The sequence below is a fragment of the Mucilaginibacter sp. genome, from assembly GCF_028288225.1.
GTDB lineage: Bacteria > Bacteroidota > Bacteroidia > Sphingobacteriales > Sphingobacteriaceae > Mucilaginibacter.
This window is the reverse complement of sequence record NZ_JAQBOC010000018.1, coordinates 1-115343: the sequence shown is the minus strand read 5'-3', so window position 1 is coordinate 115343 and position 115343 is coordinate 1. Positions and strand designations below refer to the sequence as shown.

The following is a 115343-nucleotide window of genomic DNA, read 5'->3' as shown; positions in this document are numbered from 1 at the left end:
TTGGCGGAGTATCGCCATCCATTGAATATACACTTTCAATAGCTACATAGCAATTGCCTTTGGCCAGCTTTAGCTTATCTTCAAGACTATTAAGGTCGTTATGTTTAAATGTGTACCTGTTTGCAAAGCCTAAACGCGCACCGTCAATTATTGACGCATGCACCAACTCATCTAAAATTATGGTATCGCCGCGTTGGGGGAGTGAGGAAAATAAACCAAGGTTGGCATCATAACCGGAGTTAAAGGTCAGTCCGGCTTCGCAATTGTGAAGTGTAGCTATATAGTGCTCGGTTTCTTCTGTATAGTTTGAATTGCCTGATAATAATCTCGAGCCTGTAGATCCGTTTTGTACCCGTTTATTGCTGCGGATTTCAGTATCAATTTTATTTTTCAATATAGGTGAACGTGCAAAACCCAAGTAATCATTTGAGCAGAAATCAATTAGCGTATTGTCAGGTTTTAACGACCGGTATATTCCGACAGCCTGTCTTTCCTCTAGCTTTTTCCTGATGAATTCTTCTGATGTTCCCAAGACTAAAAATTTCTGCTAAAATAAAGAAAGCGCCCCGGTTTAATGGAGCGCTTTCTTAAAAATTTAATGACGCGGGCGATTAATTACCACCACCACCGCCTTGCATCCTTGCACGCTGTTCGTCAAGGAATTTTTGATAAGCAGTAGCCTGATCCTGGGTTAAAATAGCTTTGATCTGATCACTTGTGGCAGTCCTGATAGGGCCCATTGCCGATCTCATCGCGGTTCTGTCGCCATTAGCAGCCGTTCTTACGCTATCCATTTTAGTAGCCTGAACTTTTAAAATGGCGGTTACCTTAGTTGTTTGATCGTCACTAAGCTTCAGCGATGTTTGTAACGCCTTAGCCTGATCTTCCGGACTTCTTCTTTGACCACCTTGTGCATGGGCCATTGCTGTAATTCCGACAAGGAAGCAGCACATTAACAAAAATTTTCTCATGGTTTTTCAGTTTTTTAATCTATAGATAAAGATAACCCCAGGAAGGTTTAATTGTTAACATGTAACTTAATTGTTGCGTGGTAGGGAGTGGTTGATTGAGTTGATTAGGTTGGATTGAGTTGATTAAGTTAAATACTAAATGTTATAAAACTTTTAATGTTTTAATAACTCAATCAACCACTCACTTAATCCAACTTATCAACTCTCCCTTAATTATTTCCCTGCAGATTAGAGATCGACCGCTGCATTTGTGCCATCATGCCGGTTAGGCTTTCGAGGGTTGGCTCAGGTGTTGGGATGGGCATGTGCGTTGAGATATATGCTTTTGCCTTCCATAGTTCTAAAATATCTTCGCCGCCTATTTCGTAGGGTTCGTATACCGGATTGTCTGATACCAGCTTTAGTTTTTTATTGTCTTTAAATTTATTACCAATGCGCTTGTAAACTACGCCTTCGGTTTTTGAAATCACTACGTAGGTTTCGGCAGTTTTTACATCACCCCAGTTTTCAACATACTCTCCTATAATAATGGTGCCTGATTGCAGGGGCAACATCGAATCGCCTTTTATTTCAAAAGCGCGGTATGTGCCCTGCTTAAACATGGGTAAATAAAACTTTGGCAATTTGGCCACATATTCAGGGTCGGCATAGCCATTCAAATATCCGGCGCTTGCTTTTAGAGGTACCAGTTCAATGTTCTCATTATCTTCCTTATCAACAGAGATACTTAAAACACGCAGGTTAGCCGGATTGCCTTTTGGCTTTGGCGCCCATTTCTCATCAATAACTTCATTAATAAAATCATCAATAGAGATCTCGAAGAATAATGCTATTTTTTTTAGCAGATCATATTTCGGATCAGCTCTTTCCTCTTCATAAGCACCTACAAGTGACCGTTTTATGCCCAATTCATCAGCAAATTGCTGCTGGGTAAGGCCTTTCTTTTTACGGAGAAATTTAATATTTGAAGGAATATTTGACATAAAATTTGGAATTGCTAAAATTATTAGTATTTTTATGCTCATAAAATTAGTAATTATTTTTCAAACAGCAAATTTTATTTATCAATATGAAACGCTTTATCTATATCATTACCGACAGAAACCGCAATAACTTACATGTAGGCCTATGTTCAGACCTGTTGAAAACTCTTGATTTTTATCGCCAGATGCCTACTTTATTTTTTGATAATTCAAAACAACTTAACCGTTTGGTTTATTTTGAAGAGATAAATACAGAGGAACAGGCAATGGAACGCTTTAAAACGGTAAGTACTTTTACAAGGCCCCAAAAAGAAAAAATGATCAGACCTGTTAACCCTGATTGGGTAGATCTGACCATTGGATTAAGTTATGAAAGCGGAATACGGGTAAGGCCGCAGCTTCGCCCGTCAATTAGCTCAAACAGGAAAGCGCTTACTTTTTAATAAACTTTAAAGCTCCCGAATTCATGCAGTATCTTTTTCCGCCCCTGTCGGCAGGGCCGTCATCAAAAACGTGACCCAGATGCAGGCCGGTGCTTTTTTCAATAACTTCATCACGGGTTTCGCCGTAGCTGTTATCTTGTACAATTTCAATTTTTTTAGGGTCAACCGGTTTTACAAAACTTGGCCAGCCGGTACCGCTATCAAATTTGTCATCTGATGTGAATAAAACTTCGCCAGTAGCGGCACTTACGTAAACGCCTTTTTGGTGATTGTCGTGGTATGCATTTTGAAACGGCGGCTCGGTTCCGCTTTCAACCATTATATGGTACTCGTTAGGGGTTAGTATTTTTTTCCATTCTGCGGGAGTTTTACTCATTTTGCGTTTTGGATCATATTTTTTTACCTGGCCGCTGCTTAACTGGCAACCAAAGGCAATAAATACTGTTAGTATTGCCAGTGCTAAAATTGATTTTTTCATTTTCATTAGTTTTTATTTAGTCGCAGGATTCATTATATCCTTACAAACTAAATTACGAAAAATTATAGCAGCAGGTTTGTCAGCTGGAAGTCTGTTTATATATTTTTTGTTTTTGGTACCAAAACAGCGTTAACAATATGCAGCATCCCGTTGCTTTGCTGAATATCAAATTTGCTGATAATACTTTGTCCGCCATTGTCGTCTATTAAAACAATATTCCGGTTAGCATCAATTTTTGCTGTTAACGTAGTGCCTGCAATTGTACGGAAAGTAGCTTCGCCTTTATTTGAGTTGATCTTTCTTTGAATATCTTTTACGGTTAGCCTGCCAACAATAGCGTGGCTGGTTATCAGATAATTCAAATCAAGCTTATGGCTGGGTTTTAAGAGTGTATCAAGCTCGCCTGCCGGTAATTTTTCAAATGCCTGGTTAGTAGGAGCAAAGAAGGTGATAGGACCCTTGCTTTTAAAGGTTTCCGTTAGTCCGGCATCTTCTATAGCTGTTACCAATACACTATATTCGTTTGACAGACCTATGTTTTCAATAATATTATTTGATGATACCATTGCGGTACCATTTACATTTTTTACTTTTCCCCACTTCGCTTTTACCGAATCAATAACCGGGCGAGCCGCCGGTGCATTTTGTGCAAATAAACTTTGACCGCTAACAGTTATTAATAAAATGATTAACCATTTTTTCATGGCCGCAAAAATAGGTGTAAAAGATTTAAGAATCAAGAACCAAGAATCAAGGAAGAGTCAGGATTAAGTCTTAATTCAAAAGTCGGGAGTCTTAAGTCAAAAGAAAAAAGATAAACTTTGCAATTGAAATTTTTATCCCTCATTTATTGACTCCTGACTTTCGACTAAAGACTCCTGACTCTTCTTCAACCTACCATCCCGGGGTAAATCCTAAACCAAACACGGGTTTACTTACATCGGTTCGGTTAAACGGTACTGCCAGGTATGGCTCCAGTACAAAATAGCCAAATATATTTACCCTTAATGATATACCGGCGCTAAGTGCAGGCACACGCTGGTTTGGGTTGTAAATAGTTTGACCATTGGCATCTTTCCCTATAGCGTCAGGGGCTTGCTGAAATTTTATCTGGTCGCCAGAGTTCCAGGCTAAACCGGCATCAAAAAATGCATTAAGCTCAGTAAACAAGATCTTTGATTTAAACTGCGATAACTTTTCAGGACCTGTAAATGGTAAGCGCACTTCAAAATTTGCAACGGCAATACGGTTTCCGGATAGTTGATCAATAGTGAACCCGTTTGTCGGCGTTTTACCATTTTTGTTGTAAAAAGTTTGCGCTTCATATCCACGGATGAGGAACGGATAGCCAACGTATAATTGATAAAGGTTACCGGTATTACCGAATCGCCCGTAACCATATAAACGTGCGGCAAAAGTTACAGGTGCTACACGCAGGTATTCCCTTAAATCAATTGTGGGAGCAAAAAAGCGGTAGGTTCCAAAATCATATTCTGCTTGCAAACGGTAGCGGTAGCCGCTTAAGGGAGATGCCACCCCAAAGAATGAGTTATCACCAACCAACGCTGTATTTACATTGAAAATTGTAAATGGCGTTAGGTTATAGCCATTATTTGCCGGATCAGAATTATATTCAGAATTGGGTACATGGCGTTTGGTGTAATCCAATATATTGCCAAGGGTATCATATACAGTACTATACCTGTCAACCCGGTAATAGTAATGTGACAAACCTGTGCCAAATTCAACACGAGTTTTCTTTGTAATAGGGTATGATGTAAATAACGAAGCCTGGTCCTGGAAGATCCTGATCAGGTCGTATCTTTCCTCAACCGAAGGAATTGTTGTGGTGCTATTAGGCTTGTATGTTGAATTGACAATACTATAGTTAGCAGTTTGGAATGGAATGTGTGAGATGCTTCCTCCAATATTCCAACGGCCGGTTTGGTTAATATAGGTAAATTGTCCGCCAAAATCATAGATCTCGCCATTTACTGCTAAGCCTGCATAGATCTGGTTACGCCCCAATATATCGCTAAAAACACCCTGTACCCCGCTTGACAAGCCTGTACCATACTGGCTTACGGATGCACCTATACCACTGCTTGCCAGGTAATCCATTTTAAACTGCGGCTTATAAGGGATGGTTTTTATGGAATCAGTCGGTAATTTAGGGTATGCCAGGTAATTATTTAAGTTAGAGTTGATCAGATCCACACCTACAGAACGCGCGGGAGGGAGGATGCCTGCCCCGAAATCGCCGACTGTATCGCTAACAGCCTGTGGTTTAAAATCGCTAGCTTTAGCATTGTATAGCGAATACTTCTGTTTACTGTAATACGAATAAACAATATCGTTATTGGCAGAAATGCTCAAAGCCGGGGCATATTCGGTTATTCCGCTAATACCTGTAAACAGGCTGGTCATCTGCTCAACACTTGCGGTTGCAAGTGTGTAGCGGTACATATTACGGAAGCCATCTTGATTTGACAGGAAATAAATTTGCGATCCGTCAGATGAATATTGTGGGTTTAAATTATTTGCTCCGTTAAATATTTTTATATCGGTAACTTTTCCTGTTGCCAGGTCAAGCTCGGCCAGGTTAAATGTTATCTGGTATGATAATGACTGATCATAAGTTGTTCTGTCGCTCGAAAAAATGATCTTTTTTCCATCCCTCGAAAAGCTTGGCTGGTAATCGGTGTACTTATCGTTAGTTAGTTGTTTAACCTGCTTCGTATCAAAATTATACATATATAAATCACCCTGGCCTTCGGCTAAGCCCTGGAAAACTATATTTTTCCCATCAGGCGACCATGATAGGTTGCTGAATTGCTCGGCCTTGCCCATGGCAACATCATTGATGATGCTTCCTGAGGCTACATCGACCACCACCATGCGGTTTATCCCTTTGTTAAACACGCTAAAGGCAAACTTCTTACTATCCGGAGACCATGTGCCGGCCGATTCAATAAAGTTAAATTCGTCAATATGGGTATTGGAGATCTTGCTCGTGAGCTTTCGCATTATCCGCCCTGTTTTAGCATCAGCCAAAAACAAATCGACCGCAAATAAATTCTTTTCTGATAAAAAGGCGAGGTATTTACCATCCGGACTGACTGACGGTGCCAGGTTCATTTTACCTGAGTTTCGCTCATCAATTATCCTGGTACCTACCGGCACCTGTGCTGTGTCTTTTAAATAAGGCTTGTAAGTGGCTTCAATTGAGCTTTTCCAAAGGCTGGATAATGTTTTATCATCATAACCGAATGTACGCCTTATGCCATATGACAACCCGAAACGAGCCGTGTTTTTAAAGAATGGCACAATAACCGTATCGCCATAGGTTGACCCGATGAACGACCAGAAAGCTTCGCCATAACGATAAGGGAAGTATTTATTGCTTTCGGTAAGGTCTCTAACTGTCGGGATATCGTGGTTTAAATAGGCATCGCGCATCCACATAGCGGTGTATGAATCTTTTTTCCCTAATGAAAGATATTCAGCCATACCTTCAATCATCCACAATGGCAGGTTGCCGATGTTTTCGAAAGTGGTAGAATCGCCTCCCTGTAATGCATGGTATTGGAACGCATGTACCAGCTCGTGCCCGATGACGTGGCGGGTCATCTGGTTGGTTTCCATAATGGGCATTACCACACGGTTTTTTAAACCTTCGGTAATACCGCCGGTACCCACATCAATCTCGCCGTCAACAGCTGTTGTTTGCTGAAAATCAGGGTGGTCGGCGTATAAAATAATAGGATTAACCCTCCTGAACGTGTCCCTGAAAATTTGCTGATGAAGGGTATACCAAAGTTCGCTTTCCTGGGCAAAACGCCTGATCATACTATCATTTTTGAGGTAATAGTAGATCTCGAAATGCGGGGTTTTATAAACCTGGAACTTTAGGTTTTTGTATCGTACTTTATTTTGCCCGAAATATTGGGCTTTAGCCTGAAGGCTAAACAGGAGCGAACCCACTACACAAAGCAATATAATAAGGTGCCTTTTTATTTTAACCAGGGAAGGGAAGTGTTTATTCATATGGCGATAAATAGAATAAGGCTAAATTAGTTAAAAGTTGATTAAGTTGGATTAGGTTGATTAAGTTGACTGAGTTATGACGTTCTTTATTGTTCAATGTTTTATAAACTAATCAGCCACTTGTTTTAATCAACTCAGTCAACCATCACCTATCAAATTAACGATTCGATATTTTAGTTTCTGGAATTATCGGTGTTACAACAGGTACAGGCGCCGGTTGAGCTTTTAATGAATCAAGCGGCCTGAATAAGCTGTCTGTTTCAGCTGAATCAACTACCGGCAGCGGTGACGGGCAGTCGTATTTTTTGGTGATCTTTACCCATGGTTTAGGGAAAGGGCCTGGTGTATAACCGGATTTGGGATCGGCATAAACCTTTTCCATAAAGCGGGCAAATATCGGCAGGGCAGTGTGCGAGCCTTCGCCTGTTTCTGAGCTGGTAAAGTGCACACTTCGGTCATCGTCACCAACCCAAACACCTGTCACTAAATCTTTGGTAATACCCATATACCAGCCATCAACATACTTTGATGAGGTGCCTGTTTTACCGCCTATCTGGTTGCTGTTTTTTTTCCATAAGCCGGGATACTCCCACAGAGCTTGTGAAGTACCGCCCGGCTCGTCCATACCGCCACGGAACATGTATAACATCAGCCACGCAGTTTCCTCGCTTATAACCTGTTCTTCTTTAAGCGTAAACTCCTTTAATACAGTACCATCCTGTTCGGTTATTTTTGTTACCAGTAAAGGATCAACCTTCTTGCCTTTATTCAAAAATGTACTATAAGCCCTAACCATTTCATAAACAGAAACGTCGTTTGATCCTAGCGATACCGATGGAATAGCCCTTAACGGACTTTCTATACCTACCTTGTGTGCATATTCAACAACTTTATTCCAGCCAACCTTTTCTGTTACCTGCGCAGTAATGGAATTAACAGATTTACCCATGGCCCAACGCAATGACATTTCCTGGTACGAGAAATGAAAATCGGCATTATTAGGCTCCCAAACCTGCGCTCTGCCTTCATCTGTATATTTAATTGATACAGGTTTATCAGTAAATTTATCACATGGACTAAAGCCATTGTCCAAAGCAGTTAAGTAGGCAAATGGTTTAAATGTTGAGCCCGCCTGCCTGCGCGCCTGGTTTACGTGATCATAATTAAAATACCGGTAATCAATACCGCCAACCCATACCTTTATCTTCCCGGATGATGGTTCCATCGTCATCATTCCTGTGTTTAAAAGGCGGGTATAATATTTTATGGAGTCGGTACTTGAAAATGTGGTATCTTTTTCGCCATTCCAGGTAAATACCTTCATGCGTTTAGGCTTTTCAAAATATTGCTTTATAAGTTCCGTATTGTTGCTGTATTTTTTTTGAAGCATTGCATAAATAGGCAAATGCTGTTCTGCTTTCAATAAGAAGTCCTTTATTTCAACACCGTTTAAATCCTGCCACGGGTTTTTATTTCCCCACAAATTATTGAAACGTTTTTGCAGCATTTTCATCTTTTCGGCAACGGCTTCTTCGGCATATTGCTGCAGGCGAGGATCAATGGTGGTATATATTTTAAGGCCGTCCTCGTAAAGGTCATAATCATTATCCTTTAACCACTTTTTAAGCCAGCGGCCAACGGCCTGGCGTAGGTATGAGTCGCCCTGGCCTTCGTTTTCAACATAGCTTAGATCAAGCTTAATAGGTTTGGTGATGCTGGTGTCGTAATCGGCCTTTTTAATGTAATTGTATTTAAGCATTTGCCCCAACACCGTATTACGCCTTTCGAGCGAATGCCTAGGGTTATTTATAGGATTATAGGTTGATGTCGCCTTAAGCATCCCTACCAAAGTGGCAGATTCATCAGCGTTAACCTTATCGGGTGTTTTATTAAATAGCTTTAACGATGCCGTTTTAATGCCAAATGTATTATTCCCAAACGGAACTGTGTTTAAATATAGTGTCAGGATTTCCTGCTTGCTGTAAACATGCTCAATTTTAAAGGCCGTAAGCCACTCTTTGCATTTATAAACAACCGTTCGGATAAGCGGCACATGTTTTATCAAGCCCTGCGATTTCTTTTTACGGGTTTCAAACAGATTTTTTGCCAGCTGCTGGGTAATGGTGCTACCGCCGCGCCTTTCGCCTTTAGCAGTTGAAAGCATACTTGTAAAAAAGGAATAAAAATCAACCCCATTATGGTGGTAAAATCTCACATCTTCAGTAGCAATAAGGGCATTTATAATATTAGGAGAGATCTTGTTAAATTCAACCGGCGAGCGGTTTTCTTTATAATAACGGCCTATCAATGTTCCATCGGCATAATATACTTCGGATGCCAGTGACATGCTTGGATTTTTAATATCGTGCATATCAGGCGAATAGCCAAATAACCACAAAAAATTTAATTCGATGGAGCAGAAAAATATAATAACAAAATAGATGAAGATTAAAAAATATCTCAGGTATTGGTTTTTTATCCGTCTGAACATGGGGTAAAGATGTAAAATAATGGCCCTAAATCATAGGCAATTTAACAAATATTAACAACGTAATTTTTGGAGGTAAATTTTAAGTTAACTTGCATTTACCAATTTTATAAAATGAAAGACATAATTAAGAAATTTAAAATAACTGACGGAGAAAACTTTTCACTTAAAGACTTTGATCCGGCACATTCTGATGGTTTTAAAAAGGAAGATGCGGAACCAGTACTTCAAGACCTGATCAAACAGACCTTTGATCTGGCTGCAACACTATATGCTGATAACCGGTACTCTTTGCTAATTATATTCCAGGCTATGGACGCGGCAGGGAAAGATGGAGCAATTGCACATACCATGTCGGGCTTAAACCCGCAGGGGTGTGAGGTGTATAGCTTTAAACAACCAAGCGCAGAAGAACTGGATCATGATTTTTTATGGAGGCATTACAAGGCTTTGCCTGAGTGCGGACGCATCGGCGTTCATAACCGGTCGCATTATGAAAATGTGCTAATAACGAAGGTGCATCCTGAATTGCTACTAAAGGAGCACCTTCACGGAATTGATTCGGTTAAAGAAGTTGACGATGCGTTTTGGGAACGCCGTTATGAAAGTATCCGTTCATTTGAAAAACACCTGGTTAATAACGGGACTATAATTATCAAGTTTTTTCTAAATGTGTCAAAAGACGAGCAAAAGGAGCGCTTTTTAAAACGAATTGAAGACCCGAAAAAGAACTGGAAATTTTCGGCAGAAGACATCCGGGAACGCGAGTTTTGGGGTGATTATATGAAGGCTTATGAAAAGGCTATCAAGGAAACCTCTACAAAGCAATGCCCCTGGTATATTATTCCTGCCGATAAAAAATGGTTCACCAGGCTGGCTATTTCAACTATTATACTGGAAATTTTAAAAGACCTGGATTTGAAATACCCGGTTTTGCCAAAGGAGGAGAAGGAGAAATTGGACGAGGCGAGGAAGTTATTAGAGGAGAAGTGATTTCACTGATTATATTAGAGTGATTTCACCGATTTTGAACCACGATTAAAGGATTTAAAGATTCGCAGGATTGGATGGCTAAATTAGCAAATCATTCAATCAAAATAATCAGCGGTTTACTCAACCACAATCTCATCAGCAAACGGATGATTTTAGGACAAATAATTTAATATTGCATCTTCGTCTAACAAATTAACAATTTCTGTTGCTTCCCAATCGATTAATAAAAGCCCCCATTTTTTACCGACTTCATTTAGAAATAGGGTGAGCTTGTCGTTTTCCATGTTCCAAGGTTGGGTCAGCCATATTTTTGTTATTATATTTCCTTCAAATCTGAAATATATCGCAGCATAATCCTTGCCGAAACCGATAGTATTAGGGGCGGGTATTCTATAACTTTGTCCATAACCTGTTATAACTTTTGAAGCTTTTGAAAAACCAAAATGGAAAAGCAAATTTTCAAAATCGTCTGTTAGTATTTGTTTCGTATTTAATTCAACACGGATATCATCGCGTATAGAAACATCTGTATAACCTATACCGTTAAAATTTTTTTCAGATGATTCCTGTATTTTTTCGCATTGTGATTGAATATATTTCTGGTTCTCATTTACCAAAAGCTCTATTTGGCAAAAATCATCTTCATGAAAAAATAACATAGCCTTCGCTTTTCCTATGCTTTTTTTGAGAGTATTACTTTCAATGACTTTCTTTTTATCCCTCTTTAATTGCCACCAAACTCTGAACACAATGTAAAGAAGAATAAAAAATGATATAACTCCCCATATCGGTGCAACACCTATCGTGCTATCATATGGCATTCCGTAATGGCGCATTTTATATCGTAAATTAGGTTATAAAGTTGTTAATCCTAGTCTCTAATCTCCAACCTCTGATCACTCCACCACTATCTCATCCGCAAAAATATACGATGGGCTGCCTTTGCTTTCGTGCCAGTCGGGGAGCGGGCCATATTGTTTGGCTATTACTTTGATAAACCGAGTGCTGGTGTTTAACGGAGCAACAAAGTCCTGGGTTTGTACTTCCAAATCTTTAACATCCACTTTTGTGTTTACGGTAGCTGCCAGCTTGTAGTTTACACCATCATTTGAGGTATAATATTCAACCTGTTTCGGGAACACGATCCATGAGCGGCTATCCTGCAGGGCGCCGAACGTCACCTGTTTAACGGGTTTAACCTGCTGCAGGTCAATTATGGCTACAACATCATTATTCTGATAGCCCTGCCAGTTGCCCAGGCGCCAGTTGGCTTTGCCGCGGATGCCGTTTATAAGGGTATTATCGCCCTGGTCGGCATAGTTTGGCAGGTATTTGTTAACAAGGGTTAGTTTAATATCATCCCTTATTTTGTTAAATGTACCTGTAACAGCAAAGCTTGACTTGCTGCCTTCAAGAGCTATCGCTTTTATGGTAGCATTTGATGAAACCTCCAAAGGCCCGGTGTACAGGGTGGAATTAGCAGTAGGAACGGTGCCCTCAGTTGTGTAAAAGATCTTCGCGTTTTTATCGGCGCATTTTATTTCAACCCGCATAGGCTGTTTAAATGTTTTGGATGGCGCAATAATATACGGATCAGATATGATCAGGCTATCAGTGATTTTTGACGTTGGTTTTTCAAGACCCTGCACAAAAATACTGTTTGGCAGCTTGCCGGTAAGTACTTCAAAATCGCCGCCGTTGGCAATATCAGCATAATCAAGGTAAAGCTTATTGTGTGATTTTTTATTCAGGCTCATGCCCTGCAAATAAATATTGGCACGGCTTACGTTTGCCCCCGGGTTGGTAATGGTGAATTTTTTACCGTTCTCCAGGTTGATGACTGCCTTATCAAATTGCGGGATGCCAATTTGAAACTGTTGTTGTCCCGGTGCTATGTTATAGATCCCTAAAGAGCTCATCACATACCAGGCCGACATCTGCCCGCAATCTTCATTGCCGGATAAGCCGTCGGGCTTATCGCTGTATTCCTCGCGCAAAATCCGGCTTATGTATAGCTGGGTCTTTTCGGGTGCGTCCGTAAAGTTATACAGGTAAGCCATGTGGTGGCTTGGCTCATTACCATGTGCATACTGGCCAATTAAACCGCTCACATCATCCTGCTGGCGGCCGCTAAGTTTTGAATCTGTAGTAAACAATTCATCCAGCTTGGATTCAAAAGCTGCTTTGCCGCCCATACGGTTTGCAAGGCTTTCAACATCCTGCGGCGCTAAAAATGAGTATTGCCACGAGTTGCCTTCGGTATAGTTATTATTGATCTCAGTAGGCTCAAAAGGGGTATACCAGCCACCGTTTGCCCGGGCCTGCATAAAGCCATTCTGATCATTAAAGTTGTTTTTCCAGTACTGGGCACGTTTAATAAATTCGGTATAGTCCTGTGGCTTGTTCAGCATTTTTGCCATTTGAGCAATACACCAATCGTCAAAAGCATATTCCAGCGTTTTTGAAACCGATTCGTGCTCATCATCAGAAAGCACTACCCCATTTTTACGGTACGAATCCAGCCCGAACTGGTTACGGTTTACGGCAGCTTTCATGGCCGTGAATGCTTCTTCTGCATTAAAATCGCGGATGCCTTTTGCATAAGCATCAACAATTACCGGGATGGAGTGATTACCCACCATACAATAGGTTTCGTTTGATGCAAGCGGCCAGATAGGCAGCAGGCCACCCTGCTCGTACATTGCCAAAAAGGATTTTATAAAGTCGAGCGTGCGTTTGCGGTCTATCAGGTTAAGCAACGGGTCTTCGGCGCGGTAAGTATCCCACAAAGAAAATACAGTGTAGTAATTAAAGCCATCAGCTTTGTGAACCTTTTGATCCATACCACGGTATTGCCCGTCGACATCGCTGTAAACGTTTGGCGCAAGCATGGCATGGTATAACGCCGTATAAAATATGGTGTGCTTTTGTTTTACATAATCAATTACAGGCTGTTTTTTCTGTGCCTGCGGTAGTTTGCGGGCACTGGTACGGCTGTCATAACCTATATTGGGATCCTGTGTGTTTTGTGGAACCTGTTGTGCCGATGCGCTGGGGGCACCACCCTCAACCTCTATTTTTGCCAATTGATCTATCCAAAGCGCTTTTGCATCCCGCTGAACTTTTTTGAAATCGAAATCAGGTACTTCGGTATCCAGGTTTTTCAGAGCTCCTTCAGCACTTACTGACGAGATCCCTACTTTCGCGATTACTTCGCCGGGGTTATCAAACCGGAGATACATCTTTATGTTTCCCCCCTGGACCTTATTTTTTCCTTGCTGCAACTGATCGTCACTTGCTATTCCATAGGTTTTAAACGGCTTTGAAAATTTTGCGTAAAAATATAAAGACTGATCTGTAGCCCATGAGCTTGATCGCCGGTAACCCCGGATCTCGTGATCATTCACCACCTCTATCCATGAATCGAGCACCTTGTCGCGATGCTGCAGGTCGATGATGATATTGGCCTCTTTAGTTGAAGGGAAATTATATTTATGCACTCCCACACGGGTACTGGCCGTAAGCTCAACGTCTATATCATACTTATCCAAATGGGTTTTATAATAGCCAGGGGTAGCTACCTCGTTTTTCTTTTTGAATCCCGACAGGTATTCGGTGTTTTTAAACTTTGGTTCCCCGGTGGTTGGCATAAACAGCACATCGCAATAATCTGCAATACCTGTACCGCTTAAATGCGTGTGCGAAAAACCATAAACAGTGGTATCTGTATAATAATAGCCCGAACAGCCATCCCAGCCGGTTAAGCGGGTATCAGGACTTAGCTGTACCATACCAAAAGGGACAACGGCCCCCGGATAGGTATGCCCATGACCGCCTGTACCAATAAAAGGGTTCACATATTTTGTGTAATCTTTTTTCTTTTGGGCAGATAAAGAAAGCGCGAAAAGTGAAACAAAACAAAACGACAGGACGCTGCGGGATAAAAGCTTCATTGGAATAATGATGATTATTAGGGGGTAAAGATATATTGTCTGAATCAGAATTCACAGAATTAAGAATTTTCAGAATAACTATCCGAATTGAAATTTTGAATGGGCAGAATTTTACTGATTCGTAAAATGAAAAAAGAGGCTATCTCAGAAATAAAATGCTGAGGACCTAACAAAATTAAATTTTGGATAAACTCCGTGTTACGCTGTGCCTTTTTAGTGAACTGCGTGGTAAAATAAACCTGAGTTCACTAAGAAGGCGCGAAGATCATAAAGCCCCAATATTATTTAAATTCGCTGCTAATCTTTTGTGGCGGCCTCTTTCGATGGAATCCCGGTCATTACTTTAAACTCATCCATATCCTTTAAAAAAGGCAACGCACGCCGTGTTTTCTTTACCTCGTCAGCAATTATAGTGAATGTGTACATGTCTTCTTCATCGCGTTTGTAGTAAACCACATTACCATTAGGATCAATACAGGTTGAATCGCCGGAGTGGTAAACTTCGTTGCCATCGTGCCCAACTCTATTAACACCAATTACGTAGGCCTGGTTCTCAATTGCGCGTGCCAGGATAAGTGCGCGCCAATGTGCAATTCGGCGCTCTGGCCAGTTGGCTACTATCAGCAGCAGGTCGTATTCGGTATTAACGTTGCGCATCCAAACCGGAAAACGCAGGTCGTAACAAATCATCGGGCAAATATTCCAGCCGTTTAGTTCAACTATTAATTTTTTATTGCCGGGAGTATATGTTTGATGCTCTTTGCCTAATGCAAAAAGGTGCCGTTTATCATAATATTCGTAGGTTCCATCCGGGCGCATCCATATTAAACGGTTATAAAATTTATCATTTTCTTTAATAATCAGGCTACCTGTTATAACACATCCATACTGGTTAGCAATTTTATGCATCCATTTCATTGTTTTACCACCCATGGGTTCAGCCAGCTTCTCTGCTTCCATAGAAAAACCGGTATTAAACATTTCGGGTAAAATAATGAGGTTTGTTTTTTCGCGGATATTGGATAAACGCAGCGCAATGTTCTGCAGGTTCTTATCAATATTTTCCCAAAACAAATACCCCTGGAATACGGTGATTTTAAGATTATCCATAAGCAGTTAGTCGATAGTCCATGGTCAATAGTCCATGGCAGTTAGTAATTAAAAAATTATAGAACGTTAAGAATTTACCATCGACCATGGACTATCGACCATGGTCTAAAATCAAATCTTTAACAATCTATCAACGGCTTTATCCAGCGTTTCTTGCCTTTTCGCAAAACAAAACCGTAAAACATGATGGTCTGTACCTTGTGTATAAAACACTGAGGTCGGGATTGATGCCACCCCAATCTCTTTTGTTATGTACAACGCAAAGTCGCTGTCTTTTTGGTCTGTTATATTATTAAATGTTACCGATTGAAAGTACGATCCATAACATGGCAGTAGCTGAAACCGGGTTTGTTCCAGCCCTTTACGAAAATGATCGCGCTTTTGCTGGAAAAAATCTGGCAATGATAAATATGTATTTTCATCCTTCAAATATTCCGCTATGGCGTATTGTATCGGTGCATTAACGCTGAACACCAAAAACTGGTGAACTTTCCTGAATTCCTGCATTAAAAAAGCGGGAGCCATGCAATAACCTACTTTCCAGCCGGTTGCATGGAATGGCTTACCGAATGAGGCTACAATAAAGCTGCGACACCGCAATTCGGGATAGCGGGCCATGCTATGATGTGTTTCGCCATCATATATTAAATGCTCATAAACCTCATCGCTCAATATCAGGATATCCTGGTTTTTTACTATCGCGCTCAACTCATCAATATCTTCTTTTTGCAGTATAGTAGCAGTAGGGTTATGCGGCGTATTAAGGATTATCATCCTTGTTTTGTTATTGATCAGCCTTCTTACCATATCCCAGGGAATGCGGTAATCAGGTGGGGCAAGCTCTAATGATTTAACTATACCGCCCATCAGCTTAATGGCAGGGGCATAGCAATCAAATGCAGGTTCAAAAATTATAACCTCATCATTGGGGTTTATTACTGAAGTTATTGCTGTAAAAATAGCTTGTGTACCACCAGCGGTAATGGTGATTTCTGTATCCGGGTTGTAAATGGCACCATAAAGCTTTTCTGTTTTTTGAGCTATCTGCTCGCGCAGGGCCATTACACCGGGCATGGGGGCGTATTGGTTGTGCCCGTCAGTCATGGCGGTATTTACCAGTTGTATTAATTCGGGCGAGGTATTAAAATCAGGAAAACCCTGGGACAGGTTTATAGCTCCGACTTCATTTGCCAAAGCCGACATTAAGGTAAAAATGGTTGTCCCTGTCTGGGGCAATTTAGAGATGATAGGTGTCATGCAGGGGCTAAATTACGTTTTTGAGGTGAAAAAGCGAAAAGCTTACGGCTGAAAGCAAAAAGCTTTGGATATTCTGCGGTAGGATTTTCCGTTCAGAGTAAGCGAAAAGCTCAAGGCAGAAAGCAAAAAGCTTTGGACTTTTTGCTTTCTGCTTTTGGCTTTCAGCTTTAACCTTTCTGCTTTTAGCTTTATCCTCAAAATACTTACCTTAGTGCCATGAAGCATCTTAAATACTTTTCTTTAGTTTCTATAATAATTGTAATAACATCATGTGGTTTGGGTAAAAAAGATCTGCCGGTTATCGGTTTTGTTGATGCTTTCCAGGATGCCTCCATCGCCCCGGCAAAAACTGGATTTATTGATGCTTTGAAGAAAAATGGCTTTGAGGATGGCAAAAATATAAAGTTAGCGTACCGCAATGCGCAGGGAAGTATCCCCACCTTAACCCAGATAGTGAATTTTTTTGTATCAAAAAAAGTTGACCTGATGGCCACCTGCACTACCTTATCGTCAATAACTGCAGCACAAAAAACTAAAACCATTCCTATTTTTATGATGGTTTCGCCAACTGTAAAGCTGATGAACATGGAAGGTGCAGACGGTAAAGGGCAGGCTAATTTGTTTGGGGCAGTTGAAGACCTGAATTATATAGATACTTCGTTTTCAAACATTCCTAATTTCATAAAGCCAAAAGCAGGCAAGCTGGTTGTCGGGATGATCTACAATCAATCAGAGCCACAGTCTGTGGATGCCAAAAAGCGGATCCAGGCAGATGCTGATAAATTAAATATTACTTTGGTAGCATTGCCTTTGAATTCATCGGCAGAGGCACAATTGGTAACAAAATCATTGCTCGGCAAAAATATTGATGCCTTTTTTGCTAACCCGGATAACAGCGTATTTGCTTCGTTTGAAACTATATTAAAAAGCTGCGATCAGCAAAATGTACCCATATTTACCAGCGAGGCCGGGCTCGTGCAACGCGGCGCTGTAGCAGCATTTGGCGCTGATATTTATCAATGGGGATACCAGGCAGGTGAGCAGGCGGCACAATTTTTAAAAACACATAGCACAGCAGGCTTGCAGTCCGAAATGGTGAAAGTAAGGCGAAGGGTATATAATGTTGCGGCGGCTAAAAAATATCATATAACCGTTCCTCCAAATTTCGAAGCTGTTAAATAATGGATTTTTACCTTACCGCTTTATTACAGGGACTTTGCTTTTCAGCGCTGGCGCTGGGGATCTTTATCTCGATGAAGATCTTTAACATCCCCGATATTACAACAGATGGCAGCTATACTTTAGGCGCTGTGGTTACTGCGGTAATGATAACCCATCACCAGCCATGGTATGTTATATTGCCAATAGTTATAGTTGCAGGCGGTTTGGCCGGAGCATTAACAGGTATTATCCATACCAAATTAAAAATAAATGCCCTGCTTGCCGGAATATTGGTAATGACGGCTCTGTACTCGGTTAATTTAACCATAATGGGAACATCAAACTTACCGCTTAATAATTTCCCAACTTTATTTAACTTGTTAAGCATAAGCGCCGACCCGAACCACAATACTTTTTGGATAATATCAATCTTCGTTATAGTAATTATCTTATTGATAGGTTACCTGCTTAAAACAGATTTTGGCATTGCCATGAGGGCAACAGGCAACAGCGAATCAATGATCCGCGCATTGGGTGTAAATACCGACAGAATGAAGATAACCGGTCTGGCTTTAGCCAATGCCTTGACAGCAGTAAGCGGTTACTTAATAAGCCAATACCAGGGTTTTACTGATATCAGCATGGGGATAGGGATAGTGATAGTAGGCCTTGGCTCCGTAATTATTGCCGAAACGCTAATCAACTGGTTCCGGATCACTTCGGTTTGGTTAAGCCTGGTTTTAGTGCTGAGTGGCGCTGTGATATTTCAATTAGTATTGGCTATAACACTTGAGCTTGGCGTTGATGCCAATTTGCTTAAATTGGTAACAGCCGGTTTTGTATTGGTGATAGTAAGCTTGCCACGTTTAAACTTTAAGAACAAATGATTATGGATTTCGGATTTCGCATGTTCGATTTCTGATTTTTAAAATATGGAGTAGAATTTTAAATATCAACTACTAAATAACCCAATATAGAATCAAAAATAACTCCGAAATCGAAATTCCGAATTCCGAAATAATAAGAAATGATTAAGACCACTAACATTCATAAAGTTTTTAACTCCGGCAAGCCAAACCAGGTAAATGCAGTTAACGGCATCGACATAAAAATAGACACGGAAGAGTTTTTGGTGATCGTGGGGGCTAATGGTTCCGGAAAAACAACTTTGCTGGATTTGGTTGCAGGGAGTGTTTTTCCAACATCCGGGAGTGTCAGCATTGATGATGAGAATGTGACCAAATTGCCTGATTATAAGCGCAGCAAATGGATAGCCCGTGTTTTTCAAAACCCAATGAGCGGAACGGCATCAGATCTGAGCATTCTTGATAATTTCAGACTGGCAACTATTCGCACCAGGCCAAAAGGATTATCCATCGGTATAAACGAAACTTTTAAAAACCAGGTAAGGGAAAAGATAAGCACGCTGGGCTTAGGACTTGAAAATAAGATAGAACAGCCAATGGGCACCTTATCCGGCGGACAGCGGCAGGCTTTAACTTTGCTGATGAGTGTAATGGACAGCTGCAAAGTTTTACTGCTTGATGAGCCAACAGCAGCTCTCGATCCAAGATCTGCCGAAATAGTAATGCGTACTGCTGATGAACTGATAAAAGATTACAGGCTAACTTCAATATTGATTACCCACAACTTAAAAGATGCCTATAATTATGGCAGCCGCATCATATTAATGGGAGAGGGGCAAATACAAAAAGACCTGGATATAAAAGAGAAACAAGCTTTAAAGCAGACCGATCTGTTTGATTGGTTCTCGTAAATCGGGCTCAAGAATCGAGAGGTCAAGAGCCAGGAAAGGCAAAAGAGAAAAATGAAAAAGATCAGGAATATAGGATTTGCATTTCTTAGATCTTGATTCTTAATTCTTACTATCTTGCCTCTTGTTCCCCCTCCCCCTAAAAGGGGGATTTTCGCATATTCGTTTCACATCCTGCCAAATATTCAGGTCTCTCCAATATTTAAATAATATTATATTTCTATCTTGCATTAAAATAAATTTTCTATTCAATAATGAAATACACTAAGTTAACCTTATCACTCTTGTTGTGTGCCGGTATTTATACATCGCATGCGCAAAACACAGAAGAGCCTAAATCCAATTATGATCAGCATAAAATATTCAATCCTTTGTTTTATCCTGAAAAAGGAAACGAGTTTCGCACTGCCGGTGGCGCCCCTGGTGCTAAATACTGGCAAAACCGCGCCGATTATAAGTTGAACGTTACTTTGGATACCGCTAAACATAGCGTAACAGGCACCACACTTATCACTTATACCAATAATAGTCCTGATCCACTTGGTTTTTTGTGGCTGCAGGTTGACCAGAATATTTATAAAGCAGACTCACGCGGGGAAGCTACCAGTCCTGTTGAAGGTGGCAGGTTCAATAACAAAACATTTACCCAGGGCGATGAGATCAGAGGTGTTTATATTATAAAAAATGGCAAGGCCGAGAAGGTTGATTACCTGGTAACAGATACCCGCCTGCAAATAAAGCTGAAAGATACGCTAAGAGCAGGCGGAGCCAAAACCCAGATAAAGATAGATTATAAGTTTGATGTACCTGAATATGGAACGGACAGAATGGGCCGCAAACTCACCAAAAATGGCTGGATCTATGAAATAGCACAATGGTACCCGCGCATGGAGGTTTATGATGATGTTACCGGCTGGAACGTTATTCCTTATATGGGAGCATCTGAGTTTTACCTGGAATATGGTAACTTTGATTATACTATTACTGCACCTGCCAACCTGGTTGTGGTAGGATCCGGCGAGCTACTAAACCCCGCCGAGGTTTTCTCGCCGAAAATTATGAGTCGCATGAATGCAGCTAAAGCCAGCGATAAAACGGTAATGATAAAAGATTCTGTTGATCTTACTGGTAGCGATTCATATCCTAAAAAAGCAAGCCTTACCTGGCATTTCTTCTGCAAAAATGCACGTGATGTATCGTGGGCAGCTTCAAAGGCGTTTTTGTGGGATGCTGCACGTATAAACCTGCCGAGCGGAAAAAAAGCGCTTGCACAATCTGTTTATCCTATTGAAAGCAAAGGAATGAACGCATGGAGCCGCTCAACAGAATATGTTAAAGGATGTATTGAGTTATACTCGAACGAGTGGTTTGAATATACTTACCCTGTTGCAACCAACGTTGCCGGCATTGTAGGTGGTATGGAATATCCGGGGATTGTGTTTTGCGGAATGCAGAATACAGCAGGCAGTTTATGGGAGGTTACCAATCACGAATTTGGCCACAATTGGTTCCCGATGATAGTAGGTTCAAACGAGCGTAAATACGCCTGGATGGATGAGGGCTTTAATACCTTTATAAATAAAGTTGATACTAAAGTATTTAATAATGGCGAATACTTTGAACCTGCTGATGCGCAAAAGGCAGCTCCTGCGATGTTTTCACCTGGTGCTGACCCTATTATGAGCACCCCTGATGTTATTCAGCCGGACTATTTAGGCTATGCAGCTTATGAAAAACCGGCAATGGGCTTAACCATATTACGCGAGCAGATATTAGGAGAAAAACGTTTTGATTATGCTTTTAAAACCTACATTAAACGCTGGGCATTTAAGCATCCTACTCCATGGGATTTTTTCCACTCCATGGATAATGCTGCCGGCGAAGACCTGAGCTGGTTTTGGAATGAATGGTTTACAACCACTTTAAAATTGGATCAGTCGGTAAAGGCAATTGATTATATTGATAATGACCCATCAAAAGGTGCATTAATAACAATTGAGAATTTAGAAGGCATGGCTTTGCCGGTAACCTTAGCTGTTAAAGAAGAAAATGGCAATAGCAGCACCGTTAAATTACCTGCCGAGATTTGGCAGCGTGGCGGAACATGGACATTTGCATATAAATCGACCTCGAAAATTACTTTTGCCACGCTTGACCCTGACCATGCTTTACCGGATGTAAATACACAAAACAACGCATTGAGCGGCATTTCAATGGCAAAGGGAGTAACGGTTGCATCTGTTGTTAAAACTTATTTTGATGCAATAGGTGGCGAGCAAAAATTAAAAGATGTAAATGATCTGACAATAACAGCAGAAGGTACTGTACAGGGTTATACGTTTTTAAAGGTGAGTAAATATAAAGCACCGGATAAGCTTGCAATGGATGTTACGGTGCCTAAGTATAATAATTTTAGCCTGACACATATTGTTATAGATGGTGATAGCATAAACTTTAAGCAAAACGGCAGAATTGCTCCACTCAATGATAAAACCGAAAGAGGCACGGTTAAAGCCCGGTATAAGGTTTTCCCTGAACTTGATTTTAATAAAACAGGTTATACAGCAATGCTTGATACCAGCTACAAAGTTGTTAATGGACAATTGGCCTATATGATTTCAGTAACCTCTCCGGATAACGTTACTGTAAAATATTTTTACGACCAGAAAACAGGCTTAAAGGTTCAGCAATTTACGGATGTGCCAAATGCAACTGTAATGGAATTTAGCGACTACCAAAATATAAACACAGGGATCAAATTACCATTTACTGAAATGAATAGCGTTAATGGCCAGCCAATTCAGTTTAAAATAAAAAGTGCAGCAGCTAATACAGGGTTGACCAATAACGCTTTTACGCAATAGGTTTATTTAAGTCTGAAGTTCTTAAGTCAAAAGCCTTAAGTCAAAAAATGTGAAGCTAATCACTTTTGACTTAAGGCTTTTGCATTTTAGTTCATAAGCCATTATTTGAAATCGAGTGTTCGATATTATTAATTTAATGGTTTGGATGTTATTATTTAATTAATGTCTAAAGGAAGTACAGCGGGAAATGTTTGATTTTATGACAGTTATAATTGTAATATTTATATTGCCATCAAAATTGATCAACCAAAAATCAGAGTTTGCGATAATCAGCAAACAAATATTAACTTCACGCCAAAATTTTGGCTATGCCTAAACGTATACTTACATTAGTTTTTTGCTTATTCCTTTTTACCGAAGCCTTTGCTCAAAAAGGTGGTTTAATATATTACCTTAAAAACTCCGGTAAACTTGTTTCAACAAAAGATAGTGCCGATTACTCAATGGTGGTTTTACCGCCTGATACTGGTGTTGATAAAAATTTATATGTAGTTTACGAGTACTATCCTAATGGGAAGGTTAAGTTAATTACCAATTCAAAAACAAATGATATCAATTTACAATACGAAGGGAGATATATAGGGTATTTTCCTAATGGGCGGAAAAAAAGCACCGGCAGCTTTGAGAATGGAAATCCCATTGGACATGATATTGAATATTATCCTAATGGAAAAATTTATATTACTAAAAATTATTTGCCTGATGGTAAGGTCTTCTTTGGAGATTGCAGAGATTCAATAGGCAATGTGTTAACTGAAAATGGGAATGGCAAGTGGGTTCAATACAATAGTGATTTCACTAAAGTTATTGCTGAAGGCAATGTTGAGAATGGCAAAGAAGAAGGTGAGTGGCATGGAAGTGTTAACACTGATGTGAATTTTAAAACTTTGTATCATCAGGGCGATGTTGTAAGCTTGGATACATTTGATAAGCCAGGAGCTGATTCAGCATTTACTAAAGTTGAAGTTGTTCCGGAATTTCCGGGGGGTAGAGAAGCATTGTTGAGGTTTCTTGGTCGTACCATTCGCTATCCTGTAGATGCTAGAAAGGGAAACATTCAAGGTAAGGTAATTATAAGTTTTGTTATAGAAAAAGACGGTACTTTAACAAACCTTAAAGTTTCTAAAGGGGTAGATAAAATTATAGATGACGAAGCATTGAGAGTAATAAAATTATCTCCTCCATGGAGTCCTGGACTTACAAATGGCAAACCTGTTCGGGTAGTATATACGATACCTATATCTTTTGCTTTATCAAATTAAGATTCTTGAATTAATGAATATCCCAACTAGAGTTATTCCTGTTTTAAATAATGAGTAAAAAAGGCCGGTAAAAATACTAAGGGCTTTTCGTTACGCCGACGCAAAAGTTTTATAAATACAGGTTTATCCTTTTACCTATAATCGCCCTCATGGTTTTTACATGTTCGGGATTTACTCAAAATCCGTGAAAAGTACCTGCGCTAAATTGCGCAGGTATGATCTGCTGAAGATTTTGGAAATATGAGCACTATTACTTAATTCTTTTTACCTTAATGGCATTTAGCCCTTTTTGCCCCTGCTCCGTTTCAAACGTAACTTTATCGTTTTCCTGAACCGCCTCTTCTAATGCATTGATGTGAACAAAAATACTTTCCTGGCTTTGCAGGTCTTTAATAAACCCATATCCTTTTGATTCATTAAAAAATGAAACTACCCCTTGTCTGATCAGATCTTCGGGGGGCAGGTTTCCTTGCTTGGGCACCGAGATCTGGATATCTTCCGTTATGATCTTTCTTTTTTTGGAAGGATCTGGCGGCGTAGATGAAATATTACCGTTATCATCGATATAAGCCATCATATCTTCCAGGCTTTTGCCTTTAACAGAATTCTCCTTCCTTTCTTCTGCCTTTTCTTTTTTATCCTGTTGCTTTTTGAATTTCTTCTTTTCTCTTTCCTTTTTGCTAAAGGTTTCTACTGATCTGCCCATGGTTTAATATACGTATTTTTAATCAATTAAACAAAAATTTTGCCAACTATTTATTGATGGTGTTCTCCGAACCAGTCAGAAGATTTATTTAATGAACGAGTTTCTGTGGTTTTTAATTTTATATATCTGATAATCAGAGGGGATTAACTTTTAGCTATTTTGCTTTTTGCTACAATAAAAAAGGCTTCCATCAAATAACGAAAGCCTTTTATTGTATTAAAAGTGTTTATTAAATCACGCCGGTATCAACCAAAACCTGGTTCATATTACGTACTGCATCAGCGCTTTTGTTGAACTCAGCCTGTTCAGCATCGCTTAATTTAAAGTCAAGGATCTTTTCAAAACCGCCTTTGCCAATGATAACAGGGACAACTAAAGAGATATCTTTTTGTCCGTATTCGCCATCAAGGGCAACACCGCACGAGATCAGTTTTTTCTCATCACGTACAATGCTTTCAACCATTGCCGCAGTGCCAGCGCCCGGTGCGTACCATGCGGATGTACCAATAAGTTTGGTTAAAGTGGCGCCGCCAACCATTGTTGCTGCAACAACTTTATCCTGTTGCTCTTTGCTTAATAATTGAGTTACCGGGATGCTGTTCCATGTAGCATGGTTAATTAACGGGATCATGGTGGTATCGCCATGACCGCCGATAACAACAGCGTTCAGGTCAGCAGGTGAGCAGCCTAATTCCTGGCTCAGGTAATATTTAAACCTGGATGAATCTAAAGCGCCGCCCATACCTAAAATACGGTTCTTAGGTAACCCCGAAGTTTTAAGGGTAAGGTAGTTCATTGTATCCATTGGGTTCGAAACCACAATGATTATGGTGTTTGGAGAGTATTTAAGAATATTTTCGGTAACGCTTTTTACAATATTGGCGTTTGTGCCGATAAGCTCTTCGCGGGTCATTCCGGGTTTGCGGGGCAAGCCGGAAGTGATTACCACTACTTCTGAATCAGCAGTAGCCGCATAATCATTGGTAACCCCTTTAATTTTAGTATCAAAGCCTAAAAGGGCAGATGTTTGCATCATGTCGATAGCCTTGCCTTCGGCAAAGCCTTCGCGGATGTCTAATAATATAAGTTCTTCGGCCAATTCTTTCCTGGCGATATTATCCGCGCAGGTAGCGCCTACAGCTCCGGCACCAACAACAGTTATTTTCATGATATTTAGTTTGTTTTTATTTTGCTATGAAGCTATTATGAGCGTTGGTTTATTTGTTTGCTGCTCATAATGGTTTCATGATATTTAATTTGTTTTTTAACTTGCCATGAAGCTATTATGAGCATTTGTTTTTTGTATACTGCTCATAATGGATTCATACTATTTGATTTTCATAGATAGAAAATTAAACTGGCCGAAGATAGATATTTATATTTTTTCCTGTGTAAAAAATGTGCAATATGTGGTGGGGATTTCAGAAGCCGGAATTTTTCATCGCTGTTTTGTTTTTCAGTGTGTGTCCAAGAAGGCTTCGCCGTTTCGATTTCGGAATTTTTTAACTTTTGACTGGGCTGCCTTCACTTATCGAATAAACAAATCGGTTAATGCTTTGTATTTCAAATATAAATCTAAATGTGATGAAAATCAACACCCTTGCTTTATTTGGACTTGTAATAATTGCATTAGCTGCCTGTAATCACTCAAAGCCTAAGCCAATTTCAAAAGATATAACCAAAACTACTGTTGCAATAAACGGCAAAAAAGACAGCGTTATAAATAATCCGCAAAAGAACTATGGAAACGCAACAGTTTCTGAACCCTGTGTAAAATGCTTGCTGCAGGTCGTTCAAAATACCGGCAGCTTTAAAAAACTAGCTACCTCAATACCTCAGGAACGTATCATCTACAATGTAAACTGGATCACTTCATCAAAACCATTGGATTTGGGCAACGGAAGTAAAATAATCAATGGCATGGAGATAAATGTGAACCAAAAAACGGGAGGTGTTATAAAAACACTAACCATCTACGTATATAATAATGCGGAAGGAAAATTTTATTCATCAAATAAGTCGAAAAGCTTTCATCCTGATGAAAATGTTAGCGACGCTTCATTAAAAAAGATCAGGAATAGTTGTTTTTGGGGTGTAGCATCAAACAAATAAGCTTTTACTATTATTGTCATTCGTTACAATGATTGTTTTATTGCAAGCAGCCTTTGCTTTTTTAGATCGTTTTTTAATCCATTGTTAATAAGTGCAGCAATGTTTCTTGTTTTTTAGTCATTTTCACACTGTAAATGCGTGTTTTTGAAAAAATTTAGAATTTTTTCAACATTTTATAATGAAATTTGTAAAAATAATTTAAATTCGCACCAATATTTGTAGATAACGCTACAAAAAATAAGATTTCAACCCTATATTATAAATTCAGTAAACAATGGCAACTAAACTCGAGTACATTTGGCTTGATGGCTACAAACCAACACAAAGCCTGCGCAGTAAAACAAAAATTGAAAAAGATTTCAGCGGTAAATTAGAAGATTGCCCAAATTGGAGCTTTGACGGTTCTTCAACCGAGCAGGCACCAGGCGGATCATCTGATTGCGTTTTGAAACCTGTTTTTATTTGTAAAGATCCGGGAAGGCTTGATGCTTACCTTGTAATGTGCGAAGTACTTGATTCAACCGGCAAACCTCATGAGTCAAACGGTCGTGCTTTGATCCAGGATGATGATAATGATTTTTGGTTTGGTTTTGAGCAGGAATATTTTTTATGGGATCCTGAAACAAACAAACCGCTTGGTTTTCCGGCTGGTGGCTACCCTGGCCCGCAAGGTCCTTACTACTGTTCAGTTGGTGCAAACAATGCTTACGGACGTGATATTGTTGAAGAGCATTTAGATACTTGCCTTGAAGCAGGCTTAAATGTTGAAGGTATCAACGCTGAGGTTGCTGCTGGTCAATGGGAATTCCAGATCTTTGCAAAAGGCGCCAAAGAAGCTGGTGATCAAATTTGGGTTGCACGTTACTTGCTTGAAAGAATTGGTGAATCACATGGTGTTTCTATCAACTGGCATTGCAAACCATTGGGTGAATTAGACTGGAATGGTTCAGGCATGCACGCTAACTTCTCAAATACAACTTTAAGAACTGCTGGCAGCAAAGAAACTTACGATAAAATTTGCGAGGCTTTCCGCCCTGCTGTTGCTGAATGTATAGCCGTTTATGGCGCACATAATGAGCTGCGTTTAACCGGTAAACACGAAACTGCTTCTATCCATGATTACAGCTATGGTGTATCAGATCGTGGTGCTTCTATCCGTATCCCGCTGTACACTGTACAAAAAGGCTGGAATGGTTACCTGGAAGATCGTCGCCCTAACTCGGCTGCTGATCCATACAAAGTAGCTGCTGTTATTATCAAAACGGTAAAGTCTGCCAAACTTTAATTTCCTAACTAAACTAATATGTTCCTATCCCCTGGCTTTAAAACGCCGGGGGATTTTTTTTGCATTTTTCCATTTCAACGGATTAAAATCCGTTGCTACAAGATTGGCCGAGGCTACGCCTCTGATTTTTTCTGAACTATGAACTGTCAACAAACCAGACTTACGATAAATACTTGCCGGATTTAATCAATCTTAATCCATCAATAGGTAAATTATATAAATACACCCAGCACTCAACTGGTTCCTTATCCGTTTCAGCAGTTATAAGCTTTCTGGTAAATAAATTTGGCTGCTGTTGATCTGGCCCGAAACCTTCATAGTCATCTAATCGTTCCAACACCTCGTCCGGATTGTTAACCACTAATATTTTACCATAGACATAATTTATTGCATCTGATATGGCTCCCGGATATTCCCCAATATCATAAAGCAGGCCTTTAAACTTTCCATCAGCATAAAAACAACACATGGCATTTAAGTATGCGCCAAACTCATTCTGCTTATTTAACAGGGTGCCGTAAACGAATAAATATGGATTGGTTTTTGCCATTGTTAATAACAAATGTAATAGAGACGCAGCGCATTACCTATCTGCCCTACAAACATTTTTTTATTGTTTAACGCATTACGTTTATCTTGCTTAAATTGCTCCGTCAATTATTCTACGTTATGAATGAAGATCAGATCAAATCCTACCTTAAGGAAAATGATATAAAAAAGATAAAATTCGCTTTTGCCGATATTGACGGTATTTTGCGGGGTAAAGTTATCCACCCAAAAAAGTTTGTTGATGGCCTGGAGGATGGCTTTGGTTTTTGCGATGTTGTTTGGGGATGGGATAGCAGTGATGCCTGCTATGATAATGTGAAGCTTACCGGCTGGCACACCGGCTACCCTGATCAGATGTGCCGGATTGATCTGTCTACTTTCAGAACCGTGCCATGGGACGAAAATATCCCTTTCTTTTTGGGTGATTTTAGCAAGGCTGATGGAAACGATCTGCCCGCTTGCGGACGCAGCCTGTTAAAACGGATTGCTAAACAGTGCGAAGACCTGGGATATCACCCGGAATTTGCACAAGAGTTTGAGTGGTTTAACTTTAGGGAAACGGCGCAAACATTAAAGGATAAAAGCTTTACCAACATGGGCAGCCTTACACCGGGCATGTTTGGCTATTCTATATTACGCACTTCGTTAAACGATCAGTTTTATAATGACCTGTTTGATCTGCTCCTTCAGTTTAATATACCCCTGGAAGGCTTGCATACCGAAACTGGTCCGGGAGTATATGAGGCCGCTATCTTACACGATCATGTTGTGGAAGCTGCCGATAAAGCGGTTTTATTTAAAACTGCGGTAAAAGAGATAGCCAATAAACATGGCATTATGGCAAGCTTTATGGCCAAATGGAACGAAAATCTCCCGGGTTGCAGCGGCCACATTCACCAAAGCTTGTGGACTAAAGATCAATCAAAAAATCTTTTTTATAGTGCTGATGATGAATATAATATGAGCGACTTACATAAGCATTATCTTGCAGGGCAACTGCATTGTCTGCCGCGGATCTTGCCCATGTTTGCACCAACAATAAACAGTTACAAACGTTTGGTGGAGGGTGCCTGGGCACCTACTACAGTTACATGGGGTATTGATAACCGCACAACGGCACTGAGGGTTATTCACACATCAGAAAATTATACCCGCCTGGAAACACGCATCCCCGGATCAGATACAAACCCTTATCTTGCTATGGCTGCAGCTTTGGCATCCGGCTTATATGGTATAAAAAATAAATTGCCTTTAAATATTCCGGCAACAGTTGGTAATGGTTACCAGGATAAAAGGAATGGCAGCCTTTCTTCAAACCTTTACGATGCAACAATGATTATGAAGGAATCTGCTATTGCAAAAGAATTATTTGGCGAAGCGTTTGTTGACCATTTTACAAATACCCGTATATGGGAATGCCGCCAGTTTGGTAAAAGTGTAACTGATTGGGAGTTGAAGCGGTATTTTGAGATTATCTGAATCGGGATTAAGGGATTTTATGGATTAATCGGATAATGAGTAAAGTGTTCATAAACAGTTTATTTTTAATGTCATTGAATTAGCATAAGGTATTAATTATTTAGAAGCATATAATATGGAAATTGGCTTACTTTTGAACTTTGGAAGTAAATCGCTTGCATTTAAAAGGCTGTTGAATAAAAAATACAAACCCTAAAATCATCCGAAAAATCTGTTAATCCGCTTAATCCCGGTTCAGATAATATAATAATTAAATAAAAAATACATTGACGACTATACATATTGCCGAGCTTGAGCAACCTATTAAATCAAAAGCAAAGGCACTTACAAAACTTGATTATAACTTTATCCTGCAGAAAGCCTGGGAAGGCTATGATGCATCAAAATCTATAAAAGAAATTGAGGATATCAGCGCAATGGTTTCAACAAACCATGTGTTTCGGATCACGTTTCATGATGATGATATTATTATTGCCAAGCTATCATACTTTGGTAAATACGAGCATTTTAAGGAAGATCACCGCATTATCCATAGTTTATCAAACAACCTGCTTTACCCGTTTGAAAACCTGCTGGCAAAATCGTTATTAAAAAACAACAGGGTTTACATCTATCGGTATAAGCAGGGTAAAACCGATGCCTGGGTGGTGTTCTATAATCCAACCCGCATATTGGAGCGTTTGCCGAGGCGGTTGGAAGAACATCATATCATAAAACTTGGTCAGCAGGTAGGGCGTTTTCATAAAGCCTGTTCAAGGGCAAAAAATGTATTACCAAAATCATCAAAAACCCTCAGGACCGATATTTTTTTATTGCAGAAGGAGTTAGAAACCAATGAAAAACAGTTTGGCTCGGCTATGCAGGTTGATTTCCTGAAATACCATTGTGATCTGTTCCTCAAAAACAGGTCGAAATATAATATGAGCTCATTTGAGATCATTCCTGTTTTCATTGACTGGAACATTGGGAATTTTTCGGTAACCCCTGACCTTGAACTCTATTCCCGATGGGATTACGACTGGTTCCGGATGAGCTACCGGATCCTTGATTTTTACTTTTTTAGCCGGGTATGCTCAGACAGGGGCGACCGTACCGTATTCAGCTATGTGATCACAACCATGATGGAAGACAGGTTTATCCTGTTTTTAAAAGAGTATCATAAAATAAATCCCATAACCGCTGATGAGATCCGGTTTTTAAAAGAAGCTTATCGCTTTTTTATATTAAATTACGTGATTAAAGATGGCAAGTACTTTTTTAATGAGCAATACGCCACAAAATTGCAATCCGAAGCATTTGAGATCTATTTGCCATCAGTCGACAGAGATTTTGATGCAGAGAAGATAATTGAAGCGCTGGGGCTGTAGTAATTAGTTGATTAAGTTGATTGAGAGAGTGGTTGATTGAGTTAGCCAGAAAGTCAGCAAAGTCCGGAAGTCCGAAAGAAAAAGAATTTAATTAGTTTACTCAATGCAATCCTTGTAACTCAATCAACATAGTCAACCCAATCTAACTTAATCAACCAAAACTCACATGAAACGCATTGAAAACTTTAAATCCATAATTGATAAGTACGAGATAATATTTTTTGACGCATTTGGTGTAATTAAAACCTACCAGGGATTGGTGCCGGGTATTCAAAAAACATTTGAATACCTTGAAGCGCAGGGAAAAGAATATTACATTGTTACCAATGATGCCTCGCGAAGCCCGGTACAACTGGCCGAAAGCTATCACAGGAGTGGTCTAAAACATATTACTCATGATCGCATTATTTCGTCAGGGATGCTTACCAAAGAATACCTGGACCTTAAAGTTGATGATGGAATTGTTGCATTTTTAGGAACCCCTGAATCCTCCCATTATATTGACAGCTCCGGCTTGCACACCTTACCGGTTAATGAAATTAACATGGATAATATTGATAAAGTTAACGCTATGGTTTTTTTAGACGATGAGGGTTTTAACTGGTGCGATGACCTGAATAAAACAGTTAACATCCTGCGCAAAAGAACAATCCCCGTAATAGTTGCCAATACTGACAGGGCCTATCCGGTATCATTAAGCGACGTTGGTATTGCAATAGGCGGTATTGCGGCCATGATAGAAAGTATAATAGGTAAACAATTTATCAGGTTTGGTAAGCCGGATTCACAAATGTTTATGTTCGCTTATGACCTGATCCGCGAGTACCGCTCGATAAACAAAAAGCAGATAGTAATGGTAGGGGATACACTGCAAACCGATATTTTAGGCGGCAATAAATTTGGTTTGGATACGGTACTCGTACTCTCGGGCAATACGCTGCCAAAGGACGCTGAAAACAGGATAACATCAACGGGAATTGTGCCAACTTACATCTGCGATACGGCAGTAGTTGAACTTGGTGAGTTGGGGTTTTAAGCAGAAAATTCAAAATTTATCGCGTTTTAAAAAATAAAAACTACCTTTAAATCTCAAACCCTAAATTTCAAGACCAAATTATAGCACTTGGTTATATTTATGAAACAACTTTTAAATGTATTTTTAACAGTTTTACTTTTTAATTCTGTATTGGCTCAACCTGTTGCTAAAAAAGAGTTTACTAACCCGTTATTGCCTTCAGGCGCTGATCCATGGGTTATTTATCATGCCGGTTATTATTACTACACCAATTCAATGGGCGACAGGCTTATTTTATACAAAACCAAAAACATAGCCGATCTGAAATCAGCACAAAACAAAATAGTTTGGATGCCACCACCTAATACATCATACTCAAAGGAGCTTTGGGCACCAGAATTGCATTTTATCAATAATAAATGGTATATGTATTTTGCTGCTGACGATGGTAATAACAATAACCACAGGTTGTATGTGCTGGAAAATTCATCAGCCGATCCTTTACAGGGCGAATGGAGTTTTAAAGGTAAGCTGACAGACCCAACGGATAAATGGGCTATTGACGCTTCGGTATTTGAAAATAAAGGAAGGCTGTATTTAATATGGGCCGGCTGGGAAGGTGATGAAAATGGTCAGCAAAATATTTATATCGCGCAGCTAAAAAATCCATGGACAATTGGCAGCAAACGCGTAAAAATCTCAAGCCCGGTTTACGATTGGGAAAAGTACGGTGATTTGGGCGCTAACAGCAACCCACCGCACGTAAATGTAAACGAGGGGCCGGAGATTTTAAAGCATAAAGACAAATTGTTTTTAGTTTATTCAGCCAGCGGGTGTTGGACAGATTATTATGCCCTGGGAATGCTTAGCACGTCAACAAATAAAAACCTGCTGGATTCTGCTTCATGGACAAAATCCAATGTTCCTGTTTTTAAACAATCGCCGCAAAATGCGGTGTATGCGCCGGGTCATAATTCATTTTTTAAGTCGCCGGACGGGAGAGAGGATTGGATCTTGTATCATGCCAATTCACAACCCGGACAGGGCTGCGGTAAAGAACGGTCGCCAAGAATGCAGCGATTTACATGGAAAAAAGATGGGACACCAGATTTTGGAATTCCTGTTAAGGAAGGTGTTTATTTAAAGATACCATCCCAATAATGAATAATAAACAATTATACATATGAGATTTAAAAGTCTATTTGCACTCGGGATACTGTTAACATTTACATCATCCACACTTATCGCACAAAAAACAATTGCAACTGGTGTATGGTCTGCCGAAAAAGCAAACGCCTGGTATGCACAGCATAAGTGGATAAATGGTGCTAATTTTTCCCCAAGCACTGCCATTAACCAGTTAGAAATGTGGCAGGCAGATACTTTTGACCCTGAAACAATCGATCGCGAGTTAGGATATGCAGAAGGTATTGGATTTAATGCCATGCGGGTGTTTTTGCACAGCGTTGCCTGGAAGGAAGACCCCAAGGGGTTTAAATCAAGGATGAATAAATATCTAGCTATCGCTGACAAGCACCAGATCCAAACCATTTTTGTGTTTTTTGACGACTGCTGGAACCCAAACGCCAAACCAGGCAAACAACCTGAACCAAAGCCGGGCATCCATAATTCAGGCTGGATGCAGGATCCGGGAAAGCCGCTAAATAAACCTGCTGACTTTTTGGAACTAAAAGCCTATGTTGATGATATATTAAGATCCTTTAAACATGATAAGCGCATTTTGTTATGGGATTTATATAATGAACCCGGCAATGGCGATAAAAACAAAATATCATCAAGGCTTTTACCAAAAGTGTTTGCCTGGGCACACGCTGCAAACCCCGATCAGCCGGTAAGCTCGGGTATGTGGAACTGGAATCTGGAAACGCTTAATAAAATACAGATCCAAAATTCTGATGTAATAACTTACCATTGTTATGATTCGCCCGAATTGCATGAACGCGTGGTGAAATTATTAAAATTGAACAACCGCCCGGTTATCTGTACCGAATATATGGCCCGACTGCGCAACAGCACTTTTGAAAATACAATGCCAATGCTAAAAAAAGAAAACGTGGGCGCAATAAACTGGGGTTTTGTTAGTGGTAAAACAAATACCATATATGCCTGGGACACGCCAATGCCTGATGGCGCTGAACCAAAAGTATGGTTTCATGATATTTTTCGTAAAGATGGAAAGCCGTTTAAGCAGGAAGAAGTTGATTTGATTAAACAATTAAACAGTAAATAACCATTAAACCTAAATAAAACCAATTATTAAATTTGCCACTATATGAATCTTGTATTTAGAAACATCTCAGCAATTATTTTACCTGTCTGCATACTTTCTGTAGCGGCCTGTAACCAATCTTCAACCAATAAAAAAACAACATCTATGACCGACAGTACTTCACATGCGGCTTTGCCGGATACAGCGGCCTACGCAAAAACTATTAACGGGAAACAAACTCACTTGTATATTTTAAAAAATAAAAACGGTATGGAAGCCGCCATAACCAACTATGGTGGCAGGGTGGTAAGCATATTAGTGCCTGATAAAGATGGTAAGCAAACGGATGTTGTTTTGGGATTTGATAGTGTAGGCGGTTTTCAGAAATCAACAGAGCGTTATTATGGAGCAACCATTGGCAGGTACGGTAACCGTATTGCTAAAGGCAAGTTTAAGATTGATGGAAAAGAATACCAATCAACTATAAATAATGCCCCCAATATGCTTCACGGTGGTAAAAACGGTTTCCAGGAAATGGTTTGGGATGCAAAGCTGGTTGACCCGGCTACCCTGGAGCTAAGTTATGCGTCAAAAGATATGGAAGAAGGCTTTCCCGGCAATTTAAAGGTGAAAGTAACATACTCTCTTACTGATGATAATTCGCTTAAGTGTGATTATGAGGCTACAACAGATAAAACAACGGTTGTAAATTTAACAAACCACGCATTTTTTAATTTGAATGGCGAAGGCAGCGGCACCATATTGGATCATACATTACAGGTTGATGCTGATAAATACGTGCCTGTAGATTCTACATTGATCCCTTTAGGCAAAATTGAAACAGTTGCCAATACACCGTTTGATTTCGGCAAACCAAAAACCATTGGCAGCCGCATAAATGATGACAACCAGCAATTAAAGAACGGTAAAGGATATGACCATAACTTTGTGCTGAACAAACATGATATTACAACACCAATAGCTACAATTATTGGGGACAAAAGTGGTATAAAAATGGAAATATTTACCGAAGAGCCGGGTTTGCAATTTTATAGCGGTAACTTTATGAAAGGCCTTAATGCAATGAAAGGCGGAAAAAAAGATGAGTACCGTACTTCATTCGCACTGGAAACACAACATTTTCCTGATTCGCCAAATCAGCCATCATTTCCGTCAACTTTATTGAAACCAGGGCAGACTTATAAAACACAATCGAGCTATAAGTTTTCGGTTGTAAAATAAAGATCTTAGATTTTAAAAAGGGGACAAAACTCTCAGTGGTCTTTGTGCATCCTCTGTGAACTTTGCGGTAAAAAATAACCACAGAGAACGCTATGGATGCGCTGAGATCACGGAGATTTATATGGTACCCGATTAATTTTCCTTGCCAAAATCCTTCAACTGCTCAAAATCATCAAGGGTATCAATATCTATATTTCCCAGCGGGAATGGGACGGTTGTGATATGAGTTTCATGTTTTAAAATTAGATTTTTTGCACCGTCATTACCCTGCAGTAAAAGCAGTTCAGGAAAATAATGGCTATCGAAAAAGGCAGGTGGGCCGATTCCTCTGTTATATGCACATACAACGATACTCTTTTTAGTAGTTGATAATTTTAGCTGATTGAGTAACTCCGCATCAACAAAAGGCTGGTCGCAAAGCATCAATATTACTGAATTTATTTTAACATGGTTTTTCTGCAAGTGCACTACCCCCAGGCGTATTGAAGATGACATGCCTTCCTGCCAATTCTCATTATAAACTATATTAACCGGCAAGTTTTCAATAGTGGGCTTTATTATTCCGGCATTTCCGCCTAACATTACAATAACGGGATGGCAAACGGTAGCCAATGCCGATTTTATGGTTCGTTGGAGTAACGTTTGGCCTTCATAAACCAGGTTTTGCTTGGGTGTGCCCAATCTGACTGATATGCCTGCGGCTAGAATGATAATCCCGGTCATTTAATTGAAGGATTTAATTTTAGCAACCTGACTAACCGGCTCCGCATGACGATTGTGGACAACTGTTTTATCTCTTAGTGAACTTACTGATCTTTTATTTAATACAGCCTGTATTTCTGCAATTATAGATAAAGCTATCTCATCCGAATTTTCTGAACCGATATCAATCCCTGCCGGACCATAAATGCTTTTTAATTGCTCAGGTGTAATATTCATTCCTTCATCCTGCAGTTCATCCAGCATTCGTTGTAATCTCTTTTTGGGGCCAAGTGAAGCCACATAAGGCAGTTGCAGTGGCAATAGCTGGCGTAGCATGGCCATATCGTAGTTGTAGTTATGGGTCATTAATACAACTACCGTTCGTTCATCAAATGTAATTTGGGAAAGGGCCTGGTCTGGTTTGGCAATAATTATCATTTTTGCCTGCGGGAAGCGTTCCGGTACCGCATAATTTGCCCTGCCGTCAACCAGGGTTACATGCCACCCTAAAACCGATGCTAACTGAACCATTGGGATGGCATCATTACCGGCGCCAAAAATTATCAGCGAAACGGCTGGCTGCAAAAGCTCGATAAAACAAGTATATCCATTTCCGTAAACGTAGGTTTTGGTTACGGAATTGCCATTTTTTAATACATCCTTTGCATCGGTAAACAAAACATCTTTAATTTCATCATCAGGGATCGATCCCTGGGTATATTCATCAGCCGTCATTAATAAGCAGGTACCTGGTTGAGATGCCTGCCTGTTATTCAATAAAAATAAAGTTATCAGTACTACGGGCTCTCTTTTGCTTAAAAAACGCTTGAATAAATTAATTGGAGAATTTTCATTCTCCGGAAATATTGGCTCTATCAGAATATGAATAATACCATTACAACCCAGGCCGACGCCAAATTTGGCATCGTCATCATCGGTAGTATCATAAGTAACCAGCATAGGTTTGTTTTGGGCCATTGCCAGGCGGGCTTTGCGTAAAGCATCGCCTTCCAAACAGCCGCCGCTGATTGCCCCGGTTAATTGACCGTCTTCTGTAACCAGCATGCGTGCACCGGCACGCCGGTAAGATGAACCTTCAACCAGCACAACTGTAGCCAAAGCAGTTTGCTTACCTGCTTTAGCAGCGGTATCAAATGCGTTTATTATGTCATGTAATTCTTTCAAACGGAATGATGTTATTAACAAATATAGGTCAATACGTTAAATATTGGCATTAATTGCCCTTTATAAATTCATAAATTTGTAAATAATATGTTATACAAAAAGTACATTTAAAAAACATTGTGCCAGCTTGTATTATTTACCTTTACACAGGCAAGACCAAATTGGCATGATTGCCGTTTTATTTAAAATTTATAGGAAGTAAAATAATTGTTAACAGATAATCACGGACGGAAAATTAATTACCTGCGGCTTGCGGTAACAGACAGGTGTAACCTGCGTTGTTTTTATTGCATGCCCGAGGACGGGTTGAACTGGCTATCGCGATCAGCTCTCATGACCTATGAAGAAATGCTGCAAAGCTGCTCTTTATTGGTAAAAATGGGTATTGAAAAGATAAGAATAACCGGGGGCGAGCCTTTTGTGCGCAAAGACATCATGAAGTTTTTGACTTCGCTTTCTGAATTGCAGGGGTTAAAGGAGCTAACATTAACTACCAATGGCGTTTTAACTGCACCGCATGTTGCGGAATTAAAAAGAATAGGAGTAAGTTCAGTAAACCTTAGTTTGGATACGCTGGATGCCGGCAGATTTTTTAGCATCACTAAGCGGGATGAATTTTCAAATGTAATGGCAACGTTTGACGAGCTTTTAAAACAGGGTATTGATGTTAAGATAAACGCGGTAGTGATGGATGGTAAAAATACCCAGGACATTATTCCATTAATTGAACTGACGAAAAAACTACCCGTGAGTGTACGATTTATTGAAGAGATGCCATTTAATGGCGACGATCATGTGTATACAGGCCTAAAATGGGATTATATACGCATTCTTGAGGAGATAAAGGGCGCTTTTGCTGATATAAAAAAGCTGGATGACCCACTGTATTCAACATCGTACAATTACCAGGTTCCGGGGTATATGGGAAGTATAGGTATCATTGCCGCATACTCCCGCACATTTTGCGGAAGCTGTAACCGCATTCGTATTACTCCGGAAGGTGAGTTGAAAACTTGCCTTTATGATAATGGGGTGATGAATATTAAAGATCAGTTACGACAAGGCATTAGCGAAGATAATTTAAAACTGATGTTGTTAAACACTTTTAACAGCAGGGCGAAGAATGGTTGGGAGGCTGAACGCCAAAGGGCCAAAAGCCAGGGTGTGCATGAGTCAATGGCCACGATAGGGGGTTAATTAATTAAAAATATAAAAAACGGGATATGACTACTGTTGAAGAGGCCGAAAAAATAATTCTTGCAGAGGCAACAGATTACGGTGCAGAAATTATCCCGTTTGAGCTTGCCCTTGGAAGAACGTTGGCTGAAAACATTAAGGCTGACCGCGACCTTCCGCCATTTAACAGGGTAACAATGGATGGAATAGCAGTTAATTACAATGCTATTGAAGCCGGCATAAGCACATTTAAAATTAAAGCAACCCAGGCAGCCGGTGATGAACCTGTTGATATTGAAGAGCATAATGAATGTATTGAGATAATGACCGGCGCGATGCTCCCCTCATCAGCAGATACCATTGTCCGTTATGAAGACCTTGTGCTTCGGGCAGGTTTGGCTACACTGGTAACCCAGGAGATAAAAAGAGGCCAAAACATTCACTATAAGGGGAAAGACAAAAAACATAATGATCAGGTGGCCGGTATAGGTCAAATAATAACGCCAGCTTTAATAAGTATGATTGCGTCAGTTGGCGAAACTGAATTAAGAGTTAAGAAGTTGCCTCGTGTTGCTATCCTTTCATCGGGAGATGAATTGGTAGAAGTAGATCAAACCCCATCACCATATCAAATAAGACGATCAAATAATTATACGGTTAAAGCTGTTTTGAAGCAGCACCACATAGAGGCCGATATGCTGCACCTTCCTGATGACCCGGAGGTTATAAAGAAACAAATAAAAACCTGCCTCGAAAATTATGATGTGCTATTACTTAGTGGTGGTATCTCAATGGGCAAGTTTGATCATATTCCGCATACCCTGGAACAGTTAAAGGTTGAGCAGCTTTTTTATAAAGTTCAGCAGCGGCCCGGCAAACCATTTTGGTTTGGTAAACATAATAAGCGGCCGTTAGTATTTGCATTTCCAGGTAACCCGGTAGCTACCTTTATGTGCCTGCACAGGTATTTTTTACCGTGGTTAAATGCTTCGCTCGGAAAAGAACAAGGACCGCAATTATTTGCTGTTTTAAATAACCGGGTAAGCTTTCATCACCCATTAAAATATTTCTTACAGGTAAAGTTGCATTATAACGAGTATTGCCAGTTAGTAGCAACTCCCGTTGAAGGAAATGGGTCAGGCGATTTTGCTAACTTAACCGACGCAGATGCATTTATGGAATTACCTTTGGAGAGAAATGAGTTTAAAAAGGGAGAGGTGTTCAGGATATGGCAATTTTGAACTATGATTTTCAGGATTAAAAGATGAATAAGATACCTAACGGTTAATCAGGCAATCTTCTAATCTTAAAAATTAAGGTTCAGAAAAATCTGTGAAATCAAAAATCAATCAGTGAAATCAAAAAATGATCACACACTTAGATAATAAAGGTAATCCTGCAATGGTAGATGTAACAGAGAAATCCGTTACTCATCGTACAGCTGTTGCCCGTAGTATAGTTTCGTTGCCTGAAGAAGTATTGACGCACCTGACTGACGGCGACCTGCAAACAAAAAAAGGCTCAGTGTTTCAGATAGCGATAATTGCGGGTATTATGGCAGCAAAAAAAACAGGTGACCTCATTCCCCTGTGCCATCCGCTGGGTTTGGATAATTGTAATATTGCCATTAGTCTGAATGAAAAACAGGAAGTGGTTATTGAGTGCACTGCGAGTATAACTGCTAAAACCGGCGTTGAAATGGAGGCTTTGATTGGAGCATCTATAGCTGCCTTAACTGTTTATGATATGTGCAAAGCCATGAGCCACGATATTGTTATTACAGAAACAAAGCTGATTGAAAAAACCGGAGGTAAACGTGATTTCAAAAGAGCATAATAAACATACTAAGCTGGCCAGGCCTGCATTCGGTACATTTAACAGGAATGAATGGGCAATAGTTGGGGGGCCGTGTACAGCAATAAAGTTACTGGCCGATCAGGTAATTAATGCTTTATCTGCCCGTTATAAATGCGCTTATATTGATACTGCACATAACGATGATATTACCGTAATGCCCGGACGCCTGGCAAATGGCGCTGTCCTGGATTATACCGATCAAATTAATCACCGGCAGCTAAATTATAGTACTGATTTTAACAGCTTTAAATTGAGGGATACATTTGCAGCAGTTGATGTTGTATTGGCAAACGGTAATCATCATCAATGTAGGGCACAGGTGGTTATCATTAGCGAAAATAAAAGGGCGTCGTTACAAAAACGTACAGATCAGTTGACCAATGTACAAATGTTTTTACTGGCAGAGAATACAAATGAAGTTTTTGATTTTATAAAGGAAGCAATCCCGAATTGGACGCAAATTCCCCTTTACAAGGTTGATGATATTGAAAACATAACCGCATTTTTCAAGGCCCAAATGCAGCAGGCGAAACCGGAAATAAACGGATTAGTGCTGGCAGGTGGTAAAAGTCAGCGGATGGGTTTTGATAAAGGTGCAGTTAACTGGCATGGCAAGGAGCAACGATATTATATGGCAGATCTGTTAAGAACGTTTTGCAAAGATGTATTCATTTCATGCCGTGCCCAGCAGCAAAAAGAAATTGATAATGCATATTTAAGTTTAACTGATACCTTTAGTGATTTGGGCCCTTATGGCGCTATCTTATCTGCATTCAGGGAAAAACCGGATAGTGCCTGGTTGGTTATTGCCTGTGATCTGCCTTTAATGGATGAAAATACTTTGCAATATTTAGTTGATTATCGTGATGTATCATCTGTTGCTACTGCTTACCAAAGCCCTGCCGATGAATTTCCTGAACCGTTAATAACCATTTGGGAGCCTAAGAGTTACCCGGTATTATTGTCGTTTTTGGCACAGGGGTATTCTTGTCCGCGTAAGGTTTTAATAAATAGTGATGTAACTTTGCTGAATGCTTTAAATCCGGAAGCACTTACCAATGTAAATACCCCTGACGAACTTGAACGAATAAAAAGAGTATTGCATCAAAAAATAGCCGCAGAATGAAACCAGACTTTTTAAGATATAGCTGCCAGATTGCTTTGCCCGGTTTTAATGAACAAACTCAAAACCTGTTGCAAAATTCGAGGGTATTGGTTGTAGGGGCAGGGGGACTTGGCTGCCCGGCTGCACAATATTTGGCCGCCGAAGGGATTGGTACATTAGGAATTGCCGATTTTGATACAATATCTGATCTTAACTTACATCGCCAGATTTTATATACACCAGCCGATCATGGGCAAAAGAAAGTAGTTGTTGCCTGTGATAGACTGCAAAAACAAAACCCGGGAATAAAATTAGTGCCGCATGATGTAAGGATTACCTCGCAGAATGTTATGGAGCTTATTTCGGGTTATGATATTATTGTTGACGGGACAGACAATTTTGAAACCCGGTATTTATTAAATGATGCTGCTGTAATTAAAGGTATTCCATTGGTTTATGGGGCTATTTACCAATTTGAAGGTCAGGTAGCAGTTTGGAATGTAATAGATGATTACGGAAAGAGATCACCCAATTACCGCGACCTTTTCCCAAAGGTTGACGCCTCACAGATTCCAAATTGCACAGAAGGTGGTGTTATACCTACCATTGCCGGTATAATCGGATGTATCCAGGCAAACGAGGTTATTAAGTATATAACCCAAATTGGTGAATTGTTAGCCGGAAAAATTCTGGTATTTGACGCACAAACCCTGCAAAGCCGCATTATAAAGATTAGCGATGCAACCCATACTAATATAACAAAGCTGATTGAAACAGTAAGTTCTCCAACCATTTCGGCTGTTGATCTGAAAATAGAGATTGCTCAAAATTTAATCCAACTTGTAGACGTAAGAACAGAAGAGGAGCGGGAAGCATTTAATATAGGAGGTGAGCATATCCCTATAGCGGATTTAGTTGCCCATATTGAGTCGATCGCAAAAAATACAAAAACAGTTTTTTATTGTGCATCCGGAAAACGAAGCGCCGAAGCTGTAAAAATTGTAAAAAGTAAATTCCATAATGCTAATGTATTTTCTTTAGAAGGCGGATTGAGAGAATGGCCGGAGTTTGAAGATTAGAAGAAACTTCATCACCATAAAAGAACTAATCTCTAATCCCCAGTTTCTAATCTCTAGCCTACGGATGCGCTGCTACCCAAACTTCCCCATCCTCAAAGATCTCTTTTTTCCATATCGGTACAGTTTGCTTTAAAGTATCAATAATATACCTGCAGGCATCAAAAGCTGCGGCACGGTGAGCTGCTGATACTGCAATAACTACAGGTACTTCCCCAACTTCCAGCACACCGGTGCGGTGATGAATAAGCACCTTTTGAACCGGCCATTTCTCAAAAGCTTGTTTGGCAATCTTTTCCATTTCAGCTATAGCCATTGGCTCATATGCTTCAAACTCAAGTTTGATAACTCTTTTGCCTTTTGTTGCATTGCGAACTGTGCCAATGAATACATCTATCCCTCCTGATTCAGGCGACATGACCCAATCGATGGCGGATTGAATATTGAGGGGCGAGGAGAATATTTCGATTTGTGTAGTCAAAAGCTTAATAATTAGGTTCCCCGTTGTCTGTGTCCTCACGGACAACTAATTTATATTTCCGGATTTTCTGTGAGGACACATATAATGGAAAATTGAGCGATTTTTATCCTCCGCTTACCGGTGGTATAATCGCAATCTCATCTCTTTCATGCAAACTATCACCAGGTAAAGCATACTCATTATTTACAGCCACCATGTACGATGCCAACTGTTTCAATCGTGGGTATTGTTGTTCAAGTAGGTATTTTAAATTATAAACTGTAGCATCATTTGTTAATTCCAAATTAACCGACGTACCCCCGAATATTTCCTTTGCAATGCCAAACGCCAGAATTTTAATCTTCATGCCTCAAAATTAAGGTAAAATCCTTATAAATACATTTTGCATGGTTGAAATATTTGAACTTATATTTAACTAAAAACAATCTTAAACAACATTCGTTTTTATATAATAAAATGAAATAAACATGAGATATTTATCTCACGTTTCATATCTCAAATCTCATGTCTGCAATTAAAAGGATTCCGGTAATAAAGGTAAACGAAGCTGAAAGCATTGAAGCTACAGATGCTCTTGCTATTGAGGAACCATTAGAGATCCGATTGGAATCTATACTAAATGGTGAACCTAAAGTTCAAAATGTTTCGGTTACTATGCGCACGCCGGGCAATGATGCAGAGCTTGCCGCAGGCTTTCTGTTTACGGAGGGTATTATCAAAAACTTTGATGATATAGCCAATATAGACCATTGTTTTATTGCCTGTGCAGAGAACAAGGAGAACGTGATAAAGGTAAGGTTAAATGAAGGCGTAACCCCAAATTTGCAAAATACAGAACGCAATTTTTATACTACATCAAGCTGTGGCGTGTGCGGAAAAGGCTCTATCAATGCCATTCGTACTGTGGGTTCCTTTGTTCAGCAAAAAGAAAACAACACTTCAATTAACAGCGAATTGTTGCATAAATTGCCTGGAATTTTAAGAGATCAGCAGCAGGTTTTTGCCGAAACAGGCGGATTGCACGCTTCGGCTTTATTCAATCTTGGTGGCAAATTGCTTTTAGTTCGGGAGGATGTAGGGCGGCACAATGCATTGGATAAGCTAATAGGCGCCGCGCTCAAAAAAAGCTGGTTGCCCTTAAATAATCACCTATTGCTTTTAAGCGGCCGGGCAAGCTTTGAGCTTGTTCAAAAGGCGGTAATGGCGGGCATTAAAATTATTGCAGCGGTAGGCGCTCCATCCAGCCTGGCAGTTGAGCTGGCTAAAGAATTTGATATAACATTAGCCGGTTTTTTACGAAACCAGCGTTTTAATATTTATACGGCGGATCACCGCATTTTATTCCCAATACATGAAAATTCGAATTAAAAGTAATTCAGTCAGGTACCGGCTTACCCGTTCGGATGTAGCAGGTTTGGTTGAGAATGGATATCTTGAAGATAGCGTAAATTTCGGCGCTCAAAAGCTTGTTTACGCTTTGAAAATTATGGATGAGGGCCAACTATCTGCGGGATTTAATGATAACACTGTTACATTATTTATGCCCGGGAATATGATCAGTGAACTGGCTGAAACCGATAAAGTAGGTTTTGAAAATAATAATGGCGAACTGTACTTACTGGTTGAAAAAGATTTTACTTGCCTGGATAGTGTAGCCGAAGATCAGAGCGATAATTACCCAAATCCTTTAACGGAGAAATAATTATGAACAAGCAAAATGAAAACCCGGCAGAAGAAAACCCCGAAAAGCTTTTAGATTTAAAAGTAACTGAACCTAAGATATGGGCGGCAGGAATCCCTGCTGTAACTGCTGCATTAAGTGATGTGGTAGAGGAAGCGGGAATGGTACGCGGTATGGAAGCATTATTCCGCATGAATAAGAAGGGCGGTTTCGACTGCTCAAGTTGCGCCTGGCCCGACCCTGATGATGACCGCTCGCCAATTGCTGAATACTGTGAGAACGGGGCAAAAGCACTTGCTGAAGAGGCTACCACAAAAAAGCTTACCGGTGAATTCTTCGCTCAAAATGCCGTTGCTGATCTTGCTAAGCTAAATGATTATGAGATCGGGAAAAAAGGCCGGATAGCACAGCCGGTATACCTGCCAAAAGGCGGCACACATTATCAATCAATTAGCTGGGACGCGGCTTTTAAAAAAATTGCCGAACACTTAAATGCTTTAGCATCACCTAATGAAGCCGCTTTTTATACCTCAGGAAGAACCAGTAACGAGGCTTCATTTACCTACCAGCTGTTTGTAAGGGAATTTGGTACTAATAATATGCCCGATTGTTCAAACATGTGTCATGAGTCAACCAGCGCAGCACTGGCTGAAGTTATAGGGATCGGTAAAGGAACGGTAACCCTGAATGATTTTTACGATACGGATGTAATCATCATTATGGGGCAAAACCCCGGGACAAACCATCCGCGTATGCTTACTGCGTTGCAAAAGGCAAAAGAAAACGGCTCAAAAATAATAGCTATAAACCCGCTTTTTGAAGCAGGTTTAATGGGATTTAAAAATCCGCAAACTGTTAAGGGCCTAATGGGTATTACAACTCAATTAGCTGACTTGTACTTACAGGTTGAAATTAATGGTGATATGGCCTTGTTAAAAGCAATTGAAAAACTGCTTTACGCAGCCGAAGTTGAAAGTCCGGGAACGGTTTTTGACCATGAGCATATTAAGAATAAAACAGTTGGCTATATCGCTTTTTTGCATCATCTGGATCAATATAAAATTGAGGACCTTGCTATTGCTGCAGGCGTACCCTTGAGGCAGATAAGGGAAGCAGCTGATATGCTGAAAAACAAAAGCCGGATAATTATATGCTGGGCCATGGGAATTACACAACATACAAATGGTGTAGATACTATTAAAGAAATTGTTAACCTGGCAATGCTAAAAGGTAGCATTGGGAAGCCTGGAGCCGGTTTATGTCCGGTGCGCGGCCACAGCAACGTACAAGGCAACCGCACCATGATGATATATGATAAGCCTTATGAAAAACAATTGGATAAGCTCAAAAAAGTTTTCGGTTTTGAACCACCACGCGAACATGGTTATGATGTGGTTGAAACTATTAAAGCTATGAATGATGGTAAACTGAAAGTGTTTTTTGCGATGGGAGGAAATTTTCTTTCGGCTGCGCCTGATACAGTTTATACAGCTGAGGGAATAAGAAAAATGAAACTGACTGTTAATGTTTCAACTAAACTTAACCGCAGTCATTTGGTGCATGGAGAAGAATCAATAATATTACCTACCCTTGCACGAAGCGATAAAGATGTTGTGGGTGGTGAAGTTCAATTTATAAGCTGCGAAAATTCGATGGGGGTTATTCAAATGTCTAAAGGTGTATTAAACCCGATCTCAAATGATCTGATGAGTGAGAACCAGATAGTTTGTAAGCTAGCGAAAGCAACTCTTGGCAATCGTACGGTGATTGACTGGGATAAATATGCCAAAAGTTACGATGAGGTTCGGGACATAATAGAAAAAGTTATCCCTGGTTTTGATGATTATAACAAACAGGTACGCAAGCCGGGTGGATTTTATTTACCAAATGCAGCACGCGAAGGTAAGTTTGAAACAGATGATTTTGGAGATAAAGTGCCGTTTACAATTGCTGAACTGCCCGAACATAAACTGCAGGATGATGAATATATGATGACTTCCATCCGCAGTCACGACCAGTTTAATACCACCATTTATGGCCTGGATGACCGTTATAGAGGGATTCATAACGAACGACGGGTAATATTTATGAACAGAAAAGATATTCAAAAGGCCGGCTTTCAGGAAGGTGAGAAGGTTGATCTGTTTAATTACCACGGAGGAAGAGAAAGGGTGGCACGCCTGTTTATTGTGGTGCCCTACAATATTCCCGAACGAAATACTGCAACTTATTATCCCGAAACAAACGTTTTAATCCCTATTGATAGTGTGGCAAAAAAAAGTAACACACCTACTTCAAAGCTTATCTTCATTAAAATAAAAAAACACGTACCTCAAAATCAAAATTAACATCACCTTTACCTGTAAATAATTTATATAACATCAATCTATGAAAAATTTCTTTTTAGTACTTGCATTAGCTTTTATGGTTAATGGCATTTACTTTTCTGCTAAAGCCCAACCGCCAAACAATTTAAAAATTGTTTTTGTCCGCCACGGCGAAAAAGAAGTTACAGGCGATAATTTAAACTGCCAGGGATTGAACAGGTCATTGCAATTGCCAAAGGTACTGGTAAGTAAGTTTGGTGTGCCCAGGACGATTTATGTTCCGGCGCTTAATCCTAAAAAATCAACCTCCCATGCCCGTATGTTTCAAACAGCAAGTCCATTAGCTATAAAATATAGTTTAGCTATCGATACAAAATTCGGGGTAGATGATTTTATGCCATTGGCGCAAAGCCTTGAAACACAAACCGGAACGGTGGTTGTAGTATGGGAACATAAGGCTATGGATAATATTATTAAAGCTTTAGGCGTAAAAGCACAAGGCTTAAAATGGGCCGATGATGATTTTGACAGTATTTGGATTGTTACCTTCACAAACGGAAAAGCTGTGTTAACTATGGACAAAGAAGGGCTTAAACCGGTTGCAGGTTGCCCGTTTTAATAAATATTGAAAGTTTATAACAGTTTTTTTACAAATTAGTATTAACGCTATTTCTATAGCGCTCATAGCCAACTCCCAACTGTTCAATAAAACTGTCAACTAATTAAATACTGTATAGTATACATTTAAAGAAAATTTTCTTTAAACTTGGTCATGAAATTGTACAATACAATTAAAGGCATCCTGCTTCAGCATAACGAAACGGCATTTATTATTGATGAACCATGGGATTTATTGATAAACCGTGACGATCTTGAAAGTTATTTAGTATCCAAAACTAAAAAAGCAAAACAATTAACCGCTGCTGAAAAATTGGAGTGGTTAGCTACTGATGCCATTTTACCCCCAATAAGCAGGCAGGAAGTTTGGGCAGCAGGGGTTACCTATTTAAAAAGCAGGGATGCCCGTATGGAGGAATCTCAAAGCTCCGGAGCTGCGAGCTTGTATGATAAAGTTTATGATGCCGAGCGGCCCGAATTATTTTTTAAAGCAGCTGCCTCACGGGTTGCTGGTCATGGTCAGCAGGTTTATATCCGCAAAGATTCAGCCTGGAACGTGCCTGAGCCCGAGCTTACGTTGTTTATTAACTCGAAAGGGAAGATCCAGGGCTATTCAGTTGGCAATGATATGAGCAGCAGGAGCATAGAAGGGGAAAATGCCCTCTATTTGCCGCAGGCTAAAATATATGAAAAAAGCGCAGGCTTAGGGCCATGCTTGTATGTAAGTTCAGCACATATTGGGGGTGAAACTGCCATTAAACTGAATATAAAACGTGATGGCAACATTATTTATAATGATGAAACGACCGTATCGCGCATAAAAAGATCATTTGATGAACTGGTATCTTATCTATACAGCGAATGCGATTTTTCTTATGGCTGTTATCTAATGACAGGTACCTGCCTTGTGCCGCCCGGTGAATTTACTTTGAATGTTGGTGATGAAGTGGAGATCAGTATTGATAAAATTGGTACACTTGTAAATACCATAGCCTTAAACCCAAAACATAAACCATAAATTAATGAGCGTTTTAAAGTATTCATCTATCGTTCTGGCTGCCTTATGTTTAAGCGCATGCCAGGAAAATAAAGCAACCAAACAGGTTGTTGCCGATAGCCCGTATGCTAAAGGGACATTTGGTTATGATCTTGATTTTTTGAAGAAAAAAGATAGCGTTATTGTACTAAACAGCAAGGATGGCAACGGGCAGGTAATTGTTTCGCCAAAATACCAGGCAAAGGTATTTACATCAACTGCTGATGGTGCAAACGGTAAAAGCTTTGGATGGATAAACTATAAAACTTTTGACCAGCAATCATTTGACCCGCATATGAACGCTTATGGCGGTGAAGACAGGATTTGGTTAGGACCGGAAGGGGGCAAGTTTTCCTTGTTTTTTAAACCCGGAACAAAAATGGAGTTTGCCAATTGGCATACACCTGCCGCCATTGATAATGAGAGCTGGAAGCTTGTTTCAAATACAGATAAAAAGGCATCATTCACCAAATTGGCAAAGCTGCTCAACTATGCGGGGACAACGCTTAACCTGTTGATCTACAGGGATATTGAAATTCTTGAGCCGGCTGATGTTAAAAATGTGCTGGGAATTGATTTGGATAGTAAGGTAAAATCGGTTGCTTTCCATACAACAACTACCTTAACCAATAAAGGAGATAAAGCCTGGGATAAGCAAACTGGTGCACCATGCATCTGGAACCTGGATATGTTTGCTCCATCATCCCAAACAATAACGGTTGTTCCGTATAACGATGGCACAGGAAAGATTGCCACTACCGATTATTTTGGCGAGATCCCGAAAGATAGGATAAAATATAATAATGGTGTTTTATTGTTTAAGGCCGACGGAAAATCGCGCGGAAAACTCGGGATGCAGGCGGCGAGGGCAAAAACTATGGCTGGTAATTACGATGCAGCTAATAATGTGTTAACAATAACCCTATTTGATACTGACCCCAAAGCAATATACCTTAACCAGGAATGGCGGACAGACAAAGACCCATTTATTGGTGATGCAGTTAATGCCTATAATGATGGCCCCCTTGCTGATAAAACACAATTAGGTCCGTTTTACGAAATTGAGAGTGTTTCACCGGCAGCTTTTCTTAAACCTAATGAGAAGCTTTCGCACAACCACAGCGTATTTCATTTCACTGGCGATAAGGATGAATTGAATACAATTGCATTAAAAACATTAGGAATATCATTACAGGATATACAAGCTGCATTTAAATAATTATATTCAGCCGGTCAATTATTATAAACCAATTTAAACCAGTTTCATGTCAAAAGATAAAAAGCTTATTGCATTAGCCTTAGTTACGTCCTTGTTTTTTATATGGGGATTTGCGCTAAACCTTAATCCGATATTAATAGCACATTTAAAAAAAGCCTGTCAGTTAACTGATTTTCAATCTTCTTTAGTTGATTCTGCTTCGTATTTCGCCTATTTCCTTTTACCAATTCCTGCAGCCCGTTTTATGCACCGTTATGGTTATAAAGGCGGGATTTTATTAGGCTTGGTACTTTTTGCAACCGGTGCCTTTTTATTTTTCCCGGCTGCTGCAGTAAGAAGTTATGCGTTCTTTTTATCAGCATTGTTTATTGTTTTCAGTGGCGCTGCATTTTTAGAAACCGCGGCAAACCCATATATAACTGTGCTCGGTGACCCCGAAACAGCAACCTGGCGGATAAATTTCTCCCAATCATTTAATGGTTTGGCTGCTACACTCGGGCCTTTAGCCGGGGGTGTTTTTATTTTATCGGGTAAAACTTTAACACCTACCCAGGAAGCGGCCATGTCTCCCGATCAATTAAATAGCTATTTAAATAAAGAGGCATCATCAGTTCAAATCCCTTACCTTGTAATAGGCTTGGTTGTATTGGTTGTGGCATTTTTAATATTCAAAACCTCGTTACCCGAGATTGTTGATGAAAACGAGCCGGCGGTCGAGGAAGAAAGCGGATCGCTATTAAAGCAAATAGGGTCGTTATTAAAGATCAGTAATTTAAGAAACGGAATTATAGCACAGTTTTTTTACGTTGGTGCACAGGCAGGGATCCTTGGCTTTTTTATCAGGTACTCAGAGCGCGTAGCCGGCCTTGAGGAAAAACCGGCTTCGTTCTATCTTACTGCAGCTACGTTTTGCTTTATGCTGGGAAGGTTTAGCGGCACGTTCCTGATGAAATTTATAAACCCGGTAAAATTGCTTGCTTTTTATTGCGTGATGAACGTCTTATTGCTGATCCTTATTTTCTTCCTGCATGGCAAATTCACTGTGATCGCCTTAATGGGGGTTACATTTTTTATGTCAATAATGTTTCCTACCGTATTTTCACTAAGTATCAGGGGTCTGGGGCAAAAAACCAAGCTTGGGTCATCATTAATAATAATGGGAATAGTGGGTGGTGCAACAATTCCGCCGATAATGGGCCTGGTTTCAGATGCAAGTAATATTAAATTTGCTTACCTGGTGCCAATTGTATGCTTTTCATACATACTCTATTTCGCGACGACAAATTTGAGAGTTAAGAAATTGGAAATGGTTGGCAGCCATTAATAAATTGAATCCTCTCCTTTGGAGAAGACAGGGTGAGGCGAGTGTAATTTAAACTTTAATAATATGAATTTACAATTAACAAATAAAGTAATAGTAGTAACCGGTGGCGCTAAGGGCATAGGCGCAGGAATAGTAAAGGTACTAGCAGCAGAAGGGGCTATCCCGGTTATTGTGGGCAGGACTGAGGCAGATAACATGGTTGTTGTACATGAAGTTGAAGCAGCCGGAGGAAAAGTTCACCAGGTTGTTGCAGAGCTTACCGATCCGGCTGCGTGCGAAAAGGCAGTAAACGAGGTTCTGCAACATTTTGGCCGGATTGAAGGTCTTGTTAACAATGCAGGTGTAAATGATGGTGTAGGACTTGAAAATGGCAATTATGAACAATTTATGGCTTCGCTGCATAAAAATCTTGTTCATTATTACCTGATGGCACATTTTGCATTGCCTGCTTTAAAAAAATCAAAGGGAGCTATATTGAATATTACCTCAAAAACTGCAGATACAGGACAGGGAAACACATCCGCATATGCGGCGGCAAACGGCGGCCGGAATGCATTAACACGCGAATGGGCAGTTGAACTTTTGAAATACGGAATAAGGGTAAATGCAATAGTTGTTGCTGAATGCTGGACGCCGCTATATGAGACCTGGATAAAAACTTTATCAAATCCGCAGGAAAAGCTAAAGGAAATTGAATCAAAGATCCCATTAGGAAGCCGGATGACCACTACCGAAGAAATAGCAAATACCGCTATCTTTTTACTGTCAGAAAGATCAAGCCATACAACCGGGCAATTGATATATGTTGATGGGGGATATGTGCATCTTGACAGGGCTTTGGCGAATGCGTAGCAGAGGTTAGTTGATTGAGTTGATTGGGAGAGTGGTTGATTAAGTTATGATTATCGACCCTGCAAAACCTAATCAACCTAATCAACCTAATCTAACTTAATCAACTTAAACGAATGTTAAAAATAGATTCTCATCAGCACTTTTGGAAATTTGACCCGGTTAGGGATAGTTGGATTGATGATTCCATGGCTGCAATACGGCAGGACTTTTACCCGCAAGACCTAGAACCAATATTAAATAAATATAATATTAATGGCTGTATAGCTGTACAGGTAGGTCAAAGCGAAACGGAAACTGAATTTTTATTAAGCCTTGCAGAAAAACATGATTTTATAAAAGGAGTTGTTGGCTGGATTGATTTGATGGATCCGCATGTGAGGGAGCGTATAGCTTATTATAGCAACTTTAAAAAGCTCAAAGGTATTCGTCATGTTTTGCAGGGTGAACCAGACAGGGCCTATATGCTGAATCCGCAGTTTATGAAAGGTATTGCTGCCCTTAAAAATTATGATCTTACCTATGACATATTGATCTTCCCCGATCAGTTGGGTTACACTAACCAGTTTGTAAAAAATATTTCAGGAGTTCGCTATGTCATTGACCATATAGCCAAACCTGACATTAAAAACGGGAATATTGAGAAGTGGGCAAATAACATGAAGATCATTGCTCAGCATGAAAATGTTTGGTGCAAAATATCAGGCATGGTAACTGAAGCCGACTGGCAAAACTGGAAAATAGCTGATTTTGAGCCTTACCTTGATGTAGTATTTGAAGCTTTTGGCGCTAAAAGGGTGATGTTTGGTTCCGACTGGCCGGTTTGTAATGTTGCCGGGGGATATGATAAAATGATCTCGATAGTTCGGAATTACATATCTAAGCTATCTATAAATGAGCAATCCCGCTTTTGGGGACTCAACGCTATTGAATTTTATAAACTTAATTAAATTGATGAAGATGAAAAGATCAGCTTTACTTGTTTTAGCGGGAGTTTTAGTTTCCTTATCTGTACAGGCACAGGAAAAATTTAATGGACTTGGTGTAAACATGGGTAATCTTTACCGGATGTCTGATGCCAAAACCAGGTCTATCAGCCCTGAGAATTTTAATGGCGAAAAGGGTAAGGGTGGTATGGCCACCACAGGTACGGGGGCAGCGCCATCAAGAGAGTTGGGACAAACCTGGAAAGTAAGCCCGAGTGTTGTTATCAAAAAACACACAACATATACTGTTGCCGAGATAAACGAGTCAGGTGCTATACAGCATATCTGGATGACACCTACAGGTAACTGGCGCTATTCTATCATTCGCTTTTATTGGGACGATGAAACTACACCATCTGTAGAAGCGCCGGTTGGCGATTTCTTTTGTATGGGATGGGGTAAATATGCACCCGTTACGTCATTAGCAGTTGTTGTTAATCCGGGTAGTGGGTTAAACTGCTATTGGCCTATGCCTTTTCGCAAAAAATGCCGTATAACCATGGAAAATATTGATAATGAAGATATGGTGCTATATTACCAGGTAGACTATACACTTACTGACGTTCCTAAAGATGCCGGTTACTTTCACGCTCAATTTCGCAGGGTAAACCCATTGCCATTTAAAAAAGATTTTGTAATGGTTGACAGCATTAAAGGTAAGGGACAGTATGTAGGCACCTATTTAGCCTATGGCTCAAACAAAAACGGCTGGTGGGGTGAAGGAGAGATCAAGTTCTTTATGGATGGAGATACTAAATTCCCGACTATTAATGGTACGGGCACCGAAGACTATTTTTGCGGAGCTTATGATTTCGACAGCCGGCATAAAAACGCGGCTGGTGTTGAAGGCAGCGAATATACTGAATTCAGCGGCCCTTACACTGGTTTGCCGCAAGTGTTAAGAGGAGATGGGCACTATGAAATAGCCCAGCGATTTGGTCTTTACCGCTGGCACATTGCCGATCCTATCCGTTTTGAAAAAGACCTTAAAGTAACCCTGCAGGATTTGGGCTGGCACCATGATGGAAGGTACATGCCACTACAGGACGATTTGGCATCGGTAGCATTTTGGTACCAAAGTGAACCCCACGGAGCTTTCCCGGTATTCCCTTCAAAGGATCAGCTGGAGGTTAATTAAAATATTGAAGATTAGATTTGACAACTTTTTAAAAGTTGTCAAATCTCTAGATCCTCCTCTTCAGCGTCATCACAACCATGTCGTGCCGGTTGTCATGATAAACCTCCAGTAAAAGGTTCCGGTCATTCTGTGATTTAAACAGGTTATCAACTTCTTCAAGGCTCATTTTTGAGATAGGTTTAAAATTTATAGATACGATCTCATCATCCTTCGCAAGGCCTATCTTATCGCCTGCAGAGCCGGGTTCTACGCGGCTAATAATAATTCGCTTAAAACCATCGCCATCGGCATAATATTCCAGGCCGCTCATATCCTGCTCAAATGGTTCTTTAAAATTGTGACCGGGCTTCAAATAAAGGGCATTACCAGGGTAGTCAAAAACAACGACAAATTTTTTAAGCAAGCCAATGCCAATGTTTCCGTCTCTTTTTACGCTTAGATAGTTTTTTAAAGAGTCATCCTGTGGAAAGGAAGAAATTATATTTTTGATCTTATACTTTCCCAATCCAATTTCATTCACCCGGCTTATAAACCCATTTATCGGCCCGCTAAATCCAACACCAAGATTAGCGCGGATACATTTTTTTTGTAATTCATTTTTGTCAGATATGTTTTCAAGGGAGAGCGGATGGCCGGCGCCAAGATCAATTACCAGCTTGCTTTTCTTTGCACTTCCATCGGGCATAACAACAATTGCTTCCATATAAGGTTTATGATCCTCAATGGTTATTGGCACCTTGTCGCCTTTTGCAAACTTCTTTTTATCCTTTGACCTGTATACTGTTATGGTTGAATCACTAAAATTTACCTTTACAGCCAGGTTATTGAAAAATTCGTATCCCAGCAAACCATGTATCGGCATTCCTGCATAGTTTGATAAGCCAAAATGATCTTTTTTTAATATGGCTGCACTAACGCCATAGCTGGTAAGCCCCGGGATCCCAATATTTAATACAGGAGAGGCATATGCCTCGTACGATTCGTTTTCGCCAAACCCTCTCAGCTTTAAAATGCGTTTTACCGGTATGTTTAGCGAATCAATTAATTGAGGGTCGGTAATTATCATCAATCCAACACCCGTGTCCATAACAAAATTAAAGGGCCCTTTATTATCGATCTGCAATTGAATAATTACCATATTCCTCACCAACCGGAATGGTATGGATACTTTTTTATGGTGATTGTTTATATCAAATGTTTGAGCGTAGGCTGTTGTTAAAATAAAGCAATTTAAATACAACAGCCAAAAAATTAACCGGTGTATATTTTTACTAAGCATAACAAAAAGATTAAGTATAACAATAAACTCTTTAGGGGAAAGTGTTACCTTGTAAGAGGGCAATTGGCTTATCCTCATATTTAAAAGCATTGTTTATTTTACAGCCATTGTGCATGTTGTTTATAATCAACAGCGCATATTAATAGTGCAAATAATTTTGGTTTATAATTGGCAATGCTCTCCTTTTATTTATAAAGGATTTAATATATTTATTATATATAAATTTAAGAAGAAATAGCTGATAATGCTATTCAAATTTTATACAAGTTGGTACAAGTTTGTACAAGCCAAACCATTTGGCTATATATTATATTTTTGCTTCAATATTGAATTTTGGCTATGCATAATGACGAGTTTTTTATAGAAAAAACCAAAAAGTTATTTGAAATAAATACTGGTTGGGGCGATAGCAGCGAGTGGACTAACCAGGATTTTGTAATCCTGAGCGAAAAGATCCAGGAACATACTGGTATTGCGCTTAGTCATGTTACGCTAAAAAGGGTTTGGGGTAAGGTAAAATACGATAGCCTGCCGAATACGCATACGCTTGACACGCTTGTTCAGTTTTTGGGGTACGAAAACTGGCGCAGCTTTAAATCACAAAATGGCAACGGCACAACACCTGCAGAAAATATTATACCGATTCCTGTTGCAAGCGATATTAAAGAAGAACAGCCAGCTACCGGAAAAAGTACAAACCGGTTAAAGATCATTCTTTTTATTATTTGTGTTATAGCTTTAATTGCAGCCATAACTTACACTAATAAAAATACACCGCCCAAAGTTGCTGATAACGATTACAAATTCAGCAGTAAAAAGGTAGTTTCAGAGGGTTTGCCAAATTCGGTAGTATTTAATTACGATGCTACCAAATCACCTTACGATTCAGTTATTATTCAGCAATCATGGGATAGGCACCTGCAAACAAAGGTTTCTAAAAATGATCATCAGCACACTTCTATTTATTATTATCCTGATTATTATAAGGCAAAGCTTATTGTGGGCGGGAAGATCGTAAGCATGCACCGGCTTTTAATTAAATCAAATGGCTGGCTGACCGCAGTTACACAATCGCCTGTGCCGGTGTATTTTTCAAAAGAAGAAGTTATAGTTAACGGGAAAATTTCATTACCAATTGAAAAGGTCCAGGCAAAAAATGTCAAGCTGCAACCTGTTACCCCTGACGTGCTTTATGCAAACGTACGCGACTTTGGCGAGATCTACAGTGATAATTTTATTTTTGAAACGTCTGTAAAAAACGATTATAAGGAAGGGGCATCAATATGCCAGCTCAGTAAGATCTATATTTTGTGCGAGGGCACGGCCATTTACATCCCGCTTTGCAGTAAAGGTTGTATTTCCTCACTCGATTTACTTTTTACAAATTATTATGCTTCCGGCAAACAGGCAGATCTGTCAGCCTTCGGGGTCGATTTTAGCTCGTTTGTAAAAGTACGGATTGAAACGGCAAACAGGAAAGCGAAAATATTTTTGAATGGTAAGCTGGTTTATTCGGTAAATGAGGACATCATCAAAGCAAAAATAATAGGGATTGATTACACCTTTCAGGGTACAGGCTCGGTTGATTATGTTAAACTATCAAACGGTAAGGTAAATTACGAAGATGATTTTAATGATGCCTCTGGCGGTAAATTAAGATAAGGCGAAGAATCAAGAAATCAAGAGTCAAGAATCAAGATAGGAAGAAAGAAAATTCATTCATTTGATTCTTCTTGTATCTTGATTCCTGACGTCTTGAATCTCGTCCTGATTCCTGACTCTTGATGTCTTGACTCTTATCTACTTACAATATTTTCTTAGCTCGTCGACAGCATCTTTCGATCCCAACTCTACGGCTTTATTTAAGTCGGCACAGCCTGTTTTATCATTCTCCTGTAGCTTAGCTATTCCGCGGCTCAGCCAGGTATCATAATTGCGGGGGGTCAGCTCTATGGCTTTAGCAAAATCACTTAACCCGCTCTCGTAATCCCGCATAAACATTTTGGCTTTTGCGCGCTGGATGTAATTATTACCATCCTCCGGACTAAGTTTCATGGCTTGTTTAAAGTCGCCATTCATAGCGGCGGTATCACGTATATAAGCCTCTGCAAGACCACGGTAAGCATAGGTTTTAATATTATCAGGATTAATTAACAGTACGCTGATATAATCATAAACAGCACCCTCGTAATTTTTCTGAAGCATTTTTAAATTGCCTCTTATAAAATAAGCGTCATCATTGTTCTGATCCTTATCAATAGCTTTACTGATGTCGCTTGCGGCTCCTTCGTAATCTTTAAGCCCCATTTTAACATTAGCCCTGCCGCTGTATGCCAGCGATATCGAATTAGAATCTACAGCAATGGCTCTGTCAAAATCAATCATAGCACCCCTGTTATCCCCTAAGCCCCCCATAGCCGCGCCGCGAAGGACTAAAAGTTTTCCGTTTTTTGTATAAGGTGTAACTACTTTGCTGAATAATACTAATGCCTCGGAGTATTGCCTGTCATCAAGTAATATTTTTCCAAGCCTTATGTAGGCCTGTTGGTTTTTAGGGTCGAGTTCAACCTGTTTTTTAAAATCTTTTATGGCTCCCTCTTTATCGCCCATCCGGCTTTTGGCAATTCCGCGGTTTAAATAAGCATCTGCATTACCTGGGAACATTTCGATGGCTGTTGTAAAATCAGCTATTGCACCGCTGTAATCAACCAGCAGTATTTTCATTTCACCGCGGCCAAAATATCCATCGGTATTTTTGGGGTTGATCCGGACAGCCGAGTTATAATCATCCAGTGCGCCGGTCGTATCCTTTAAAAATCTTTTTGCTTTTGCACGGGTTATATAGGCATACCCATCCTGATTTTTGCCATAGTTAACAGCGTTGTTTGCATCATCTAAAGCACCATGGAAGTCTTTTTTATCTATTTTTAGGTCCGCGCGGTTTTGATACGCCTCTGATAAATTAGAATTTAGTTCAATGGCTTTATTATAGTCGGCCATAGCAGCGTCCTTGTCGTCCATCTTGCTTTCTGAGATCCCCCGGTATAAATAAAGTTCTGCATTTGAAGGATCCTGTACAATTGCTTTGTTAAAGTAGTCAATAGCAGCTTTGTTATCCGAGCTATTGCTGATGGCTTTTGCCAAATAGTAATACAGGTTATGCAAACCAGGATTCATTGTGCTTGCTTTTTTGTAGTCTTCAATAGCGCCTTTATAATCTCTTAAGTTTGTTTTTATATTGCCGCGATAAAAGATAGCTTCGGCGTTTGAAGGGTTCATCTGTAACGTTGTAGTATAATCGGTAATGGCTCCGTTATAATCAGCAATGGTACCTTTTGAATTGGCCCGGTAATAATATGCATCCGCATTGTTAGGATTTAACCTAATGGAAACATCATAGTCCTGGACAGCACCTTTGTTATCGTTTAAATTTGTTTTTGCAACGCCGCGATATTCGTATAATTCAGGGTCATTAGGTGTAATTTCTATAGCCCGGCTGAAATCTTCAATTGCCCCCGCATAATCGGCAGAGTTAACTTTGGCATTAGCCCTGTAGTGATAAATGTCGGCATTCCGAAGTCCTAATTCAATAGCCTTTGAATAATCATCTATTGCGTTTTTGTATGATTTGATGTTGCTGTTGGCATTGGCACGATAGTAAAAAGCATTGGCGTTGCCGGGATCTATCCCTACAACTTTGGTATAATCATTAACAGCTTCATCATATTCCTTGCTATTGCTGTAGGCATTTCCCCTATATAAATAGGCATTTACATTATCGCCATTTAACTCGATGGCTTTAGTAAATTCAGGAATCGCAGCCTTGTAATTTTTTTGATTAGACAGGTCGTTAGCCAGTTTCAAATGTTGATCTGATGTTTGAGCAAAGGCCAGGAGTGGTATAAATGAAATAATAACTAAAAGTCTTTTCATAATTATGTTACATCAAAATTGGCAATAAATAAGCCAAATATTATTTATGATTTAAACTGAATGATAAAACGTTTATCAAATAAGCTATTTTAATGCCTCAAGGCAGTGAAAATATATAAAAATTAAACTTACAAGCAAAAAAACGACATGGTGTGTAATTTTTACTACTAAAAACGTCCGGAGGTGTAATACGCAAATGTTATGAAAATGGTTGTAATTTTAAAAGTAGGGGATTAGTTGCTCATTTTGGGGTTTATAATCCCAGATTTGATAAAATGATTTAGGTGATTTGATTTCAATTGCCTAATTTAACTTTTGAAACTAAACATATATGCCTGACTATTTTGTAGACCCCAACATTGCCAAAGCCAAAACATTAAATGCCGATTTTTATACCAGCACGATAGTATTTGAGAAATGCCGGGAAAAAATATTTGCTCAATCATGGCAATTTATCGGAAATACCGACCTGGTAAAAGAAAATGGCGACGTGTACCCTTTTACCCTTTTAGAAAATTACCTTGATGAACCTTTACTATTAACAAGAGATAAAAGCGGGGCTGTCCACTTAATGTCAAATGTTTGTACACATAGGGGTAACCTGGTTGCTGATAAAGCCTGCAAACTCAGTAACCTCCGCTGCCGCTACCATGGGCGCATGTTTAATCTTGATGGCAGATTTGTTTCGATGCCAGAGTTTAAAGAGGTTGAGAATTTCCCCTGCGATGATGACAATCTGCCCAAACTGGAAACATTTAAATGGAGTAAATGGCTGTTCGCTTCTCTGGGGAATAAATACTCTAAGGAATTGTTTTTTAGGGATATGATAGAGCGCGTAAGCTGGATGCCGCTCGATGAGTTTAAATTTGACCCGCAATTATCGCGGGTATTTAATGTGAAAGCAAACTGGGCCCTGTACTGCGAGAATTACCTGGAAGGATTTCATATCCCCTTTGTGCATGCCGGCTTAAATGCTGTTATTGATTTTGGCGAATATGCTACTGAATTGTTTTTTCCATATTCCAGTTTGCAATTAGGCCTGGCCAAAAGTGCAGCCGATTGTTTTGAATTACCGGTATCATCACCTGATCATGGTAAAAATGTGGCCGCCTACTACTTTTGGGTATTTCCTAATATGATGTTTAATTTTTATCCCTGGGGTCTTTCTGTCAACGTTGTTGAGCCTGTTTCGGTTGGTGAATGCAGGGTGAAATTTTTCTCTTACGTTTGGGACGCATCCAGGTTAAACAAAGGGGCAGGGGCAGGGCTTGATAAAGTTGAACAGGAGGACGAAGAGATTGTAGAAAATGTTCAGCGCGGTGTGCGTTCAAGGTTTTATAAGCATGGACGTTACTCAGTCACACGTGAGCAGGGCACACATCATTTTCATCGCATACTTGCTGAATTTATGAATAAATAGCTGGTATGTGCAGTTATTGTTAGCTTATGATAATGATATTGTAAAAGTCGATTAATATTTAAATTAACCCCAACAAAACTGAAATTGACGTGTTTAGTTTAACATTGTAAAGCAAATGTAATATTGATAAAGAAATTAGATGTTTAAACATCTATTACTTACATTTGATCTAAATAAAACAATCAAAAAAAATAAGATCATGGCAACAGCAACAAAATGGGTTATAGACCCAATGCACTCAGAAGTTCAGTTTAAAGTAAAACATTTAGTTATATCAACAGTTAGCGGTTTTTTCAAAAGCTTTGAGGGAACATTAGAAACTACGGGTGATGACTTTGAAGATGCTAATATTTCGTTTGCTTTAAATATCGACAGCATTGATACTAATCAAACACAAAGAGATGAGCACTTAAAATCGGCTGAATTTTTTGATGCCGCCCAATATCCGCAGATCACTTTTAAATCAACTTCGTTCAAAAAAACAGGTGATGATGAGTATGACCTGTTTGGCGACCTTACTGTTAAAGGCGTTACTAAACCGGTTAAGTTAGCTGCTGAATATGGTGGTTCAACAGATGATTTTTATGGAAACACAAAGGCAGGTTTTGAAGTTACAGGCAAAATTAACCGTAAAGAGTTTGGTTTAACCTGGGATGGTGTTACTGAAGCAGGTTCAATTGTAGTAGGTGAGGATATAAAATTGCTCATCAACATCCAGTTTGCTAAGCAAAAGTAAGTTGATTGAGTTAGAATAAGTTTATTAGGTTGATAAGTCGACCTGGATATAAAAGCCATTTGTTAAAGCGAATGGCTTTTTGCTTTGTAAGCTTTTACAGAATATATTTGTAAATCATTATGTTAATTAAAATCTACCCCGAAAACCCTAATCCAAAAGCAATTGAGCAAGTTGTGGATGTGCTGCGTAAAGGCGGTCTTATCATTTATCCTACCGATACTGTTTATGGGTTGGGTTGTGATATTACTAACCATAAAGCAGTTGAAGCCATCTGTAAAATCAGGAATATTAAGCCAGATAAGGCTAATTTTTCTTTTATTTGCTACGATCTGAGCCATATATCTGATTATATCAAACCGATTGACAATACCACCTTCAGGGTATTAAAAAAGGCATTGCCGGGTCCGTTTACTTTTATATTTAACGCCAATCATAATGTGCCCAAACTGCTAAGTTCCAATAAAAAAACAGTAGGCATCAGGGTGCCCGATAATGATATCGCCAGGGAGATAGTAAAGCAGTTGGGCAATCCCATCCTGTCAACCTCTATAAAAGATGATGACGAGATCATCGAATACTCAACAGATCCAGAATTGATCCACGAAAAGTATGAAGACCTTGTAGACCTGGTTATAGACGGCGGTTATGGCGAAAATATCCCGTCAACCGTAGTGGATTGTACCGGCGGCGACTTTGAAGTTATCCGTGAGGGTAAAGGTGAGTTGGAGATGTATTTATAATCATTAAGGCCTGATTTCCTTAACAAAACCTGCTATTTTACCCAAATACTCTTCCGCCCCCAATAACTTAACAAAAGCACTGCCCACAATAGCTCCTGCCGCATATTCACAGGCTTTGTTAAATGATCTGTTATCTGAGATCCCAAAACCTATTATAGCCGGATTCTTTAGCTGCATCGCCTTAATTCGTTTATAGTAGTCTTCGATATTTACAGACACCTGTAAATTCCCGCCGGTTATGGATGACGAAGAAAGTAAATAAATAAAGCTATTGCTCAATTCGTCAATCTTGCGGATGCGCTCTTCGGATGTTTGCGGTGTTACCAGGAAAATGTTGCTCAGGTTATTGGTTTTAAAATAATCAGCATATAAGGTTTCATACTCATACATTGGCAAATCAGGTACAATAACGCCATCAACACCAACTTCTGCTGCCTTTTTGCAAAAACGCTCAACACCATACTGGATCATTGGATTGGCATAGCCCATTAACAGGATAGGGATAGTTACCCGTTTCCGCAGATCAGCCAATTGCTCAAACAATAAATTAAGCGTCATGCCGTTTTCCAAAGCTTTTTCTGAGCTGTGTTGAATGGTAGGGCCATCAGCTACGGGATCAGAGTAGGGGAAACCCACCTCCAGGAAATCAACCCCGGCCTTTTCTAAAGCTTCGGCAATATCAAGAGTAGTGTTCAGTTCAGGGTAACCTGCTGTATAGTAGATGGATAACAGATTATCCTTTTTTGTATTGAAAAGTTGATTAAGGCGGTTCATGTTTTTATAGTTGTCTGAATCAGAATTTACAGGATTTTAGAATTAACAAAATTGTCTGGTGTTAAACATCGATTGCATCTTGGAAATTCTTAAATTCAGTGAATTCTGATTCAGAAATTGAAATATTTAATATACGTATCCAAATCTTTATCCCCACGGCCCGAAATACAGATCACTATATTGTCAGTTGGGTTAAACTCCATTTTTTCAAGCTGGGCAAGTGCATGTGCCGTTTCAATAGCTGGGATAATGCCTTCCAGCTGGCAGCAAAGTAAGCCTGCCTGTAAGGCTTCGTCATCGGTAACACTTACATACTGTGCCCGGTTAATTTTAAATAAATGGGCGTGTTGCGGGCCTATTCCCGGATAATCAAGTCCGGCTGAAATGGAATAGGGCTCAACCACCTGCCCGTCATCGGTTTGCATCAATATGGTACGGCTGCCATGTAAAACCCCTTCGCGACCAAGGAAAGTAGTTGCCGCAGAATGACCGCTATCTACTCCTTTGCCGGCTGCTTCAACGGCTACCAGCTTTACTGATTCGTCATCCAAAAAGTGATAGAACATGCCCATTGCATTACTGCCGCCGCCAACACATGCCATTACATATTCCGGTAATTCCTTACCTGTATGCTCAAGCAACTGTTTTTTGGTTTCTAAAGAGATGATTGACTGAAAGCGTGCAACCATGTCAGGATATGGATAGGGTCCAACCACAGAACCTATGATGTAATGTGTATCAACCGGGTTGCCTATCCAATCGCGCAGGGCCTCATTGGTGGCATCTTTTAATGTTTTACTGCCTGATATAGCCGGAACAACCTTGGCCCCCAGCATCTTCATGCGCGAAACATTGGGTGCCTGCCGTGCCATATCTATCTCGCCCATATAAACTACACATTCAATCCCCATAAGGGCACAAACGGTAGCAGTTGCAACGCCGTGCTGACCGGCACCGGTTTCGGCGATTATGCGCTTTTTACCCAGGCGCTTTGCCAAAAGAATTTGTCCGATAGCATTATTTATTTTATGCGAGCCGGTATGGTTCAGATCCTCCCGTTTGAAAAATATATTGGCGCCATATTTTTCAGAGTATCTTTTAGCATAATACAAAGGCGACGGGCGCCCTACATAATCTTTTAAAAGCTGGTCGAATTCCGCCTTAAATGAATCATCATTAATGATAGTTAAATATTGCTGGCGTAATTCTTCCACATTAGGATACAGCATTTCGGGGATATAAGCTCCACCAAAATCACCGTAATACCCTTGTTCATTAACTCCGTATTTCATTACTCTATGCTTTGTTTAATAATAGTAAATGCTTTTTCTAATTTTTCAATGCTCTTTAGTCCCGGCGAAATCTCAAACTTACTATTAAGATCAACACCGTAAAATTGAGGATGATTGATGTATTTTACTTCTTCTATATTATCAGGACTTATTCCTCCGCTTAAAAAGAAAGGGATCTCTAAATCATATTTATCAAGGATGTCCCAGTCAAATGTTTGTCCGGAGCCGCCATGACTTTCCGTTTTAGTATCAAATAAAAACAAGTCTACTTTCTTTTTGTACGCTTTTAGCTGCTCAAAATCAAAATCATTATTTATTCCAAATGCTTTGATCACTATTGCTTTGTCTCTGAATGAATTGCAGAAGTCCGGGTTCTCATTTCCATGCAGCTGTATAAAATCAAAATCATATTTATCAATCAGTTTATTAATGGTTTCGGCGTTTTCATTTACAAAAACAGCGGTTTTATTAATAGTATCCGGAATATTCGCGAGAACCTCAACCTGCAATTCGTCAATAAACCTTGGTGATCCGTTATAAAATATAAAACCTACATAATCAGGTTCTAAAGCTGCAACAGCTTTTATATTTTCAGGATCTCTTAAACCGCAAACTTTTATCTTCATCTCAGTTAGCAACTAATGTTTCAAAGCTTTTCAAAGCTTTTTTGGTGATCAGTGATTCTTCTGCTTCATAAAAACAATCAGCAAAGCTTTTTTGAGGATTTATTGTGCTGATAGCCAACGCCGCATTGCATAAAACCACATTGCTTTGTGCTGCAGTAGCGCGGTTATTAAGTACTTCAACAAAAATATCTGCCGATTCACTGATCGTACTTCCTCCTAAAATATCTTTAGGGTCAAGTTTTTCAAAGCCCATACTTTCAATACTGTTTATCTTTTCGCCAGCGCCCGAAAATGTTTTAAAATCGCAGGTTAATGACACTTCATCATAACCCTCCAGTGCATTTACTATAGTGTATTTAATATCCGATTTTTGATACAGATAGGCATAAACCCGGGCAAGCTCTAAATTAAAAACACCTACCAATTGATTTTTTGGTTTTGCCGGATTAACTAATGGACCTAACATGTTAAAAAATGTTTTTACCCCGAGCTCCCTGCGGATTGGTGCAACGGTTTTCATGGCAGGGTGAAAAAGGGGTGCGTGTAAAAAGCAAATATTCGCCTCGTCTATATTTGTTTTTAGCTTATTAGTATCATTGGTAAATGTACAACCTAAAAATTCCATCACATTTGATGACCCGCAACCAGATGAAACGCCATAATTACCATGCTTGGCAACTTTATAACCGGCTCCCGCAACAACAAAGGAGGCAAGTGTTGAAATATTAAAAGTATCCTTACCATCACCACCAGTACCACACAGATCAATTACCTGGTCAGTTTCAAGGTCAATAGGCAGGCAAAGCTCAAGCATAGCATCGCGAAAACCTTCCAGCTCATTAACGGTAATGCTGCGCATGCAATAGGCCGTCATAAAGGCTGCCATTTGCGAATTGTTGTATTTACCCTGTGCAATAGCAGTCAAAATTTCTTTTGACTGCTCACGGGTAAATGTTTTGTGTTCAAAAAGGTGATTTAATATCTGCTTCATAAGCCCCTAACCCCTAAAGGGGGATTTTAATGGTTATTTATTGTTTACTATTTCACCCTCCAAATAACTCCCCCTTTAGGGGGCCGGGGGGCAAAAAAAAGGGTTGCCATTATGGCAACCCTTCTGAATATTTTGAAAAAACATAAATGGAATTGCCTTACGATTACTCGTTAAGCCACCACCAATTATTGTTTATTGCTTTTATTATCATTTGTGCCACAAATATGGAAATAGTTTTTACTAAAAGCAAGCAGAATGATATTTTTACAAAGCATAAAGCTAATGTATCTGATTATGGCTATCCAAAAACGAAAAATAAACCCTGAAGATGATCTAGGCTTTGGTCCACAGCCGGTTATGAAAAACCAGCCTTTAATGAATAAAGACGGGTCGCCCAACGTAAAACGTGTAGGGCTGTCATTTTTTAATACAGCTAATAGTTACCATACACTAATTACAATGAGCTGGACAAAATTCTGGTTGGTTGTTTTAAGCAGCTATTTAATTGTCAATATAATATTTGCATTTATCTATACTTCAATAGGCCCCCATAGCCTGGATGGAACATCAGGAAATACCAGGTTCGATCATTTTATGGATGCCTTCTTTTTTTCGGCACAAACCATGTCAACTGTAGGCTACGGGCATATTAGTCCAAGGGGGATGACAACAAACAGTGTGGCTGCATTAGAGTCAATGATGGGGCTACTGGCATTTGCATTGGCAACCGGCTTGTTGTACGGGCGATTTTCGAGGCCATCGGCACAAATTATATATAGTAAAAACATATTGGTAGCGCCTTACATGGATACAGGCCGGGGTGTGATGTTCCGTTTGGCCAACCTGCGAAGAAATATGCTGATCGACCTTGAAATTGAGATCATATTTTCATACAATGAAACCGTGGATGGAAAAACAGTACGCCGGTTTTATCCCCTTGAACTTGAACGCCGCAAGGTGAGCGTGTTAACATTAAACTGGACAATTGTGCACCCGCTTGATGAAAATAGCCCACTTATTGACATGACGAAGGATGAGCTTATTAAATCAGAAGCAGGATTTGCTATTCTTTTAAGGGCGTTTGATGATACCTTTTCACAAACAGTTCATTCACGAACACAATACCAGGCTCATGAAATTATTTGGGGTGCTAAATTTAAACCTGTTTTCGACCGTGATGAAACCGGCCGGATAGTTTTAGATATCAGCAAGATAAGTGAGCATGTGCCATTTGATTTGGAAAAGGTTGGGGTGGAATAAACCATTAGGTTTAGCAGATGCTTCTATCTAAGCAACGAATTTCTTTCTTTCGCCAAAGTATTATAAACCAGCTTATCCAGTAGCTTAGGAAAAAATTTGCCTATCAATACTGTTAATTTTCCTTGCCCGGTCATTATCAGCGTTCTTGACCGGCTTTCAACACCATTAGCAATAATTTTAGCAACTTCATCGCTGGTCATCATACTTTCTTCGTTTAATGTGCTTTCCCGCTGTTCATTACCTTCTTTATCCAAAGCCGTATTGCGGATGTTTGATGCCGTAAAACCCGGACATGCAGTTAATATGTGGATACCTGTTTTTAAGTTCTCAACCCGTAAAGCATCTAAAAATCCATTCATGGCAAATTTTGAGGCCGAATAACCTGAGCGTCCGGGTAAGCCTTTGTAGCCCGCTATTGATGATACGCCAACAATACTGCCTTTGGTTTTTAAGATCTCTGGTAACGCATATTTGGTACAATAAACTGTACCCCAAAAGTTTACATCCATTACCGATTTTAGAACTTTAACATCAGTATCCTTAAATAATGCCCGCATTGAGATCCCTGCGTTGTTTACCAGTATATCTATTTTATCAAAAGTAACAAGGGCCTGCTTAATCAAAAGCTCACAATCTCCTTCAATGGTTACATCGCATTGCACAGCTACAGCTTTTATTTTGTATTGCTGCTCGAGCTGTTGTGTAATTGTGCATAAATTAACAAAATGCCTTGCACCCAAAACAAGGTTTGCACCGCGTTTGGCAAATTCTATGGCAAGAGATTTGCCTATTCCTGAAGAAGCGCCGGTAATTATTACTATTTTATTGGTTAAGTTCATGAATTGATGAAGTATTATTTGCCTGTGTCTAAGTGCTTTATGATGCTTTTAATAGCTTTATCGTCAATAGAGTCAAGCTCACCTTTATCGTAAATGGTTAACAAATAAACCTCCTTGTTTTTAGATAAAAGATACGTTATAACTCGGGCTCCGCCACTTTTACCTGCTCCTTTACTCTTTATTGCAACTCTAATTTTATAAGTATTATTGCCTAATGATGTCCCAGATGTAGGATCATTTGCTAAATAAATGTTGAGGTCAACGAGCTCACTTTTAAGGGAAGGGTATTTTTTAATAAGTCTTTTAGCTTCTTTTTTAAATTTATCTGTGGGGATAATGCTAAAGCTCATTAAGAAAATCAGTTAGGGTTTGCTTTTTTTCTTTGGAATTTTTCAATAAAGCTACCTGGTTAAAAGCTTCTGTTAAGTCCGATTTGATTTTTAATGTCTGTTCGTACTTTTTAAGTTTAGCCAAAACCTTTTCCCAATCAGTTAATGATAATTGGACGGCTTTTGGGTTGCCATTTACATCACTCAAATATTGAAGCGCTAATTTCATGCCTCAAATTTAAGAATTTTATTTTTTTTGATTGTATAACTTAATCATCAATGTTAATTAATAAAATTTAGTAATTATGATGATAGAAGTGGTTAAACTTTTTATTTAACCTCATAATTTGAAGGGAATAACTGCGGTATGCCCTTCAAATTAATGTCAGGCATTTTTATTAAATATTTGACGGCGAATATAAACATAGCGCCATAAAAATACTTAATGTAGTTCCAGCTAAATTTGGCCAAATGATGGTTTTCGAAATTGATGATATATGTTTTTGGATAATAGTAATTTTTAAAGCCAGCCAACCTTAACCTGTATGAAAGGTCAATATCAGCTCCGTACATAAAGAAGCGCTCATCAAACATCCCGGTTTCATTTAATGCCGAGCTGCGCAACATCATGCAAGCGCCATTCAATATATCAACCTCGGCCACCTGGAACTCTTCAACCCAGTCTTTACGGTTGCGATCATATAAACGGGTTTTAGAAAGATGCCTGGCAAAGCCGATAAGTTTTAAAAATGCGCCCCATGTTTTTGTTAAACCGTGGATAGACTCCGGTAAAAAACGACCCTGCGGACTAAGCATTCTTATACCTGTGCCACCTGCATCAGCATGCCCGTCCATAAAATCAATCATCTTTTCAATTGAATCTTTGATGGTTATTGTATCCGGACTGACCAGTAAAACATACTCACCTGTACTCTGTTTTATAGCCTGATTGTTTGCCTTTGCTATTCCCAGGTTGGCGTCATTTGCAATAACATTTATATCTGGAAAATTATTCTCAAGCATTTGTAATGAATGATCAGTAGATGCATTGTCGACTATAAGTAATTCATAATCAATGCTTTTACAAGCATCAATTAAAGAATATATTGCTTGCTTTAGCAATATACAAGTGTTACGGTTAACAACGATTATTGATAGCTTCATATTTACTTTGACAATGAATTAACATACGGAATGCGTGTTACAATGGATCTGCCCAAGGTAATTTCATCTACGTACTCTAATTCACCACCAAAAGCTATGCCACGAGCTATGGTTGAGATGGTTATATCAAAAGATTTTAAACGTTTATCTAAATAAAAAATAGTGGTATCGCCCTCCATTGTAGCGCTAAGGGCAAAAATGATCTCTTTTACGTCATTTTCTTTTAAGCGTTCAAGTAATGAATCTACTTCAAGGTCTGCCGGTCCGACGCCATCCATTGGCGATATTAAGCCACCCAATACATGGTATACACCATTATACTGGTTGGTATTTTCAATAGCCATAACATCACGGGTATCTTCGACTACACATATGAGGTTATGATCCCGTTTTGGGGAAGAGCAGATCTGGCAGACGGGATGATCGGAAATATTTAAACAAACCCTGCAAAACTGGATCTCGTTACGCAGCTTGCTTATAGTCGCACTAAACTTTTCTACGTCACTCTTATCCTGGTTAAGCAAGTGCAAAACCAACCGTAAAGCAGTTTTTTGGCCTATCCCCGGCAGTTTCGCAAATTCAGCTACAGCATCTTCCAGCAACCTTGATGAAAAGTTCATATCGCGAAGATAGGGAATAGTCCGAAAGTCCGGAAGTCTGCAAGTTCGAAAAATGACGCGCAATTTGGCGAAAATAAATTATTGGATAAATTTCATTTTGTTTGATAACTTGTCGCCCGGATTTAATGTTATGAGTTTGCAGGCTAATTGATCAACCTGATTTCTCTAAAATTTATGCACAATGCGAAGTAATTTTGGTTATGATAATGGGTTAAAAAACTCCTTAAAATAATAATGTTAAATTGTACTTTCGATAATTAGTTCATCTTTCGGACTTCCGGACTTTCCGGACTTTCGGACTAACAAAGCAACATGTCTCCCGGAGTACTACTCACATTTATCATCGGCTACTTTTTAGTATTGCTCATTATATCATGGTTAACCTCACGTAAGTCATCAGATAACGATACTTTTTTTGTGGCTAATCGTAATTCTAAATGGTACCTAGTAGCTTTTGGAATGATTGGTACCGCATTAAGCGGAGTGACATTTATATCGGTACCCGGCAAAGTTGGCGCTGTAACCGGCGATGAGTTTGAATATTTTCAGTTTGTTTTGGGTAATGCCGCTGGTTTTGTAGTTATAGCAACAGTTTTGCTCCCGCTGTATTATCGACTGAAACTCACTTCAATATACAGTTATATTGAAGGAGCCCTTGGTGCCTGGAGCTATAAAACTGCAGCTGGGATCTTTTTGATCAGCCGGATCATAGGTTCATCATTCAGGCTGTACCTGGTGGTTATAGTTTTACAGAAATTTATTTTTGATAGTTACCATGTGCCATTTTTTATAACGGGTTTAATATGTTTGTTGCTGATATGGTCGTACACATTTAAAGGCGGCCTTAAAACCATTATTATTACAGATAGCCTGCAAACGCTATTTTTAGTGTCGTCGGTATTTTTGTCGATGTATTTTATTTGCCAGAGCCTTCACTACAATATTTTTGAAGCTGTCGACGCAATAAAGAAAAGCAGTTACTCCAAGGTCTTTTTCTTTGATAATTTTTTAACCAGCAAATTCCATTTTAGCAAGGCTTTTTTAGGTGGGTTATTTATTACAGTGGCTATGACGGGTCTTGATCAGGACCTGATGCAAAAAAACCTGAGCCTTAAAAATATCCGTGAAGCAAAAAAGAACATGTTTAGCTTTACTGCAGTTTTTGTGGTTATAAATATTTTCTTTTTGTGTGTGGGTGCCCTGCTTTATATGTACGCAGCAAAATATGGCATCACAGTTGAAAAAACGGATTACCTGTACCCAACAATCGCCTTAAAATACCTGGGTCTGATCCCTGCAATGGTATTTATGCTTGGCTTAACGGCAGCTACCTTTGCAACTACTGATTCAGCTTTAACGGCACTTACTACATCTTTTTGTGTAGACTTTTTGGGCTTTAATAAAAAATTGAATGTCAACAGCAAAGAAATGGTAAACGTACGCCATTATGTGCATATCGCATTTTCGGGCTGTATGCTGTTAACAATTATTATATTTAATGCTATAACTAATACGGCAGTTGTTAATGCCATATTTAAAGTGGCATCATATACCTATGGGCCATTGCTTGGCCTTTATTCGTTTGGATTATTTTTAGGTAACCGGCAGGTTAAGGATAAGTTAGTGCCTTTTATTTGTTTAATCTCTCCCGCAATATGTTATTATCTAAGTATTAATTCAGCCAAATTGTTGGGCGGTTATGTTTTTGATAACGAACTAATAATAGTTAATGGATTAATTACATTTGTTGGTCTGTGGCTTACATCTTCAAAAAAATCCGAACGACTGGAAGTCCGAAATTTTGATAATATTGAGGGGGCAAACTTAACAGGTGATTTATTGTAATATTATTGCAGATTAATTAACTTTTACCGGACTTTACCGACTTTCGGCTTCCGGACTAAAAAAGATGTATGACAGGTGAAGAGAAAATAAGACAAGCTTTTGAGAACAAAAATTGGCAGGAAATTAAAGTAACCGATTCCTGGCAGATCTTTAAAATTATGGCTGAATTTGTTGACGGCTTTGAAAAGCTGGCAAAAATAGGTCCATGTGTATCCATATTTGGTTCGGCACGTACACATAACGATAATAAGTATTATAAGATAGCAGAAAACGCTGCACGGATCTTAACCGAAAGGGGATATGGCGTGATTTCCGGCGGCGGGCCAGGTATTATGGAAGCCGCTAACAAAGGTGCTTACGAAGCTGGCGGGAAATCTGTAGGGTTAAATATCGAATTGCCTTTTGAGCAATTTCATAATAAGTATATAGACAGGGACAAGATTCTGGAGTTTGATTACTTTTTTATCCGTAAGGTAATGTTTATGAAATACTCGCAGGGTTTTATTGTTTTACCTGGTGGGTTTGGAACTATGGATGAATCATTCGAGGCCATTACGCTGATACAAACGGGTAAAATTGCCCGGTTCCCCATTATATTTGTTGGTGTTGATTATTGGAAAGGACTGTTTAACTGGGTTGAGGAAAAAATGCTTGACCAGGAACACAATATCCATCCCGACGATCTGATGCTTTACAGGCTGGTTGATACTGCCGAGGAAGCAGCTGAACATATTTTCCGGTTTTACGAGAAGTATGTGCTGAAACCGAACTTTTAATTACAGGGAAACTGTAACTATATTGGTTTTAGCAAAGAGGACAAGTCCTGAGTCAGTTAATTTAACTTTTTGGCCATTTAAAATACAATATGATGACCTGGAATTTACTTTAAACAAAACTTTCCACTTGGGCTTGCTTTGAGTGATTGTATAAGTACACTTCTTTCCTTTAGTTTTTACATCAATTGCTAAATTATTACTCCCCACTTGTACATTCTTGATATTGATGTTTTTCCATGTTGAAGGTAAGTTTGGTTTGATATTTACAGTATGATTGACGGCATCAGGTGATATTCCAAATACATAGCTCACCAGTGGTATGTCGATGCCGTAATTTGTCCATGCCTGTGTGAAGCAACCATAATCCGGCATCATTTCAGAAATGGAGCCGGGTAGCACCCGGTTAAACGTTGCCGCTATTTTTTTTACATACCACATCGCCGAGTCTATCCGGCCATACTGGCATTCGGCAACAGCTTGTACCCCGGTGGCTATGGTCATCATGTATTTCTTCTCCACTGCTGATAAGTAGGGCCCGTATTCACCACAATTCTCTTGTCGGATCTTGTCAAGTGCCATAATTGCTGTTTTATGTGGAGCGATTCCCGTTTCCATAGGAGTGTTTATTACCCAGTTTTTATTTGTTAACCAGCCGCGGCTTGTGTCGGGCATCAAGCCAATTTTTTTCTGCAATTCTTTATAGAAATTTTCTCTTTCATTTTGTTGTTTATCACGGGTATTAGATTCTCTGATTTTCAGTTGTTTTAAAGCGCCATCCAATGTAGATAGTGCCTGTTGTTTAGTTCCATAAAAATCACAGTATGACAGGCTCTCCTCATCCCAAAAGTCCTTATTTATTTTAACCTTTAAGTTATTTGCCAGTGAGTTATATTTTTCTTCTGTTTTTTTATCACCCATTATCATTGCCATTTCAGCTGCATTTTTTAAGGCTTGCTGGGTATAAACAGCAACGTCAATAAGTTCCGCATTTAAGCCGGTTACTTCCATAATGCCGTAACCCTCCGGAAACATATTATGATTAGTATCCATGGTGTTCAGGAGCCAGTTGATCCCGTCTTTTATTGAGGGGTAGATCTTCCTGATAAAAGCAGTGTCTCCTGTCCATTTTAAATAAGTTCCGGAACACATAATAAAATGGGCGGTTTCCTGCGTGTTGCCTTTGTTATATACTTTGCCGCTTGTGGATATTTCATGAACTATACGGCCATTTCCATTCACAGCCTTTGATTTATTGTATAATAACCCGAGCGTTGATTTTGCCAGTTTAAAATCCCCGGTGGCTAAAACACCCTGCAAAGCGTAGGTGTTATCGCAGCCAAACCACCACGGATATTCCATATACCCGGCCGTGAGCCCCGTGCCGGTTCCCTGCACACTTCTTATCAGCCAGTTAGTGTTTATCTTTACCCAGTTATAAACATCTTGAAGCTGTGCATCGGGAATGGTAATTTGAGCACGGGAAATAACTTTTTTATAATTATTTATTTTCTCCTTTAATAATTCGTTATAGTGCTTTAACATATTGCGGGAATATAGTATTGCCGCATTTTGATCATTTTCTGATCCGGCGATGCAAAATGTAATGCTCTTAGTGCTATTATTTTCTAAGGTAAAATCATAATCTGCAGTATATGAAACGCCACGGCCAATAGTTTTATATGGCAGGTTTGTTCCTGAATTTAATTGCTGATCGTTTGCTGTTACAGATGATACCATTGCCAGGTACCATGGTTTAACACTGTCTTTGGCTAAAAAATAATCATCCTTTGGTTTTGATAATATTTTGTCTGCAAAATCAACATCGACCGTGTCTGTGAACCAGACTGGCCTGATATCCGTTTTTAAATTAAATGAAAGCTTTAACTCCCTCTTTGCCTTGCCGGTATACTTCACAGTATATTTTACCAGGGTTCCTGTTTTACCATCCGGGCAAAATTGAAAGCGTTCAATGCTTATACCATCAAAAGGTAATTTGTAAATGAATTTATTACCATAAGGATAGGTTATAAATTTATCAGCGTTTAACCACATGGCTTTGCCTGTACTTTTATCGGTTACACTTACCCAAAAACCGTCGGCAAGTTTAAAAGGCGGACACCATAAGCCAGCCATTTCGCCCTTTACATGATCACCCATATCGGGAAATTTTCCATCCTGGGTTCCTATGAGGTAGGCGCGGTCTCCGGCTGTTACATAAGGATTTGTATTATTTATTTTACTATTGCTAATTCCTTGCATAATATGGGTCGCGTAAGGATCAACGGATTGAGACTTTGCCTTACACATTACAATCAATAACAAAACAAATAGAGGAAAAGCTTTCATGCCAGGATGAATGAAAATGGTTTATAATGGGGCAAATTACATTTTTTAAGGCTAAAATTTATAATTTGAAGAAGTCATATAATAATTTTTAACCACCAGGACATTCCCGCTATATTCATATCGTATATTAATAAGCTTTATGTCGTTGGCTTTTTTCTATATTTTATATTGTTCCAAACTAATACATTTTCGATTAGCATGGTGGTTGGCTGTGGGGACACAGCCAACGGGAAAGGGAAATAAGCCCCGGTTTACCGGGGCTTTCATAGTTACTTTTGATACAGCCTCTTCTTTTTTAAAACAGCGTTTTTATTATTTCATACCGGCTTTTGCGGCCTCTGGCTTTTGAGCGGCATAAGCTTCGGGATTACCGGCCATATCAACCATGTTGGTTACTTCGTCAACCAGTTTTTCAGGTGTACCTATGTAACCCACATACTTAAAGCGGATATTCCCGTTTTTATCAATAATAAACTTAGTTGGTATTCCTGATACATCGAATGTACTTACTACTTTGTCCTGCTTGCCACTTGCGTTTTTTTCATCCAGCAGTACGTGGAAAGTGTATTTATTATCAGCAATGAACTTTTTAACTTCATCGGTATAATTTGCTGCAGTTTCCCATACATCAACAAATAAAAACTTAACATTAGGATCATCCTTGTATTTGGTTACTGCCATTTGCATGCCCGGAAATGAAGCTTTACAAGGGCCGCACCAGGTTGCCCAAAAATCAACTATTACCACTTTGCCTTTAAGGTCTGCCAGTGATACGGTTTTACCATCAAGGTCTTTCAATGCAAAAGCAGGGGATGGCTGATTGATCATAGTTTTAGCCAGCTCTGTCAGTATTTTGTTTTTTGCTGCCGATTCAAGCGAAGCCAGGTATTGCTCATACCCGCTGTCATTGCCTTTTATTTTAGCATAGTTCTTTTTGAGCTCGGCTTTTATTGTTTCAGTTCCTTTGCCGTCTTTTATAGCATTTTCAGCATTTTGTTTTACTTTGGCGGATTGTCCTAAAGCGCTTAGTATCTGTATGTAATGCTCATATACTTCAGCTTCAATGTTTTTGCCGCTATGGTCAAATACGGGTTGTTCATACTTAAGGGCCTCATCCAATTTGTTTTCTTTAAGTAAGATCAGGGCATAGGTATCAGCGTACATATCGTAGGTATACTCGTAATTCTTTTTCATTTGCGAAGGAGAAGTGTATGCAGCTCCAACAGGATTGCTGATCTTTTCTGAAATAATATCCAGCGATTGTTTCGATAATTTCTCAGCGTCAGCCAAATGCTCGCCTTTTTGCGCCCATGGATAAGCTACATTATTTAATGATCCTGCTAAATTTGTTTTATTTTTAACTAAAGCTTCATATTTATTATAATTGGCCATATCGCCTTTTTCAAGATATGCGCTGGCCAATTGTAATCTGAGGTTATCTTGTATTGTATTTTTGTCAGTAGGGCTTTCCGGATACTTTTTAATATAAACGTTGTATATAGAATCCTTTTTTGCAAGATCTTTTTCTTTAGAAAATGCTCTGCCTAAACTGTTTTTAACGGTTAATCCATCAGGGAATTTTGTTTTGATTATTGCATTTAATGAATCAGCTCTTGCTGTTTTTTTCGACATGCTTAAGAGGTTGGCTGCAAGCATCAGGTCTTTTTCATCAGCGCTTTTTTCAAGAACAGTAATTTTGGCATCAACCGCAGCTTTATTTGCAGGCGTCCTGGCTAAAAATGAGTAATAATTTGCTTCGTACTCCTTTTCACTTTGCGGGTACATTGCAAATTCCTTTTTGTATAGGTCGATTCCTGCGGCATTATCCGTTTTTATTTTTGCAAAATAGGTGCCCATTCCGCTCGAAAGCAAATATGCCTGCATGGCATAAGCGCCTTCAACGGGCTGCTTATCTTTATAAACAAGGTACACATACCCCTTATCATTATTGTTATCAACCTGTTCGCCACCGCTTATTTTTACAAAAAAAGCTTTAGCCGTTGCCGGAACCGTAACTTCACCGGTCAGTAATTTTTCATTTGCTTTCAGGTCGATGTCAGCGACGGGATAGTCTTTATTATCCAGGTAATAAACGGCAGCGGTAAGATCTTTTTTTCCATCCAATGCGGTTCCTGCGGGATCATAAGTTAAAGTTATCTTTTCGCCTGCAGAAGGGTAGGCATCAGACAGTTTAAGATGTGTTTCGGTTTGTGCAAATGCACACTGCATGGCCAGGATGCCCGGTAATGCAAATAGGATTTTCATGTTTTTCATACGAGTGTTTTTTTTAAGGTTAAGGAAGCAATATTGAAAATGATGCCCTGTATCACAAATCATGAAGGCCTCGTAATAACTATATTATTAGTTAAAGTTAGTGATTGTTTATTTATAAGCAAGTTTTATTTAAAAAAATTATATAATAATTTTTATTTTGCGGGCTATGCACAAACCTAAAAAACAGGCAGCGCTTGGATTTATTTTTGCCACTTTACTAATTGATGTTATCGGGCTGGGAATTATTATACCAGTTATACCAAAGCTTATTGAACATTTAATTCATGGAGATGTAAGCGATGCTTCATGGTATGGCGGATGGCTTACTGCCGCTTATGCGGGCATGCAATTTATATTTGCGCCGGTTATAGGTAACCTTAGTGATAAATTTGGCCGCAGGCCGGTATTACTATGTTCTCTTTTGGGTTTTAGTGTTGATTATTTATTTTCTGCCTTTGCGCCTACTATAGCCTGGTTGTTTGTGGGTCGCATTGTTGCGGGTATAACAGGTGCCAGCTTTACAACAGCATCTGCCTATATTGCTGATATAAGCGACCCTGAAAAACGCGCAGCCAATTTCGGATTAGTTGGTGTTGCATTCGGCCTTGGGTTTATTATAGGCCCGGCTCTGGGCGGTATTCTCGGAAAATATGATGTTCATTATCCGTTTATCGCTGCCGCCGCCCTGGCATTACTTAATGCAATTTATGGCTATTTTATCTTACCCGAATCATTAGCGCCGGAGAACAGGCGGTCGTTTGATATTAAAAGAGCAAATCCTTTCGGCTCGGTAATCCAGCTAAAAAAATATAAATCTGTAATAGGTTTAGCATTATGCATGTTCCTGATCTATTTTGCAGCACAGGCCGTGCAAAGCGTATGGACTTATTACACAATCAAAAAATTTAACTGGAATGAGGATATGGTGGGTTACTCGCTTGGCTTTGTGGGCTTGATGGTGGCTTCTGTGCAGGGAGGTTTGATCAGGATAATATTGCCTAAACTGGGAACCGAACGAAGCATTTGGATTGGCCTGCTTTTGTACGCTTCAGGTCTTGCTTTTTTTGCTTTTGCTGTTAAGGGTTGGATGATGTTTGCTATCCTGATTCCTTATTGCTTAGGGGGAATAGCGGGCCCTGCAATACAAGGATATATGAGTAATAGCGTACCTGCAAACGAACAGGGCGAACTGCAGGGCGGCCTTACAAGCTTAATAAGCATTAGTTCTATATTCGGCCCGCTGTTGATGACTGAATCATTTTATTATTTTACAAAGCCTAATCCGTTTTTTCAATTCCCGGGTGCGCCATTTGCAATAGGTGCTATATTGATGCTTTTAAGGGCGATATTAGCTGTACGGAGTTTTAGGGGGGAAAAGAGATCAGAGGCCAGAGATCAGAGTTTAAATTTAGTCCGGAAGTCCGGAAGTCCGAAAGAAAAAGTTACCTAATATCCCAAATTGACATTTCAACTTTCACATTAGCTAATCTCTGATCTCTAGTGTTAAGTCAACAGTCTTAAGTCGCAAGTCTTAAGTCAAATTTTGTCTTTTTCTGACTTAGAACTCAAGACTTTCGACTCAAGACTAAGCGTCAATTCATGATTGACACGACACTAGCTTCTAATTTCTAATCTCTAATACTATATTTATTTTATGCTAACTAAAACTTTTATACTCATCGGGCCTTTTCACTATGAAATAATATATGGCAAAACCTAAACAATCTGCGGCGTTGGGATTTATCTTTATAACCATCTTTATTGATGTTTTGGGTTTAGGCATCATAATTCCCGTAATGCCCAAGTTATTGCAAACCTTAGGTCATATTGATATAAGTATAGCATCACAATATAGTGGCTGGTTAACTTTTGTCTATGCATCAATGCAATTAGTTTTTGCATCGATATTGGGTAACCTTAGCGACAGGTATGGCCGAAGACCTGTTTTATTGATTTCTCTCTTCGGTTTTAGTATCGATTATCTGTTTATGGCTTTTGCGCCAACTATTGCATGGCTATTTGTAGGCCGGTTTATTGCCGGGATATCAGGTGCAAGTAACGCTACAGCTACGGCTTATATAGCAGACGTTAGTACAGGCGATAAAAGAGCCTCAAATTTTGGACTGGTAGGGGCTGCATCTGGATTTGGGTTTATAATAGGTATTGCTTTAGGCGCATACCTTGGCGCTATTGATATAAAAATCCCTTTCATAGCGGCGGCGGGGCTGGCATTTTTTAACGGGCTTTATGGTTTGTTTGTTTTACCGGAATCATTACCGCTTAAAAACAGGAGAAAGTTTGAATGGAAACGCGCCAATCCGGTTGGGGCCCTGGTAAGAGTTTTTACTAAACAGCCGGCTTTAACCGGTTTGTTAGGTGCTATAACATTGGTTTACATCGGCCAAAAAGCTGTAGAATACCTGCTGTCATTCTACTTATTCGAAAAATTCAATTGGACATTAAGCAGTGTTGGTACACTCGGTATTGTTATAGGCCTACTTCTGGTAGGAATACAAGGAGGGCTTATCAGGTATACGATACCAAAATTCGGACAGGAAAAAAATATTGTAGCCGGGTTGGTATTTTATGCAATTGGATTAACGCTAATAGCTTTTGCAAGCCAGGGCTGGATGATGTACGTATTTATGATCCCTTATTGTTTGGGCGGGATTTCCGGCCCGGCACTGCAAGGGCTTACAACAGGTAAGGTTTCTCAAAAAGAACAAGGTGAGCTGCAAGGCGCAATAACAATTATTAATAGTTTAAGCGTGATTATAGGGCCGCTCATTTTTGGTTATGTATTTTCATATTTCACTCACAAAGACTCGATTGTTTATTTTCCGGGAGGTGCATATCTCCTTGCCTCAGCGTTAATGCTGATAAGTGCTTTTATAGCTGTAAGAAGCTTTAAAAAGACTGAACAAGCTGGTGTTAAGTCAAAAGTCTTTAGTCGGAAGTCATAAGTGAATTTTATTGTTTTTCCGGCTTAGAACTCAAGACTTTCGACTCAAGACTAAGCGTTAACTCATGATTGACACGACACTAGTTCAACCCGCTAACACCGCCTGAAATCACAAATTTCATCATATCTGCTGCGCTTCTATCTATAAGTTTTACCTTTTCGGCAGATATGATAACAACCTGCCCGGCAAATGAATAGGAGTAGGGGAAGTAAACGGCAACTTCTCCCGGCAGATTTAACGCGGAAAGGTCTTTTTGTACCATAAACCCTATTTTCTTTAACCCAAATTCATTTATTTCAACCAATACAGGTTCATTGAATTTCTTTTCCTCGCCAACAAAGGCTTCTGTAAGGTCTTTTATAGAGGAGTATAAAAATTTAAACAGCGGCAAACGGTTAAGCCAGCGGTTAAACCAGCGTTTTATAGGGTCGGTTACTACATTGGTTACCAATATGCCCGCTATTAAAATTATAACCAGCACATTTAAAATGCCCAAACCCGGAATATATACAGGTTTTCCGGTTTTTGGGTCGGTCCATAACATATCGCTTAAATTCAGGGCACTATCAATACTTTTAACTGCCCAGAAAATTAAAAGAAAAGCTGCGCCAAGCGGAACTACAATCAATAAACCTTTAATAAAATACCGTAAAAGTGCCCTTGCAATCTGCTTCATCTTAACTCCTGTTTCTATTCGTAAAAGTACACCCTTTTTACCCGTTGCGAAACATTGGTTAAAATTTCATAAGGTATGGTGCCAATTTGTGTCGCCAATTCATTAATGCGCTGCTGCTCATTAAATATTATAACCTCATCACCCTCCCTTACATCAATCCCTGTAACATCAAGCATGCACATATCCATTGTTATATTGCCGACAGTGGGCACCAATGTACCTTTAACAAGCATTTTACCAACTCCGTTGCCAAAAGCACGCAGATAGCCATCGGCATAACCAATGCGTACGGTTGCTATCTTTCCATCCTTCGCCAGTTTGCCGCTGCGGCTATAGCTAACGGTTTCTCCGGCTTTTACTTTTTTTACTTGTGCAATACTGGTCTTTAAGCTTGCAATCGGTTGTAAGCCGGTATCAGGTGTCGCCATCCCCATGTCAATGCCATACAATCCTATCCCAAGTCTTACCATATCATAATGAGCCCCGGGCCAGCGCATAATGCCTGATGTGTTACTCAAGTGTTTGATCACCTTATAGCCCAAAGTTTTCTCTATCTGCTTGTAAGCCTTTTCAAAACTATGGATCTGCTTTTTTGTAAATTCGTCATGTTCTTTTGCCTCACTGGCAACCAGGTGCGAAAATACTGATTGTACACGCACATACCTGTTTTCTTCCAGCAAATCGCACAGTGTTTCCACATCGGCATTTTCAAAGCCCAGCCGGTGCATCCCGGTATCAATTTTTAAGTGGATAGGGTAATCCAGTACGTTTTTCTCCTGTGCATACTTTATGTATTCGTCAAATAAGCCAAAGCTGTATATAACAGGCTCCAGCTTAAACTCGGTTAACTTATCAAATGCCGATGCCTCGGGGTTAAGAATCATTATTGGCAGGTTAATACCGGTATTACGCAAAGCTACACCTTCGTCAATATAGGCTACAGCAAGGTAATCAACCTTATTATACTGCAATATGTTGGCTATTTCAAAAGTTCCGCTGCCATATGAAAATGCTTTTACCATTGCCATTACTTTTACTCCCGGCTTTAATTTGGAGCGATAAAAATTAAGGTTGTTTAGTAAGGCATTCAGATTGATCTCTAATATAGTTTCATGAGCTTTTTGCACCAACGCACGGCTTATGCGCTCAAACTCAAAACTACGGGACCCTTTTATCAGGATGGTTTCTTCCCTGAAATTTAGCACCCGCAAATGTTGAAGCATGGCTGATGTATCCGGGTAAAAGTGTTTTTCAGCCGTATCAAAATAATCCTGGTGAATTGACAGCGCTTCGCCAACGCCTATAAATTTATCCACCTGTTTAATCTTTATCATATCGGCAACCTGCCTGTATAATACATCGGCCTGTAATCCTGACTGGTAAATATCCGACAGGATCAATGTTTTTTTATGATGCTGGTTTTGCTGTGTTAAAAAATTTAATGCAATCTCCAGCGACTGAATATCCGAGTTGTATGAATCATCAATAACCGAACAATCATTTATTCCCGTTTTTAGCTCAAGCCGCATGCTAACGGCATTTAAATGTTCTATCCTTTTATCAGCCTCAACGGCAGTGTACCCCATGGCCAGCATAGTGGCCCAGCAAACTATAGCGTTTTCAACAGAAGCTTCGTCCAAAAATGGGATCAGGCATTCAATCTCTTTACCTTTATATTTTGCCCTTAAATAGTAATTTTTTGAGATCACAGTTTCACTGAAAACATACAGATCGGCTTGCTTGAATTTGGTGCTCCAGGTAAAACAGTTTTTAACAGGGATTTTATCTTTAAAGTCAATTAGCTGATCGTAATTGTGGATCAGCAGCCGGCAATTTTTAAATAATCTTAATTTCTCCAGTACCTTTTGGTCGCGGCTTTCAAAGCCCTCGTCATGTGCTGGCCCAATATGTGTTAATATGCCAACAGAGGGCTTTATAATAGCTTCCAGCTTATCTATTTCACCAACAGTAGAGATCCCCGCCTCAAAAATACCCAGATCGTTTTTTTCGTTTATCTGCCATACAGAAAGTGGTACGCCAATTTGCGAGTTGTAACTTTTAGGGTTCCGTACGATGTTTTTATCGGGCGATAATAGCTGGTACAGCCATTCTTTCACAATAGTTTTGCCGTTGCTGCCTGTAATGCCTATTACTTCAAGCTTAAAACGGGTACGGTGATAAGCAGTCAATGTTTGTAAAGCGGCAAGTACATCATCTACCATTAAAAAGTTGGCTGAAGGGGCTTTTATTTCATTACCCTGCTTTACTACAAAATTCCGAACACCGCTAGCGTAAGCTTCGGCAATAAACTCGTGCCCGTTTCGTCTGCCGCTCAAAGCAAAAAACAAGCCACCCGCAGGGTTGCTGATCCGGCGGCTATCAGTTAATAAGGTGTTGATATTGTATTCTTTAACAATAACTCCGCCTGCATTAATTATTTGTTGGATCTCCGAAATGGTGTATTGATTGCTGAGCATGGTACGAATTTGCTTATATTTCTGTAGATAGAAGAATTTTTAACGATTTTTGGTTTTAATGGACAGCCCAAAAACAAATAAAATAACTGATGTAAAAGTAGCCCTGGCAAAGGCCGAACATTATTGCGCCTACCAGGAACGCTCGCAGCAGGAGGTACGCAATAAGCTTTATGAGTGGGGGCTGTGGGAAGCGGCGGTTGAAAATATTATTATCTTATTGATAGAAGGGCGCTTCTTAAACGAGGAACGTTTTGCAAAAGCTTATGTGCAGGGCAAGTTTAAACAAAAAGGGTGGGGGAAGATCAAGATAAAACAGGGGCTTAAATTAAAAAAGGTGCCTGATGTTTTGATAAAAAAAGCATTGCTGACCATAGCAGGAGACGATTATTTGAAAACACTGGAAAGGCTTTTGGAGAAAAAAGACAAAACAATAACAGAAAAAGATCCCCGGAAACGCCAATATAAACTGCAGCAGTACGCTTTTAGTCGCGGATATGAGAGTGATCTTGTTTTAGATGTTTTAAGGGAAAGGGTTGATTAGGTTGATTAGGTGAGTGGTTGATTGGGTTGGATTGGGTTGGTTGGGTTGGAATGTTGAATAGGTAAATTTTTTTTTTAAGCGTAAGCCTTTAGCTAACAATAACTTAATAAAGGCAATTCAAACCAATCAACGCAAAATCAAAAAAAATAAAATTTTCATTTGCAGAATAGGCATTTCTCTCTATATTTGCACTCCGCAAGCGAGAAACGATAGTCAGCAAGTGAAAATCAGCAAAGCGGAGAATAAAAAATGCGAAAGTAGCTCAGTTGGTAGAGCACGACCTTGCCAAGGTCGGGGTCGCGAGTTCGAATCTCGTCTTTCGCTCAAATCCCTTCCACAAGAAGGGATTTATTGTTAAAAGGTTTAATCACCTGCTCAGGTGACGAAAACTGGTAGACAAGGAACCATGCTCAGATGGTGGAACTGGTAGACACGCAGGACTTAAAATCCTGTTCCCGTAAACGGAGTGCGGGTTCGATTCCCGCTCTGAGTACATTTAGAATCGAACAAGAAGCCTGGTATGAAAATATCGGGCTTTGTTGTCTTAAATAATCAATAAAATTAGATATAGAAAAAAAATATTTTTCAATTAAGCAAAAGGCTTGAAAGTTTTACAAATATTCGTTTATCTTACAAAAATGTCAAGTTTAGAGACTGAATCTTTTGAGATTTTTCCATTTGAGAATGAATTACCCTCTGCTTTTGCCGATCGTTTAGGGATAATTTATGCCTCAACTGTAACTGACGAACATAAAAAAAAAGCGGGTCAATTTTTTACGCCACTTCCTATTGCAAAATTTATAGGAGAGTTTGCGGTTAGTACTGGCGAAATAGTTAAAATATTAGATCCTGGTTGTGGAATAGGGATTCTTTCTGCTGCCATGGCAGAAGATTTTATTTTCATTAACCCGCAAATAAAGACAATTGAACTTGTTGCCTTTGAAACAGATGTTAAGTTACTTCCACTTGCTGAAATGTGTTTTAATTATCTTCGATTATGGTTGTATTCAAAAGGAGTAGAATTGAATTACTTTCTTTGTAAAAATGATTTCATACTTCATAATTCACATATTCTATCAGGCAGGGAAGATATTCACGAAAAATATGATCTTATCATTTCTAATCCTCCATATTTTAAATTGCCAAAGGATGATCCTCGTTCGATAGCAGCTCAAACTGTTATTTATGGACAGACGAATATTTATTCTATTTTTCTTCTTATAGCGGCAAAACTATTAAAACCGGGTGGAAAACTGATTTTTATAACTCCAAGAAGTTTCTGTTCCGGAAATTATTTTAGAATGTTTCGTGAACAATTTTTCTCCCAGGTGGATATTAAAAATATTCATCTATTTGAATCTAGATCTTCCACATTTAAACGAGATAAAGTATTACAAGAAACCCTTATAATTGCTGCATCTGCTAAACTGAATTCTTCTCCTAATCAATTACATTTGCCATTTGATCAAATTTCAAAAGATTCAATAATTATTTCGTCTTCCTCCGGAATGTCTGACTTAGACAAACGTACGTGGATGTTTTATTCAGCAGAAACCCTTATAGATATAAATAGCTATCAAAAAACACTCCATTTACCATCTAATAATGAAGATGATAAAGTAATTGACGTATTTAGAAAATGGGATAATACATTACATAAATTTGGTTGGGAAGTTTCTACGGGGAAAATTGTAGATTTTAGAAGCCAAGAATTCATATTGAAAGATCCTGTGGGCAACTCTGTTCCACTTTTTTGGCTTCATAATATCAAATACATGGAGTATAATTGGCCTACGGAAAACGGAGTAAAGGGTAAACCGAAAAGACAGTATTTTCTATCCAATAAAGATTCAAATAAGCTTTTGGTTCCCAATTTAAATTACGTTTTGTTAAGAAGATTCAGCGCAAAAGATGATTCAAGGAAATTGATTGCTGCGCCATATTTAAGTACCACTCTAAACGAATTTGATAAAATAGGAATTGAAAATCATTTAAACTATATATATAAAAAACAAGGATCGTTAACGATAGAAGAAACGATTGGATTATCAGCTCTTTTAAATAGCACACTCTTCGATAGATATTTCCGTACATTTAATGGTAATATAAATGTAAGTGCCACAGAATTAAGAGATATTAAATTGCCGAATATTAAAAAAATTATTGAGATTGGCAGAGAAGTTTTAAATGAAAACGAAATAACCCAAACATCTATTGATGGAGTTATTTCAAGGCAGCTAAAGATCAAGTTATAATGAGTAAAGAAAATATTGAATCTAAAATTTCAGAAGCACAACAAATTTTATCTGATTTAGGATTGGAAAAACATTTGCAAAATCGCATTTGTGCGTTAACATTACTTGCATTAAGTAATTTAAAACCCGAAAGCCAATGGAAAAATGCCCATAAAAGAAGCATGATTATTTCCAAAGATATAATGGAATTTGCTAATGAATATTACAAAGCTGATTATAAGCCTAATTCGAGAGAATCATTTAGAAAACTTGCTTTAAAACCTTTTGTAGAAAATACCATCGCTGTTTTAAATCCTGACGATCCTGAATTAAGCACGACAAGTTCAAAAACACATTATGCTTTATCTGATATAGCATTGAAGGCTATTTTGAAATTTAACAGCAAAGATTGGAACGATGCAGTTCAAGAATTTAAGCAGAATCAAACACCTGATAATAAAATAGATACTACACAATTACGCTCTATTGAAATTAGTAACTATAAGTCCATATTAAATGATAAAATTGAACTCGGAAGATTTAATGTATTTATTGGTGAAAATGGTTGTGGGAAATCGAATATTTTAGAAGCAATAGCGGTTATTGGAGCCGCTAAAGCTAATGATTTAAATTTTGATGGACTTTATAGTAGGGGTATCAGAATTGCTAGGCCTGATTTAATGCTGAGTTCTTTTTTGGGAGCTACACAAAGTGATAGAATTAATATCCAGGTTGGGTTTAATACTAATCAAGGACTAACAACAAGTCATTCTTCAATTTATCCTGAAAAGAAAAATGAAATTTATACTAAGTGGATCGATGGTGTATTACCGGAGGTTGAAAGCGACTTTTTAGTTCGCTTTAGAAATATTATTTATGATTATGAAAAAAGTGGAATCAACGTTGATTTTGAAACTGCATTCAAAGAGGTTTTTGAGAAATCCGAATATAAAATTTCCAATAAGTCTGATAGATATATAGAGATTCTTTCAGAATACGGGATTTTCGATTTGAATACTAAGTCTCTGAGAGGAATCACCCCGTCAGATAGTAGGAAAACTCCATTGGGGCTGAATGGAGAAGGGTTAGATTTATTGATTTCAAGTTTTAACTCTTTCGAAAGGGATTATTTAAAAAAGAGTGAAATGTTTTTTAAGTGGTTGGACGGAATAATAAGTGATAAAGATGACAAAAATAAGCTTTTAGGGCTTAAACCAGGTAGGAGTACCTCAACGCTATATTTTTCAGATAAATACATGCTGAAAAAGAATAATGTTCTCTCTGCTGAAAATAGCAATGAGGGGATATTACATGTGTTGTTTTATTTATCACTTTTTATCAGTAATAAAACCCCAAAACTGTTCGGAATTGATAATATTGAAACCGCATTAAATCCGAGGTTATGTCAACGATTGATAATGGAATTGGCTATTTTATCAAAAGAAAGGGGAAAACAAGCCATTATAACTACCCACAACCCAGCTGTTTTAGATGGCCTAAATTTATTTGATGATGAACAAAGATTATTTGTCGTTTATAGAAATAGTGAAGGGCATACAAAAACCAGGCGCGTGAAGTTTAAAGAAGATTTAAAAGATAAGCCATTAAAAATTTCAGAAATGTGGATGAGAGGGTCTTTAGGAGGTGTCCCGGATAACTTTTAAATTATGAGAATTGGCATAATAGCAGAAGGACATTCTGATAGAGCTGTTATAGTAAATATTATTTCTGGAATAACAGGCATGGATGAAAGTGATTTCCAACCTTTACTACCTCAATATAAATATGACGCAACGGATTTAGCTGCTGGAAGAGGAGAGATTCATGGAGGATGGAATTCAGTCAAAGATGAATGTAAGAATCGCATTTTTATCGATGATTTTTTCCTGCAAGAACAAAGCGATTTTATAGCAATTCATTTTGATACTGCGGAAAGTGCAGATTATGGTATTGTACAACCAGAAAAAGGGCCAAATTATTGCAAGGAAATAAGATCATCCATTATTAATAAAATTAATGAATGGATTGGTGAAGATTTAAGTTCGACATTCTTGTATGCAATTTCCGTAGAAGAAATGGATGCATGGATATTGACTCTACTAGAGGACCGTGATTCTTCAAAAACGGCCAATGCAAAAAAGAGAATTGAATTTAAAAAAGGTTACAGGCAAGGAAAGATGAAGCCAGATTATCAGCTTTATTTTGAGTTTAGTAAAGAGTTTAACACAAATGATGAAAAACGTTTGACCAAATATTTGAGCAGAAATAAAAGTTTGCATGATTTTTACTACGATGTAAAAATCAAAGTTGCTGGTTAAATTTTAAGCGTCATATTTGACCCCTAATTTCAAGCTTATATCCTTTGCCGCGTATAACAACAATGTTGATATTCGGATCAAGTTCCAATTTTTTTCTAAGTTTTGATATGAACATATCCAGACTGCGCCCCACAATAACACCTTCATCTTCCCAGATCTCTTTTTGCAGCCGGCTTCGCTCTATAGTCTCGTTAGGAGATAACGCGAAAATGCGCAGTACACGGGTTTCGGTTCCGGTCAGGTCTATTGGTTTTTCATTTATAATGAGCTTCCTGTTCTTCGTATCGAACAACACCGCGCCCAAAGTTAACATGTCAGTATACTGACCGTCAGGCAAGGCTCTCCGTGGCTTAACAGATCTCAAAAAAATAAATCCAACAAATGCTAAAAATGGCAGGCTGCCCAAAAGGTATCCGTTCTTTGCTGTAATTATACCCGTCGCTTTGAATTTAATGTTGATCATGTAACATGCCCGGGGCTGCTTCCTTCCTATACAGGCTACAATATCATCTTTCTTATTTTTTGATATAGCATATCCATAAGCTACACCGGAGTTGCCACAGTTTAGCACGTTAACAACATAGTCATTTGCAAGGGGGGCTTTGGCCAACAAACGGCTGGTAGTATTCACCAGGGAGGCAGGTTGAAAAGTGAGTTCATTCTCAAAACTGATTTGGTATTCATTTTCTGCGATCTTTTTTACCGGGAGCACTCTTGATGTACTATCGCCAGACTGTAAGAGTAGTTCATGTCCGATCCTGCGGAGCAAAACTTCTCTTCTGGCGAGATCAAAGTCGTCACTGCCGGTCATACTGAAAGCCACGCAGATTACAGCGCTAAACAAGAGTAAGATCAATCCGAACAGGTACTTGCGTTTCCCGAAGAGGAGGTTTCGGCTGAGATGCATAGTGTCAAGTTTTTATTTACAAAGTTTACATTTTTATTTACAATCCTGATGCCTCAGGCTGAAATATATCAAAGTAATTTTGCTGCATCAATTCTGATAGGATCATAAAATAGATTATGAAACATATGTTTTACTTAAAATTTAAAAAAATGAAAAGATTATTTGTATTTGTTCCGGCTATCTTCCTGGTATTATTTCTACTAAATTCTTTTGTGCTAAAAGAAAAGGAAGCAAAAAAGAAACCAATAAAAGAAGGCAAATCATCGGCGATTGTCAACATCATTTTTAAATCTGCTGATGGCGGACAAACATGGCAGGACATTAGCGAAGGGTTGCCCGAAAATTTGCAGAGAGAAGGTGTGCGGAGTGATGGTTTCTTTGCAAATGACCGTGGGCTCTATTTACGTGCTGGCAATGGGGTTTATCACAGTGAACCAAATTCCACAACTCGTTTTTGGACAAAAGAAATTTTCCCTGGTGAACAGCGTAACATAGCCCCTGGCAAGAATGGGATATTTGCATATAATTTCAGGGGTCAATTTTTACAAAAAATAAACGGAACGAATAATTGGTCACCCATGTACACGAATTTTCAAGAGCAAGCCGTACGCCTTAACAGAACGATAGATTGGATGTACACGAATTATAAAGAGAAACAAGTATCCAGCGTTTTTGAAACTATAGGAGGCACAGTTTTCGTAGGCTCCAACAACGCCCTTTATAAATCCACTAACAGTGGAAAAACCTGGAAATATGTGCATGTTGGAGGCTGGGTAATGAAAATGGTAGAGTCAAACGGTGTACTGCTGGCTGCCAGCTCAAAGGGAATATTAAGATCGACCGATGATGGTGAAAACTGGGATCGTGTGATTAGTGAAGGGGGTGTTGGCATCGCTGTGGAACGTATAGATGGAGGATTTGCTGCTATAGTAAACAACACAATAACTCAAACAAACAGCATACACATTTCACTGGATAGTGGAAAAACCTGGAATGCCATAGGCGAAGAACTTCAACCTTCCTGGAGTAGTTTATTAATGAAAAAAATAGGCTTACTTAAATCTTCATCGGATATTTTATCAATTAAACAAATGGGTAAATATTTAATATGTGGCGGCTCAGATGGTATATTCCGGTCATCTGACATGGGCAAAACATGGAAAAAACTGTTACTTCCTGCTATAGAAAATTATGGCTTCAATTTATCTGTTTCAGGCAACGTGATTTATGCCATACCAAATAAAGGATGTTGAAAAATTCCAAACCCGCAAAGCTTTTGGTTTTTTGAAGTTCATAAAAAGAAAAAGATAAAATGATAAAATATCTTCCCGTCTATTCTTTGTTACTAATATTTGTTTTTTGCACTTCCTGTAAAGGACAAAGCAAAACTGACCTCCCAAAAGACAGTATTAAGTCCGAAACCAGAAGCGTAATCACTTCCGCCGGACCTAACAATATCACCCGTAATATCATACAAGATAGAAAGGGCAACATTTGGATTGCTTCGTGGGAGGGCATTTTTCGATACGACGGAAAATCGTTTACTAATATCACAAGTAAAGTAAGTTCGGCACGTTTCTTTTCTGTTTTAGAAGACAGGAAAGGCAACTTTTGGTTCGGCTCCGTTGGCTCAGGTGTTTATTATTACGATGGGAAATCCTTTCGAAATTTTACAACCAAGGACGGACTTCTTAATAATGATGTTGGTAGTATTTATGAAGATAAAAAAGGCAACATCTGGTTCGGTGTTTTTGGAGGAGCAAGCCGTTACGATGGGAAATCCTTTCGAAATTATATCATAAATGGAGATGCGATGAATGAAGACAGCACAGGGAAAACTTTTCCGGCGTTGAATGATTCTGCCGAGGCGTTGGTAGTCCTGTTGTCAAAAAAGTTCAGGATAGATTCATAACGCGTTTTTCTTCACTATTATTTCTACAACTTTATTTAACATTGCTTCCTCCCTACCTGCATAAATATTACTATCTCTAACTTTCTTCTTGATTGGACGACCTGTTGTTCTTCTTGCTTTTCTTTTTTTTGTTTCCATTCTCTTGAATTAAATGCACTTTTTTTAATTTAATAAAGATGAAAAACTGATTTATGAGCGTTCACCTAAATGACAAGAAAAAATGGCTTACAAATTTTAATAAATCTATATTGTCAATTGAGGTATTCAAATAGATTTTATGAACTAAACTATGTAATAATCTTTAATATTAATTTAATCCTTGATAGTTTCTAAGCTTAATCTTCATTATCACTCTTCAACGCATTTTTCAACAGAAATGCAAAATCTGATTCTCGTCTTGACTTGCCCGAAAACTTTGATGTGATTTTTTGACTTTTATTTATTTGAGGAATTTTTTCTATAGCGGGTTTGAATTTCGAAACTTTTTGTGGCGCTAATTCTAAGATATATCGTCCTTCTTCGAGTTTGATAATTATTGCAGAAACTTTTTTTCCAAGGAGTTTTTGGTCTTTCAATCGACTATCTTTTATTATGCCTATATATTTGTCGTGAATAAAAGCTTCTGCTTCATCGTTTTTAATGTAAGAAATTTTGGCACGAACCTCCAAGCCTGGCGCAGGTAACTGACATATACTATAATAATTTTCAAACGGATCTTCCTTTTCCGTAAAATATACAACCTGCGCAAATGGATCTATAAATGCAAGTTTTACAGTTAGTGCTTGATCTTTTTTAATGTTTTTAGTAATTCTTTCGGCCTCTAAGAGTTTTCCTTGGACATGAAGACCTCTAATTCGAATAACAATCATTTGGTCTTTTATATCCTTTACTTTGTATTTGTAAACGGTCGCCTTGTTCTTTTCAAATTCAATTAGTAAGCGTCTTATAACTTCGTGATTAAAGATCACGCTTATTCTCTCAGCAAGCATATTGTCATTATAGGACGAGACTATTCTTTTCTTAATAGCTTCGTTACGGTAAATAAATAGCTTCTCTAGAGCTTCCTTAAATGCTGCTTCTTTTCCGTTAGCTATACTCAAGTATATTCCAACGCAATGACAGGTAATGTTTTTAGAGTCAAGACAAGCGATAATAATATTATCTAATTGATTGGGCGAATGATCAGCAAGCTTCTTAATAAAGCCATGATTTGCTTTACGATTATTCACCAATATACCTATAACCTTTGTTACAAATTTAGAATCATCAAAAAGTTTAAATTGGGATACGAGGTTCCATGCTGTATTTGTACTTTCAATAGAATGGGCATTGTCATTTTTACAAAGCTTAATACAATAGTTTTCCAAATTTGATTTACCAACTTTTTCGGCGCTAGTAAGATCTATTAGACGAAAGAAACGATATAAAAAAGATGGTTTAATTGAGGTAAAAAAATCCTTTTTAAACAAATCAAATAATTGGTCTTTGATTTTAACGATTTCCTCAGGATTACGCCTGCCAAGATTTCGAATAATCGATGGGATAAAAGACTTATTAAGATTAACCACGATTGATATGGAATCAAATAGATAGTTAAAGTCAATAGTTTTGACGAGTACGGATGATATCTGTCCCAACAACCTAAAAACAATTTCCCCGTGTTTGCCAATACTTGATGCCAACGACTCGTTGAATAATTTTGCTTCTCCAAGGCGAAGTAAAGTGATCAACCCGTTTGATGCTGTTTTTATATTATCTACTTTCTGAGAGTTAATGAAAGCATTTTTAGTAATGACAGCAAGTATGGCATCATCGTTTTTAATTGAACTTTCAAAGCATTTTAATGCCAAAATCGGGTTGCGTTCGGAAAGGCTTCCGATGAATTCGTCGTAACGTTCAACTAATCCTGAGTATAAAATAAGAGGTTGTTCCCAATTTGTCGAAGCTTCAAATGCTTGCAATTCGGATTCTGGTAGATTTTTTTGTAATATTCCTTCAGCAGCGAAATATTCTTGGTATAATTCGTGAGTAAAGCTGATCTGATTATTGTTTTTGGTAAGCAAGCCAATATCAATTAGATCTATTAATATTTTTGAGCGATCCGCCGATGGGTCAATTTGTTCTACAGCTTTCGATATAATGGTTATTGCATAGTGCGTGTCGAAACTAATGCGTTCGTCAATCCTGGTTTGTAAGCCAAGTGCAAGGAGATAATTAAAATACTTATAGCAGTCAAATAGTTGATTTTTATGCTGCTCTCGTTTTAACAAAGCATCAATAAAGTTTTTAAGCAATAGACCTTTATTAGACGGAATGGTAAAAGGTGCCTGCTGAATAAGCGAGCACAGTATTACCAAAATCAATGGATTTCGGCATAATTCTTTTAATTTTGGTTGTTTTTCGAGTTCTGTAACCAGGGTTGTAGCCTTTTCGGGATGGTTTTTCTGAATGAACTCTATGATTTCTATGTCGTTTAACGCTTGAAGTTCGAATACAGGTATATTGAAATCGTTTTTATATGCTGATGGTCTAGTTGTGAATATGAAACAACTATGCTTGTAATCTTTAAGGAGACTTTTAATCTGATTTTTGAGCTCAACTTGATCAGCCGAAATAAGAACCTCATTAATGCCATCGAATAAAAAAGCTAGGAATCCTGATTCTCTGTAAGAACTTATAACATCTTGACTTAATTCCGCATATGTTGCAACTTGTGAAAGTAAGTCTCTTTTAGGTACAAAGTTTTTTATTGGAAAATATAAAGGCAAATTTTTATCCTGCCGTGCTAAGTGATAGCCGAGAAATTGCAATGTAGTAGTTTTTCCTAATCCTGGATCGCCAATTATTACAAACTGTTTAAGATCACCCAGAATATCTAGAATTTTGCCCTGTTTGGGCACAAATGATTGCGCTTGGTTGTTTACATCCCAATCCGTTTCAATAATATGAGGGGATAGCTCAACCAGATCATTAGTGTCTTTTTCAATAAAGATCGTTTGCACATACCGATTTTGCCATTTTGAAAAATAAGTTGCAAGCTTGGAATTATGCTTACTTTCGATCGAAAGGTTTTCTGATAGTAATGATAAATTGTCTTGAACAACGAATAGATATGCTAACAATACATATTCGGCATAAGTAATAAGATCTCTTTTAGGAATATTGGGAGCCTGATGTACTTTATTTCTTAGTTCCTTTCTTAGGAATTCTACTAAATCATGATTAAATCCAGTAAAAGCAAATAAAGGATGTGGCAAGTGCCTAGCTCCAGTGCCCTTAGGCATACCTTTTTGTGGTACAAGTATACCGTCACAAAGATTATTAAGTGTTGTTTCCTTTATCCCTATATGACTACTATCTCCGCTCCAATAAATAGTATTCTTATAACGGAGGTAACCAACCTTCTTTAAAAAGGCTTCGAATTTTTGAGACAAACCTTCTATAGCCACTGGATAACCCGAAAGGTTGTCTGATAAAATCACATTACAATATTGATTGAAATCATCTGGTAGTCTTTCCAAAGAAGAATCGCTATCCGTACTATTGATAAATAAAATCAATAGTTTAATACAAAGTGACAGATTAGGTATTAGTGAGTCTAATTGATGTGCGGCATGCGTTGCTGGTGATTTTACATCTTTAACAGATTTGAAATAGTCAAACAGCTCGGGTTCTTTAGTACTCATTAGTAATTATGATCTGTTTATTGGTTAGTTAGACCAATAATACAAATATTTGTCTCAACAATCAATTACAAATAAGGAGGCGTTTTTTCAAACCTGTAATTAATAGAATTGAGGAAAGGAGTTTCGTAATTAATCTTGATGAATTTACAATTACAAGGTGTGAACCCCCCATGTCAATTTCTTTGAACACCTTTAAAGAAAACTTACCCCGGCAAAAAATAAAAGCAAATAAATTTGCGCAACTCAAAAGTTGCATATATATTTGCAACCTGTAGGTTGCTTAATTTGCCATTACAAAATGAAACAAGACATATTCCAGGCCATAGCTGACCCAACACGCAGGGCGATATTAACTTTAATTGCTATTCAAGCATTAACACCAAATGCTATGGCCGAAAAATTTGATATGAGCCGACAGGCAGTATCGAAACATATTAAAGTATTACACGAATGTGAATTGATTAAACCTGAGCAGTCTGGCAGAGAAATTTATTATCACTTTAATGCAAAAAAAATGCAGGAATTTGACAATTGGTTAGCCCAGTTCAGGAAAAACTGGGAAACGCAATTTAATCAACTTGACGGATTATTATCATCAATTAAAGAACAGAAATAATGAACAACGATTTGCTATTTGATTTTAACGTTGACAAAGCAGCGAAAACGGTATTTATAACAAGAGAGTTTAACGCCGGACTTTCTTTGGTATGGGATGCTTTTACAAAACCAGAACTACTGGACCAATGGGGAGCACCTGCACCGATGCGCGCCAAAACCAAGTATATGGATTTTAAAGTGGGTGGGCGCCGGTTTTATGCGATGATAAGCCCCGATGGGCAGGAGCGTTGGGCAGTCCAGGAATATACTTCCATTACCCCGAAAACCAATTTTAAGATGTACAACGCGTTTGCAGACAAAGACGAAAACCGGGAATTACCGGGGTCTGACTGGGATTACAATTTCAGCGAACAAAATGACATAACCAAAGTGAACATTATCATTTTTAATGAATCGTTTGAGCGATTGGAGAAATTATTGGAAGGCTTCAAAATAGGCTTCACCATGACCTTAAAAAATCTGGAATATCTGTTGGTCACTTTATCACGAAAACAATAAGAAGAAATTTTATAATCACATTGACAACGGCAACGCTGAAAACTGAAGAGCGTAAACAGAAAAAATTAACAATTTAACAATAAAAATTATGAGAACAATTAATCCCTGGATCAACTTCAACGGAAATGCTGAAGAAGCATTCACTTTTTACAAATCAGTTTTTGGCGGAGAGTTCACAAAGATCGTTCGTTTCAAGGAACTATCAAGCGCGGAATTTCCGATAGCGGAACATGATGAAAACAAAATAATGCACATTGCTTTGCCTATTGGCAAACACAATGTGTTAATTGCCAATGATGTTCCCGAATTTATGGGACGGGTAAGCGAAAACGAAAACAGGTCTAAAATATCAGTTAGTGCAGAAAGCAGTGAAGAAGCAGACAAAATATTTAATGGATTGTCAGCAGGCGGAGATATTGAAGGGCCCATTGGCGAGGGTCCCTGGGGTACATACGCTGGAATGTTTAGAGATAAATATGGGATTGAATGGATTGTGGAATTTGACCCAAATTATAACGGAAAAATTTAACCGAAGAAAATCCCGCTGTTCGGGACTGTGTCCCCAGCGTTTGGAGTGTTTAGTGTAGTCACAAACTACAAGCATAGTCATCTATAATCGGAAACTTCGGACAGAGGGTTAAAGACTACAGCAGAACGCAAGAAAGGTGTTCAATAAATCGAGCGTGTTAAATTTATTGAACCCCTTTTAAAAAGAAGATTGCAAGATTATTCACTTTCCCACTCGAATTTTTATCAGCATATTTCACCTGCCGGTTCAAGCGTCCCGCTTGAATCCAGGCAAATGTAAGCGTCCCGCTTACATGAGGCATTTTGCAATGTAGGAAAAATAGCTGCATATTTATTACCATGCAAGGCAACGCCTCAACCGACGAGCTCACTTTGACCCTAATCGTGGTAGATTGAATATACGTATTTACCCGGAACGTCCGCTGAAGGTTGTTTGGTGACGTCAGCGGGACGCTGCCGGGGTTGGGGTTCAAGCAGGACGCTTGAACCGGCGGGGATCGACACAAAGCCTGGTCCGCAAAATGGATCGGGCTTTGTTGTTTATGCTTAGTAAGGATTCTTACGGAGACAAAGTATTTGTTGGATCAAGTGTTTTTTTTAGCATATATTTGAATTTAAATGGCTCCAAAGAACAAGCACTAGTAAAACCCTTCCTGCTATTATTTTCTGCTTGTCAGGAATATCAACAACATTATGACAATTTCGAGGACTTTAACAAAGTGAATCAAAGAAATAAAGGATGGTTCCCACCTATAGTTTCTAAAGATGCTTATGAACTTTTTAATAGTTCTTGTCTTGATTCATTATGTGCATTTGGATCATTTTCTTAAATGAACAATAGTTTCTATGATACAACATTTACAAAACCTCAAACAAGAAAAATAAATTTTTCATTGTTTGAAAAAAAAGTAAATGTTCACATAAAACAAAAACCAATTTGGTTTCTAAACTTTAATAACATCTCGAAGAATGAATTTGATGTAATACAAATAGATAGGTTCTATATAGCCAGAAACAAGAGGCATAAAAAAATTTATTTTATTCTATCCAACTAATGTCCGTAATAAGGTAGAAATATAGAGATAGACGTCCCCGCTTATCCAAGCGGCACCCTGGGATTAAGCAGCGTCCCGCTTAAATTAAAAGCCTGTAGCTCTTATTTTATGACCAGGCAGTGCTAATCAGAACTTCGTTAAAAGTTATCTAGTGATTTAAGCGGGACGCTTGAATTTGGGGCGTTCAAGCGGCACGCTTGAACGGGCGGGGGGACAAAAAATGGTATCGTCAATCTTTTATTGTTTTTTAGTAACTAAATTTTAGACTATTACGTATAATCTAAGACTAATTATTAAAAGCAGACGCATTTTAAATGGTTAGTTTTTTTATTGACAATTCGATTAGTGCACATGAATACAAATTCTATTATAAAAGCATGGTTTACCGACCAGGAAACCACTTCCTTAATAAACGAGATAATTACAAAAATTCAATTATGCAACATTGATATTGGCGTCACAGACGATCAAATGTTATTAATGTTTTTATTGAATAAAACAGTTACGACATAATAATCTCTTAGTAAGCAATTAACCTCTTATATAACCCCTAGGGGTATTTGTGTTTAAAGCATAGCTATAGGCGTGAATGTGTTCATAATCATAGGAAGTCAATTTCAATGTCAACTATGCCGTTGCCGGTAATATCTTTCAAACCGTCTTTCTTGATAATCTCTCTTACATCATAAGGTGTTTGATTAATCCCTATTTTCAAATTTTTACTTTTATTCTGATAAGGTGACAAATTTTCGAACAAAAAGCCTGATATGGAGATGCCGGGCTTTGTTGTTTATGGTGTCTTGATAACATTAGCCAGGCTAAACCATAAAATTCTATCATTCCCGTTTCTGCGCAAAAAGCCAGTTCCATAAACCCGGCGTATCACTAACCTTGTCCCAAATGTTGTGCGCTTCATCAGGATATTCCGTATATCGCGGGTGTCCGCCGGCCTTTTTTATCGCCGAAATTATATCTCGCGAGCCACTGACCGGCACATTCTTATCATTTGCACCATGGAAAGCCCATATAGGCATATTAACAATTTTTGATGCAAGTTCAGGGTCGCCTCCTCCGCAAACTGGCATAGCAGCGGCAAACATATCGGGACGGCTACAAATAAATTGCCAGGTTCCATACCCACCTCGTGATACACCTGTTACGTAACGTCTTTTTACATCTATTCCCGGCTCGGTCAGCGCACTAATGGTTTCATAAACCAACAAATCCAGCGAAGCGCACCCGGGAATACCTCCCCAGCCTTCGCCTTCGGGGCAATAGGGTACAAAAATAAATGCAGGGTATGTACTTCTGCGGCCATCAGTTGACAGTAACTCGGCCGCTCCGGCCTCGTAACCACCATAAGGCAGGCACACAACTAACGGGTACTTCTTTTGCTTATCATAATTTTGTGGCTTTATTAAAAGATAATGCAGGCTGTCTCCTTCGCTGTCAACAAAAGTTCTGGCTCCCCCTGCTAACCAAACCAATCGCTGCGCCTGTACAGCAGTGTCTTTTCGCCAATCATATTGCGAATCACTTTCATTGACCAATAATTTTCCAGTTGTTATTGTAAATACTACAGCGGCTATCGCAAGTACACCTAATATGCTTACTAAAAATCTCTGCCTGGGTACATTCGCATTTTCGGTCTTTAATGTTCTGAACTCACCCACGAAATTCATGATAAACATAACATCAACCAGGTACCAGGCAATCGGACTCCATTGGGCGATTTTTCCAAATATGTTAATAATCCATGCATTTTTAGGATACATGCCTCCAATAAGTGCCGACACTAAAACGAGGCCGATCACCAACCCGCAAAATCCTACCAGTTTTAACCAGAATCTTTTTCGTGTATTTGAAAATATAAGGACTACAGCGTATACAATAATAGCGCATAAGTTAAGAAGAACTGCAGGCATATAATAGCTTCTTAATTCTCCTGACGTTAAGGCGATATAAAGGACAGTGGTATAGCCGAGATTTGTTATTACGACAATGACTCCTGTAAAAAAGGCCAACCGGTAGTTTCGATCGTAATAATACTTCAACAATAATATTGATCCTATAAAGGCAGTGATGTTCCCCACTAAAAACCACTGGACGTAGGAATCGAGCTTGTAAATTTCCGGCCCCATTTTGAACCCGATTATGAAGTTCCATATACCGGAGGCTGTGGTTAGACCCAAAAAAACAATTAAAATAATGTAAAGGATTTTATTCATCGTTAAGCTGTTTTACTTGGTTTATGGTCTTTTTGGGCTCAATTGGTGTGCTGGTTGAGGTGTTTGTTACGAAGCTGTTTAAAGCTGACGGTTAAATATACAGGCAATTTACAAATTTTAAACGACTGTATAAACCCCGCCTGTCCAAGCGTGCCGCCTGGATATATAGAAATTTAAGCGTCCCGCATAAAATAAAAGTCTGTTGCTTTTATTTTATGGACACGCAGGGCCAATCCGAACTTCGTTACATGTTATTTAGTGATTTAAGCAGGATGCTTAAATTTGGGGCGTTCAAGCGGCACGCTTGAACGGGCGGCGAAGACTGTGTCTCCAGCGCACGGACTACATAGTTCCATTTCGCCATGATATAGTTTTATAATTGCCCGCATCTGTCGGATTGTTGCAGTTGAGATACTGTAGTCACAGACTACAGGCATAATAGTCCGTAGACGCGTTCTACGGACAGCGGCGACTACAGTCGAACCCCTGATACTCTTTTTCCGATATAACGGCAATATCTTGTCTCGATTCCACCCTTAATTTGTCGTTTTTACACAGCGTAAAACCCTGAAATGACTTCGATATTTGTATTGTCAATAAACTCAAAACAATTTAAATTACATTTTATGAAAAGAGTATTTAAAGGACCTCATGTCCTCAAACCGGTATTAATAATTGCTATGCTTTGTTTTACAGTATTTCAGTCTAACGGGCAACAGCTTAAACCTGCCGACAGTGGCTATGTACCTGTTAATGGTATTAAAGTTTATTACGAAGTATATGGTGAGGGTACGCCTCTGGTTTTGCTGCATGGTGCTTTCATGACCATTGAGGGGAACTGGGGGCAATTAATACCTGAATTGTCAAAAACACGAAAAGTAATTGCCATTGAAATGCAGGGACATGGGCACACACCATATTCAGACAGAAAATTAGACCTGGCTACCCTGGCAAGTGATGTAGATGGGGTAATGAATTATTTAAAAGTTGACAGTGCTGATGTTGTGGGATATAGCATGGGTGGTTCCGTGGCTTACCAGTTGACCATAAAAAGCCCTAAACGGGTAAAAAAATTAGTGATCATTTCTTCTACTTATAAAAGTACGGGTTGGGCGCCCCAAATAGCTAATGCGTTTAAAAACATGAAGCCTGAAATGTTTGCGAATAGCCCGATGAAAACGGCATATGATGCAGTAGCGCCTGACAAAACAAAATGGACAAAGTTCATAGACCAGATGCTTGGTTTTCTCGCTACGTCATTCGACATGGGCGACAGCAATATTGCGAAAATTACATCGCCGGTATTGATCATTTCAGGCGACAATGATGGCCTGGATAAAGTTGAGTTGGCGAAAACCTATCAATTACTGGGAGGTGGCGGATCTGCTGATATGCAACCGATGCCAAAATCGCATTTGGCCGTTGTTCCTTCGCAGAGTCATGTTGGCGTGATGATGCAGTCGGGTACCATATTAGGTTACCTGGATGGCTTTTTGAAGTAAACATAATCGTAAAAAAGTGCTTCGATAAATATTTTCGAACTACGAGTGTTAATGTCAAATCATCTACAAACTAATTATAAAAAAATGAGAAAGATCAGAATTTTTGAACATATCTCGCTGGATGGCGTGATAGAACATGACGGAGACTACACCTATGGCGCATGGACGACACCCTATCGAAGCCCTGCCGGGGCGGCAATCCTATTGGAGGCATACGGGCCGAACTTTGACCTGCTGCTTGCCCGCCACACCTACGATATATTTAGTGGCTTTTGGCCTACTGCCGGAGATTTCCCAATGGCAAATGCTATAAACGCTGCAACGAAATACATCGTAACCCACAGGCCCGACAGCCTGGAATGGGGCCCGGTGCAACATTTGGGCGGGGACGTTATAGCGGCAGTTCGCGATCTCAAGTCGACAGACGGCCCCAACCTGATCGTGGTTGGAAGTTCGACGCTAACATCCGTGCTGCTTGACCAGGGACTGGCTGACGAGGTTGTGCTCATCACCTACCCGGTTTTGCTTGGCCGGGGTAAACGCTTATTGTCGGACAGTATTGACGCCCGGGAACTTGCTTTTGTTGACTCGAAGACCACGCCCACAGGTTTATTCATCAACACTTATCGACACGTTGGACCGCTGAAATCCTAATATTTCACCGATGCAGGCGGCTGAGCGGGCGACAATCTATTATTATTGGTTTGTTCAGCCTGGCCAGTATGGCTTTCAAATCCACCAAAAAGTTCACCGTTTCGCGCGTTCCCTCAACAAGGCCCTTTTCAGGCGAGTCTGGGAGCTGTCCAGGTGTGCAAAAGCGACTCGTGCCCCACAATCTGTCCCGACAAAAAACGCAAAATCCTGTAAATCAAACGATTTACAGGATTTTGTTACTATCTAAAAACTATTTTGGCAGCTTTAAACGATGTTTTTATAACAGCTCCCATGCTATCCATGCAGAAAATTCGGCAATTTTTAAACCTAAAGCAATTTGATCAGCATTAAATGGTTTGCCATTAATGTCGCCTATGCCGCTTCCTTCGCCTACGGGCGGGCGATGGTTTACATCAATTGAATGCCTCCAATATTCTGCGTGATGTGCCCATTCATCCTGATTTACTAACTCAGGCGAACCAGCCCAGAGGTTCCAGGTCAAAACATTGCCTGCCTGTAACAGATTACCGGATCCTAAATTAAAAATTTCCATAACCTGGTTGTTAAAATCATCAGCTTTCGGGTCAGAAGTTGAATCGATATCTCCTATCCTCACTGCTAAATTTGCAACAGCCCATGCATAGTCATTCCAATGTTTGGCCCGGTCAGGAAAAGGATAATCAGGGCGTTCACCCATCCGCACTTGTATGTCATTTTTGCCACCCTCATCAGTTGCATTTATCCTGATTCCTTTAAGTTTACTGAGCGGCAGCTTGTTATTCAATTTGTCGTCCAACTTCAGCAGCAGTTGCCAAAACTTCCCGTCAACACTGTCCGGGCTAAACCAAATGGTAGGTTTAATGGTTATATCTGCTGCAAATAACTGTTCTTCAGGTGCAGTCTCGTTAATCCAACCCCTGTTTCCGGTAACGGTAACTTCAATATTCATCGTAGCACCCAGTGTCGGAAAATAGACGCCTTGTTGAGGGCATATGATAGACCAGACTCTTCCGGTATTATCATACCCGAGCCTGGATATATCCGGCGCGAACATTTGGTACATTCTTGTAGCGGGATCTCCTTTAGTTAGCTCCCAGCTAAATTCCGGCCACTTAGCCCTCAACATACGCGTAATGTTTGGAATGTGATCCAAATTTCCTTCAAAAGGCAGTGATGAAAGAAGTTGTGCGTTTGGATAAGGCTGATTGGGCGGATTTTCGGAAAAACCACCAATCCATCCTGCTGGAATAAACGATGGTTGTTGAGCGATGTCGATTCTGTGATTTTGGCTCATAATTTTAAATTTTTTGTGATAAATTATTGTTTAGGACTGCCGGCGGGTTAAGCCGTATAATCTTATTGCCAAGGCGACATTAAGATCAAGATCAATATTAGTTAAAATAATACAAAAACTGCATCAGAATATTGTCCTTTTTTGAATTCCTTTATAACCACTTGCTTGATAATTGGTTTGAACGCCCCCAACTGTCCGTAGACGCAGTCCCGGACAGCGGGCATGATTTCCAAAAGTCCGCTCAAAGAAACTGTACTACCAACTGCTCCCATTCCTTTTCCAGCGAAAGCTTCGGGCGGGTTTGGCGTGCTTTGCTGTACCAATAATCCGCATTTCGGATATCACCTTCTTTACGGTGCAGGTAGGCATGTACCCACGCAGATGCCTGATCATCCAGGTGATCAACTTGTGCATGTGCCTGGTGCCAATCGCCCTTGCCATCGTACCAAAGGCTTTTTAACTGCACAGAAAGTTCACTAGCGGGCTGTTCTAAATTTAATGATGCTTTAAATTCGGCTAAAGTTTTCATGGTGGATTGGTTTTTTCGAAAATAAGCATTAAAAGGCATTTGTGCAGGACGTTTGTAAAGCATCACTATTATCCTGTTAGTTGCTTTCCGCCATACAGTAGTCATAGACTACGGGTATAATTTGTCCGTAGACACAGTACCTACGGACAGCGGGATTGTGATGCAGAATTGAAAACATTTCCTTACCTTGGTTACCGCACGTTCCCATCCGTGGCAATTTATACAACAGGCACAATCAAGTGATCTGAGTTGGTGTGGAACTGGTAATAACTGAATCTTAAACCAATCAAACCATGAAAAAAATAACATTGTTCCTTTTAACAATTTCCTTAGCCTGCATGGCGCAGGAAAGGCCGCAGGCTACTGCCGTTGTAATGACGCCGGAACTCACACGGGTAGTGATCGATACGTTGTCCAAAGCATTGATCACTAACTATGTTTTCACAGATAAAGCACTGGTTATGAGTAAATACCTTAAGGGGCAATTGGCAAAGGGCGCCTACCGGGCTATCAAAGACCCGCAGCAGTTTGCCGCGCGGATCTCGGCCGACCTGCAAACTGCCTGTCCTGACCTGCACATGGGTTTCCATTTCGATCCCCGGCTAGCGCAAATGGGTGCGCCTCCGCCAATGCGTGCTCCCAACCCGCACCAGGATTCGCTTAGAAATGCCGATATGGCGGAGCGTAATTTTGCGTTCACAGCTTCAGAAATTTTACCAGGCAATGTGGGCTACGTAAAATTTAACGGGTTTATGGATGTTAGCCCCGCCGCCAAAGAAACCGTTACAGCGGCTTTTCGCTTTGTACGGCATACCAAAGCATTGATCATCGATCTTCGGGAAAACCATGGCGGCAGCCCGGAGATGGTTAAACAGGTGGCGAGTTATTTTTTTGCGGACAAGACCCGGGTAAATGATATCATTGTCCCCAACAAGCGTGACACCGCAAAGGGCTGGACGGACCCAACAGCCACCGACGGGCTTATCCTGCGGATGCCGGTGTATGTATTAACCAGCAGCAACACGGTTTCGGCGGCTGAAGATCTCGCCTACGCGATGCAGGCGACAAAAAGGGGAACTATAGCAGGTGAAAAAACAGCAGGCGGCTCCCATCCGGTAGGGCCGGTTTTTTTGGGACATGGCTTTGTAGCGGGCATTCCGTTTGCCCATACGTATAATATCCATACCGGGACAGAATGGGAAGGCACCGGGGTTATTCCTGACATTGCACTTAAGGGGGATGCATCGCTGGACGATGTCACTTTAGCTTTATTCCCGAATTCCTGGGCTGCAAATCAGCATAAAGCCGTTGACCGGCCGGTAGACGCCCAGGCTGTGCAAGCCTACCTTGGAACTTATGAGGGCGGGCTAAAGTTTTATGTAAAGGAGGGTGCCCTGTATTGTGAAAACCCGGAACGCGGGAACCAGGTTTTTAAATTGCGTTATATTTCGCCCGGTTTTTTCCAGTTGGACGAAAATGTACAGATTAAATTCGGCCAGCAACAAGGGTCCGCTTCCGGTATGCAGTTTTACTGGAGCAACGGTAACATCTCGTTTAAACCAAAGATCCAATAAAAAGATTTAAAACTTCGTGGCACATGCTCCGTTTTAGCAGGGTTTCCCGTGGGGGAGACCCTGCGTATTCCCGCAACCCACGCCGGTTCAAGGGGGCTGCTTGAACCGGCCTGGAAGTTTGTTATTTGGATAAGTTTAAGTAGCTTCGGATAAACCTTGCTGCAATGAATATATTTTTGGCTTGTTTAGTTTTAATAGTTGCCGGACTATGCTATTTCCTGCCAGCTATTATTGGCCGTAAAAAGAAAAATGCGACCGCAATAGCCTTTTGCAATCCATTCTTCGGATGGACTATAGCCGGATGGGTGGTTTGTTTAATTTGGGCTTTGTCAGGCGATTGATTATTCCGGCAAGGGGGAGCAGAGGAGGTAGTGGTAATAAATAAAGTAGCACGCTTGTTAGTAAAGCTTGCTACCTGTCAGCGGTACACGAGAACTCCACCTCTTTTGGCCGTGGCTGCATTCTCGCGCCAGAGGAGGGGGTTCAACTACACCGGTTGAACAAGGTATTGCAGCAGGTTTGTGGTGTAGTTGGGTTCTGCAAACTGAACTCCTACATTTTTTTTGCGTTTGTATGGTCTTGTTTGTCTAAATTGAACTCTGGAAAAAGATGTTCTCCAAGTTTTACTATAGACCAGAAAACCATATCGGCCAGTTCGATGGTATAAGATTTTATATCAAAATAGCCATGTGCAATATTGTTGCGCAGGTCAAGCCCGCTTTTCGTATACAAGTAATTTAATACCTGATACTCCTGATCAGCTAATACCTTAAGTTCTTTCGACCGTTCAAGCAATTCCGGCAAATAGATCTCCCGTAACTCGCTTGACGCAGTGTCAATCGTGGTCGTTGAGATTTCCTTGAGTTTAAATAAACTTCTCAAAAGAAACTCCAACCTGATGACCATGGCATCGATACACACAATAAAGTCGGCCTCACCTGAATTCGTTAAAGATTTAGTGACTTGTTCCAAATAATGAATTAATGCTGGGCGTATGTAGTCATAAAAACATATCGGGGTTGATTTTCCGTCTGTTTCCGCCTGATGAATGATTCCTATCCAATTATTTCTGAAATGCTCGTCCATCTTTTCGACGGTTAACTGCCGGCTCTTAATGAGTTCATGCATAATGGTAACTATAATTTGCTTGGCAGTTAATTGAAATTGAGCGTGATACGTCGTATCGGCGTCGTTTTTCGGCTTAGCCTGGTCTTTTAAAAGTTTTGAATTTTGGTTCTTATCGAATTGATAAACCGTAAACAATGACGTTAACGATCTACTGCTATGTACCGCCGCTGATGTCCCGAACCTGGGAAGAAAGCTATTGTCACTTCCTAAAACAACAAGTCGCGCTTCATTCGGTACAGCGCTGATCCATTTGATAATTCGCTCGTTCATCGCGAATAGCTGTACCCCTAACGTATCACTCAAGGGAATTCTGACCCGGGCAAACGGTTTTCTTTTTTTCTTAAACAAAGCAAGCTCATTGGCCGTCGCCTTAAATTTTTCATCAGCCTTTGCGAACCGGTAATATTTCATTGCTTCGGCAAGGTGTGGGATGACGACCAGTCCGGTCTTATCGTCTTTTCTGCCATTGGCATCAGCCCTTATTTTATCGCCCAACTGTTCATAAAGTAGCAGTGCATCGCCTGTTTTATAGTAGTTGGCCACCTTGATGGCACAAAGATGGATCTCTTTCGCCTGGAAATATCCCTTCAGCACAGGATTGCCCTTGACTTCTTCCACAAAAGGTAATAAGTTGACTGCCTTTAAGATCTTTTTTGCTTTTGAAAGTAAATGGTCTATGATCATTTCTTTCATCCATAACTCAGTTCTCGTTTGGATAAACTTCTCTAAAATGTTGGTAGCGCCAGAAACGCCTGATTTATATTTTAAATTCAGGCTTAATATCAATGCCTGTTGAAACGATTGTTTAAAAGGGCTGAAAAACTTTTCATCATTAGAAAGCTTTGAAAGACAAGATCTTGCAACCTGCAGGTAGGATTCTATTGCTATTTTAACATGTTGGAATGACTTGTGAAACTCCCACAGAATATGTCCGTATCGGCTGATCGAGTAAAGGTTGGGGCTTTGAGTAATTCTCTTTTTTAAGTAAACAGCGGCGGCATCTGACGATAGTCGCTCTATTCCGGCAGCTGTTAAGCTATTAAAATGCCCTTCGTCATCGGGAAATGACATAAAGCAAAAAAACTCTACCGCCATCGGCGTTCGATCAAATAATGGTTCGTCCTTATAAAGGATAACTACCTCATTGGCTAGATCAATGGCATCAGTAGCAGCGTAAGGCATCTCTTCCTGATCTACAAGGGCGTAAAACGTTCGCTCTGATAATGAAATGTCGGTATCCAATAGGCTTAAATATTTGTGATAAAAATAATCAATAAATACCGATGTACTGTTTACTGGTGACAATGAATTATATTGCATACCATTTAAAATCCTAAATTAATATGAATTTACCGCCTGAATCAACTACCACTCAACAAATACTCGCCTCTTACTTGCAACAGATCGAACACAAAAGATCCGGTGGTGCTGTCAATTTTAGGGGTACAGAGTTTCAGATCGCCTATGCAGTATTAATCCTTTTAGATAAGCTTAATGCCGACAGTGGCGACAAATACGTTCATCTGGAAGGGCTGGAAGATCTTGATGTTGTTTCAGAGCGTAAACCCGATGCAAGAGAGGCAGAATATATACAGTTAAAATCGTCACAGAATCCGCTGAATGCAGGGACATTTTGGACACTTGGTGTCCTGCAAAATTTCCTTGAAGTATATGCTTTGGAACCGACGGCCAATTTCAGGTTAGTTTATAATATGAAGATCTCTGACGGAAACCTTCATGCACTGATCTCCGGGAAAATAACTGGTGGCGCATTTGCTTTTTGGGCAGAAAAATTAAACAGCTTGGGAGAACGATACAGGCATATCGATTTTGCAAGGTTCCTAAGTCGCATCTCTTACGAAAAACATAATCTCAACGATATTCTTTCAAAGATACGGTTATCACTATTGAAAAACTGGAATGTAAATGTCGGTGCCGAAGACCAGTACTTTAAAGCGCTATTTTACTTTGCCTTTACCCGCTCTAAGGGGCGTTCAAAAATTTTCAGAACGGATATCCAGCAGTTACTGATAACGGTTACGGATTCATTTTCCAAAGCCCCGGTAAATCTTGCCTGGCGACACAATTGGCTCGCCCCGGTAATTTACCAGACAACAGGAAAGTCTAATGATGATTATTTTGAAGGGAAGGCCGCCAAACCGGTACACATAGCCGACCAGTTGCCTGTACGACGAAAAGGCTGGGAACAACAGATCAATACCAAACTGAATGAAACCGATGCAGTTGTGATCCGATCATCGAGCGGGCAAGGTAAGTCAACATTAGCATGGCAGGTGGGGTTTGATCTTTCAAAACAGTATAAAATTTACCAGTTATACCAATGCGTGAACTGGGAACAAGTAAACGCTATCAAGGAATTTTTGACGGCGAGGATTGTCATCGGAGAGCAACCGTTAATCGTTATTGACGGATTAGATAGCACAATTTCTTATTGGTCAGTTCTTGCAGAGAAAATAGCAGACCTCCCCGTAAAATTATTGATCACTTCAAGATATGAAGATTGGTACCGGTACGGAGCGGACATATCAAGGATCGGTCTTCAAATAATAGACATCCAATTGTCCCAATCCGAGGCCAAAGAGATATATCAACAGCTTAAACAAAAAAACAAACTATATACAGGTTCACTAAACTGGCAACCTGTATGGGAGCAGGTACAAGACCACGGGTTGCTGATTGAATACACCTACCTGTTGACCCGTGGCCAGATGATCGAAGACCGTATCAAGCAGCAGTTGAAAGAGCTTACCCGGCAGGGCAGCGCTGCGGCTAAATTGGAGATACTGCGAATCGTAGCCGTCGCTGATTGCCTTAACCTTAAGGTAGAAACCAAAACACTGATATCATATATTAATAAAACGATACGGTTTGAACAGGATCGCGGTGCGATTTTCCAGGAATTGGAAAGCGAGTATTTCATTCGTTTTGACCAACAATATGTAGAGGGTTTACATCCCGTCAGATCGGAGCACATAAAAAATGCCCTACATGATTTCGTATCTATTGCAGATACTTTGATGGTGGTCTACACATTACTTGGGGAGGATAAATACGACTTTTTTGCTAATGCACCAGGTATGCTTAAGGACTCCGAAAGGCCTGCATTTTACAAAGAACTGGCAGGTCTGTTGATCAACGGGTCCTTTGCTGATATGGCCGCCGCCTTTGATGGCATTCTTCATGGTGAACCGCAAACATATTGGTTGAAAAATAAGTCTTTTTTTGACCAAGCTCAGTTCGGGGGAGGGATTGAGATCTTCGTTTATGACTCAATTCCTTTCGCAAATTTAAAAACGCTGCAAAAATTCGGAGAAATGCTTGGCGATGATGGCGGGCAGAATTTTCGCAAACTTGCCGAGATCGCTGAAAAACTCCCTGAATATACATTGAAAGACACAGGGGTTTCCCAATTTGGTTCTGCCTTAAGCCTGGCTTTGCCGTCAAGAAGTGCACCAATCGTTAGTTATGAAGGCCTGGAGTTCTTGTACAAGTGGTTTAACAAATTAGAACTGACATTCCATTTGAAAATAGAAACCACGCGGGAACACCTGATTCGCCAGCTGGTGGATTTGCCAGTTACGGAAAGCAAAGACCTATTTGTTTATTGTAGGATTGAGAATCCTGAAAAGTATCGTGATTTTATAAATAAAAATAAATCTGAAATCATTAGTCTTTTAAAAGTTAAAACAGATTCGATAACGATCATGGAAGAGGGGGATGAAATAACGATCAATTATTTCCTTCGTGATGATGAGATTAACCAGGCAAATGACCTTAGTGTTGACCGGATTAGAACGATCTCATCTTTCCTGCCTTACTACGATAAATACAATACCCAAGCTATTTTATTGCCGTTTCCCAACGAGCAATTGGTATCCATCGTACGGATGAACTCAAACAAGGGAATGACGCTCGAATCTATTGGAAGTCTTTTTGATGTAAATCTTAACGTAATCTGGTCATCAACGATCCTTAAAAATTATGCGGCATCATCAGTTTTTGATTGGCAAAAAGGCATCATAGATATAAGGGCCGAAGCGATTGAAACGGTTAAACCTTTCGTTCGTTTCCTAGATTCACTGATCGAAAGAAATAGGAAGAAACAACTTGCGACCATCGAACCGATGATCAAGCAACGGGAAAAGTTATCGGCTCTTTTAACGGTCAGAAAGCCTTTCCCAAGCTATAAAACAAAAGTATTTGATATAAAAACTTACGAGGCTGACCAAAAAATTATCGATAGTTGGCTCGTACATCTTTCAAATCTTAATAGCCAATTTCAGAATATAGTTAATCCCTTAAAGGATAATGACCGAAATATTGGCACCATCAATTTGAAAGCAGTTTACTTCGACCTCGAAAAGATGCAAGTTGCTTTTAGCACTATTGAAAAACTTACTTTTCAGTACTTTGACAATTCAGAGCTTTTAAGCAATGAAGCAAATTGGTACAACAGGCTCTATCAAACAGTCATGTATTTTCTTCACCATGAACCAATAGAATCACAGCAGCCTAAGGCGGTCGGAAAAAATGCCGTTTTCGAATGGTGGGATAGTTTTCATGACCGTAAGTTGAATAGGGTTAAACAAATACTTAAGGAAATAGCCTCGTCAACTGATCTGGTGTTTTACCTGCCGACACAACTTAAAGAAACTGATACATTAACCTTTGCGACGTTCGGCGTTGCAAATTTGGATCATACCAATGGCTACGAACTTTTGAGATTTAGCTTATTACTCAAGCCGCTTAAAGTTTTGGATATTCACTTTTACAGTGTGTTTTTTGTTGACAATGATACTGTACGGTCTGGCCTTAGATTTTCCAAAGACTATATCGAGGAAGTCAGCACGGAACCGGGTTTGGATATCGTGATGCCGATTCCAATTCTACCGGACGAAGAGTCGCTGCTCTTTTTACCGGAACTCAAATTTACCAAGACATCACTAAATGACGTTAAGGCCGTCTATACAACGATCATTTATGATCTATGGCGCTTGACTGAATCTCGGGCAAGGTTGGATCAGCATTCGCCAGTTGAGTTATCTTGGTTAGTTGACCTTGAGGACAAATATTCAACACTGATTTTAGATAGGGTTAGAATGATTCCCGAAAATGGAACCGACATGGCATTTCTTCAATGGTCATTGGACATTGTCGAAGGAAAAGAGATGCATAGTAAAGAGGAGTTCGTTGAAAAGCTTTTTGAAATGATTTCTTTATAAGCACCTTATTCTGGCGCTAGTATCCGGGCAAGCCAAAAGAGGTGGGCTACTAGTGCCCCGCCTGCTAAGTAACCACGATGCATGCGGCGGTATCCTTCCCCAAACATTGAGGTTCCTTGATTGTCCTGTGCAGAGTTTGCTTCGTTCCTCGCAATGACGCCATGAGAGTATTCACCCTTTCGAGCATCCGAAAGGTTAGCAAAAGCGCAAATGCGATTCGTGACTTCCTGTGCAAAACTATCAATCAACCTCAATCACCCTTATTACCATTCCAACATTTGATATATACAATATTGGGGTTATCCGCCTCTTGTGGCAGGTCCCTGATTTTGCCGATAAAAATTTCATCCTTTTCATTGGCCCAGATCTCATACTCCAGTTCGCCGGGTATTTCGCCGGTGAGCACGGTGCGGGGTGGTATTTCAAAATACTGCATAATCATCAGGATAGTGTGCCCGGTATCTGTCAGATCTTTAAAAGTTTTGTCTGCCTTGGCTTTAGCGGCTTGTACCTTGCGGTTATAGCTGATTATGGCGTCTAAGTCGCTTAAATTGCTTTGCTCTGTATAAGGCGGCGCATTGTCTAACAGGTTTTTGAAGCGTTCATTGCGCGCTGAAAACAGCTGTGTGAGGTGGTAGTATTGGCTGCACCAGGCAGTAAATTCACCGGTCATGGTTTTGGGGGTTAATTGGTTATGAAAATGTTTTTGTGCCGCGTTGCGGGTAGGCGAGCAATGCAAGCTGTGGCCCTGTGCGATTATGAATATAGTGTTTTGTTTTTAAGGCATTCATGAGCTCCTAAAGTCGGTTCCCGCCTTGGGGCGGGGAAGGGTGGGGTTTCTTGAACTGGCATACCGCTGATAATCATGCGTAAAAGCATGGCGCAGAAACCCCTCCCTCCGCCCTCCCAAGGGAGGGAATCGCACATCCCAACGCTTTTTTAATCTTTGGAACACCTATGACCTGCGGCCCGAACTAACTATCGGGTGCTTTTTCTACCGACCTTAAACCCTGATGGGGTTCTGAAAAGATGTGGGTTCACCGTAGTCCCGCTAACTAAAGTTTCCAGCTACGGACTAATTATTTTATTGCTTTACGGTCCGCCATTATTCGCTTCGGCACCCGTTGAAGTGATTGATTGATTAAAGTTATTGCTCTTTTTTCCCTGGATGGAGTTTTCGCGCATCGTTGTCTGTTTTATGTGTTCAAGGAGTGCCGGGGAGAGCTTCATGTCAATTATTGACGTTTTCATGCCCCAGGCGGGGTTGGGGCGCGCACTGGGCGTTGCTTTTTGGTCATTGGTCATTACGTCATTGGTCATTAGGGCACCTGCATATCCTTCTTCACCTGCACATCTTTCATCATCCGCGGATCCTTCCTCATCCGCACATCCACGCATCCGCACATCCGCACATTTGATAAGCCGGTTAACTGTGGCCAGGCCTATATTTAGCTGTTTGCTGATGTCGCGCTGGCTGAGGCCGGCGGCGGAGAGGGTGGTTATTTCATGAGCCAATTGCCGGCGGTCTGCGGCGGTGCGGCTGAGCAGGTGATGGCGTTCGGCACTGTTACCTTCGAATGTGAAGTGCAAAAACGCGCCAGGTTTTTGGATGCGGCACAGGCATATATTATCGTGACCGTAGCGCTGGCGGGTGTTGCGCTGCTTTATTTGTTTCAGGTAGCAGAGATCAGTGTCGATGGTGCTTTTGCCGATGGCGAAGGCGCTGTCCGCAAAGTTGATGAGCAGCTTGCTGCCGTGCAGGTCGTCGGCGCTGATGGGTTGTGTGGCGTTGCGCCGTTTGGGGGTATGCGCGAGTACGAGGATAGACAGGTTGTGGTCGGTTTTTAATGCTTTAAGGCTTTTCATGAGCGAAAGCGCCACCGCCGAATTTTCAGTGCCGCCGCGCAGGCAGGTAATGTTATCGATAATGAGCACGGTGGCCTTACTTAGATGTACTTTATATTCAATGGCGGCAATGAGCAGGTCGTTTTCGTCGACATTGGGCGGCGGATCGGGGATGAAATTGTACTGTGCGCGGAAAAAACTGTCCGAAAACAGGTGATCCTCTTCGCCATTGCTGTACCGCAGCCCAAACTGGGCCTGGCTCAACTCAAAATCGATATAGAGCACACGAGCCGGCGGCGCCTGGCAGGCAAAAGGCCCAACGCTTTGCCCGCGTGCAATGCTTTCGCCTAGCTGCACAGCCAGTACCGATTTGCCGATATTGGTATCCGCAAACAGCATACACAGTTCGCCCTGGTGCCAAAGCTCGCCAAGCAGCATTTTGGCTTCGGGTTCGCGCCGGGCCAGCTCCAGCCAGCGGTTCCCGTTTTCAATGGTAAACAGGCGATGACTGTCTTCGGGACTGGGTCGCGTGGGCTCGGGTAGTCTTTTTCTTTTAGCCGGTCGGGATGGCAGACCGCGGCTTTCGGCTCGCAGCTGCTCGATGATAGGTGGGCGTTCGGAAAATGGGTTGGTTGACATGGTTATAACGATTACAACAAATTTAAGTGGTTGCAGCCGTTAATGTGCTGACAGTGTTTTGTCAGTAGTGAAATTTAACCACGGAGACGCGGAGAGAAAACACACAGAACACAGAGAAAAAGAAATCTTAAGTTGAGAAGCCGCAGGTATTTTATGGGTTGTTCAGTTAAATTAATTCGAATTGACAAGCTCAGTGCGCTCTGTGATTTCTCAGTGCCCTCTGTGGTTAAATCTGCCAGCTCTGTTCATACCCAAACTATTCGTTACCGAACCAATTTTTCAGGACGAGACTGCAACGCTTATTTGAAATCGTTTGATTATCAGTTATTTGCAGGTTTGTTAAAATTGAACAGCCTGATAATGAACATGTTTCATAACGTTCGGGGTGTTCCGCTTGACCTTCCCTAAAATAAGTTGACAGTTTTTAAATACAATTATAGAAGGTTTATGTTAAAGAAAACGTTGTTGTTTCTTTGTCGTGTTGGAATGTGGGAAACTCCTTCAGTTTTCCATATTTCAAC

The 115343-nt window shown here is 39.7% G+C and carries 95 protein-coding genes and 2 tRNA genes (1 of these 97 running past the window's edge); 55 read left to right on the top strand and 42 right to left on the bottom strand.

Annotation, left to right across the window (positions count from 1 at the left end):
• The 3 genes from JWQ54_RS06035 to JWQ54_RS06025 all read right to left on the bottom strand — a co-directional run.
• A protein-coding gene (locus tag JWQ54_RS06035) for an 8-amino-7-oxononanoate synthase (protein ID WP_299581595.1) crosses the window boundary here: on the bottom strand, positions 1-532 show its start. It extends 596 nt beyond the left edge of the window; only the first 532 of its 1128 coding nucleotides appear in the window; the start codon lies at positions 530-532; its stop codon lies beyond the left edge, outside the window.
• A 79-nt stretch (positions 533-611) separates the two neighbouring features.
• Positions 612-971 carry a hypothetical protein gene (locus JWQ54_RS06030; protein ID WP_299581594.1) on the bottom strand — a complete coding sequence of 120 codons (360 nt, stop codon included), beginning with the start codon at positions 969-971 and terminating at the stop codon, positions 612-614.
• A 209-nt stretch (positions 972-1180) separates the two neighbouring features.
• Positions 1181-1954 (bottom strand): LexA family transcriptional regulator, encoded by a 774-nt coding sequence (locus JWQ54_RS06025; protein ID WP_299581641.1) that lies wholly within the window; start codon positions 1952-1954, stop codon positions 1181-1183.
• Positions 1955-2040: 86 nt separating this feature from the next.
• On the opposite strand from JWQ54_RS06025, the gene JWQ54_RS06020 reads away from it, so the two are divergent.
• Positions 2041-2397 carry a GIY-YIG nuclease family protein gene (locus JWQ54_RS06020; protein WP_299581592.1) on the top strand — a complete coding sequence of 119 codons (357 nt, stop codon included), beginning with the start codon at positions 2041-2043 and terminating at the stop codon, positions 2395-2397.
• Here JWQ54_RS06020 and msrB read toward each other — a convergent pair.
• From msrB to JWQ54_RS06000, 4 genes are all read right to left on the bottom strand, one after another.
• Complete coding sequence (gene msrB / locus JWQ54_RS06015; protein WP_299581590.1) at positions 2387-2875, bottom strand: peptide-methionine (R)-S-oxide reductase MsrB; 489 nt, start codon at positions 2873-2875, stop codon at positions 2387-2389. The two genes, JWQ54_RS06020 and msrB, sit on opposite strands and share 11 nt — an antisense overlap.
• Positions 2876-2970: 95 nt before the next feature.
• Positions 2971-3579, bottom strand: coding sequence for a fasciclin domain-containing protein (locus JWQ54_RS06010; RefSeq protein ID WP_299581589.1), 609 nt, complete (start codon positions 3577-3579; stop codon positions 2971-2973).
• A 190-nt stretch (positions 3580-3769) separates the two neighbouring features.
• Positions 3770-6922, bottom strand: a complete 3153-nt coding sequence (locus JWQ54_RS06005; protein ID WP_299581588.1) for a DPP IV N-terminal domain-containing protein — start codon at positions 6920-6922, stop codon at positions 3770-3772.
• Between the two features lie 157 nt (positions 6923-7079).
• A complete protein-coding gene (locus JWQ54_RS06000; protein ID WP_299581587.1) occupies positions 7080-9413 on the bottom strand; it encodes a transglycosylase domain-containing protein in 2334 nt (777 codons plus the stop codon).
• A gap of 111 nt (positions 9414-9524) precedes the next feature.
• Here JWQ54_RS06000 and JWQ54_RS05995 point away from each other — a divergent pair, with 111 nt between their 5' ends.
• Complete coding sequence (locus JWQ54_RS05995) at positions 9525-10403, top strand: polyphosphate kinase 2 family protein (RefSeq protein WP_299581586.1); 879 nt, start codon at positions 9525-9527, stop codon at positions 10401-10403.
• 152 nt (positions 10404-10555) lie between these two features.
• Here the strand turns inward: JWQ54_RS05995 and JWQ54_RS05990 are convergent, their stop codons facing one another.
• From JWQ54_RS05990 to JWQ54_RS05975, 4 genes are all read right to left on the bottom strand, one after another.
• On the bottom strand, positions 10556-11239 hold the full coding sequence (locus JWQ54_RS05990; protein ID WP_299581585.1) for a hypothetical protein: 684 nt from the start codon (positions 11237-11239) through the stop codon (positions 10556-10558).
• 60 nt (positions 11240-11299) lie between these two features.
• Positions 11300-14356, bottom strand: a complete 3057-nt coding sequence (locus JWQ54_RS05985) for a GH92 family glycosyl hydrolase (RefSeq protein ID WP_299581584.1) — start codon at positions 14354-14356, stop codon at positions 11300-11302.
• 297 nt (positions 14357-14653) lie between these two features.
• Positions 14654-15466 carry an amidohydrolase gene (locus JWQ54_RS05980; RefSeq protein ID WP_299581583.1) on the bottom strand — a complete coding sequence of 271 codons (813 nt, stop codon included), beginning with the start codon at positions 15464-15466 and terminating at the stop codon, positions 14654-14656.
• A gap of 111 nt (positions 15467-15577) precedes the next feature.
• Positions 15578-16723, bottom strand: coding sequence for a methionine aminotransferase (locus tag JWQ54_RS05975; protein WP_299581582.1), 1146 nt, complete (start codon positions 16721-16723; stop codon positions 15578-15580).
• A gap of 216 nt (positions 16724-16939) precedes the next feature.
• Between JWQ54_RS05975 and JWQ54_RS05970 the strand changes: the two genes are divergently transcribed.
• The 5 genes from JWQ54_RS05970 (at position 16940) to JWQ54_RS05950 (ending at position 23784) form a co-directional block, all read left to right on the top strand.
• Positions 16940-17905 carry an ABC transporter substrate-binding protein gene (locus JWQ54_RS05970; protein WP_299581581.1) on the top strand — a complete coding sequence of 322 codons (966 nt, stop codon included), beginning with the start codon at positions 16940-16942 and terminating at the stop codon, positions 17903-17905.
• Positions 17905-18771: an ABC transporter permease gene (locus JWQ54_RS05965; RefSeq protein ID WP_299581580.1), complete on the top strand. Its 867-nt coding sequence runs from the start codon at positions 17905-17907 to the stop codon at positions 18769-18771. Before JWQ54_RS05970 ends, JWQ54_RS05965 begins: the two co-directional genes overlap by 1 nt.
• 140 nt (positions 18772-18911) lie before the next feature.
• Entirely contained in the window at positions 18912-19661 is a 750-nt protein-coding gene (locus JWQ54_RS05960; RefSeq protein ID WP_299581579.1) for an ABC transporter ATP-binding protein, read from the top strand.
• Positions 19662-19912: 251 nt separating this feature from the next.
• Complete coding sequence (locus JWQ54_RS05955) at positions 19913-22522, top strand: M1 family metallopeptidase (RefSeq protein ID WP_299581578.1); 2610 nt, start codon at positions 19913-19915, stop codon at positions 22520-22522.
• A 308-nt stretch (positions 22523-22830) separates the two neighbouring features.
• Positions 22831-23784, top strand: a complete 954-nt coding sequence (locus JWQ54_RS05950; protein WP_299581577.1) for an energy transducer TonB — start codon at positions 22831-22833, stop codon at positions 23782-23784.
• A 250-nt stretch (positions 23785-24034) separates the two neighbouring features.
• Here JWQ54_RS05950 and JWQ54_RS05945 read toward each other — a convergent pair whose 3' ends face one another.
• Together JWQ54_RS05945 and mdh are read right to left on the bottom strand one after the other, a co-directional pair.
• Positions 24035-24490 carry a cold-shock protein gene (locus JWQ54_RS05945; RefSeq protein WP_299581576.1) on the bottom strand — a complete coding sequence of 152 codons (456 nt, stop codon included), beginning with the start codon at positions 24488-24490 and terminating at the stop codon, positions 24035-24037.
• Between the two features lie 229 nt (positions 24491-24719).
• On the bottom strand, positions 24720-25658 hold the full coding sequence (mdh, locus tag JWQ54_RS05940; protein ID WP_299581574.1) for a malate dehydrogenase: 939 nt from the start codon (positions 25656-25658) through the stop codon (positions 24720-24722).
• Positions 25659-26074: 416 nt separating this feature from the next.
• Here mdh and JWQ54_RS05935 point away from each other — a divergent pair, with 416 nt between their 5' ends.
• Both JWQ54_RS05935 and JWQ54_RS05930 read left to right on the top strand, forming a co-directional pair.
• The gene (locus JWQ54_RS05935) at positions 26075-26602 is read left to right on the top strand and encodes a hypothetical protein (protein ID WP_299581573.1); all 528 of its coding nucleotides are present in this window, start codon (positions 26075-26077) and stop codon (positions 26600-26602) included.
• Positions 26603-26876: 274 nt separating this feature from the next.
• On the top strand, positions 26877-27887 hold the full coding sequence (locus tag JWQ54_RS05930) for a glutamine synthetase beta-grasp domain-containing protein (protein ID WP_299581572.1): 1011 nt from the start codon (positions 26877-26879) through the stop codon (positions 27885-27887).
• Between the two features lie 160 nt (positions 27888-28047).
• Here JWQ54_RS05930 and JWQ54_RS05925 read toward each other — a convergent pair whose 3' ends face one another.
• Positions 28048-28437 (bottom strand): gamma-glutamylcyclotransferase, encoded by a 390-nt coding sequence (locus JWQ54_RS05925; protein ID WP_299581571.1) that lies wholly within the window; start codon positions 28435-28437, stop codon positions 28048-28050.
• 119 nt (positions 28438-28556) lie between these two features.
• Here JWQ54_RS05925 and JWQ54_RS05920 point away from each other — a divergent pair, with 119 nt between their 5' ends.
• From JWQ54_RS05920 to JWQ54_RS05895, 6 genes are all read left to right on the top strand, one after another.
• Entirely contained in the window at positions 28557-29915 is a 1359-nt protein-coding gene (locus JWQ54_RS05920) for a glutamine synthetase family protein (RefSeq protein WP_299581570.1), read from the top strand.
• A gap of 266 nt (positions 29916-30181) precedes the next feature.
• Complete coding sequence (locus JWQ54_RS05915; RefSeq protein WP_299581569.1) at positions 30182-31282, top strand: hypothetical protein; 1101 nt, start codon at positions 30182-30184, stop codon at positions 31280-31282.
• 166 nt (positions 31283-31448) lie between these two features.
• Complete coding sequence (locus JWQ54_RS05910) at positions 31449-32318, top strand: TIGR01459 family HAD-type hydrolase (protein ID WP_299581568.1); 870 nt, start codon at positions 31449-31451, stop codon at positions 32316-32318.
• A gap of 99 nt (positions 32319-32417) precedes the next feature.
• Positions 32418-33458, top strand: coding sequence for a glycoside hydrolase family 43 protein (locus tag JWQ54_RS05905; RefSeq protein WP_299581567.1), 1041 nt, complete (start codon positions 32418-32420; stop codon positions 33456-33458).
• 22 nt (positions 33459-33480) lie between these two features.
• Positions 33481-34548 (top strand): 1,4-beta-xylanase, encoded by a 1068-nt coding sequence (locus tag JWQ54_RS05900; protein WP_299581566.1) that lies wholly within the window; start codon positions 33481-33483, stop codon positions 34546-34548.
• Positions 34549-34590: 42 nt separating this feature from the next.
• Positions 34591-35769, top strand: a complete 1179-nt coding sequence (locus JWQ54_RS05895) for an aldose epimerase family protein (protein ID WP_299581565.1) — start codon at positions 34591-34593, stop codon at positions 35767-35769.
• A gap of 132 nt (positions 35770-35901) precedes the next feature.
• Here JWQ54_RS05895 and JWQ54_RS05890 read toward each other — a convergent pair whose 3' ends face one another.
• Together JWQ54_RS05890 and JWQ54_RS05885 are read right to left on the bottom strand one after the other, a co-directional pair.
• A complete protein-coding gene (locus tag JWQ54_RS05890; RefSeq protein WP_299581564.1) occupies positions 35902-36492 on the bottom strand; it encodes a nucleotidyltransferase family protein in 591 nt (196 codons plus the stop codon).
• On the bottom strand, positions 36493-37656 hold the full coding sequence (locus JWQ54_RS05885; protein WP_299581563.1) for an XdhC family protein: 1164 nt from the start codon (positions 37654-37656) through the stop codon (positions 36493-36495). It abuts the gene before it with no gap.
• Between the two features lie 207 nt (positions 37657-37863).
• On the opposite strand from JWQ54_RS05885, the gene moaA reads away from it, so the two are divergent.
• From moaA to JWQ54_RS05860, 5 genes are all read left to right on the top strand, one after another.
• A complete protein-coding gene (gene moaA, locus JWQ54_RS05880; protein WP_299581562.1) occupies positions 37864-38853 on the top strand; it encodes a GTP 3',8-cyclase MoaA in 990 nt (329 codons plus the stop codon).
• 26 nt (positions 38854-38879) lie between these two features.
• Complete coding sequence (locus JWQ54_RS05875; RefSeq protein ID WP_299581561.1) at positions 38880-40073, top strand: molybdopterin molybdotransferase MoeA; 1194 nt, start codon at positions 38880-38882, stop codon at positions 40071-40073.
• A 124-nt stretch (positions 40074-40197) separates the two neighbouring features.
• The gene (gene moaC, locus JWQ54_RS05870) at positions 40198-40668 is read left to right on the top strand and encodes a cyclic pyranopterin monophosphate synthase MoaC (protein WP_299581560.1); all 471 of its coding nucleotides are present in this window, start codon (positions 40198-40200) and stop codon (positions 40666-40668) included.
• Positions 40628-41815, top strand: coding sequence for an NTP transferase domain-containing protein (locus tag JWQ54_RS05865; protein WP_299581558.1), 1188 nt, complete (start codon positions 40628-40630; stop codon positions 41813-41815). Before moaC ends, JWQ54_RS05865 begins: the two co-directional genes overlap by 41 nt.
• Positions 41812-42873 (top strand): HesA/MoeB/ThiF family protein, encoded by a 1062-nt coding sequence (locus JWQ54_RS05860; protein ID WP_299581556.1) that lies wholly within the window; start codon positions 41812-41814, stop codon positions 42871-42873. The genes JWQ54_RS05865 and JWQ54_RS05860 overlap by 4 nt, the downstream gene beginning before the upstream one ends.
• Positions 42874-42931: 58 nt before the next feature.
• Here the strand turns inward: JWQ54_RS05860 and JWQ54_RS05855 are convergent, their stop codons facing one another.
• Together JWQ54_RS05855 and JWQ54_RS05850 are read right to left on the bottom strand one after the other, a co-directional pair.
• Complete coding sequence (locus tag JWQ54_RS05855) at positions 42932-43351, bottom strand: molybdenum cofactor biosynthesis protein MoaE (protein ID WP_299581554.1); 420 nt, start codon at positions 43349-43351, stop codon at positions 42932-42934.
• 103 nt (positions 43352-43454) lie between these two features.
• Entirely contained in the window at positions 43455-43697 is a 243-nt protein-coding gene (locus tag JWQ54_RS05850; protein WP_299581552.1) for a MoaD/ThiS family protein, read from the bottom strand.
• Between the two features lie 158 nt (positions 43698-43855).
• Between JWQ54_RS05850 and fdhD the strand changes: the two genes are divergently transcribed.
• The 10 genes from fdhD to JWQ54_RS05800 all read left to right on the top strand — a co-directional run bounded on the left by fdhD (position 43856) and on the right by JWQ54_RS05800 (position 54529).
• A complete protein-coding gene (gene fdhD / locus JWQ54_RS05845) occupies positions 43856-44719 on the top strand; it encodes a formate dehydrogenase accessory sulfurtransferase FdhD (RefSeq protein WP_299581550.1) in 864 nt (287 codons plus the stop codon).
• Positions 44703-45053, top strand: coding sequence for a hypothetical protein (locus tag JWQ54_RS05840; RefSeq protein WP_299581548.1), 351 nt, complete (start codon positions 44703-44705; stop codon positions 45051-45053). The genes fdhD and JWQ54_RS05840 overlap by 17 nt, the downstream gene beginning before the upstream one ends.
• Before the next feature lie 2 nt (positions 45054-45055).
• Entirely contained in the window at positions 45056-47380 is a 2325-nt protein-coding gene (locus JWQ54_RS05835; protein WP_299581546.1) for an FdhF/YdeP family oxidoreductase, read from the top strand.
• Positions 47381-47420: 40 nt separating this feature from the next.
• Positions 47421-47978, top strand: a complete 558-nt coding sequence (locus JWQ54_RS05830; RefSeq protein WP_299581544.1) for a histidine phosphatase family protein — start codon at positions 47421-47423, stop codon at positions 47976-47978.
• Positions 47979-48131: 153 nt separating this feature from the next.
• Positions 48132-48995, top strand: coding sequence for a fumarylacetoacetate hydrolase family protein (locus JWQ54_RS05825; RefSeq protein WP_299581542.1), 864 nt, complete (start codon positions 48132-48134; stop codon positions 48993-48995).
• Positions 48996-48999: 4 nt separating this feature from the next.
• Positions 49000-50232, top strand: coding sequence for a DUF6786 family protein (locus JWQ54_RS05820; protein ID WP_299581540.1), 1233 nt, complete (start codon positions 49000-49002; stop codon positions 50230-50232).
• 46 nt (positions 50233-50278) lie between these two features.
• Entirely contained in the window at positions 50279-51556 is a 1278-nt protein-coding gene (fucP, locus tag JWQ54_RS05815) for an L-fucose:H+ symporter permease (protein WP_299581538.1), read from the top strand.
• 63 nt (positions 51557-51619) lie between these two features.
• A complete protein-coding gene (locus tag JWQ54_RS05810) occupies positions 51620-52408 on the top strand; it encodes an SDR family oxidoreductase (RefSeq protein WP_299581536.1) in 789 nt (262 codons plus the stop codon).
• 113 nt (positions 52409-52521) lie between these two features.
• Positions 52522-53355 carry an amidohydrolase gene (locus JWQ54_RS05805; protein ID WP_299581534.1) on the top strand — a complete coding sequence of 278 codons (834 nt, stop codon included), beginning with the start codon at positions 52522-52524 and terminating at the stop codon, positions 53353-53355.
• Between the two features lie 10 nt (positions 53356-53365).
• Positions 53366-54529, top strand: a complete 1164-nt coding sequence (locus JWQ54_RS05800; protein ID WP_299581532.1) for a glycoside hydrolase family 172 protein — start codon at positions 53366-53368, stop codon at positions 54527-54529.
• A 46-nt stretch (positions 54530-54575) separates the two neighbouring features.
• On the opposite strand, the gene JWQ54_RS05795 is transcribed toward JWQ54_RS05800, so the two are convergent.
• Positions 54576-55808 (bottom strand): PDZ domain-containing protein, encoded by a 1233-nt coding sequence (locus tag JWQ54_RS05795; RefSeq protein ID WP_299581530.1) that lies wholly within the window; start codon positions 55806-55808, stop codon positions 54576-54578.
• 339 nt (positions 55809-56147) lie between these two features.
• Here JWQ54_RS05795 and JWQ54_RS05790 point away from each other — a divergent pair, with 339 nt between their 5' ends.
• A complete protein-coding gene (locus JWQ54_RS05790) occupies positions 56148-57470 on the top strand; it encodes a hypothetical protein (RefSeq protein ID WP_299581527.1) in 1323 nt (440 codons plus the stop codon).
• Positions 57471-57608: 138 nt separating this feature from the next.
• Here JWQ54_RS05790 and JWQ54_RS05785 read toward each other — a convergent pair whose 3' ends face one another.
• Positions 57609-59741, bottom strand: a complete 2133-nt coding sequence (locus JWQ54_RS05785) for a tetratricopeptide repeat protein (RefSeq protein ID WP_299581524.1) — start codon at positions 59739-59741, stop codon at positions 57609-57611.
• A 331-nt stretch (positions 59742-60072) separates the two neighbouring features.
• Here JWQ54_RS05785 and JWQ54_RS05780 point away from each other — a divergent pair, with 331 nt between their 5' ends.
• The 3 genes from JWQ54_RS05780 (at position 60073) to JWQ54_RS05770 (ending at position 62637) form a co-directional block, all read left to right on the top strand.
• Entirely contained in the window at positions 60073-61161 is a 1089-nt protein-coding gene (locus JWQ54_RS05780; RefSeq protein WP_299581522.1) for an aromatic ring-hydroxylating dioxygenase subunit alpha, read from the top strand.
• 199 nt (positions 61162-61360) lie between these two features.
• A complete protein-coding gene (locus JWQ54_RS05775; protein ID WP_299581519.1) occupies positions 61361-61897 on the top strand; it encodes a YceI family protein in 537 nt (178 codons plus the stop codon).
• Positions 61898-62016: 119 nt separating this feature from the next.
• Positions 62017-62637, top strand: coding sequence for an L-threonylcarbamoyladenylate synthase (locus tag JWQ54_RS05770; RefSeq protein WP_299581517.1), 621 nt, complete (start codon positions 62017-62019; stop codon positions 62635-62637).
• A gap of 3 nt (positions 62638-62640) precedes the next feature.
• Here JWQ54_RS05770 and trpA read toward each other — a convergent pair whose 3' ends face one another.
• The 4 genes from trpA to trpD all read right to left on the bottom strand — a co-directional run bounded on the left by trpA (position 62641) and on the right by trpD (position 66320).
• A complete protein-coding gene (gene trpA / locus JWQ54_RS05765; RefSeq protein WP_299581515.1) occupies positions 62641-63411 on the bottom strand; it encodes a tryptophan synthase subunit alpha in 771 nt (256 codons plus the stop codon).
• A gap of 110 nt (positions 63412-63521) precedes the next feature.
• Positions 63522-64703, bottom strand: a complete 1182-nt coding sequence (gene trpB / locus JWQ54_RS05760; protein WP_299581513.1) for a tryptophan synthase subunit beta — start codon at positions 64701-64703, stop codon at positions 63522-63524.
• Positions 64703-65329, bottom strand: a complete 627-nt coding sequence (locus tag JWQ54_RS05755) for a phosphoribosylanthranilate isomerase (protein WP_299581511.1) — start codon at positions 65327-65329, stop codon at positions 64703-64705. Before JWQ54_RS05755 ends, trpB begins: the two co-directional genes overlap by 1 nt.
• A gap of 1 nt (position 65330) precedes the next feature.
• A complete protein-coding gene (trpD, locus tag JWQ54_RS05750; protein WP_299581509.1) occupies positions 65331-66320 on the bottom strand; it encodes an anthranilate phosphoribosyltransferase in 990 nt (329 codons plus the stop codon).
• Between the two features lie 294 nt (positions 66321-66614).
• Here trpD and JWQ54_RS05745 point away from each other — a divergent pair, with 294 nt between their 5' ends.
• Complete coding sequence (locus tag JWQ54_RS05745) at positions 66615-67580, top strand: ion channel (protein WP_299581507.1); 966 nt, start codon at positions 66615-66617, stop codon at positions 67578-67580.
• Positions 67581-67603: 23 nt separating this feature from the next.
• Here JWQ54_RS05745 and JWQ54_RS05740 read toward each other — a convergent pair whose 3' ends face one another.
• The 5 genes from JWQ54_RS05740 to recR form a co-directional block, all read right to left on the bottom strand.
• Entirely contained in the window at positions 67604-68419 is an 816-nt protein-coding gene (locus JWQ54_RS05740; protein WP_299581504.1) for an SDR family oxidoreductase, read from the bottom strand.
• A gap of 14 nt (positions 68420-68433) precedes the next feature.
• Complete coding sequence (locus JWQ54_RS05735) at positions 68434-68769, bottom strand: hypothetical protein (RefSeq protein WP_299581501.1); 336 nt, start codon at positions 68767-68769, stop codon at positions 68434-68436.
• The gene (locus JWQ54_RS05730; protein WP_299581499.1) at positions 68759-68977 is read right to left on the bottom strand and encodes a hypothetical protein; all 219 of its coding nucleotides are present in this window, start codon (positions 68975-68977) and stop codon (positions 68759-68761) included. The genes JWQ54_RS05735 and JWQ54_RS05730 overlap by 11 nt, the downstream gene beginning before the upstream one ends.
• 101 nt (positions 68978-69078) lie before the next feature.
• A complete protein-coding gene (locus JWQ54_RS05725; RefSeq protein ID WP_299581496.1) occupies positions 69079-69912 on the bottom strand; it encodes a glycosyltransferase family 2 protein in 834 nt (277 codons plus the stop codon).
• A 2-nt stretch (positions 69913-69914) separates the two neighbouring features.
• Positions 69915-70532 (bottom strand): recombination mediator RecR, encoded by a 618-nt coding sequence (gene recR / locus JWQ54_RS05720; protein WP_299581493.1) that lies wholly within the window; start codon positions 70530-70532, stop codon positions 69915-69917.
• Between the two features lie 312 nt (positions 70533-70844).
• Here recR and JWQ54_RS05715 point away from each other — a divergent pair, with 312 nt between their 5' ends.
• Entirely contained in the window at positions 70845-72377 is a 1533-nt protein-coding gene (locus JWQ54_RS05715) for a sodium:solute symporter (RefSeq protein WP_299581490.1), read from the top strand.
• Positions 72378-72445: 68 nt separating this feature from the next.
• Entirely contained in the window at positions 72446-73153 is a 708-nt protein-coding gene (locus JWQ54_RS05710) for a TIGR00730 family Rossman fold protein (protein ID WP_299581487.1), read from the top strand.
• Here JWQ54_RS05710 and JWQ54_RS05705 read toward each other — a convergent pair whose 3' ends face one another.
• Together JWQ54_RS05705 and JWQ54_RS05700 are read right to left on the bottom strand one after the other, a co-directional pair.
• Complete coding sequence (locus tag JWQ54_RS05705; RefSeq protein ID WP_299581484.1) at positions 73154-75412, bottom strand: amylo-alpha-1,6-glucosidase; 2259 nt, start codon at positions 75410-75412, stop codon at positions 73154-73156.
• 399 nt (positions 75413-75811) lie between these two features.
• Positions 75812-77764, bottom strand: a complete 1953-nt coding sequence (locus tag JWQ54_RS05700; protein WP_299581481.1) for a TlpA disulfide reductase family protein — start codon at positions 77762-77764, stop codon at positions 75812-75814.
• 175 nt (positions 77765-77939) lie between these two features.
• Here JWQ54_RS05700 and JWQ54_RS05695 point away from each other — a divergent pair, with 175 nt between their 5' ends.
• Together JWQ54_RS05695 and JWQ54_RS05690 are read left to right on the top strand one after the other, a co-directional pair.
• Positions 77940-79223 carry a TCR/Tet family MFS transporter gene (locus JWQ54_RS05695; RefSeq protein ID WP_299581478.1) on the top strand — a complete coding sequence of 428 codons (1284 nt, stop codon included), beginning with the start codon at positions 77940-77942 and terminating at the stop codon, positions 79221-79223.
• A 256-nt stretch (positions 79224-79479) separates the two neighbouring features.
• The gene (locus JWQ54_RS05690; protein ID WP_299581475.1) at positions 79480-80736 is read left to right on the top strand and encodes a TCR/Tet family MFS transporter; all 1257 of its coding nucleotides are present in this window, start codon (positions 79480-79482) and stop codon (positions 80734-80736) included.
• A 79-nt stretch (positions 80737-80815) separates the two neighbouring features.
• On the opposite strand, the gene JWQ54_RS05685 is transcribed toward JWQ54_RS05690, so the two are convergent.
• Entirely contained in the window at positions 80816-81412 is a 597-nt protein-coding gene (locus tag JWQ54_RS05685; protein ID WP_299581474.1) for a DUF502 domain-containing protein, read from the bottom strand.
• 14 nt (positions 81413-81426) lie between these two features.
• On the bottom strand, positions 81427-83889 hold the full coding sequence (locus JWQ54_RS05680; protein ID WP_299581471.1) for a bifunctional UDP-N-acetylmuramoyl-tripeptide:D-alanyl-D-alanine ligase/alanine racemase: 2463 nt from the start codon (positions 83887-83889) through the stop codon (positions 81427-81429).
• 58 nt (positions 83890-83947) lie between these two features.
• Here JWQ54_RS05680 and JWQ54_RS05675 point away from each other — a divergent pair, with 58 nt between their 5' ends.
• From JWQ54_RS05675 to JWQ54_RS05650, 6 genes are all read left to right on the top strand, one after another.
• The gene (locus JWQ54_RS05675; RefSeq protein ID WP_299581470.1) at positions 83948-84430 is read left to right on the top strand and encodes a RecX family transcriptional regulator; all 483 of its coding nucleotides are present in this window, start codon (positions 83948-83950) and stop codon (positions 84428-84430) included.
• A gap of 251 nt (positions 84431-84681) precedes the next feature.
• A tRNA-Gly gene (locus JWQ54_RS05670) sits at positions 84682-84754 on the top strand.
• Between the two features lie 84 nt (positions 84755-84838).
• Positions 84839-84923 (top strand) — tRNA-Leu (locus JWQ54_RS05665).
• Positions 84924-85068: 145 nt separating this feature from the next.
• Positions 85069-86685 (top strand): Eco57I restriction-modification methylase domain-containing protein, encoded by a 1617-nt coding sequence (locus JWQ54_RS05660; protein WP_299581468.1) that lies wholly within the window; start codon positions 85069-85071, stop codon positions 86683-86685.
• Positions 86685-88328, top strand: a complete 1644-nt coding sequence (locus tag JWQ54_RS05655; RefSeq protein WP_299581466.1) for an AAA family ATPase — start codon at positions 86685-86687, stop codon at positions 88326-88328. The genes JWQ54_RS05660 and JWQ54_RS05655 overlap by 1 nt, the downstream gene beginning before the upstream one ends.
• A gap of 3 nt (positions 88329-88331) precedes the next feature.
• Positions 88332-88982, top strand: coding sequence for a hypothetical protein (locus JWQ54_RS05650; protein ID WP_299581464.1), 651 nt, complete (start codon positions 88332-88334; stop codon positions 88980-88982).
• A gap of 10 nt (positions 88983-88992) precedes the next feature.
• On the opposite strand, the gene JWQ54_RS05645 is transcribed toward JWQ54_RS05650, so the two are convergent.
• Complete coding sequence (locus JWQ54_RS05645; protein ID WP_299581462.1) at positions 88993-89889, bottom strand: winged helix-turn-helix domain-containing protein; 897 nt, start codon at positions 89887-89889, stop codon at positions 88993-88995.
• Positions 89890-90038: 149 nt separating this feature from the next.
• On the opposite strand from JWQ54_RS05645, the gene JWQ54_RS05640 reads away from it, so the two are divergent.
• Positions 90039-91142, top strand: coding sequence for an exo-alpha-sialidase (locus JWQ54_RS05640; RefSeq protein ID WP_299581460.1), 1104 nt, complete (start codon positions 90039-90041; stop codon positions 91140-91142).
• A 59-nt stretch (positions 91143-91201) separates the two neighbouring features.
• Positions 91202-91801 (top strand): two-component regulator propeller domain-containing protein, encoded by a 600-nt coding sequence (locus JWQ54_RS05635; RefSeq protein ID WP_299581458.1) that lies wholly within the window; start codon positions 91202-91204, stop codon positions 91799-91801.
• Here the strand turns inward: JWQ54_RS05635 and JWQ54_RS05630 are convergent.
• Together JWQ54_RS05630 and JWQ54_RS05625 are read right to left on the bottom strand one after the other, a co-directional pair.
• On the bottom strand, positions 91796-91939 hold the full coding sequence (locus JWQ54_RS05630) for a hypothetical protein (RefSeq protein WP_299581455.1): 144 nt from the start codon (positions 91937-91939) through the stop codon (positions 91796-91798). The genes JWQ54_RS05635 and JWQ54_RS05630 overlap by 6 nt on opposite strands.
• 197 nt (positions 91940-92136) lie before the next feature.
• Positions 92137-95487 (bottom strand): NACHT domain-containing NTPase, encoded by a 3351-nt coding sequence (locus JWQ54_RS05625; protein ID WP_299581452.1) that lies wholly within the window; start codon positions 95485-95487, stop codon positions 92137-92139.
• Between the two features lie 298 nt (positions 95488-95785).
• Here JWQ54_RS05625 and JWQ54_RS05620 point away from each other — a divergent pair, with 298 nt between their 5' ends.
• The 3 genes from JWQ54_RS05620 (at position 95786) to JWQ54_RS05610 (ending at position 97132) form a co-directional block, all read left to right on the top strand.
• The gene (locus tag JWQ54_RS05620) at positions 95786-96103 is read left to right on the top strand and encodes a helix-turn-helix transcriptional regulator (RefSeq protein WP_299581449.1); all 318 of its coding nucleotides are present in this window, start codon (positions 95786-95788) and stop codon (positions 96101-96103) included.
• The gene (locus tag JWQ54_RS05615) at positions 96103-96603 is read left to right on the top strand and encodes an SRPBCC domain-containing protein (RefSeq protein WP_299581446.1); all 501 of its coding nucleotides are present in this window, start codon (positions 96103-96105) and stop codon (positions 96601-96603) included. Before JWQ54_RS05620 ends, JWQ54_RS05615 begins: the two co-directional genes overlap by 1 nt.
• An 88-nt stretch (positions 96604-96691) precedes the next feature.
• Positions 96692-97132: a VOC family protein gene (locus tag JWQ54_RS05610; RefSeq protein WP_299581443.1), complete on the top strand. Its 441-nt coding sequence runs from the start codon at positions 96692-96694 to the stop codon at positions 97130-97132.
• Between the two features lie 1890 nt (positions 97133-99022).
• On the opposite strand, the gene JWQ54_RS05605 is transcribed toward JWQ54_RS05610, so the two are convergent.
• Positions 99023-100111 (bottom strand): dienelactone hydrolase family protein, encoded by a 1089-nt coding sequence (locus JWQ54_RS05605; RefSeq protein ID WP_299581440.1) that lies wholly within the window; start codon positions 100109-100111, stop codon positions 99023-99025.
• A 929-nt stretch (positions 100112-101040) separates the two neighbouring features.
• Between JWQ54_RS05605 and JWQ54_RS05600 the strand changes: the two genes are divergently transcribed.
• Together JWQ54_RS05600 and JWQ54_RS05595 are read left to right on the top strand one after the other, a co-directional pair.
• Positions 101041-101916, top strand: coding sequence for an alpha/beta hydrolase (locus JWQ54_RS05600; RefSeq protein WP_299581437.1), 876 nt, complete (start codon positions 101041-101043; stop codon positions 101914-101916).
• 51 nt (positions 101917-101967) lie between these two features.
• Positions 101968-102570: a dihydrofolate reductase family protein gene (locus tag JWQ54_RS05595; RefSeq protein WP_299581434.1), complete on the top strand. Its 603-nt coding sequence runs from the start codon at positions 101968-101970 to the stop codon at positions 102568-102570.
• Positions 102571-102847: 277 nt separating this feature from the next.
• Here the strand turns inward: JWQ54_RS05595 and JWQ54_RS05590 are convergent, their stop codons facing one another.
• Positions 102848-103864, bottom strand: coding sequence for a hypothetical protein (locus JWQ54_RS05590; protein ID WP_299581431.1), 1017 nt, complete (start codon positions 103862-103864; stop codon positions 102848-102850).
• 241 nt (positions 103865-104105) lie between these two features.
• Positions 104106-104498: a hypothetical protein gene (locus tag JWQ54_RS05585; RefSeq protein ID WP_299581428.1), complete on the bottom strand. Its 393-nt coding sequence runs from the start codon at positions 104496-104498 to the stop codon at positions 104106-104108.
• A gap of 188 nt (positions 104499-104686) precedes the next feature.
• Between JWQ54_RS05585 and JWQ54_RS05580 the strand changes: the two genes are divergently transcribed.
• Together JWQ54_RS05580 and JWQ54_RS05575 are read left to right on the top strand one after the other, a co-directional pair.
• On the top strand, positions 104687-105967 hold the full coding sequence (locus JWQ54_RS05580; RefSeq protein WP_299581425.1) for a S41 family peptidase: 1281 nt from the start codon (positions 104687-104689) through the stop codon (positions 105965-105967).
• Positions 105968-106131: 164 nt separating this feature from the next.
• Positions 106132-106308, top strand: coding sequence for a superinfection immunity protein (locus JWQ54_RS05575; protein ID WP_299581423.1), 177 nt, complete (start codon positions 106132-106134; stop codon positions 106306-106308).
• A 211-nt stretch (positions 106309-106519) separates the two neighbouring features.
• Here JWQ54_RS05575 and JWQ54_RS05570 read toward each other — a convergent pair whose 3' ends face one another.
• Complete coding sequence (locus tag JWQ54_RS05570) at positions 106520-108415, bottom strand: DUF4209 domain-containing protein (RefSeq protein WP_299581421.1); 1896 nt, start codon at positions 108413-108415, stop codon at positions 106520-106522.
• A gap of 23 nt (positions 108416-108438) precedes the next feature.
• Here JWQ54_RS05570 and JWQ54_RS05565 point away from each other — a divergent pair, with 23 nt between their 5' ends.
• Complete coding sequence (locus JWQ54_RS05565) at positions 108439-112338, top strand: hypothetical protein (RefSeq protein ID WP_299581418.1); 3900 nt, start codon at positions 108439-108441, stop codon at positions 112336-112338.
• A 250-nt stretch (positions 112339-112588) separates the two neighbouring features.
• Here the strand turns inward: JWQ54_RS05565 and JWQ54_RS05560 are convergent, their stop codons facing one another.
• Together JWQ54_RS05560 and JWQ54_RS05555 are read right to left on the bottom strand one after the other, a co-directional pair.
• Positions 112589-113011, bottom strand: a complete 423-nt coding sequence (locus JWQ54_RS05560) for a hypothetical protein (protein WP_299581416.1) — start codon at positions 113009-113011, stop codon at positions 112589-112591.
• Positions 113012-113430: 419 nt separating this feature from the next.
• On the bottom strand, positions 113431-114822 hold the full coding sequence (locus tag JWQ54_RS05555; RefSeq protein ID WP_299581415.1) for an AAA family ATPase: 1392 nt from the start codon (positions 114820-114822) through the stop codon (positions 113431-113433).
• Positions 114823-115343: the final 521 nt, after the last annotated feature.

Excerpts from the sequence above, each read along its gene's own strand:
- trpA (WP_299581515.1), bottom strand. The coding sequence starts at position 63,411 with ATGAACCGCCTTAATCAACTTTTCAATACAAAAAAGGATAATCTGTTA.
- trpD (WP_299581509.1), bottom strand. The coding sequence starts at position 66,320 with ATGAAGCAGATATTAAATCACCTTTTTGAACACAAAACATTTACCCGT.
- JWQ54_RS05605 (WP_299581440.1), bottom strand. The coding sequence starts at position 100,111 with ATGCCTGCAGTTCTTCTTAACTTATGCGCTATTATTGTATACGCTGTA.
- JWQ54_RS05790 (WP_299581527.1), top strand. The coding sequence starts at position 56,148 with ATGCATAATGACGAGTTTTTTATAGAAAAAACCAAAAAGTTATTTGAA.
- JWQ54_RS05995 (WP_299581586.1), top strand. The coding sequence starts at position 9,525 with ATGAAAGACATAATTAAGAAATTTAAAATAACTGACGGAGAAAACTTT.
- JWQ54_RS05985 (WP_299581584.1), bottom strand. The coding sequence starts at position 14,356 with ATGAAGCTTTTATCCCGCAGCGTCCTGTCGTTTTGTTTTGTTTCACTT.
- JWQ54_RS05625 (WP_299581452.1), bottom strand. The coding sequence starts at position 95,487 with ATGAGTACTAAAGAACCCGAGCTGTTTGACTATTTCAAATCTGTTAAA.
- JWQ54_RS05690 (WP_299581475.1), top strand. The coding sequence starts at position 79,480 with ATGGCAAAACCTAAACAATCTGCGGCGTTGGGATTTATCTTTATAACC.
- JWQ54_RS05780 (WP_299581522.1), top strand. The coding sequence starts at position 60,073 with ATGCCTGACTATTTTGTAGACCCCAACATTGCCAAAGCCAAAACATTA.
- JWQ54_RS06025 (WP_299581641.1), bottom strand. The coding sequence starts at position 1,954 with ATGTCAAATATTCCTTCAAATATTAAATTTCTCCGTAAAAAGAAAGGC.
- JWQ54_RS05755 (WP_299581511.1), bottom strand. The coding sequence starts at position 65,329 with ATGAAGATAAAAGTTTGCGGTTTAAGAGATCCTGAAAATATAAAAGCT.
- JWQ54_RS05685 (WP_299581474.1), bottom strand. The coding sequence starts at position 81,412 with ATGAAGCAGATTGCAAGGGCACTTTTACGGTATTTTATTAAAGGTTTA.
- JWQ54_RS05775 (WP_299581519.1), top strand. The coding sequence starts at position 61,361 with ATGGCAACAGCAACAAAATGGGTTATAGACCCAATGCACTCAGAAGTT.
- JWQ54_RS05965 (WP_299581580.1), top strand. The coding sequence starts at position 17,905 with ATGGATTTTTACCTTACCGCTTTATTACAGGGACTTTGCTTTTCAGCG.
- JWQ54_RS05935 (WP_299581573.1), top strand. The coding sequence starts at position 26,075 with ATGAAAATCAACACCCTTGCTTTATTTGGACTTGTAATAATTGCATTA.
- JWQ54_RS05900 (WP_299581566.1), top strand. The coding sequence starts at position 33,481 with ATGAGATTTAAAAGTCTATTTGCACTCGGGATACTGTTAACATTTACA.
- JWQ54_RS05715 (WP_299581490.1), top strand. The coding sequence starts at position 70,845 with ATGTCTCCCGGAGTACTACTCACATTTATCATCGGCTACTTTTTAGTA.
- JWQ54_RS05595 (WP_299581434.1), top strand. The coding sequence starts at position 101,968 with ATGTCAAATCATCTACAAACTAATTATAAAAAAATGAGAAAGATCAGA.
- JWQ54_RS05970 (WP_299581581.1), top strand. The coding sequence starts at position 16,940 with ATGAAGCATCTTAAATACTTTTCTTTAGTTTCTATAATAATTGTAATA.
- JWQ54_RS05640 (WP_299581460.1), top strand. The coding sequence starts at position 90,039 with ATGAAAAGATTATTTGTATTTGTTCCGGCTATCTTCCTGGTATTATTT.
- JWQ54_RS06005 (WP_299581588.1), bottom strand. The coding sequence starts at position 6,922 with ATGAATAAACACTTCCCTTCCCTGGTTAAAATAAAAAGGCACCTTATT.
- JWQ54_RS05630 (WP_299581455.1), bottom strand. The coding sequence starts at position 91,939 with ATGGAAACAAAAAAAAGAAAAGCAAGAAGAACAACAGGTCGTCCAATC.
- JWQ54_RS05580 (WP_299581425.1), top strand. The coding sequence starts at position 104,687 with ATGAAAAAAATAACATTGTTCCTTTTAACAATTTCCTTAGCCTGCATG.
- JWQ54_RS05590 (WP_299581431.1), bottom strand. The coding sequence starts at position 103,864 with ATGAGCCAAAATCACAGAATCGACATCGCTCAACAACCATCGTTTATT.
- JWQ54_RS05740 (WP_299581504.1), bottom strand. The coding sequence starts at position 68,419 with ATGAACTTAACCAATAAAATAGTAATAATTACCGGCGCTTCTTCAGGA.
- JWQ54_RS05830 (WP_299581544.1), top strand. The coding sequence starts at position 47,421 with ATGAAAAATTTCTTTTTAGTACTTGCATTAGCTTTTATGGTTAATGGC.
- moaC (WP_299581560.1), top strand. The coding sequence starts at position 40,198 with ATGATCACACACTTAGATAATAAAGGTAATCCTGCAATGGTAGATGTA.
- JWQ54_RS05710 (WP_299581487.1), top strand. The coding sequence starts at position 72,446 with ATGACAGGTGAAGAGAAAATAAGACAAGCTTTTGAGAACAAAAATTGG.
- JWQ54_RS05660 (WP_299581468.1), top strand. The coding sequence starts at position 85,069 with ATGTCAAGTTTAGAGACTGAATCTTTTGAGATTTTTCCATTTGAGAAT.
- JWQ54_RS05735 (WP_299581501.1), bottom strand. The coding sequence starts at position 68,769 with ATGAGCTTTAGCATTATCCCCACAGATAAATTTAAAAAAGAAGCTAAA.
- JWQ54_RS05565 (WP_299581418.1), top strand. The coding sequence starts at position 108,439 with ATGAATTTACCGCCTGAATCAACTACCACTCAACAAATACTCGCCTCT.
- JWQ54_RS05975 (WP_299581582.1), bottom strand. The coding sequence starts at position 16,723 with ATGACACCTATCATCTCTAAATTGCCCCAGACAGGGACAACCATTTTT.
- JWQ54_RS05745 (WP_299581507.1), top strand. The coding sequence starts at position 66,615 with ATGGCTATCCAAAAACGAAAAATAAACCCTGAAGATGATCTAGGCTTT.
- fucP (WP_299581538.1), top strand. The coding sequence starts at position 50,279 with ATGTCAAAAGATAAAAAGCTTATTGCATTAGCCTTAGTTACGTCCTTG.
- JWQ54_RS05635 (WP_299581458.1), top strand. The coding sequence starts at position 91,202 with ATGATAAAATATCTTCCCGTCTATTCTTTGTTACTAATATTTGTTTTT.
- JWQ54_RS05655 (WP_299581466.1), top strand. The coding sequence starts at position 86,685 with ATGAGTAAAGAAAATATTGAATCTAAAATTTCAGAAGCACAACAAATT.
- msrB (WP_299581590.1), bottom strand. The coding sequence starts at position 2,875 with ATGAAAAAATCAATTTTAGCACTGGCAATACTAACAGTATTTATTGCC.
- JWQ54_RS05725 (WP_299581496.1), bottom strand. The coding sequence starts at position 69,912 with ATGAAGCTATCAATAATCGTTGTTAACCGTAACACTTGTATATTGCTA.
- JWQ54_RS05850 (WP_299581552.1), bottom strand. The coding sequence starts at position 43,697 with ATGAAGATTAAAATTCTGGCGTTTGGCATTGCAAAGGAAATATTCGGG.
- JWQ54_RS05785 (WP_299581524.1), bottom strand. The coding sequence starts at position 59,741 with ATGAAAAGACTTTTAGTTATTATTTCATTTATACCACTCCTGGCCTTT.
- JWQ54_RS05875 (WP_299581561.1), top strand. The coding sequence starts at position 38,880 with ATGACTACTGTTGAAGAGGCCGAAAAAATAATTCTTGCAGAGGCAACA.
- JWQ54_RS05600 (WP_299581437.1), top strand. The coding sequence starts at position 101,041 with ATGAAAAGAGTATTTAAAGGACCTCATGTCCTCAAACCGGTATTAATA.
- JWQ54_RS05770 (WP_299581517.1), top strand. The coding sequence starts at position 62,017 with ATGTTAATTAAAATCTACCCCGAAAACCCTAATCCAAAAGCAATTGAG.
- JWQ54_RS05950 (WP_299581577.1), top strand. The coding sequence starts at position 22,831 with ATGCCTAAACGTATACTTACATTAGTTTTTTGCTTATTCCTTTTTACC.
- trpB (WP_299581513.1), bottom strand. The coding sequence starts at position 64,703 with ATGAAATACGGAGTTAATGAACAAGGGTATTACGGTGATTTTGGTGGA.
- JWQ54_RS05585 (WP_299581428.1), bottom strand. The coding sequence starts at position 104,498 with ATGACTACTGTATGGCGGAAAGCAACTAACAGGATAATAGTGATGCTT.
- JWQ54_RS06000 (WP_299581587.1), bottom strand. The coding sequence starts at position 9,413 with ATGTTCAGACGGATAAAAAACCAATACCTGAGATATTTTTTAATCTTC.
- JWQ54_RS05835 (WP_299581546.1), top strand. The coding sequence starts at position 45,056 with ATGAACAAGCAAAATGAAAACCCGGCAGAAGAAAACCCCGAAAAGCTT.
- JWQ54_RS05890 (WP_299581564.1), bottom strand. The coding sequence starts at position 36,492 with ATGACCGGGATTATCATTCTAGCCGCAGGCATATCAGTCAGATTGGGC.
- JWQ54_RS05825 (WP_299581542.1), top strand. The coding sequence starts at position 48,132 with ATGAAATTGTACAATACAATTAAAGGCATCCTGCTTCAGCATAACGAA.
- JWQ54_RS05800 (WP_299581532.1), top strand. The coding sequence starts at position 53,366 with ATGAAAAGATCAGCTTTACTTGTTTTAGCGGGAGTTTTAGTTTCCTTA.
- JWQ54_RS05820 (WP_299581540.1), top strand. The coding sequence starts at position 49,000 with ATGAGCGTTTTAAAGTATTCATCTATCGTTCTGGCTGCCTTATGTTTA.
- JWQ54_RS05650 (WP_299581464.1), top strand. The coding sequence starts at position 88,332 with ATGAGAATTGGCATAATAGCAGAAGGACATTCTGATAGAGCTGTTATA.
- fdhD (WP_299581550.1), top strand. The coding sequence starts at position 43,856 with ATGTCTGCAATTAAAAGGATTCCGGTAATAAAGGTAAACGAAGCTGAA.
- JWQ54_RS05980 (WP_299581583.1), bottom strand. The coding sequence starts at position 15,466 with ATGGATAATCTTAAAATCACCGTATTCCAGGGGTATTTGTTTTGGGAA.
- JWQ54_RS05700 (WP_299581481.1), bottom strand. The coding sequence starts at position 77,764 with ATGAAAATCCTATTTGCATTACCGGGCATCCTGGCCATGCAGTGTGCA.
- JWQ54_RS05805 (WP_299581534.1), top strand. The coding sequence starts at position 52,522 with ATGTTAAAAATAGATTCTCATCAGCACTTTTGGAAATTTGACCCGGTT.
- JWQ54_RS05575 (WP_299581423.1), top strand. The coding sequence starts at position 106,132 with ATGAATATATTTTTGGCTTGTTTAGTTTTAATAGTTGCCGGACTATGC.
- JWQ54_RS05810 (WP_299581536.1), top strand. The coding sequence starts at position 51,620 with ATGAATTTACAATTAACAAATAAAGTAATAGTAGTAACCGGTGGCGCT.
- JWQ54_RS05555 (WP_299581415.1), bottom strand. The coding sequence starts at position 114,822 with ATGTCAACCAACCCATTTTCCGAACGCCCACCTATCATCGAGCAGCTG.
- JWQ54_RS05675 (WP_299581470.1), top strand. The coding sequence starts at position 83,948 with ATGGACAGCCCAAAAACAAATAAAATAACTGATGTAAAAGTAGCCCTG.
- JWQ54_RS05945 (WP_299581576.1), bottom strand. The coding sequence starts at position 24,490 with ATGGGCAGATCAGTAGAAACCTTTAGCAAAAAGGAAAGAGAAAAGAAG.
- JWQ54_RS05910 (WP_299581568.1), top strand. The coding sequence starts at position 31,449 with ATGAAACGCATTGAAAACTTTAAATCCATAATTGATAAGTACGAGATA.
- JWQ54_RS05610 (WP_299581443.1), top strand. The coding sequence starts at position 96,692 with ATGAGAACAATTAATCCCTGGATCAACTTCAACGGAAATGCTGAAGAA.
- JWQ54_RS05840 (WP_299581548.1), top strand. The coding sequence starts at position 44,703 with ATGAAAATTCGAATTAAAAGTAATTCAGTCAGGTACCGGCTTACCCGT.
- JWQ54_RS05920 (WP_299581570.1), top strand. The coding sequence starts at position 28,557 with ATGAATGAAGATCAGATCAAATCCTACCTTAAGGAAAATGATATAAAA.
- mdh (WP_299581574.1), bottom strand. The coding sequence starts at position 25,658 with ATGAAAATAACTGTTGTTGGTGCCGGAGCTGTAGGCGCTACCTGCGCG.
- JWQ54_RS05895 (WP_299581565.1), top strand. The coding sequence starts at position 34,591 with ATGAATCTTGTATTTAGAAACATCTCAGCAATTATTTTACCTGTCTGC.
- JWQ54_RS05645 (WP_299581462.1), bottom strand. The coding sequence starts at position 89,889 with ATGCATCTCAGCCGAAACCTCCTCTTCGGGAAACGCAAGTACCTGTTC.
- JWQ54_RS06020 (WP_299581592.1), top strand. The coding sequence starts at position 2,041 with ATGAAACGCTTTATCTATATCATTACCGACAGAAACCGCAATAACTTA.
- JWQ54_RS05925 (WP_299581571.1), bottom strand. The coding sequence starts at position 28,437 with ATGGCAAAAACCAATCCATATTTATTCGTTTACGGCACCCTGTTAAAT.
- JWQ54_RS05560 (WP_299581416.1), bottom strand. The coding sequence starts at position 113,011 with ATGACCGGTGAATTTACTGCCTGGTGCAGCCAATACTACCACCTCACA.
- recR (WP_299581493.1), bottom strand. The coding sequence starts at position 70,532 with ATGAACTTTTCATCAAGGTTGCTGGAAGATGCTGTAGCTGAATTTGCG.
- JWQ54_RS05615 (WP_299581446.1), top strand. The coding sequence starts at position 96,103 with ATGAACAACGATTTGCTATTTGATTTTAACGTTGACAAAGCAGCGAAA.
- JWQ54_RS05695 (WP_299581478.1), top strand. The coding sequence starts at position 77,940 with ATGCACAAACCTAAAAAACAGGCAGCGCTTGGATTTATTTTTGCCACT.
- JWQ54_RS05570 (WP_299581421.1), bottom strand. The coding sequence starts at position 108,415 with ATGCAATATAATTCATTGTCACCAGTAAACAGTACATCGGTATTTATT.
- JWQ54_RS05620 (WP_299581449.1), top strand. The coding sequence starts at position 95,786 with ATGAAACAAGACATATTCCAGGCCATAGCTGACCCAACACGCAGGGCG.
- JWQ54_RS05730 (WP_299581499.1), bottom strand. The coding sequence starts at position 68,977 with ATGAAATTAGCGCTTCAATATTTGAGTGATGTAAATGGCAACCCAAAA.
- JWQ54_RS05705 (WP_299581484.1), bottom strand. The coding sequence starts at position 75,412 with ATGCAAGGAATTAGCAATAGTAAAATAAATAATACAAATCCTTATGTA.
- JWQ54_RS05680 (WP_299581471.1), bottom strand. The coding sequence starts at position 83,889 with ATGCTCAGCAATCAATACACCATTTCGGAGATCCAACAAATAATTAAT.
- JWQ54_RS05930 (WP_299581572.1), top strand. The coding sequence starts at position 26,877 with ATGGCAACTAAACTCGAGTACATTTGGCTTGATGGCTACAAACCAACA.
- JWQ54_RS06010 (WP_299581589.1), bottom strand. The coding sequence starts at position 3,579 with ATGAAAAAATGGTTAATCATTTTATTAATAACTGTTAGCGGTCAAAGT.
- JWQ54_RS05860 (WP_299581556.1), top strand. The coding sequence starts at position 41,812 with ATGAAACCAGACTTTTTAAGATATAGCTGCCAGATTGCTTTGCCCGGT.
- JWQ54_RS05960 (WP_299581579.1), top strand. The coding sequence starts at position 18,912 with ATGATTAAGACCACTAACATTCATAAAGTTTTTAACTCCGGCAAGCCA.
- JWQ54_RS06030 (WP_299581594.1), bottom strand. The coding sequence starts at position 971 with ATGAGAAAATTTTTGTTAATGTGCTGCTTCCTTGTCGGAATTACAGCA.
- JWQ54_RS05955 (WP_299581578.1), top strand. The coding sequence starts at position 19,913 with ATGAAATACACTAAGTTAACCTTATCACTCTTGTTGTGTGCCGGTATT.
- JWQ54_RS05795 (WP_299581530.1), bottom strand. The coding sequence starts at position 55,808 with ATGCTTAGTAAAAATATACACCGGTTAATTTTTTGGCTGTTGTATTTA.
- JWQ54_RS05990 (WP_299581585.1), bottom strand. The coding sequence starts at position 11,239 with ATGCGCCATTACGGAATGCCATATGATAGCACGATAGGTGTTGCACCG.
- JWQ54_RS05905 (WP_299581567.1), top strand. The coding sequence starts at position 32,418 with ATGAAACAACTTTTAAATGTATTTTTAACAGTTTTACTTTTTAATTCT.